Source organism: Alteromonas sp. P256, assembly GCF_036864455.1.
In the GTDB taxonomy this organism is placed as follows: domain Bacteria; phylum Pseudomonadota; class Gammaproteobacteria; order Enterobacterales; family Alteromonadaceae; genus Alteromonas.
Genome location: NZ_JAZETM010000006.1, coordinates 1 through 115,343, shown reverse-complemented (window position 1 = coordinate 115,343; position 115,343 = coordinate 1). Strand labels below are relative to the sequence as shown.

Annotated in this window: 110 protein-coding genes (1 of these 110 running past the window's edge); 41 read left to right on the top strand and 69 right to left on the bottom strand. The window is 44.2% G+C overall.

Going from position 1 to position 115,343, the window contains the following annotated elements; translation table 11 throughout:
- Positions 1-37: the final stretch of a VOC family protein gene (locus V7R39_RS11085; RefSeq protein WP_334030710.1), read on the top strand. It extends 347 nt beyond the left edge of the window; only the last 37 of its 384 coding nucleotides appear in the window; its start codon lies off the left edge, out of view; it ends in the stop codon at positions 35-37.
- A gap of 92 nt (positions 38-129) precedes the next feature.
- Here V7R39_RS11085 and V7R39_RS11080 read toward each other — a convergent pair whose 3' ends face one another.
- Positions 130-1,476, bottom strand: a complete 1,347-nt coding sequence (locus V7R39_RS11080; RefSeq protein ID WP_334030708.1) for an MATE family efflux transporter — start codon at positions 1,474-1,476, stop codon at positions 130-132.
- Positions 1,477-1,527: 51 nt separating this feature from the next.
- Between V7R39_RS11080 and V7R39_RS11075 the strand changes: the two genes are divergently transcribed.
- Entirely contained in the window at positions 1,528-2,643 is a 1,116-nt protein-coding gene (locus V7R39_RS11075) for a polysaccharide deacetylase family protein (protein WP_334030707.1), read from the top strand.
- Between the two features lie 24 nt (positions 2,644-2,667).
- On the opposite strand, the gene V7R39_RS11070 is transcribed toward V7R39_RS11075, so the two are convergent.
- The 6 genes from V7R39_RS11070 to V7R39_RS11045 are packed head-to-tail and all read right to left on the bottom strand — an operon-like array spanning position 2,668 to position 7,231.
- A complete protein-coding gene (locus tag V7R39_RS11070; protein WP_334030705.1) occupies positions 2,668-3,255 on the bottom strand; it encodes a GNAT family N-acetyltransferase in 588 nt (195 codons plus the stop codon).
- A 4-nt stretch (positions 3,256-3,259) separates the two neighbouring features.
- A complete protein-coding gene (locus V7R39_RS11065; protein ID WP_334030704.1) occupies positions 3,260-3,907 on the bottom strand; it encodes an SCO family protein in 648 nt (215 codons plus the stop codon).
- Positions 3,904-4,821 carry a heme o synthase gene (gene cyoE / locus V7R39_RS11060; protein WP_334030703.1) on the bottom strand — a complete coding sequence of 306 codons (918 nt, stop codon included), beginning with the start codon at positions 4,819-4,821 and terminating at the stop codon, positions 3,904-3,906. The genes V7R39_RS11065 and cyoE overlap by 4 nt, the downstream gene beginning before the upstream one ends.
- Positions 4,814-5,989, bottom strand: a complete 1,176-nt coding sequence (locus tag V7R39_RS11055; RefSeq protein ID WP_334030702.1) for a COX15/CtaA family protein — start codon at positions 5,987-5,989, stop codon at positions 4,814-4,816. Before V7R39_RS11055 ends, cyoE begins: the two co-directional genes overlap by 8 nt.
- Before the next feature lie 5 nt (positions 5,990-5,994).
- Positions 5,995-6,534: a hypothetical protein gene (locus V7R39_RS11050; RefSeq protein ID WP_032095292.1), complete on the bottom strand. Its 540-nt coding sequence runs from the start codon at positions 6,532-6,534 to the stop codon at positions 5,995-5,997.
- On the bottom strand, positions 6,527-7,231 hold the full coding sequence (locus V7R39_RS11045; RefSeq protein ID WP_334030701.1) for an SURF1 family protein: 705 nt from the start codon (positions 7,229-7,231) through the stop codon (positions 6,527-6,529). Before V7R39_RS11045 ends, V7R39_RS11050 begins: the two co-directional genes overlap by 8 nt.
- Before the next feature lie 45 nt (positions 7,232-7,276).
- Between V7R39_RS11045 and V7R39_RS11040 the strand changes: the two genes are divergently transcribed.
- Positions 7,277-7,486 (top strand): DUF2909 domain-containing protein, encoded by a 210-nt coding sequence (locus V7R39_RS11040; RefSeq protein ID WP_032095373.1) that lies wholly within the window; start codon positions 7,277-7,279, stop codon positions 7,484-7,486.
- A 76-nt stretch (positions 7,487-7,562) separates the two neighbouring features.
- Here V7R39_RS11040 and V7R39_RS11035 read toward each other — a convergent pair whose 3' ends face one another.
- From V7R39_RS11035 to V7R39_RS11010, 6 genes are all read right to left on the bottom strand, one after another.
- Positions 7,563-8,444: a cytochrome c oxidase subunit 3 gene (locus V7R39_RS11035; protein ID WP_032095291.1), complete on the bottom strand. Its 882-nt coding sequence runs from the start codon at positions 8,442-8,444 to the stop codon at positions 7,563-7,565.
- 21 nt (positions 8,445-8,465) lie between these two features.
- Positions 8,466-9,053 (bottom strand): cytochrome c oxidase assembly protein, encoded by a 588-nt coding sequence (locus tag V7R39_RS11030; protein WP_334030700.1) that lies wholly within the window; start codon positions 9,051-9,053, stop codon positions 8,466-8,468.
- 97 nt (positions 9,054-9,150) lie between these two features.
- Positions 9,151-10,764, bottom strand: coding sequence for a cytochrome c oxidase subunit I (gene ctaD, locus V7R39_RS11025; RefSeq protein ID WP_032095289.1), 1,614 nt, complete (start codon positions 10,762-10,764; stop codon positions 9,151-9,153).
- Between the two features lie 9 nt (positions 10,765-10,773).
- Positions 10,774-11,937, bottom strand: a complete 1,164-nt coding sequence (gene coxB, locus V7R39_RS11020; protein ID WP_334030699.1) for a cytochrome c oxidase subunit II — start codon at positions 11,935-11,937, stop codon at positions 10,774-10,776.
- A gap of 587 nt (positions 11,938-12,524) precedes the next feature.
- Complete coding sequence (lexA, locus tag V7R39_RS11015; RefSeq protein WP_334030698.1) at positions 12,525-13,151, bottom strand: transcriptional repressor LexA; 627 nt, start codon at positions 13,149-13,151, stop codon at positions 12,525-12,527.
- 112 nt (positions 13,152-13,263) lie between these two features.
- Positions 13,264-15,555 (bottom strand): sensor domain-containing diguanylate cyclase, encoded by a 2,292-nt coding sequence (locus V7R39_RS11010; RefSeq protein ID WP_334030697.1) that lies wholly within the window; start codon positions 15,553-15,555, stop codon positions 13,264-13,266.
- Between the two features lie 251 nt (positions 15,556-15,806).
- Between V7R39_RS11010 and V7R39_RS11005 the strand changes: the two genes are divergently transcribed.
- Positions 15,807-16,292 carry a GNAT family N-acetyltransferase gene (locus V7R39_RS11005; RefSeq protein ID WP_287008564.1) on the top strand — a complete coding sequence of 162 codons (486 nt, stop codon included), beginning with the start codon at positions 15,807-15,809 and terminating at the stop codon, positions 16,290-16,292.
- A 172-nt stretch (positions 16,293-16,464) separates the two neighbouring features.
- Positions 16,465-18,921 carry a glycerol-3-phosphate 1-O-acyltransferase PlsB gene (gene plsB / locus V7R39_RS11000; RefSeq protein ID WP_334030696.1) on the top strand — a complete coding sequence of 819 codons (2,457 nt, stop codon included), beginning with the start codon at positions 16,465-16,467 and terminating at the stop codon, positions 18,919-18,921.
- A gap of 143 nt (positions 18,922-19,064) precedes the next feature.
- On the opposite strand, the gene ilvA is transcribed toward plsB, so the two are convergent.
- Together ilvA and ilvD are read right to left on the bottom strand one after the other, a co-directional pair.
- Complete coding sequence (gene ilvA / locus V7R39_RS10995; protein WP_334030695.1) at positions 19,065-20,606, bottom strand: threonine ammonia-lyase, biosynthetic; 1,542 nt, start codon at positions 20,604-20,606, stop codon at positions 19,065-19,067.
- Complete coding sequence (gene ilvD / locus V7R39_RS10990; protein ID WP_334030694.1) at positions 20,603-22,453, bottom strand: dihydroxy-acid dehydratase; 1,851 nt, start codon at positions 22,451-22,453, stop codon at positions 20,603-20,605. Before ilvD ends, ilvA begins: the two co-directional genes overlap by 4 nt.
- 613 nt (positions 22,454-23,066) lie before the next feature.
- Between ilvD and V7R39_RS10985 the strand changes: the two genes are divergently transcribed.
- Both V7R39_RS10985 and V7R39_RS10980 read left to right on the top strand, forming a co-directional pair.
- Positions 23,067-23,684 (top strand): trimeric intracellular cation channel family protein, encoded by a 618-nt coding sequence (locus V7R39_RS10985; protein WP_032095282.1) that lies wholly within the window; start codon positions 23,067-23,069, stop codon positions 23,682-23,684.
- A 93-nt stretch (positions 23,685-23,777) separates the two neighbouring features.
- Positions 23,778-25,292 carry a YifB family Mg chelatase-like AAA ATPase gene (locus V7R39_RS10980; protein WP_334030692.1) on the top strand — a complete coding sequence of 505 codons (1,515 nt, stop codon included), beginning with the start codon at positions 23,778-23,780 and terminating at the stop codon, positions 25,290-25,292.
- A gap of 67 nt (positions 25,293-25,359) precedes the next feature.
- Here V7R39_RS10980 and ilvY read toward each other — a convergent pair whose 3' ends face one another.
- A complete protein-coding gene (gene ilvY / locus V7R39_RS10975; protein ID WP_287008560.1) occupies positions 25,360-26,226 on the bottom strand; it encodes an HTH-type transcriptional activator IlvY in 867 nt (288 codons plus the stop codon).
- Between the two features lie 155 nt (positions 26,227-26,381).
- Here ilvY and ilvC point away from each other — a divergent pair, with 155 nt between their 5' ends.
- Entirely contained in the window at positions 26,382-27,860 is a 1,479-nt protein-coding gene (gene ilvC, locus V7R39_RS10970; protein ID WP_334030691.1) for a ketol-acid reductoisomerase, read from the top strand.
- Positions 27,861-27,930: 70 nt separating this feature from the next.
- Here ilvC and V7R39_RS10965 read toward each other — a convergent pair whose 3' ends face one another.
- Positions 27,931-29,178: a multidrug effflux MFS transporter gene (locus V7R39_RS10965; RefSeq protein ID WP_334030690.1), complete on the bottom strand. Its 1,248-nt coding sequence runs from the start codon at positions 29,176-29,178 to the stop codon at positions 27,931-27,933.
- Positions 29,179-29,731: 553 nt separating this feature from the next.
- On the opposite strand from V7R39_RS10965, the gene V7R39_RS10960 reads away from it, so the two are divergent.
- The gene (locus tag V7R39_RS10960; RefSeq protein ID WP_334030689.1) at positions 29,732-31,525 is read left to right on the top strand and encodes an autotransporter assembly complex protein TamA; all 1,794 of its coding nucleotides are present in this window, start codon (positions 29,732-29,734) and stop codon (positions 31,523-31,525) included.
- Positions 31,522-35,397, top strand: coding sequence for a translocation/assembly module TamB domain-containing protein (locus V7R39_RS10955; RefSeq protein WP_334030688.1), 3,876 nt, complete (start codon positions 31,522-31,524; stop codon positions 35,395-35,397). Before V7R39_RS10960 ends, V7R39_RS10955 begins: the two co-directional genes overlap by 4 nt.
- Before the next feature lie 17 nt (positions 35,398-35,414).
- Here the strand turns inward: V7R39_RS10955 and V7R39_RS10950 are convergent, their stop codons facing one another.
- Complete coding sequence (locus V7R39_RS10950) at positions 35,415-36,035, bottom strand: hypothetical protein (protein WP_334030687.1); 621 nt, start codon at positions 36,033-36,035, stop codon at positions 35,415-35,417.
- On the bottom strand, positions 36,028-36,534 hold the full coding sequence (locus V7R39_RS10945; protein WP_334030685.1) for an RNA polymerase sigma factor: 507 nt from the start codon (positions 36,532-36,534) through the stop codon (positions 36,028-36,030). Before V7R39_RS10945 ends, V7R39_RS10950 begins: the two co-directional genes overlap by 8 nt.
- Positions 36,535-36,777: 243 nt before the next feature.
- Between V7R39_RS10945 and V7R39_RS10940 the strand changes: the two genes are divergently transcribed.
- A complete protein-coding gene (locus tag V7R39_RS10940) occupies positions 36,778-37,050 on the top strand; it encodes a hypothetical protein (RefSeq protein WP_334030683.1) in 273 nt (90 codons plus the stop codon).
- A 54-nt stretch (positions 37,051-37,104) separates the two neighbouring features.
- On the opposite strand, the gene V7R39_RS10935 is transcribed toward V7R39_RS10940, so the two are convergent.
- The 4 genes from V7R39_RS10935 to proB are packed head-to-tail and all read right to left on the bottom strand — an operon-like array spanning position 37,105 to position 40,549.
- The gene (locus V7R39_RS10935; protein WP_334030682.1) at positions 37,105-38,007 is read right to left on the bottom strand and encodes a DMT family transporter; all 903 of its coding nucleotides are present in this window, start codon (positions 38,005-38,007) and stop codon (positions 37,105-37,107) included.
- A 21-nt stretch (positions 38,008-38,028) separates the two neighbouring features.
- Positions 38,029-38,967: a D-2-hydroxyacid dehydrogenase gene (locus V7R39_RS10930; protein WP_334030680.1), complete on the bottom strand. Its 939-nt coding sequence runs from the start codon at positions 38,965-38,967 to the stop codon at positions 38,029-38,031.
- Positions 38,964-39,401 (bottom strand): acyl-CoA thioesterase, encoded by a 438-nt coding sequence (locus V7R39_RS10925; RefSeq protein WP_071981024.1) that lies wholly within the window; start codon positions 39,399-39,401, stop codon positions 38,964-38,966. Before V7R39_RS10925 ends, V7R39_RS10930 begins: the two co-directional genes overlap by 4 nt.
- Positions 39,402-39,430: 29 nt before the next feature.
- Entirely contained in the window at positions 39,431-40,549 is a 1,119-nt protein-coding gene (gene proB / locus V7R39_RS10920) for a glutamate 5-kinase (protein ID WP_334030678.1), read from the bottom strand.
- Between the two features lie 197 nt (positions 40,550-40,746).
- Here proB and V7R39_RS10915 point away from each other — a divergent pair, with 197 nt between their 5' ends.
- From V7R39_RS10915 to V7R39_RS10900, 4 genes are all read left to right on the top strand, one after another.
- On the top strand, positions 40,747-43,230 hold the full coding sequence (locus V7R39_RS10915; RefSeq protein ID WP_334030677.1) for a M1 family metallopeptidase: 2,484 nt from the start codon (positions 40,747-40,749) through the stop codon (positions 43,228-43,230).
- Positions 43,205-43,765: a DUF6702 family protein gene (locus V7R39_RS10910; RefSeq protein ID WP_438823537.1), complete on the top strand. Its 561-nt coding sequence runs from the start codon at positions 43,205-43,207 to the stop codon at positions 43,763-43,765. The genes V7R39_RS10915 and V7R39_RS10910 overlap by 26 nt, the downstream gene beginning before the upstream one ends.
- Positions 43,766-43,939: 174 nt before the next feature.
- Positions 43,940-44,338: a hypothetical protein gene (locus tag V7R39_RS10905; protein ID WP_334030676.1), complete on the top strand. Its 399-nt coding sequence runs from the start codon at positions 43,940-43,942 to the stop codon at positions 44,336-44,338.
- A gap of 162 nt (positions 44,339-44,500) precedes the next feature.
- On the top strand, positions 44,501-45,832 hold the full coding sequence (locus V7R39_RS10900; protein ID WP_334030674.1) for an ABC1 kinase family protein: 1,332 nt from the start codon (positions 44,501-44,503) through the stop codon (positions 45,830-45,832).
- 90 nt (positions 45,833-45,922) lie between these two features.
- On the opposite strand, the gene V7R39_RS10895 is transcribed toward V7R39_RS10900, so the two are convergent.
- On the bottom strand, positions 45,923-46,231 hold the full coding sequence (locus V7R39_RS10895) for a DUF6482 family protein (protein ID WP_032095366.1): 309 nt from the start codon (positions 46,229-46,231) through the stop codon (positions 45,923-45,925).
- 81 nt (positions 46,232-46,312) lie between these two features.
- Positions 46,313-47,563 (bottom strand): sterol desaturase family protein, encoded by a 1,251-nt coding sequence (locus tag V7R39_RS10890; protein WP_334030673.1) that lies wholly within the window; start codon positions 47,561-47,563, stop codon positions 46,313-46,315.
- Positions 47,564-48,028: 465 nt separating this feature from the next.
- On the opposite strand from V7R39_RS10890, the gene V7R39_RS10885 reads away from it, so the two are divergent.
- From V7R39_RS10885 to V7R39_RS10860, 6 genes are all read left to right on the top strand, one after another.
- A complete protein-coding gene (locus V7R39_RS10885) occupies positions 48,029-48,889 on the top strand; it encodes a DUF3014 domain-containing protein (protein WP_334030672.1) in 861 nt (286 codons plus the stop codon).
- On the top strand, positions 48,876-49,481 hold the full coding sequence (locus V7R39_RS10880) for a DUF1285 domain-containing protein (RefSeq protein ID WP_334030671.1): 606 nt from the start codon (positions 48,876-48,878) through the stop codon (positions 49,479-49,481). Before V7R39_RS10885 ends, V7R39_RS10880 begins: the two co-directional genes overlap by 14 nt.
- Before the next feature lie 247 nt (positions 49,482-49,728).
- Positions 49,729-51,021, top strand: a complete 1,293-nt coding sequence (locus V7R39_RS10875; protein WP_334030670.1) for a metal-dependent hydrolase family protein — start codon at positions 49,729-49,731, stop codon at positions 51,019-51,021.
- Between the two features lie 26 nt (positions 51,022-51,047).
- Complete coding sequence (locus tag V7R39_RS10870; RefSeq protein WP_334030669.1) at positions 51,048-51,647, top strand: YqaA family protein; 600 nt, start codon at positions 51,048-51,050, stop codon at positions 51,645-51,647.
- A gap of 134 nt (positions 51,648-51,781) precedes the next feature.
- A complete protein-coding gene (locus V7R39_RS10865) occupies positions 51,782-52,333 on the top strand; it encodes a hypothetical protein (RefSeq protein WP_334030668.1) in 552 nt (183 codons plus the stop codon).
- Between the two features lie 22 nt (positions 52,334-52,355).
- Positions 52,356-52,535 (top strand): hypothetical protein, encoded by a 180-nt coding sequence (locus tag V7R39_RS10860; protein ID WP_163107614.1) that lies wholly within the window; start codon positions 52,356-52,358, stop codon positions 52,533-52,535.
- A 9-nt stretch (positions 52,536-52,544) separates the two neighbouring features.
- On the opposite strand, the gene tusA is transcribed toward V7R39_RS10860, so the two are convergent.
- From tusA to rph, 3 genes are read right to left on the bottom strand one after another with little or no spacing between them, the layout of a single operon-like run.
- Positions 52,545-52,805 carry a sulfurtransferase TusA gene (gene tusA / locus V7R39_RS10855; protein ID WP_334030667.1) on the bottom strand — a complete coding sequence of 87 codons (261 nt, stop codon included), beginning with the start codon at positions 52,803-52,805 and terminating at the stop codon, positions 52,545-52,547.
- Positions 52,795-53,436 (bottom strand): orotate phosphoribosyltransferase, encoded by a 642-nt coding sequence (gene pyrE, locus V7R39_RS10850; protein ID WP_334030666.1) that lies wholly within the window; start codon positions 53,434-53,436, stop codon positions 52,795-52,797. The genes tusA and pyrE overlap by 11 nt, the downstream gene beginning before the upstream one ends.
- Positions 53,437-53,445: 9 nt before the next feature.
- Positions 53,446-54,159 carry a ribonuclease PH gene (gene rph / locus V7R39_RS10845; RefSeq protein WP_032095261.1) on the bottom strand — a complete coding sequence of 238 codons (714 nt, stop codon included), beginning with the start codon at positions 54,157-54,159 and terminating at the stop codon, positions 53,446-53,448.
- A 390-nt stretch (positions 54,160-54,549) separates the two neighbouring features.
- Here rph and V7R39_RS10840 point away from each other — a divergent pair, with 390 nt between their 5' ends.
- The 3 genes from V7R39_RS10840 to V7R39_RS10830 all read left to right on the top strand — a co-directional run bounded on the left by V7R39_RS10840 (position 54,550) and on the right by V7R39_RS10830 (position 57,195).
- Positions 54,550-55,413: a YicC/YloC family endoribonuclease gene (locus tag V7R39_RS10840; RefSeq protein ID WP_334030665.1), complete on the top strand. Its 864-nt coding sequence runs from the start codon at positions 54,550-54,552 to the stop codon at positions 55,411-55,413.
- A 107-nt stretch (positions 55,414-55,520) separates the two neighbouring features.
- Positions 55,521-56,570, top strand: a complete 1,050-nt coding sequence (locus tag V7R39_RS10835) for a LacI family DNA-binding transcriptional regulator (RefSeq protein WP_334030664.1) — start codon at positions 55,521-55,523, stop codon at positions 56,568-56,570.
- 115 nt (positions 56,571-56,685) lie between these two features.
- A complete protein-coding gene (locus V7R39_RS10830) occupies positions 56,686-57,195 on the top strand; it encodes a nuclear transport factor 2 family protein (protein ID WP_334030663.1) in 510 nt (169 codons plus the stop codon).
- A 60-nt stretch (positions 57,196-57,255) separates the two neighbouring features.
- Here the strand turns inward: V7R39_RS10830 and V7R39_RS10825 are convergent, their stop codons facing one another.
- The 3 genes from V7R39_RS10825 to V7R39_RS10815 all read right to left on the bottom strand — a co-directional run bounded on the left by V7R39_RS10825 (position 57,256) and on the right by V7R39_RS10815 (position 60,009).
- Entirely contained in the window at positions 57,256-57,897 is a 642-nt protein-coding gene (locus tag V7R39_RS10825) for an OmpA family protein (protein WP_334030662.1), read from the bottom strand.
- 521 nt (positions 57,898-58,418) lie between these two features.
- A complete protein-coding gene (locus tag V7R39_RS10820) occupies positions 58,419-59,621 on the bottom strand; it encodes an HD-GYP domain-containing protein (RefSeq protein WP_334030661.1) in 1,203 nt (400 codons plus the stop codon).
- Between the two features lie 46 nt (positions 59,622-59,667).
- Positions 59,668-60,009: an MGMT family protein gene (locus tag V7R39_RS10815; RefSeq protein ID WP_334030660.1), complete on the bottom strand. Its 342-nt coding sequence runs from the start codon at positions 60,007-60,009 to the stop codon at positions 59,668-59,670.
- An 86-nt stretch (positions 60,010-60,095) separates the two neighbouring features.
- Between V7R39_RS10815 and V7R39_RS10810 the strand changes: the two genes are divergently transcribed.
- Positions 60,096-60,695, top strand: coding sequence for a tRNA-uridine aminocarboxypropyltransferase (locus tag V7R39_RS10810; RefSeq protein ID WP_334030659.1), 600 nt, complete (start codon positions 60,096-60,098; stop codon positions 60,693-60,695).
- Positions 60,696-60,716: 21 nt separating this feature from the next.
- Here the strand turns inward: V7R39_RS10810 and V7R39_RS10805 are convergent, their stop codons facing one another.
- The 24 genes from V7R39_RS10805 to rpmH form a co-directional block, all read right to left on the bottom strand.
- Positions 60,717-61,652: a hypothetical protein gene (locus tag V7R39_RS10805; protein WP_334030658.1), complete on the bottom strand. Its 936-nt coding sequence runs from the start codon at positions 61,650-61,652 to the stop codon at positions 60,717-60,719.
- A gap of 44 nt (positions 61,653-61,696) precedes the next feature.
- Positions 61,697-62,623: a hypothetical protein gene (locus V7R39_RS10800; protein WP_334030656.1), complete on the bottom strand. Its 927-nt coding sequence runs from the start codon at positions 62,621-62,623 to the stop codon at positions 61,697-61,699.
- Between the two features lie 190 nt (positions 62,624-62,813).
- Positions 62,814-63,227, bottom strand: coding sequence for a F0F1 ATP synthase subunit epsilon (locus tag V7R39_RS10795; protein ID WP_334030655.1), 414 nt, complete (start codon positions 63,225-63,227; stop codon positions 62,814-62,816).
- Between the two features lie 59 nt (positions 63,228-63,286).
- On the bottom strand, positions 63,287-64,672 hold the full coding sequence (atpD, locus tag V7R39_RS10790) for a F0F1 ATP synthase subunit beta (protein ID WP_032095252.1): 1,386 nt from the start codon (positions 64,670-64,672) through the stop codon (positions 63,287-63,289).
- A gap of 33 nt (positions 64,673-64,705) precedes the next feature.
- The gene (gene atpG, locus V7R39_RS10785) at positions 64,706-65,566 is read right to left on the bottom strand and encodes a F0F1 ATP synthase subunit gamma (protein WP_334030654.1); all 861 of its coding nucleotides are present in this window, start codon (positions 65,564-65,566) and stop codon (positions 64,706-64,708) included.
- 64 nt (positions 65,567-65,630) lie between these two features.
- Complete coding sequence (atpA, locus tag V7R39_RS10780) at positions 65,631-67,172, bottom strand: F0F1 ATP synthase subunit alpha (RefSeq protein WP_032095250.1); 1,542 nt, start codon at positions 67,170-67,172, stop codon at positions 65,631-65,633.
- 13 nt (positions 67,173-67,185) lie between these two features.
- On the bottom strand, positions 67,186-67,719 hold the full coding sequence (gene atpH / locus V7R39_RS10775; protein WP_334030652.1) for a F0F1 ATP synthase subunit delta: 534 nt from the start codon (positions 67,717-67,719) through the stop codon (positions 67,186-67,188).
- 14 nt (positions 67,720-67,733) lie between these two features.
- Positions 67,734-68,204, bottom strand: a complete 471-nt coding sequence (gene atpF / locus V7R39_RS10770) for a F0F1 ATP synthase subunit B (RefSeq protein WP_032095248.1) — start codon at positions 68,202-68,204, stop codon at positions 67,734-67,736.
- 45 nt (positions 68,205-68,249) lie between these two features.
- A complete protein-coding gene (gene atpE / locus V7R39_RS10765) occupies positions 68,250-68,471 on the bottom strand; it encodes a F0F1 ATP synthase subunit C (RefSeq protein ID WP_032095247.1) in 222 nt (73 codons plus the stop codon).
- 94 nt (positions 68,472-68,565) lie between these two features.
- Positions 68,566-69,399, bottom strand: coding sequence for a F0F1 ATP synthase subunit A (gene atpB, locus V7R39_RS10760; protein WP_032095246.1), 834 nt, complete (start codon positions 69,397-69,399; stop codon positions 68,566-68,568).
- A gap of 76 nt (positions 69,400-69,475) precedes the next feature.
- The gene (locus V7R39_RS10755) at positions 69,476-69,862 is read right to left on the bottom strand and encodes an ATP synthase subunit I (RefSeq protein WP_287008379.1); all 387 of its coding nucleotides are present in this window, start codon (positions 69,860-69,862) and stop codon (positions 69,476-69,478) included.
- 206 nt (positions 69,863-70,068) lie between these two features.
- Positions 70,069-70,947: a ParB/RepB/Spo0J family partition protein gene (locus V7R39_RS10750; RefSeq protein WP_032095244.1), complete on the bottom strand. Its 879-nt coding sequence runs from the start codon at positions 70,945-70,947 to the stop codon at positions 70,069-70,071.
- 45 nt (positions 70,948-70,992) lie between these two features.
- Positions 70,993-71,787: a ParA family protein gene (locus V7R39_RS10745; RefSeq protein WP_032095243.1), complete on the bottom strand. Its 795-nt coding sequence runs from the start codon at positions 71,785-71,787 to the stop codon at positions 70,993-70,995.
- Positions 71,788-71,800: 13 nt separating this feature from the next.
- On the bottom strand, positions 71,801-72,445 hold the full coding sequence (gene rsmG / locus V7R39_RS10740; RefSeq protein WP_334030650.1) for a 16S rRNA (guanine(527)-N(7))-methyltransferase RsmG: 645 nt from the start codon (positions 72,443-72,445) through the stop codon (positions 71,801-71,803).
- Between the two features lie 31 nt (positions 72,446-72,476).
- On the bottom strand, positions 72,477-74,378 hold the full coding sequence (mnmG, locus tag V7R39_RS10735; RefSeq protein ID WP_334030649.1) for a tRNA uridine-5-carboxymethylaminomethyl(34) synthesis enzyme MnmG: 1,902 nt from the start codon (positions 74,376-74,378) through the stop codon (positions 72,477-72,479).
- Between the two features lie 704 nt (positions 74,379-75,082).
- On the bottom strand, positions 75,083-75,907 hold the full coding sequence (locus tag V7R39_RS10730) for an ATP-binding protein (protein ID WP_334030648.1): 825 nt from the start codon (positions 75,905-75,907) through the stop codon (positions 75,083-75,085).
- Between the two features lie 6 nt (positions 75,908-75,913).
- The gene (locus V7R39_RS10725; RefSeq protein ID WP_163107597.1) at positions 75,914-76,582 is read right to left on the bottom strand and encodes a DnaT-like ssDNA-binding domain-containing protein; all 669 of its coding nucleotides are present in this window, start codon (positions 76,580-76,582) and stop codon (positions 75,914-75,916) included.
- A complete protein-coding gene (mioC, locus tag V7R39_RS10720) occupies positions 76,579-77,016 on the bottom strand; it encodes an FMN-binding protein MioC (RefSeq protein WP_334030647.1) in 438 nt (145 codons plus the stop codon). The genes V7R39_RS10725 and mioC overlap by 4 nt, the downstream gene beginning before the upstream one ends.
- 3 nt (positions 77,017-77,019) lie before the next feature.
- Complete coding sequence (gene mnmE, locus V7R39_RS10715) at positions 77,020-78,408, bottom strand: tRNA uridine-5-carboxymethylaminomethyl(34) synthesis GTPase MnmE (RefSeq protein ID WP_334030646.1); 1,389 nt, start codon at positions 78,406-78,408, stop codon at positions 77,020-77,022.
- A gap of 2 nt (positions 78,409-78,410) precedes the next feature.
- Entirely contained in the window at positions 78,411-78,893 is a 483-nt protein-coding gene (locus V7R39_RS10710) for a YajQ family cyclic di-GMP-binding protein (protein ID WP_163107594.1), read from the bottom strand.
- A 64-nt stretch (positions 78,894-78,957) separates the two neighbouring features.
- On the bottom strand, positions 78,958-80,616 hold the full coding sequence (gene yidC, locus V7R39_RS10705; RefSeq protein ID WP_334030645.1) for a membrane protein insertase YidC: 1,659 nt from the start codon (positions 80,614-80,616) through the stop codon (positions 78,958-78,960).
- 10 nt (positions 80,617-80,626) lie between these two features.
- Positions 80,627-80,875 carry a membrane protein insertion efficiency factor YidD gene (gene yidD / locus V7R39_RS10700; RefSeq protein WP_203565281.1) on the bottom strand — a complete coding sequence of 83 codons (249 nt, stop codon included), beginning with the start codon at positions 80,873-80,875 and terminating at the stop codon, positions 80,627-80,629.
- On the bottom strand, positions 80,860-81,219 hold the full coding sequence (gene rnpA / locus V7R39_RS10695) for a ribonuclease P protein component (protein ID WP_334030643.1): 360 nt from the start codon (positions 81,217-81,219) through the stop codon (positions 80,860-80,862). The genes yidD and rnpA overlap by 16 nt, the downstream gene beginning before the upstream one ends.
- A 17-nt stretch (positions 81,220-81,236) precedes the next feature.
- Positions 81,237-81,371 carry a 50S ribosomal protein L34 gene (rpmH, locus tag V7R39_RS10690; protein ID WP_014290886.1) on the bottom strand — a complete coding sequence of 45 codons (135 nt, stop codon included), beginning with the start codon at positions 81,369-81,371 and terminating at the stop codon, positions 81,237-81,239.
- 589 nt (positions 81,372-81,960) lie between these two features.
- On the opposite strand from rpmH, the gene dnaA reads away from it, so the two are divergent.
- The 4 genes from dnaA to gyrB all read left to right on the top strand — a co-directional run bounded on the left by dnaA (position 81,961) and on the right by gyrB (position 88,469).
- The gene (dnaA, locus tag V7R39_RS10685) at positions 81,961-83,703 is read left to right on the top strand and encodes a chromosomal replication initiator protein DnaA (RefSeq protein WP_334030641.1); all 1,743 of its coding nucleotides are present in this window, start codon (positions 81,961-81,963) and stop codon (positions 83,701-83,703) included.
- Between the two features lie 33 nt (positions 83,704-83,736).
- A complete protein-coding gene (gene dnaN / locus V7R39_RS10680) occupies positions 83,737-84,837 on the top strand; it encodes a DNA polymerase III subunit beta (protein ID WP_163107591.1) in 1,101 nt (366 codons plus the stop codon).
- Positions 84,838-84,951: 114 nt separating this feature from the next.
- Positions 84,952-86,040: a DNA replication/repair protein RecF gene (gene recF / locus V7R39_RS10675; protein WP_334030640.1), complete on the top strand. Its 1,089-nt coding sequence runs from the start codon at positions 84,952-84,954 to the stop codon at positions 86,038-86,040.
- A gap of 8 nt (positions 86,041-86,048) precedes the next feature.
- A complete protein-coding gene (gene gyrB / locus V7R39_RS10670) occupies positions 86,049-88,469 on the top strand; it encodes a DNA topoisomerase (ATP-hydrolyzing) subunit B (protein WP_334030638.1) in 2,421 nt (806 codons plus the stop codon).
- 176 nt (positions 88,470-88,645) lie between these two features.
- Here gyrB and V7R39_RS10665 read toward each other — a convergent pair whose 3' ends face one another.
- The 3 genes from V7R39_RS10665 to glyQ form a co-directional block, all read right to left on the bottom strand.
- The gene (locus tag V7R39_RS10665; RefSeq protein ID WP_334030637.1) at positions 88,646-89,104 is read right to left on the bottom strand and encodes a hypothetical protein; all 459 of its coding nucleotides are present in this window, start codon (positions 89,102-89,104) and stop codon (positions 88,646-88,648) included.
- An 82-nt stretch (positions 89,105-89,186) separates the two neighbouring features.
- A complete protein-coding gene (glyS, locus tag V7R39_RS10660) occupies positions 89,187-91,265 on the bottom strand; it encodes a glycine--tRNA ligase subunit beta (RefSeq protein ID WP_334030636.1) in 2,079 nt (692 codons plus the stop codon).
- A 2-nt stretch (positions 91,266-91,267) separates the two neighbouring features.
- Positions 91,268-92,173 carry a glycine--tRNA ligase subunit alpha gene (gene glyQ / locus V7R39_RS10655; RefSeq protein ID WP_032095227.1) on the bottom strand — a complete coding sequence of 302 codons (906 nt, stop codon included), beginning with the start codon at positions 92,171-92,173 and terminating at the stop codon, positions 91,268-91,270.
- A 131-nt stretch (positions 92,174-92,304) separates the two neighbouring features.
- On the opposite strand from glyQ, the gene V7R39_RS10650 reads away from it, so the two are divergent.
- On the top strand, positions 92,305-92,901 hold the full coding sequence (locus V7R39_RS10650; RefSeq protein WP_334030633.1) for a DNA-3-methyladenine glycosylase I: 597 nt from the start codon (positions 92,305-92,307) through the stop codon (positions 92,899-92,901).
- 244 nt (positions 92,902-93,145) lie between these two features.
- On the opposite strand, the gene V7R39_RS10645 is transcribed toward V7R39_RS10650, so the two are convergent.
- From V7R39_RS10645 to V7R39_RS10630, 4 genes are all read right to left on the bottom strand, one after another.
- Positions 93,146-93,598, bottom strand: a complete 453-nt coding sequence (locus V7R39_RS10645) for a DUF2489 domain-containing protein (protein ID WP_334030631.1) — start codon at positions 93,596-93,598, stop codon at positions 93,146-93,148.
- Positions 93,599-93,612: 14 nt separating this feature from the next.
- The gene (gene yihI, locus V7R39_RS10640) at positions 93,613-94,119 is read right to left on the bottom strand and encodes a Der GTPase-activating protein YihI (protein WP_287010585.1); all 507 of its coding nucleotides are present in this window, start codon (positions 94,117-94,119) and stop codon (positions 93,613-93,615) included.
- A gap of 53 nt (positions 94,120-94,172) precedes the next feature.
- Positions 94,173-94,805: a class I SAM-dependent methyltransferase gene (locus V7R39_RS10635; protein ID WP_334030630.1), complete on the bottom strand. Its 633-nt coding sequence runs from the start codon at positions 94,803-94,805 to the stop codon at positions 94,173-94,175.
- A 401-nt stretch (positions 94,806-95,206) separates the two neighbouring features.
- On the bottom strand, positions 95,207-95,830 hold the full coding sequence (locus tag V7R39_RS10630) for a c-type cytochrome (RefSeq protein ID WP_163107582.1): 624 nt from the start codon (positions 95,828-95,830) through the stop codon (positions 95,207-95,209).
- A gap of 173 nt (positions 95,831-96,003) precedes the next feature.
- Here V7R39_RS10630 and yihA point away from each other — a divergent pair, with 173 nt between their 5' ends.
- Positions 96,004-96,633 carry a ribosome biogenesis GTP-binding protein YihA/YsxC gene (yihA, locus tag V7R39_RS10625; RefSeq protein ID WP_334030629.1) on the top strand — a complete coding sequence of 210 codons (630 nt, stop codon included), beginning with the start codon at positions 96,004-96,006 and terminating at the stop codon, positions 96,631-96,633.
- A gap of 423 nt (positions 96,634-97,056) precedes the next feature.
- Here yihA and polA read toward each other — a convergent pair whose 3' ends face one another.
- A complete protein-coding gene (gene polA / locus V7R39_RS10620; protein WP_334030628.1) occupies positions 97,057-99,855 on the bottom strand; it encodes a DNA polymerase I in 2,799 nt (932 codons plus the stop codon).
- Positions 99,856-100,264: 409 nt separating this feature from the next.
- Here polA and elbB point away from each other — a divergent pair, with 409 nt between their 5' ends.
- A complete protein-coding gene (elbB, locus tag V7R39_RS10615; RefSeq protein ID WP_334030627.1) occupies positions 100,265-100,918 on the top strand; it encodes an isoprenoid biosynthesis glyoxalase ElbB in 654 nt (217 codons plus the stop codon).
- Between the two features lie 146 nt (positions 100,919-101,064).
- Positions 101,065-102,516 carry a TrkH family potassium uptake protein gene (locus V7R39_RS10610; protein ID WP_163107578.1) on the top strand — a complete coding sequence of 484 codons (1,452 nt, stop codon included), beginning with the start codon at positions 101,065-101,067 and terminating at the stop codon, positions 102,514-102,516.
- Between the two features lie 25 nt (positions 102,517-102,541).
- Here V7R39_RS10610 and trkA read toward each other — a convergent pair whose 3' ends face one another.
- The 4 genes from trkA to def are packed head-to-tail and all read right to left on the bottom strand — an operon-like array spanning position 102,542 to position 106,739.
- Entirely contained in the window at positions 102,542-103,921 is a 1,380-nt protein-coding gene (gene trkA, locus V7R39_RS10605) for a Trk system potassium transporter TrkA (RefSeq protein ID WP_163107577.1), read from the bottom strand.
- An 18-nt stretch (positions 103,922-103,939) separates the two neighbouring features.
- Positions 103,940-105,268, bottom strand: coding sequence for a 16S rRNA (cytosine(967)-C(5))-methyltransferase RsmB (rsmB, locus tag V7R39_RS10600; protein ID WP_334030625.1), 1,329 nt, complete (start codon positions 105,266-105,268; stop codon positions 103,940-103,942).
- Positions 105,265-106,221, bottom strand: coding sequence for a methionyl-tRNA formyltransferase (gene fmt, locus V7R39_RS10595; protein WP_334030624.1), 957 nt, complete (start codon positions 106,219-106,221; stop codon positions 105,265-105,267). The genes rsmB and fmt overlap by 4 nt, the downstream gene beginning before the upstream one ends.
- Positions 106,222-106,229: 8 nt before the next feature.
- Positions 106,230-106,739, bottom strand: coding sequence for a peptide deformylase (def, locus tag V7R39_RS10590; protein WP_032095215.1), 510 nt, complete (start codon positions 106,737-106,739; stop codon positions 106,230-106,232).
- 186 nt (positions 106,740-106,925) lie between these two features.
- Here def and V7R39_RS10585 point away from each other — a divergent pair, with 186 nt between their 5' ends.
- The 7 genes from V7R39_RS10585 (at position 106,926) to V7R39_RS10555 (ending at position 112,876) form a co-directional block, all read left to right on the top strand.
- Entirely contained in the window at positions 106,926-108,029 is a 1,104-nt protein-coding gene (locus V7R39_RS10585) for a LysM peptidoglycan-binding domain-containing protein (RefSeq protein ID WP_334030622.1), read from the top strand.
- 40 nt (positions 108,030-108,069) lie between these two features.
- On the top strand, positions 108,070-109,197 hold the full coding sequence (gene dprA / locus V7R39_RS10580; RefSeq protein WP_334030621.1) for a DNA-processing protein DprA: 1,128 nt from the start codon (positions 108,070-108,072) through the stop codon (positions 109,195-109,197).
- A gap of 1 nt (position 109,198) precedes the next feature.
- Entirely contained in the window at positions 109,199-109,675 is a 477-nt protein-coding gene (locus V7R39_RS10575) for a DUF494 family protein (RefSeq protein WP_032095212.1), read from the top strand.
- A 100-nt stretch (positions 109,676-109,775) separates the two neighbouring features.
- The gene (locus V7R39_RS10570) at positions 109,776-110,318 is read left to right on the top strand and encodes a DNA topoisomerase family protein (protein ID WP_334030619.1); all 543 of its coding nucleotides are present in this window, start codon (positions 109,776-109,778) and stop codon (positions 110,316-110,318) included.
- Between the two features lie 23 nt (positions 110,319-110,341).
- Complete coding sequence (locus V7R39_RS10565; protein ID WP_334030617.1) at positions 110,342-110,947, top strand: Sua5/YciO/YrdC/YwlC family protein; 606 nt, start codon at positions 110,342-110,344, stop codon at positions 110,945-110,947.
- Complete coding sequence (hemF, locus tag V7R39_RS10560; RefSeq protein WP_334030615.1) at positions 110,944-111,876, top strand: oxygen-dependent coproporphyrinogen oxidase; 933 nt, start codon at positions 110,944-110,946, stop codon at positions 111,874-111,876. The genes V7R39_RS10565 and hemF overlap by 4 nt, the downstream gene beginning before the upstream one ends.
- A 325-nt stretch (positions 111,877-112,201) precedes the next feature.
- A complete protein-coding gene (locus tag V7R39_RS10555) occupies positions 112,202-112,876 on the top strand; it encodes an OmpW family outer membrane protein (protein ID WP_287010600.1) in 675 nt (224 codons plus the stop codon).
- Between the two features lie 194 nt (positions 112,877-113,070).
- Here V7R39_RS10555 and V7R39_RS10550 read toward each other — a convergent pair whose 3' ends face one another.
- Positions 113,071-113,502, bottom strand: a complete 432-nt coding sequence (locus V7R39_RS10550; protein WP_334030613.1) for a group II truncated hemoglobin — start codon at positions 113,500-113,502, stop codon at positions 113,071-113,073.
- On the opposite strand from V7R39_RS10550, the gene aroE reads away from it, so the two are divergent.
- The gene (gene aroE, locus V7R39_RS10545) at positions 113,501-114,352 is read left to right on the top strand and encodes a shikimate dehydrogenase (RefSeq protein ID WP_334030611.1); all 852 of its coding nucleotides are present in this window, start codon (positions 113,501-113,503) and stop codon (positions 114,350-114,352) included. The two genes, V7R39_RS10550 and aroE, sit on opposite strands and share 2 nt — an antisense overlap.
- A gap of 235 nt (positions 114,353-114,587) precedes the next feature.
- Here aroE and V7R39_RS10540 read toward each other — a convergent pair whose 3' ends face one another.
- On the bottom strand, positions 114,588-115,124 hold the full coding sequence (locus V7R39_RS10540; protein WP_334030610.1) for a gamma carbonic anhydrase family protein: 537 nt from the start codon (positions 115,122-115,124) through the stop codon (positions 114,588-114,590).
- Between the last annotated feature and the right edge of the window lie 219 nt (positions 115,125-115,343).

Sequence of the window (115,343 nt, the reverse complement as noted above, 5' to 3'; positions counted from 1 at the left end):
TAATAAACTTTGCGCTACCCATATCATTAAAAAGTAACGTTCTAATGACTTATGCGCAGTGAGCATGCTATTACTGCGCCTATCCTTGCGGCGCTTATCCTTGCGGCGCAAATACTATTCAATGCTAGGCTACGAATCACTTTTGCACAGTGTGTCGTTAGCTGCTAATCGATAAAAGCTTGCACCTAACGTTATGCCCCTTGCAAACAGAAAAGCAATAAGTGCGTACCACAAACTTGTATTGCCCGCTTGCTGAGTAAAAAACCATATTGGAAAATACACGCCAAGTGCACTAATAACCATAGTATTGCGCATGGACGATGCTCTTGTTAGCCCAACAAATACGCCGTCAAATAAAAAGCACCAGTGCGCCAATATGGGCAGTAGCACCATTAGAGGAAGGTAGGGCAGCGCAGCGCCAACGATGTCGCCATGTTCCGTAAGCAAACGGATAATCCCGTCGCCAAAAGCATAGAAAACCACGCTATAGGCAATAGCAAACAATGAAGACCAAAACAGCCCTTGATAGGTTCTTCGCTTAATTTCATCGGCGTCTTTCGCCCCTTTTGCCTCGCCGATAAGTGCTTCAACACCATAGGCGATGCCATCTAGCCCTAATGCAATCAGTACGAAGAACTGCATTAAAATAGCGTTAACGGCGGCTGATGTTTCGCCATACCGCGCCCCTTGAATAGTTAAAAATGCTAAGCAGCCTTGTAATGCCAAATTGCGAATTAACATATCCCCATTGAGCTTCATTAACACTCTGCGCGCTGCGCGGTTAAACCAAGCTCGCGCGACATGCACGCCCTTCACTTGATTAAGAGCAAGATAAAGTGCCATCGCCATCATGCTGTACTCAGCAATGACACTTGCAAGGGCAACACCGGCCACGGAAAAGCCAAGCCCGTAAACAAAAGCGATATCTAACCCAGCATTTAGCAAATTACCAACTATTTGAATAATCATTACCTGCTTGGTTTTTTGTTGCCCCACCAGCCAGCCTATTAACACTAAATTAAGCATGGCTGCTAAAGCGCCCCAAACCCGAGTACTAAAATACGCATTCAGGTAACTCGCCACACTGTCATTTGGCTGAGTTAACGCTAGGCCAGCATGCAGTATGGGCTGCTGTAGTAGCAGAATAATAAGACCGAGGATGCAAGAAAAGGCAATGGTCTGCCACAGTACTTTGGCAGACTCCACTTTAGGGGCTTGGCTTCCTTTCGCTTGTGCACTTAAGCCTGTGGAAGACATACGTAAAAAGCCACAAACCCAGTAAATTTGAGTAAGAATAAGCGCACCGACAGATGCCCCTGCTAGCATGGCAGGTATTTGCATATGACCAAGTACCGCGGTATCGACTAAACCAAGAAGCGGTGTGGTAATATTGGCCAAGATCATGGGCAGCGCAAGCGCAAGCAAACGTGTATGATCAAACCATAACGGTTTTGGCTGTTTGGTGGCAATTGACATCAAGGCTCTCAAACATAGACTGAAATTAGGTTCAATAAGGAGAAGTGTACCATGCTAATAACGCTGAACAGAGAGCGTAAACCCTCATTCGCAGCACTCGGTGGCCTGCGTGTTTGCATTGCACTTTTCACGCTGCTGTCATTTCACTGCGTCTTTGCATCTGAGAAAGCACCCTCGCCAACTCAAATGACCAACGCGGCCATATTGCTTTATCATCACGTTTCCACGCAAACGCCGTCGAGTACCAGTGTGACACCGGACACCTTCAAGTCGCACATGGAGTACATAGCCAACAATCACACAGTGCTCCCCCTTACCAACATTGTAAATGCCATTGTCGAGGGTAAGCCGCTGCCAAAAGATGCTGTGGCTATTACCTTTGATGACGGTTATGCCAATATTTTAGAAAATGCTCACCCCATTCTGAAGAAATTGGACTTCTCGTATACGGTATTTATTAACCCAGATGAAATTGGCGTAGCACCGCAACAGCTTACTTGGAAAGAAGTGAAGAGGATGCAGAGTGAAGGCGTTATCTTTGCAAATCACACCCTTGATCACTTGCACATGCTTAATGATGAATTTACCGATGAGAACTGGCTTGAGCGCGTGTTCGAGAATGTTGAAGCTGCAGAAAAGAAAATAGAGATTGAATTGGGTGTCAGTCTTAAATACCTTGCCTATCCATTTGGAGAATATACTTTAGCGCTAACGGCAAAGCTTGAAGAAAACGGCTACGTGGGCTTTGGCCAACATTCTGGTGCCGTAGGTGAAACCAGTAATCTCCTTGCATTACCTCGCTTCCCAGCTGCGGGGCCTTACGCAAACCTCAACACTTTAAAAACCAAGTTAAACAGTCTTGCTATGCCGGTGGTACACACTACCCATGCTGAGCCACGAGTGCGCAGTAATACCCTATCTGACACGATAACACTCACCGTAGATGAAGAAGATGTTAGCCTAAACCAAGTGAACTGCTTCTACTCTGGTAACAATATAAAAACTCATGTGGATGGAGAAAAGGTAAGCTTTGCCATAGAAAGTACGCTGCCCGTTGGCCGCTCACGAATAAACTGTACCGCACCATCGAAAAGCATGGCAGGTCGCTTCTATTGGTATTCCATGCCATTTTTCTTAGCAAATGACGATGGCCGTTACCCTGATTAACATCTCACTTAAAAAAAGCGCGTGTTACACGTTTCGATTAAACCGAATGAAGCCTTTATTGATAGTTTCTTCGCTAAAGCCTAATGATTGATAAAACCGGATGGCGGTAGTATTCGATACTTCTACATCTAACACAATGTGGCGTTTTTGTAGTTCAGTCGCTTTTGCTTGCATAGCGTTGACTAATGAACGGCCAATACCTTGGCGTTTGCCACTTTCTGCCACAGCCAAATGACCAATCATTAATTCGGTATTGCTAGGAGGGGTTAGATTCACTGCCACTGTTTGATTTCGCATTACTACAGCAATAGCTTCATCTAGGGTAAAGTACGACGTTATGCTGTCTAAGGTGGCTCTATCAAATGCAACGCCAAGCTTACTATGCCACGCAGTGACTAAGCCTAAAATTTGATTGTCTTTTTCTGCCACCCAATGATTCTCAAATCCGTATTGCCCGCCACCGAGTTGCCATGCATGGGTTAAATAGCCCAACGCCGTTTTGTCTTTAGCATGTCCAAAAATAGCATTTAACAGTGGCTCTGCAGCACTTAAAATTAACGGTGTCGCGAATGGGGCATCAGATGCCACGCCCTGTCTTATATTGATTTCCATAGAACTACTTCGCAATAATTATTGGCATGTCAGCCAGTATTTGCTGAGGATCGCTTATCGATAGTTTGCCCGGCTCTCTAGTGGGCTTAAATCTTCCTACAGCACGTCCTTTAGGGTCGATAAGTACAATTGAAGCGCTGTGGTCTACGAGGTAATTCGGGTTATCTGTACTTTCAGAAACGGCGTACATCATGCCAAGGTTTCTGACTAACGGAAATAACGACTTATGCTCACCTGTAACCGCAATGAACTCTTTATTAAAATAGCCTACATACTCAGAAAGTCTATCTAGAGAGTCTCTTTCAGGGTCAATTGAGACAAAAACGACACGCACAGGATAGGAGCTTTCTAACTGCTGCAGCTGCGGGTAAATGCCGTTTAGCTCAGCCATAGTCGTGGGGCAAATATCGGGGCAAAAGGTATAGCCCACAAACACTAAACTCCACTGCTCTTTTAATGATTGCTCGGTGAACGCCTCCCCGGAGTGATGTAAAAGTGTAAAAGGTGCAACCGCTCGAGGTTGCGGATATGCCTGGAAATAAGACGGTGTTTCACCATTGTCAGTACTAGGCGGTGCTATATAAAGCGCACCAATAACACCGCCTATAAGAGCAACAAATGCAACAACACCAACTATAAACTTTTGATTCATAAACTCACTGGTATGTAATGGTCAAGTAGCAATACCACAAACAATACCATGAGATGAATAATTGAGAACCTAAAAGTTTTCATCGCTGTTTGATCATCAGCTGCAAACTTTAACTTAATGGCGTAAAGCAAAAAGCCTAGATTTAATGCGCTTGAACCAACAAGATAAATCATATCACTCATGCCGGTTAAGTAGGGCAGTAGGCACACCAATCCTAGTAAAACGGTATACAGCAACACTGACGTTTTAGTGAAATCTATGCCGTGGGTTACGGGTAGCATAGGCACTTTTGCTTTGGCATAGTCCTTTTCTCGATGAATAGCCAGCGCCCAAAAATGCGGCGGTGTCCAGGTGAATATAATAAGCACTAAGAGCAGTGCGTGTGCATGAATTTCACCCGTTACTGCGGTCCAGCCAAGAAGTGGAGGTGCAGCCCCTGCCAGACCACCAATAACAATATTTTGTGGTGTTGCCCGCTTTAAGTACATGGTATACACGAAGGCATAACCCACTAAGCTGGCGAGGGTTAGCCACGCCGTCAGCATATTGACAAAAACCGCCAATACCACAAAGCCTACCGCGCCTAGTGTACCGGCGAACCACAGGGCATTACTGATACTTACCTTTCCTTTTGCCACCGGCCGATTAAAGGTACGCGCCATTACGCTATCTATTTTATGATCGACTACATGGTTAATTACCGCTGCCGAAGCAGACAGCATACCAATGCCAGCCAAACCACTGACTAGGGTAAGCGCATTTACCCACGTAGGCGTTGCTAAGCACATTCCCACTAGCGCAGTCAGTAGCAGTAACATCACCACGTTCGGTTTTGTCATTTCATAATAATCTTTCCACGATACAGCATTGTGTGAACGGGTGACTCGAGATTGAAGAGAGGCTGATTTAGCCATGAAGACCTCCTGTAGCCTTAGATAGGGCTTGTGGTAAAGCGTGAGACGATAAGGTTGTATGACGTGCCGCATGCACTGACAAATCATAAGTAGGTGCAGCTGACGTGTGTTTAATCAGTGAAAATACTATCCACAGTAGGGACAAAAGCAATATAGCGGCAAACGCGTTGTGTAATACCGCCACGGCTAATGGCAAAGCGAACACCACATTGCTAACCCCTAAAGCAACTTGCGCAAACAGGCAGCCAATCATTATCGCGCTAACGCGCTTTAGCTGCAGAGAAGCACCGTGTTTAAAAAAGAGTGTGAGCCCTAAGGTCAGTAGATATGAAAAGGTAATCAGTGCTCCGGCCCGATGCACTATGTGCATCGTTGCTCGCTCACCATAATCATGTGCGCCAAACTCATAGTTCTCTGCTTCTGGAACACTGAATGCGCCTGCAAAATCAAGTCGACTTTGCCATCCTTCTTCACAAATAGGCATATCAGTGCACGCCAACGCGGCGTAGTTCGCTGATGTCCACCCTCCAAGTGCAATTTGAATCACAAGCACACCCACACCAAACAATGCGAAAGTTTTCATCCGTGAAAGGCCGGCCACTGAAGGCGACGCGACTTGCTCAGCTGAGTCCATAGAAACTGGCTCTTGTGAAACTGTGCTTTTTGAGACTGTGCTTTGTGAAACTGAGCTGGTGCTAGTGTCAGCTTCTCGCAGTCGTAAATACAAAAGAAACAAACAGGAAAGAACGCTGAAACCGCCTAATAAGTGGCCCATAACAACCACTGGCAATAAATTAAGAGTGACTGTCCACATACCAAGTGCAGCTTGAAAGGTAACAAGCCCCAGCAGTAGTAAAGGCAGTTTAAAAGGGGTGCCTTGCTTGCGCTGCCTAAAAGCGATAAGCGCAATGGCGGCAATGCACAAACCTAAGGTGCCAGCAAAGTAACGATGTATCATTTCGTTCCATGCCTTGAATGCCTCTACCGGCCTTTCTGGGTAAGCGGCATTCGCCGCATTCACCTTTTCATCACTAAGGGGCACCGTTAGGTTGCCGTAACAGCCGGGCCAATCTGGACAGCCCAAACCGGCGTCGGTAAGGCGAGTGTATGCCCCGAGAATAATGACGACTGCGGCTAAAAAGAGACTGAATAACGTGAGCTTTTTCATAACTATCACCCTATGCGAGACAATTTAAGCAGTTTTTTGATATCGGCTAACATATTGCGACTTTCCATCACCGCTTCTTCTTTGTCGTCGCTAATTTGATAAAAAAGCATGGCGTTATTAAGCGTATCTACCACATACACACTTTGAGAAGCGAGTTGCGCAGTATCATCTACCGACAGCGTGGCAACGTTTGGATAATCCACAAGAGAAGCCAGCGCGTTAGCGTCACTCGTTGGTGTAGCCAACACTAATGCTTGGGCACGGTCAGACTCTTTGCCGAGCGCTAACCACACTTGATTAATACTGAAAAGTGCATTTTCACAGCGCGAATCGCACTGCGCGGGCATGACGTACAAAAGACGCCACGTGGGTGAACTGTCTTCTAGCAAGGTCGTTAAATTGATAGTGGGCTCAAGCAGTGCGCCCTTATTCGTTGAGGCTTTGTTAAACCAATCGTTTTCTAGGGCGAGCTTTGCTAACACCACGGGGAGCACAAATACAGCGACCATAATTATTAGTGTTTTTTTGGATGTAGTATTACTCATGAATACGTCCTTTTTTACTGATTGCAAACCCACCTATTGCAGCTGCTGCAATGGCTAAACCGAACCATTGCACCGCATACCCTAAGTGTTTTTCTGGAGGCATAACTACCGGCTTATAATCGCGAACAAAAGCCGAGTCTTGTGAAGTAAGCTCTACAACGTAAGGAAGAAGTTTGATGTTTAAACTCTGACTTAGCGATGCAAACGCTACCTGTTGAATAAGTGCGGGAAACTGAGAAAAATTAACATTCGTTTCTGTGATAAGGGGGTTACTGCCGGGTACGGTGATAACTCCCTCAAATTCCTTGTTGCCCTTAGGCAGATTTACTTCAGGAATAGTGCGCTGAAGGTCAGGGGCAGCTATCCAACCATAATTCACCAAAATCCAACCTGCATTCGTTGACACAGGGGCGAATACATCAAAGCCAACCTGCTGTTCGTGAATTTGATTATCAAGCAATAGGGGGCGAGTACTGTCTGGCGTTCCCACAAAGTTAATGGAGATATCTCTAGGGTCTTCTTGTGACAGGGCATCAATTAACGAGAGGCTTTCATTGCTTTGCTTTTGCGCTATGCTAGCTAAACGTTGCTGTTTTTCCACCATGCGTTCCAGTTGCCAAAACCCAAGGCCGCACATCGCCGCAACACTAAGCGCGGTGAGTAACCAGGGAATTAAAAACTGTGAACGTTGTGGCATGTTTAACAGCTCCAACCAAAACAAATAATAAAAGAAGAGATGGTTATGTTAATAAAAATAATTCTTGTCGCTCTGGTACTGTTTATGATTGTTAATCTTTTCATGGCCATGCGCGTGATGATGAAAAACGATCCTAAAGACGGGCCAATGAGCAAATATATAGGTCGACGGGTTTTCACCTCAGTCATCATTGTTGTGCTAATACTAATTGCTATTAGTACCGGGGTTATTTCGCCAAACCCCCGACCTTACTGAGGTTTGGCGCTTTTTCTCGTTTTCATTATCATTGCCATAGGCATACACATTAAGACGAAGCAGCGCTTAACCCGACCTACAGCACGTAAACGAAAATAAACAACATTACCCACACCACATCAACGAAGTGCCAATACCAACTTCCCGCTTGAAAGGCAAAGTGCTCTTTAGGCGTAAAATGACCTTTCAATACTCTAAAAAACATCACAATAAGAATAATGGTGCCAAGGGTAACGTGCATGCCGTGAAACCCGGTGAGCATAAAGAAGGTGTTGCCGTAAATACCTGATTGCAGCGTTAACCCTAGGTCGCGGTAGGCATGGATATACTCTTCAACCTGTAGGAACAAGAACCCGCAGCCAAGCAAAATGGTAATACCCAGCATAACGGTAAGTTGCTTGCGTTTGTTCTGCTCTAGCCCCACATGTGCAAAGTGCAGCGTTACCGATGAGATAAGCAGAATAATGGTATTAATGGTAGGTAGGCCCCCCGGGCTCATTTCTTGGGTAGATATGCCGCCAGGTGTGCTTACCAATGGCCACATAGCTTCAAACCCAGGCCACAGTACTTCATTGGTCATGGCGTTGTTAGAATCGCCGCCAAGCCAGGGTACTGCAATAAATCGGGCGTAATACAACGCACCAAAAAATGCGCCGAAAAACATCACCTCAGAGAAGATGAACCAACTCATTCCCTGTCGATACGAACGACCTAACTGGTCGCTGTACAAGCCCGCCATCGATTCATCAATTTGGTTCTTAAACCATCCCACCAGCATGACAAGTAAAACGACAATACCGGCAAGCAATATATAGCTGCCGTAACCGCTTTCGCCCTTCGTTGCTTCAACCACAAAGTTACCGGCCCCGACTGCAATTAAAAACAGGGCAATCGCACCTACGATGGGCCACGGACTTTGCGCGGGTACATAATATTTTTGATATTCTTGCTGCATCATTATCTCCTTATCCTTAATGGGCTATTCGCCGCTTTGTGCTGACGATTCCATAAAAGGATTCGGTTTAGTTGTTAGGTCACTTGCTCTCGCGGTGACGTCATAGAGTGTGTACTGCAATGTAAAAAACGTTATTTCTTCTGGAAGCTGTGGATCTACGTAAAACTGCATAGGCATATAGGCTTCTGCTCCAGCCTGTAAAGGCTGTTGGTTAAAGCAAAAGCATTCTGTTTTGTTAAGGTAAATAGCGGCAGTGCCAGGGGATACCGACGGTATTGCCTGAGCAATGATATTGCTTGAAGCAGGATTGCGAACGTAAAAGGACACTGTGTTCAATTCGCCTGGGTGTACTTTGATTCGCTTGGTTTCTGCTCGAAACTCCCACGGCATTCCGGTGTTCGTGCGAGTGATGAACTCAACGGTCACTTCTCTGCTTTCATCTATCTCTACCGATTGATAAACCGCTGCGGTCCCTTCTGTTTTTCCGTTGATGCCTGCAATATCACAAAACACATCGTAAAGTGGTACTAGAGCAAAGCCGAATCCAAACATACCAATAACAATGGCAATTAATTTCACGACCATTTTATTGTTTGCACTTGCTTGCGTCATACACTTCGCCTCCGGTTGAGACCTGAATCACTTGGCGGGCAAGGGGAGTAAAACATGTCGCCCCCTTGCACCACTAAGTCCAATTCTCACTTCATACTTACTTCACTAGTGGGGGTGTTTCAAATGTGTGGTAAGGGGCTGGAGAAGGTATTTCCCACTCGAGTCCTTCTGCACCGTCCCACACCTGAGCCGATACTGGTTCACCTTGCTTCTTACATGCTTTAATCAATAGTGCTAAGAAAATAAGTTGTGATAAACCGAAGGCAAAACCGCCTAGGCTTATCCACTTATTAAAGTCGGCAAACTGAAGTGCATAGTCTGGGATTCGGCGTGGCATACCTGCCAATCCAACAAAGTGCATGGGGAAAAACAGCACATTTACCGATACTAACGAGCACCAGAAATGCCATTTTGCCAGCGTGGTGTTGTACATCTTGCCCGTCCACTTAGGCAGCCAGTAATACACCGCCGCCATAATGGAAAAGACCGCGCCAGTAACCAATACATAATGGAAATGCGCAACCACGAAGTAAGTGTCATGGTATTGGAAATCAACCGGTGTTATCGCCAGCATGAGTCCCGATAAGCCGCCAATAGTGAATAGCACGATAAACGCAATAGCGAACATCATTGGCATTTCAAATGTCAGCGAGCCTCGCCACATTGTGGCTACCCAGTTGAATACCTTCACCCCCGTCGGCACAGAGATAAGCATGGTGGCGAACATAAAGAACATTTCCATGTATACCGGCATACCCGTGGTAAACATATGGTGAGCCCACACTACGAAAGACAGCAGTGCAATCGACGCCGTTGCGTATACCATAGAGGCGTAACCAAACAGCGGTTTTCGGGAAAACGTTGGCACAATTTGAGAAATAATACCAAATGCGGGCAATATCATTATGTACACTTCCGGATGACCGAAGAACCAGAAAATATGCTGGAACATGACCGGGTCTCCGCCACCGGCGGCATCGAAGAAGCTCGTACCAAAAAACTTGTCCGTCAAAACCATTGTCACCGCACCAGCGAGTACAGGCATAACGGCGATAAGCAAGAACGCAGTAATCAACCATGTCCATACGAACAAAGGCATTTTCATCCACGTCATACCTGGGGCACGCATATTAAATATGGTGACGATAACGTTTATCGCTCCCATTATTGAAGAGATACCCATGATATGCACAGAGAACACAAACAGCGCGGTTGAATCACCGCTGTACGTTGTTGATAGCGGAGCATAGAAAGTCCAACCAAATGCCGGACCGCCACCTTCCATAAATAACGAACTAAGTAGAATTAAGAACGCCCCTGGCAAAATCCAAAAGCTCCAGTTGTTCATTCTGGGAAGCGCCATGTCTGGCGCGCCTATCATCATTGGTATTAGCCAGTTAGCCAAACCTGTAAAGGCCGGCATTACGGCACCAAAGACCATAATAAGCCCATGAACCGTGGTCATCTGGTTAAAGAAATTTGGTTCGACAATTTGCAGTCCGGGTTGGAAAAGCTCCGCACGGATAACCATTGCCATGGCGCCGCCCACCAAAAACATGATGAAGGCAAACCAGAGATACAATGTACCTATATCTTTGTGGTTCGTTGTAAACAGCCACCGCGTAATGCCCTTAGGTATATGGTCGTGGTGCTCATGCTCATCGTGATGCACAGAGGTATCTGGCGAAATTACTTCGGTTGCTTTACTCATAACTCGCTCCTAGTTTCCTGATGCTGCGGCGTTGACATCTTTAGCCTGAACCATGTCGCCGGTGTTATTACCCCATGCATTTCGCTCATAAGTAACAACCGCTGCAATTTCTTTTAGGCTTAGCATTTTGCTGAACGACTGCATCGCCGTTCCGGCCTTACCGTGAAGCACTATTTCAATGTGCCCTTGCTGATCTTCCAATGCCATCTTGCTACCTTTAAGCGCAGGGAAAACGCCCGGTAAACCTTCGCCATTTGGCATATGACACGCCGCGCATGTTGCGTTGTATACACGCTCGCCCTCTGTCATCAGTTCATCCATAGACATATTCATTGATAGTAGGCGTTGCTCTTCTTCTTTAGCTTGGCGAACGCGCTCTTCTTGCTCGCCCATCCATGCGTTAAACTCTGAAGGTTCTTTTGCAATAACCACTATGGGCATATACCCATGATCTTTACCGCACAGCTCTGCACACTGGCCTCGATATACGCCAGGCTCATTCACCTTTGCCCATGCTTCGTTGATGAAACCAGGGTTCGCATCTTTTTTAACGGCAAAATCAGGTACCCACCACGAATGAATAACATCATCTGACGTGATCAAAAACCGCACTTTTTGCCCTGTTGGTATAACCAGAGGACGATCGACTTCTAATAAATAATTGTCGGTTTTTGTGAATTTGTTTTGAATTTGTTCGCGCTGAGTAGCAAGTAACGAGTAATACTCAACGTCGCTGTCCATATACTTGTAGTGCCATTTCCACTGCGACCCCGTGACTAGCACGGTCATGTCAGCTTCAGATGTATCTTCCATGGCGATAAGCGTATTAGCTGCAGGTACGGCCATAAAGATTAGGATGAGAAATGGAACCACTGTCCATGCAATTTCCACTTTCACATTTTCGTGGAAATTCGCGGGCTTTGCGCCACGGGATTTTCTGTGCAGATACATGGAGGCAAACATGACGCCAAACACAACTACAGCGATGGCTACACAAATAAAGAACATAAGCATGTGCAGATCGTACACCTGGCCGCTTATATCGGTAGCGCCCCGTCTAAGGTTTAGCGAAGACAATTCTTCAGCCGCCTCTTGCGCAAAAAGGAATTGAGAAAAAAACAAAAATGGTACACTTGCATACCATTTTGCAGTCGCAGTCTTTAGTGATTTCACTCAGCACCTCCGTAATGGTAGACCCATTAACGCCAAATGTTGTTATGCGCAGTCTCTACCAAGTGGTTTGTGAACGATTAACTCAATACATCGATTTGTAAATTGAATTCAAAGTCATTGTTATTATTTTGTTAAAGCTTGTATAAGAATTGCGCAATAATGGCGTTCCGTCTAGTCTTTTCTGTTAAAAATTTAATGAGATGGTTAAAATTTAATCTAACGCTGTTTGAGCTGTGGGTTTTATGATGCAGAGTGAAGCGAGGTAAATCAGGGGGTAGTCAGGTTATTTGTAGTGAAAACTACACCGATTCTCTTGTAACGGAAAACAACATTTAGTTTCTAAAAATCAACCGTTAACCGCGAAAAATTGAACAAATTTCACACAAGACCAAGGCAATATAGTGTGTAATGCCTTGCTAATATTAGCTATAAAGCGTGTGAGAATTTTTATCAGATATAGAAATGTATTAATGATATTTATAAGCACTGAAAGTCTTAGCTAATAGTAGCTTTATTAAGCATATCAACAAACTTAAGTGCTAAAAAAAGCGGCTATTGAGCCGCTTTCATAATAACGTCATAAAAGGCTACATCCAGTCAGCGTTTCGAATAACGCCAACGGCAATACCTTCAATGGCAAACGGCTCGTTTGCCAAGTCGACTTTAATAGGCGAAAAATCATCGTTTTCAGCATGAAGTAATACTTCTCTACCGCGTCTTTCTAAGCGCTTCACCGTCACGTCTTCGTCAACTCTTGCTACTACAACTTGACCGTTGTGAACGTCGGTAGTGCGATGTACTGCTAGCAAGTCGCCATCGAGTATACCAATGTCTTTCATACTCATGCCGTTTACGCGAAGCAAAAAGTCTGCGTGAGGCTGAAATAGGGCAGGGTCCACTTTGTAGTGCGACTCTACGTGCTCTTGAGCAAGAATAGGTTCACCAGCGGCGACTCTACCAATTAACGGTAATCCTTCCTCTTCAACCACTTCTTCTTCAATAGGAACAGTCAGTTTGATACCGCGAGACGTTCCTGGCAAAATTTCAATAACGCCTTTACGCGCAAGTGCCTTTAGATGTTCTTCAGCAGCATTAGCAGACCTAAAACCTAGGTGACGGGCTATTTCTGCACGCGTAGGCGGCATTCCCGTTTCTTGCATGTTTGATTTTATAAGTTCTAAAACTTCAGTTTGTCGAGCTGTGAGTGGGCGCATAAAAGACCTGTCTGTCTATACAGTTCCTGTAAGTATATACACCTAAACATAAATGACAAGCGCAGACACGCTGTCATAGACAAAAAAACGGCTATCGCGGTCAAGTAAGCAGTTAAAGTAAACCTGGCTGCCAGCAGGTGCGGTTTCTGCCACTTGACTTAGCCTCGTACAGCGCCTGATCGGCCACCGACAAATAGGTACTAAAATCGATATCAAAGCAGTCTGATGTATAGCTAACCCCAGTGCTGATAGTAATACTGATTCGATCGTTTTTGTAAGCAAGTTGTGTAGCGTTTATAGCCTCCCGAAGACTCTCAAAGATGCTGTTCACTTCATTTGGGGTTTTGTTGACTAACACAATGGCGAATTCTTCACCGCCTAACCTAGCCACAACGCCATGCTCACTGCAAAAAGAGCGAGTGATTGATGCAACCTCTTTTAATGCATAGTCGCCGGCATCGTGCCCGTAGGTGTCATTGACACTCTTAAAGTAATCTATGTCGATAATGGCTATGGCGACTTGCTGGTGAGTTTGGGAGATGAGATTGCATTCATCTAAGAAAGCTCGCCTGTTTAACAAGCCGGTAAGGGGATCGGTCATTGCTAGCATACGCAGCTTTTCTTCTGCTTCTGCCCGTGCGGTTTCTAAATCAACCGCATAGAATAAACCGGCTAACGCATCTAAGAACGGCTGAAAAAACGCTGCATCTGACGCTTTGTAAAATTCAAACTTATTGGCTAATCCAATCATACCCACAACTTCATCTTTTATCTTAATGGGAAGACCAAGAAAGCGGTTAATGCGAGGGTGACCTTTAGGCGTGCCTCTAGAGGCAGGGTGAGTTTTGGGGGTGTTGCTAATAATCACATCACCGGTTGTAATAACTTTGCCAAACAAGTTATCAAAGTTGGTGAAATACAGGTTTCGTTTTTTATACTCTGCGTACTGCGTAAAGCTAGTGCTGTCCCACACAATATCTGAAATGGCATGAATAAAGAGTTTTGGCGCACTGTCTTTATCCTGCATTTGTGCAATAAAAGCAAACTGACTGTCTGATAGCTCAATTAACTCGGGGAGTACGGTCTGACAGGCCAGTGTAAGATCGTTGCTTTCTAAATAAGATGCTCGCGTCTTATTGATAAACTGCAACAGCTGCGTTTTTTTCCTTTCATGGATTTCGCTCTCCATTCTTCCCGTAATATCACGGTGAATACCGGCGACTCTTAGCGGTTTCCCCATGGCGTCATTTTCGACAATTTTGCCATAAGACTCCACCCACACCCAGTTACCATTGGCGTGCTTCATTCTAAACGTAGTATTAAATACGCTTGTCTTACCTCGCAAATGTTCATCCAGGTGGTGTTCAAATTGCACGAGATCAGCGGGATGAATAAGCTGCCGGGAATATCCATAGCTTGTATCGTAGTACTCATAATCGATGCCTACAATTTCGCACCATCGCCTGTTTACCTGATTCACATCCGCTTTTAAGTTCCAATCCCATGTTCCAAGCTCTGAAGCCTCTAAGAGCAGGCGCATTCGCTGATTGGTCTCGTTAAGCTTGTCCTCCACGTATTTTTGATCGCTGGTATCAAACAAAAACGCCTGCACCGAAAAAAGGCTTCCATTGTCGTTAAAGCTGGCGGTGGAAATCATACTCACCCAAATAGTGCGAGTAGGCACAGACATTTTTAGCCGACAGACATGGGTTTCAACCCCTTCCATGTGTGCCTGCATCGCAAAAGTAAAATCAGCGTCTGACTCATCACACATCAAATCAGTAAATTCGATCCTGCCGTCTAGTAAATCTGCCGCATCAGCACCAATTACTGCGTGTGCGTTTTTAGAAATGTACGCTAACTTAAGGGAGGTATCGAAATTCCACGTCGCAAGAACTATTGGGGACTTCTCGATTAGGCCGTGCTCACGTTTAAGTATTTCGTGCTCACGTGAAAGACCAATGTACTTACTCACTAGTAAGCCTATTCGCTTTAATAATGTGAGGTGTTTTTCGCCAATACTTCTTGGCTGTGAGTCAATGAGGCATACAGCGCCCACCGATTCACCTTCAATATGAATAGGCGTTCCGGCATAAAATACAACGTCGTTATCGTCGATTACATTTTGTGAGTGTTGAAAACGCTCGTCTTTTGTCGCATCGGGAATAATTAGGGGCTCGCCGGACTCCACAACATGACTACAAAACGCGTTCTCACGAGGAATATACTCGATATCAGTGCCATGACTCGCTTTTATCACTTCGTCTTGCTTACCAACAATACCAATTAACGCAATGGGCACATCATAAGCTTCTGCCAATAATGTCATTAAATCGTCTAAATCTAGCGGAAGCTCGCTATTGGGCATCGTTGCATCGATAGTTGTGGAAAGCCTATTGTCCAAGATTTTTCGCTCGTAAATAAAATCTAATATAAAAATAGTGAGATATACATGAAACGCCAACTTAAAAATGATTACAAAACAATTTTTTAGCCAGAATTCTGACTTCTACAACCCCTATTTCTTTGACGGTACTGTAAAGGTCTCAATGTTCCATTGATACAATGCTTAATGATAAAGATACTAACAACCCTATTCATTGTGGCGTTTTTTATCTAGCATAGCATTACTTACCATTCAGTTAATTTTCACCTATGGAACAGTCTTTACCTCTGGAGTTTTTACCTTTTAGCGATAATTTATCGCCTTACTTCGACTCGATAAATAGAGAATGGATAGAAACTATGTTTGTTCTTGAACCCGTTGATGAAGATGTTATTTCTCGCCCTAGAGAGTTTATTATTAATAACGGTGGCCACATCTGGTTCGCCAAACACCCAACCCTAGGTGTGGTGGGAGCCTGCGCATTGGCAAAAAAATCGGAAGGCGTTTTTGAGCTTACAAAAATGGGCGTGGCTTCTAATGCACGAGGCCTTAAAGTAGGTGAGCAGCTATTACAATATGTATTAACCTTAGCGCCCTCTATCGCTCACAACACCTTATTTTTACTCACCAATAAGCGCTGTGAGGCGGCTATTCACCTTTATTTAAAAAATGGATTTGAGCACTGCAAAGAAACAATGAACAAGTACGGAAGTGCCTACGAGCGCTGCAATGTGGCCATGCGTTATACACGTTAAGATATAGCGCGACGTTTAGCGTTAATGATTAGGTCGTTTTTGCTATTAATTCGTCACTTACGTTAATGTTCAGTGTTGCGCTAATTCGCCTGCTCAAATTCAGCTTAAAAGGAGACATTACCGGTTTTGTGATACACTCATCGCGTTTTTATTTCATAGGATGACAGAATTCATGTCGTGGATGCGAAAAGCCTTTTTATCGGTATTTCATTATCCTGTTAAGTTGCTTGTTAAAGCACACAGTATTCCAGTGAACGTCGACTCTGAGCTTGGAATCGATAAAGAAAAGCCCATTGTCTATTTATTACCCACTAACTCGGTCACCGACCAGTTAGCGCTAAGAATGTCTACACAAGCGTTAGGACTGCCTAGTCCTACGGATACGCTGACTCTTGCGGGCAGAGAATACCCTTCCACCTTATTTTTAAGAAAAACTCAGCCGCTTTTTCGCTCAGGTGGCGACAGCACCGGCATTGAAGATGTCTTTACTGATTTATTCCATTTGCATCGCGACCACGAAAATTTAGATCTTCAGGTAGTGCCCGTATTTATCACCTGGGGAAGAACACCGGGTAAAGGCAAGCCAGGTTTAGGAGACTTAATTACCTACAAAGCGGCACCAAGCTGGCTTCAAAAGCTATTAATTGTCTTGTTTTTAGGACGCGATAACTTTGTCAATTATTCGAAAGCCGTCTCCGCTCGCACAATGGCAAATCAGCACGGTAGTGATCAAAGCATTGCGCAAAAGCTTGTGAGAGTGGCAAGTACTCACTTTCATCGCAAACGCCAAAGTATGACCGGCCCCACATTGCTAGAGCGACAAGAGCTCAACAACAGCGTATTGGGCTCTGATGCCGTGCGTCGTGCAATGGCAGAAGAGTCTCGGGCGAAAAAGATTTCACACGAAAAAGCGAAAGAGCGGGCGCAGTCTTACATCACCGAAGTAGCTGCGGATTATCGTGAAGGCTTAATTCGCTTTGGTGACAGAATACTTACCCGAATTTGGAACAAGATTTATAACGGTATCAGCGTGGGTCACGCAGAGCGCATTCGCGAGCTTGCGGCTAATGGACACGAAATTATTTATGTGCCCTGCCATCGAAGCCACATGGACTACCTTTTGCTCACCTATGTTATTTATCACGAAGGCATGGTGACACCGCATATTGCCGCCGGCATTAACTTAAACTTCTGGCCGGTAGGTAAAATATTTCGCCGCTGCGGTGCGTTTTTCTTAAGACGTAGTTTTGCTGGAAATAAACTTTACACTGCCGTATTCAGAGAATACTTAGAGCTCTTGTTTAATAAAGGTTATTCGGTGAAATACTATCCCGAGGGCGGCCGAAGCCGCACGGGAAGGCTTATTCCACCTAAAACGGGCATGCTGGCAATGACCATTCAAGCGATGCTGAAAGGTGTAAATCGCCCGGTTAGCCTTGTACCCGTTTACATTGGCTACGAAAACGTGATGGAAGTGAAAAGCTATTTGAATGAGCTGAAAGGCTCTAAAAAGAAAAAGGAATCGAACCTTCAAGTTTTCACCGCCATCAAAAAGCTTAAAAATTATGGCCATGGCTACGTAAACTTTGGCGAGCCAATTCAACTTAATCAGTTTTTAGAATCTCACGTTCCAAATTGGCGAGAGTGCCGTGAAGCCGAGCCAGAGAAAAAGCCAGCATGGTTAACGCCGGCAGTTAACGAACTGGCTAACGATGTGATGACCCGCATCAATAGAGCAGCGGCGCTTAACGGTATGGCGCTTATTTCGCTGTGCCTGTTGTCTTCAAAAACGCAAACCATGAGCGAAGCAGAGCTTAAGCAGGCGATGGGCGACTTTATCGACTTGTTCAAACAGGCTCCGTTTAGTAATGATGCAACAATTCCCGAGGCGTCTGCCGACGAATTGCTGAAAGACACGCTGAAACTTGGCCGCTTTGACATACAAGATGACGATTACGGCAGACTAATAAGCCCGCAACCTAAATCGGCTGTTTACTTAACCTACTACCGCAATAACATTTTGCACTTGTTCGCCATTCCTGGGCTAATAATGGCATCGGTTTTTGCTAAAAAAGGGATCAGCAAGAATAAGGTGTTTGAGCTTATTGCGTCACTTTATCCACTGCTGCAAAAAGAGCTTTTCCTTCACCTTTCTCAAGATGAAGCCCTTGCTCATACCGATGCACTTATCACAACATTAGTTACCAACGGGCTATTGCGCGAGGTTGATAACGAGTTACTTCCTCCTGACGCACACTGTAAGCAATACCATTCTGCATGGTTGTTAAGCCGGTGTATGCAGGAAACGCTGCAGCGCTACGCTGTTGTACTGACCATATTGGATAAAGAAAAGTCTATCAGCAGAGGCGCACTTGAGAGAGAAAGTAAGAAAGTAGCAGAACGTCTTTCTGTTCTTTATGGCCTAAGCTCGCCAGAGTTTTACGATAAGAACGTATTATCAAGCTTTATCAGTGCCTTAAAAGAAAACCACTGGTTAGACTCAGAAAAAGACGGCAGCTTGAAGTACTCTGAAGAATGCGAAGCCCTTCGTGAAGACGTTATGGCGCTCATTTGGCCTGAGATGATGCAACATCTTGAAAATGTTGCACTTAATTCGAGCAAGGACTAAAGCGTTTTAAATAAAAAGGTTTTAATAGAAAATCTTGGTAAAAAAAGTGCCCTTATACTGCTCCAAGGTAAGCTAAGGCTTACGTTGAAGCAGTGTAAGGAAAAACTGACTGGTATTGCTAATAATTGCTAGCGAGCAAATCGTTAGCGTGCAGGTTGAGACAAGAAGAACCGGTATGCAGGGTTGTCCGAGACCTCTTCAAATTTATAACCAAGCTCTACCACGTGTTGATTAAAGGCTTCACGGCTTTCTGGCAATATATCAAAGCCAACTAACACAAGCCCTTCAGCAGCCCCGTGGTTACGATAGTGGAACAAGGTGATGTTCCACTGCTCGCCTAGCTTGTTTAAGAAGTTAAGCAGGGCGCCAGGGCGTTCTGGAAATTCAAAACTAAATACCTGTTCGTTAAGTATGCTAGGCGGTCTTCCCCCCACCATATGACGAACGTGCAGCTTCGCTAACTCGTTATCCGTTAAGTTAAAGCAGTCGTACCCCTTATTTTCTAAGTCTGATTGAAGCGCAGCAAATTCCTGCTGTCCTCCCTTGAGTTTTACGCCTACAAAAATATGCGCTTCGTTTTCACTGGCATAACGATAATTGAATTCGGTTATCGCTTTAGCGCCAACGCACTCACAGAACTGCTTAAACGCACCTTTGGTCTCTGGAATTTTTACCGCAAACACGGCTTCTTTCTGCTCGCCTAACTCACAGCGTTCAGACACATAGCGCAACGTATGAAAATTAATATTAGCCCCACACAAAATGCCGCCTAAGGACTTTCCTTGTAGGTTGTGCTCTTTGGCATATTTACGAATAGCTGCAACCGATAACGCACCAGCTGGCTCAGCAATAACGCGGGTATCGTCAAAAATATCCTTAATAGCGCCGCATATTTCGTCGTTTGTCACCGTAATGGTTTCATCGATTAGGCGATTACACAGTCTGAAGGTCTCTTGGCCCATAACTTTTACCGCCACACCATCAGCAAAAATGCCTACACTATCCAGTTCGGTTGGCTCACCCGCCGCTTTAGCTTTAATAAAGCAAGCTGACTCTTCTGACTCTACGGCAACAATTTTGATGCTAGGTTTAAGCTGCTTAAGATACACAGAAATACCCGCGGCTAACCCGCCGCCGCCAACGGCTACAAATAGAATATCAAGGTTCGGGTTTTGCTCTAGTAACTCACGGGCTACGGTGCCTTGACCTGCAATTACATCAGGATCGTCAAAAGGAGGAACAAACGTATAGCCAAACTCTTGGCATAGGAATTTTGCATGACCACTGGCTTGGTCAAAGCTCGTGCCGTGCAGCACAACCTCTACATTCTCACCACCAAAGCGACGTACAGCGTCTATTTTTATGTCAGGCGTGGTTTCAGGCATGACGATAGTGGCCTTAATACCCTTCATTTTAGCGCTATATGCAAGGCCCTGCGCATGATTACCCGCCGATGCACCTATCACGCCCGCCTCAAGCTGCGCTTGAGAAAGGGAGTGAATTCGGTTGTACGCACCGCGAAGCTTGAAGCTTTTGACCGGCTGCTGATCTTCGCGCTTTAAAAAGATGTTGTTGCCCAACTCGGCCGATAGCAAAGACATAAAAGACAACTCGCTGGCAACGGCAACATCATACACCGGCGCCAACAGAATTTTCTTTAGATACTCGTGATCGCTTACACTCATAACCCTTCCAATTTCGTCACGTCTCGAACCGCACCTTTATCTGCGCTTGTGGCAAGGGCCGCAAATGTTTTAAGCGATGTGGACACTTCGCGAACGCGATCTTTTGGACGCCACGGTTTATCGCTTGCTTCCATTTTCGCTCGTCGCTCAGCCAAGGCTTCATCGCTTATCTCAATGTTGATGGTGCGATTAGGAATATCAATTTTGATTTTGTCGCCATGCTCAACCAAAGCAATACCACCACCGCTTGCAGCTTCAGGGGAACAGTGACCGATAGACAAGCCGCTAGTACCGCCACTGAATCGACCGTCGGTAACCAGTGCGCACTGTTTGCCAAGCCCTTTAGACTTGAGGTAAGACGTTGGATACAACATTTCTTGCATACCCGGTCCACCACGAGGGCCTTCATAACGAATGAATACCACATCGCCTGCTTTGACTTCATCGCCTAAAATGCCCGCAACCGCGTCATCTTGGCTTTCGTAAATACGTGCAGTGCCGTCAAACGTCAGTATAGATTCATCCACGCCAGCGGTTTTTACAATACAGCCGTTTTCAGCCACGTTACCGTAAAGCACCGCAAGGCCGCCCTCTTGGCTAAACGCATTTTCAATTGAACGAATACAGCCATTTTCCCTGTCTGCATCAGCTTCATCCCAACGGCAGCTTTGACTGAATGCTTTAGTGGTACGAATACCTGCTGGGCCGGCACGGAAAAACTCGATGGCTTTTTTATTCTCAGGATTAGTAATATCCCAGTCGCTAATGACATCGGTAAGCGGCTTACCTAGAACGTGGAAAGTATCTTTATTCAGTAAGCCGGCTTTATTTAATTCGTTGAGAATGCCGATAACACCACCAGCGCGATGCACGTCTTCCATATGGTATTGCGGAGTAGCAGGCGCAACCTTGCATAAATGAGGGACTTTACGAGACAGCCTATCTATATCATCCATAGTAAATGGCACTTCGCCTTCCATTGCAGCCGCAAGAAGGTGCAATATGGTGTTCGTTGAACCGCCCATGGCGATATCAAGGCTCATGGCATTTTCAAAGGCGCTAAAATTAGCAATATTACGCGGCAATACGCTCTCATCGTTATCGCCATAGTAACGCTTACACAACTCGACTATTTGCTCACCCGCTTTTTTGAATAACCCTTCACGATCGGCATGGGTTGCCAACATAGAGCCGTTCCCTGGCAGGGATAACCCTAGCGCCTCCGTCAGGCAGTTCATTGAGTTTGCCGTAAACATACCCGAGCACGAACCGCAGGTAGGACACGCTGAGCGCTCTATTTCATCTGAGTCCGCATCGCTTATTTTGTCGTCAGCGGCGGCCACCATGGCATCGACCAAATCAAGTTTAATAAGTTGATCAGACAGTTTGGTTTTGCCGGCTTCCATAGGCCCGCCCGATACAAACACAACTGGTACATTTAGGCGCATCGACGCCATTAGCATTCCCGGCGTAATTTTGTCGCAATTTGAGATACAAACAATAGCGTCTGCACAGTGTGCGTTAACCATGTACTCCACACCGTCGGCGATAATTTCTCGTGATGGAAGGCTGTAAAGCATACCGCTGTGACCCATGGCAATACCGTCATCTACTGCGATGGTGTTAAATTCTTTGGCTACACCGCCTGCGGCCTCAACACTGCGAGCAACTAACTGCCCCATATCTTTAAGGTGCACATGCCCTGGTACAAACTGGGTAAATGAGTTGGCGATAGCAACAATAGGCTTTCCGAAGTCAGAGTCTTTCATACCTGTGGCACGCCAGAGCGCGCGAGCTCCTGCCATATTTCTGCCTTGCGTGGTGGTTGCAGAACGTAACTTGGGCATAAATCCCTCCTGTTGATATAGTCAAACGAACAAATAAAATTTAGCAGATACCGTTACCTGCTAAGTGAGTTTTATTGCTGTTGCTGATCTCGCGTCTAGGCTAAGACGTCCATTTTAAAGGGTACCTATCGACCATAGTCAACCCATGCGTAAATACCAGCAACATCAGAAATTAGTTAGCGAAAGAATACAGTAGCGCTAAAACATCATGTGCTGAATCATCATGAATGTAGCGCAATACTCTTCGCCGTTGCGACAGAAAAGGCTGTTTAAAACTTACCATTGTGGCGTTGTTTTTAATGGTATAATTGACATGCTGTGTGTCTAGCTGCAGGTGCTCTTTTTAAGTAAATGCATCTGCATGACACGCGCACAAAATGAAAAGTTGTTCGGTTAGGGTTATGGCGACCCTTGTCCTACACTATAACGTGCTTTATACATACACTCGCAGTGGCCGCTGCAAGTCGAGATTTTGTCTCGCTGAATTTATGTACGTACAGTGTGCGCAAAGAAATATCATAAAACCCAATATTGAATCAAGTATTTTGCGGTTTAAACGGCTTTTAATAGTCATTTTCACAAATAGTAACTTTCAGATACAGGGCGGGTATAGATGTTTGATTGGTTTCATTGGCTAAACCTTGCTGGTGTAGCGGTATGTGCGATTTCTGGTACCTTAATGGCCTATCAAAAGCGTATGGACGGATTTGGCGTTATCGTGCTGGCTAGCGCAACAGCCATTGGCGGCGGCACACTGCGTGATGTAATGCTAGACGTACCCGTGTTCTGGATTGCTGATACAGATTACTTATATACCACCCTTGTTGCCGCTTTTATTCCTATTTTGTGGCTGCGCATAAGCCCCCGATTTCCTTTTCATTACCTGTTAATTGCTGATGCCTTCGGTTTGGCACTATTTAACGTAGTGGGGATTGAGAAAGCCTTAGCAAATGATACTGGCATCGCGGTTGCTGTAGCCATGGGAACAATAACCGGAGTGTTTGGTGGCCTGCTGCGAGATGTTATCTGCCGAGAAGTACCGCTGGTATTAAACGGTGAACTGTATGCGATGACGTGTATTGCCGGTGGTTTTGCCTATGGCGTTGGCCTGTATTTCGACCTTGCAACACAGTGGTGCGGTATTGCTGCACTGATAACCACAGTGCTATTGCGCTTAGGCAGCTTGCGGTGGCATTGGCAGTTGCCGGTATTTTACAGCGAACAGAGTTAGATCAACACGCCCCTTGTACAGTTACGCAAGGCGGCTCCCTCATTTACATTGTTTACCCACCAAGAGGCAGTAAGACAGTACTGGGGTAAATATATGAGTATGGCCGTTGTTAAAACCTTCGCAGGACAGGGGCTTTCTGCACCTGAGATCTCCGTTGAAGTTCACTTGGCCAACGGCTTGCCGGCTTTTCAGTTAGTGGGCATGGCAGAAACTAGCGTAAAAGAGGCACGGGAGCGAGTAAGAAGCGCGCTCATTAACAGTGGCTTCGATTTTCCTGCAAAGCGGATCACCGTTAATTTAGCCCCCGCCGATATTCCCAAATTTGGAGGGCGGTTCGACCTGCCCATTGCAATGGGCATATTGGTTGCAGCCGGCTACTTACCTGACACGAGCTTACTTAATATTGCCTTTGTCGGCGAACTTGCGCTTAATGGCGACATAAAGCCTGTTGGCGGCCTGATACCCGTGGTTATAGCCGCCGCAAACGAAGATATACCGCTTATTTACCCCGGCGATAATGATATTGAAGCGGCGCTGGTTTCCCACGCTGCTCGGCTGCCGGCTTTTGACTTACTCTCTGTTTTTGAGCACCTAAGTGGCCATAAAAAGCTCTCCTCTGGCCAACCGTTCACACCTACTTCTACGTGTAACAGCGACGTGGGGTGGGACGATATCATTGGGCAAGAACAGGCAAAACGCGCACTGATTATTGCGGCAAGTGGAGCACATAACTTATTGATGGTTGGGCCTCCGGGTACAGGAAAAAGCTTGCTGGCCAGCCGTATGCTTGCCCTGCTGCCTCCGCTCACTGAAGAAGAAGCCTTAGAGGTTGCCTCTGTCTATTCGGTAAAAGGCGAAACGCTTAATGCTGAAAAATTTATGCATCGCCATTTGCGCTCTCCCCATCATACAAGCTCTGCCATTGCCCTTACTGGGGGCGGTTCAAACCCGGTACCTGGGGAAATATCCTTAGCCCATAACGGCATATTGTTTTTGGATGAATTACCTGAATTCGGCAGAAAAGCATTAGACGTATTGCGAGAACCATTAGAAACAGGCGACGTGCATATTTCTAGGGCGTCTGGCAGTGCTACGTACCCAGCAAACTTTCAGCTGATTGCCGCAATGAACCCCAGTCCCACAGGTGATATCGACGACAATCGCCTTTCTCCTCAACAACAGCTTAATTACTTGAATAGGTTGTCTGGCCCATTACTTGATAGAATAGATATTCAAGTTGAAGTTCCCCGACTTCCCGATTATGACTTACCTATCGCAAAGCCCAGCGCTGACGATTCAATGCACACGGTTAGACAAGAAGTCGCCGACACGCGCCATATTCAGCTAATGAGACAGGGAAAGCCAAACGCGTCGCTAGGTGCTGGAGAGCTGGCTTCCGTGTGTAAAGTAAACGGCAGCGATCTCCACTTTTTAAAGGCGGCAGCAAAACAGCTCAACTTATCGATGCGGGTGTTTCATCGCACGTTAAAAGTAGCGAGAACCATTGCTGATTTGCACCGCGAAGAGGCCGTAAGCCGGGCTCATATTAGTGAAGCTTTAGGGTATCGCGCCCTTGATAACTTAATTAAACAACTAAGTAGCTGTTAAAAAAGCTAGAAAGTTAGCTTCTGTTTTTGTCACATCAATAGATAGTAAATAGGTACTAACTAAAACATTAGCTGCGCACATCTAATTTTAAGAAAGCGTCGACTAAAGGCTCATGTTGCTTATTTTGAAGGCAGCATAATCCAAGGGCGTAAGGCTCTATATCATCTACCTGAATTTGGGTTACCGCACTTGCCATACTTGAGTGGTTTAACACAACTTTTGGCACAAAGCCTACTCCGCATTCCAATGCCACCATACTCACAATGGCTTCATTACCGCCTACATAGGCGTAAACATTAGGGCGAATTCCATGCTCTGCAAACCAGTGATACGCGGTTCGTCGGGTAGGCCCGGTTTCGGGCATGATCACCTTATGCTTAGTCCAATCTAACTGGCTTAATTGGGTTAATCGCCATTCACGAGGTGCAATGAGCACGAGGGGAACATCGTCAAGCGCTGAAAAGTGAAGGTCAGTAGGCATGTCAGGCGTATAAATAGCGATAGACAGGTCACACTGCTTGCTTTTTACCTTCTCGATTGCCAATGCAGGGTCGCCCGTAATAAGTCGAATATCAACCCCGGGGTGCTGGTCTCTAAACTGCCGTAACATGCTTGGTAAATGACTTTGACTGGCGGTTACCGAGCAAAAAACACTTATCTCACCCTGCAGTGCGTCGCTGTCTGCCTTTAAATCAATTTTCAGCTGCTGCCATTCTTTTAAGGCTTGTTTTGAAAATGACAGCAACTTGTGACCACTGTGGGTTAGGGCTACTTTTCTGTTATCGCGCTTAAACAAGGTGCAGCCTAAGTCGTCTTCCAGCCTTTGAATAACGCGACTTAGCGTAGAAGGAGACACATACATAGCTTCGGCCGTATCACCAAAATGTAAGCTGGTTGCTAAATGATTAAAGAGTTGTAAGCTGCGAAAATCCATAACGTTTCACTATCTGCAATATTATCTTGCAAATATATCATTTTTCAAAACAAAAGAAATCTTTTAATCTTCATAGCAAGTCGTCATAGACGAGGTCTGTCAGCACCAAGGTGGTGTTTGATATTGACAAAAATGAATGTTGTTCGGAAATTTTTATGGCTAATTATTTCAATACCCTATCACTTCGCCAGCAGCTAGATCAGCTTGGCCGCTGTCGCTTCATGGCACGCGATGAATTCGCTGACGGTTGTCAGTTCCTTAAAGGCAAAAAAATTGTGATCGTGGGTTGCGGCGCGCAAGGTCTTAACCAAGGCTTAAACATGCGTGATTCAGGCTTAGACGTGTCTTATGCACTGCGTCAAGCAGCCATCGATGAGCAGCGTGACTCTTACAAACGCGCATCGGGCAACGATTTTACCGTTGGTACTTACCAAGACTTAATTCCCGATGCCGACTTAGTCTACAACCTAACACCTGACAAGCAGCACGCTAGCGTTGTAGAAGCGGTAATGCCGTTAATGAAAGAAGGCGCTACACTAAGCTATTCTCACGGTTTTAATATCGTTGAAGAAGGCCAGCAAATTCGTGACGATATTACTGTTGTCATGTGCGCTCCGAAAAGCCCGGGCTCTGAAGTACGCGAAGAATATAAGCGTGGCTTTGGTGTGCCAACACTGATTGCGGTTCACCCTGAAAACGATCCGCAAAGTAAAGGTTGGGATACTGCAAAGGCACTGGCTAGTGCTACCGGCGGCGACAGAGCAGGTGTATTAGAGTCATCGTTTGTTGCTGAGGTTAAGTCTGACCTTATGGGTGAGCAAACCATTTTGTGCGGTATGCAGCAAGTTGCAGCAGTACTCGCTTTTGAGAAAATGGTTGATGACGGTATTGATGCAGGCTACGCCGGTGCGCTTATTCAGTATGGGCTAGAAGCCATTACTGAAGCACTGAAGATTGGCGGTGTTACTAACATGATGGACCGTCTGTCGAACCCAGCGAAGTTGAAAGCCGCAGAGCTTTCAGATCAGCTAACCGAGTTACTACGTCCTTTGTTCGAAAAACACCAAGACGACATCATTAGCGGCGAATTCTCTCGCACGATGATGGAAGATTGGGCGAACGGTGATGCAAACCTACTTAAGTGGCGCGAAGAAACCGGTGAAACCGCTTTTGAGAACGCGCCAGCTTACGAAGGTAAAATTAGTGAACAAGAGTTTTTCGACCACGGCATTCTACTTGTTGCCATGATCAAATGCGGTGTTGAAGTTGCCTTTGACGTTATGGTTGAAGCAGGCATTTTACCTGAGTCGGCTTATTACGAATCACTGCATGAAACCCCACTTATTTCAAATACCATCGCACGTAAGCGTTTGTATGAAATGAACGTGGTTATCTCAGATACTGCAGAATATGGAAACTACTTGTTTGCGAACGCAGCCATTCCAATTTTGCGTGAAAGCTTTATGCCTACTATCGATACTTCAGTGATAGGTAAAGGTTTGCCTGCCACTTCTAATCAAGTAGAGAACAAACGCCTTGTTGAAGTTAACGAGGCCATCCGCTCACACGGTGTGGAATCAGTAGGAACAACCCTGCGTGGCTACATGACTGACATGAAGGCCATTGAAGTGTAAAACAGTTTCTGTCGTTAGGTGCTTTTCATAAGCCCTTTTGCCCGACCATTTTGGTCGGGCTTTTTTATGCCTACGCACCGCACACTCTAACACGTTCAGCAAACCGCACTGCCACATAAGACAACGCAAAAAATACGAAAAAACCGATGCCAATTGGCATAAGGGTACCGTCTAAAAAGCTGTCAACAAACAGGGCGACTGGTACCGAGAAAAGGCTAGAGAACGAGCCAATAATCGCAGCTCCTAACCCTGCCACATCGCCTAATGGCTGCATGGCCATGGCATTTAGATTGCCAAACAAAATCCCCACAAAGAAAAAGCCAATAAACATAACCGATACAGTGAGTGCTAAAGGTGGCAGGCCATCGTAGGCTATCAACAAAGCTAGATACACGATAGCAAAACCATTCGCACCTTTTAGCGCAAATCGACACAGCTTCCTCATGCCAAACCGCATCACCATTTTGCCGTTGAAATAGCTTGCTAAACCAATAGAAAAGGCAAGGGTAGCGAATATGTAGGGGAACATATCACCCACGTTGTAATACACCTGAAAAATAGTTTGCGAAGCACTTAAATAGGCAAGAAAAGAACCAAAGATACAGCCCATCGCGAAGGTGTATCCCATCACCGATGGATTAGTAAGAATTAATTTTGAAGATACGAATAGCTGCTTCCAAGAAAACGCTTTCCGCCGTTCTCTTGGCAGGGTTTCCCCTTGTCGGGAGAAAAACCAAATACCGGCCATCGTAGCAACAACAAGAAATAGCGTAAAAATATGGAACCAAGAAAATAAATCCATCACTGTCTGGCCAATAATAGGCGCTAACATGGGCACAAGAATAAACACCATCATGATAAAAGACATCACCCGCGCCATCGCGTCTCCCACGTATAGGTCGCGGATAATTGCCATTGAAGCAATGCGCGGCCCTGATACCCCAAACGCTTGAATGACTCTTCCCACCAGCATAGTTTCAAGTGAGGTGGCCGACATACACACAAACGTACCAAGCGCGAATATGCAAAGGCCCACAAGAATAGTCAGCCTGCGTCCTCGGCTATCCGAAAAAGGGCCAAAAAACATCTGTCCAAAAGCCATGCCTACAAAGAAAACCGTAACAATCAAGTGAGTATGATGGGCCTGCTCCACATTTAACGACTTCCCAATTTGCAATAAGGCTGGCAGCATTGCGTCGATACTAAGAGCAACTAAGGACGTCATTGTGGCCATCAATGCGACAAACTCAACAATGCCTAGAACAGGCTTTCGAACAACAGCGGCATCGTGCGATGCGCCATGAGCATTTTGGGGCATAATTTCTCTTATATGAAAGTAGTGGGGAGTGAAAAAAGCGCACCGATGCGCGCTTGGGGCAACTATACCGTAAAGCTGATTAAAAAGCCGCCAGCATTATGAGAATCTGTCGCAATTACTGACGGCTTAATCGGTTAATGCTGTAAAACGAGAAAACTTGCTTAATCACTATTCACCACGCCTTACTTTGTGAGGAACCTATCTAAATAAGAAGGAAACCAATGCAAAGCCTGCTACTTTGTTGCAGTTAACGCAAAATTTTTCTCTCTCGTCGCGCTTTTCAGTGTGAATGTGTGAATGTGGTATGCTGAATACTTGTACTGGTGTGGCAAAAGACTCCGGTACAGAAACAGAAACACAAGGAAATCACGAGCGTCAAAGGTTATAATATTGCAGCGAGTGTTCGTGACTATTTTCAGCCGTAAATACACTTTAGCGAGTGAACTCGTACACCGAATTAATGCTTAAAGGATCCTGCATTTACATGCCCTCAATACCCGTAGAAAAAAAACTTCTACTGTTTCTTACATACACCTGTACAACGTGTTGCTGCATGAAATCACGCCGCAGCCAAGCTTCGGTACGTGTATTTTCTGTCGCTGCCCCATTTTTAGCTCTGATCTTGGTTATCTCATCTTTTTCAGTGAGCGCCGAAAGCGACATATCCTATTCAATATCCGGGGTCGAAAACAGTAAGCTAAAAGAGAATATCCGCATTCACCTGAACAATTTGGATGTTGAAAAGTCTTTATTGAGCGACCCTTATTGGCAAGACGAAGTGTCTGAAACGGTAGCTACAGCCGTTCAACCTTTTGGTTATTACAACAGCGAAACGTCTATAACGGTTAATGGTGAGAGTGCCGTTAAGGTGTCGGTATCGCTGAACGCACCGTTAACTGTCAATAAGGTGACTCGTGAAATCATTGGAGCGGGTCGAATTGACGAAGAATTCCGTAAACGCTTTAACGCCTTCAAGTTAAAGCAGGGCGACGTGTTAAACCAACCGGTTTACGAAAGCTTTAAATCTTCAATGTTCAATTATGCACTCTCTCATGGATACTTTGATTTTTTTTGGCAAGCAACGCGCTTAGACTTGGTAAGGGAAGAGAAGCAGGCCAACATACTATTGATAGCGCAAAGCGGCCCTCAGTATCATTTTGGCGAACTAAAAATTGTTGGTGACGACAAAGCAAAAGCAATTATTTCTCGCCTCAGACCGTTTAAGCCAGGCGACCCGTACTCTGCTTCTGTACTAAACGATTTTAATCGCAGTTTAAATCAGGCTGGCTATTTTAGCCGTGTTATCGCGCGTCCGGTAGTGAGCGATGCCGAAGGACTGCAAGTTCCCATTGAAGTATCGCTGCTGCATCGCCCCTCAGATTCGTTCAATGTAGCGCTTGGAGCCGCGACCGATACTGGCCCTCGTATAAGCCTGGGCTGGGAACGACCCTGGGTGAATAGTCGTGGTCATTCAATAAACGCGGATATTTTTGTGTCCCAACCAGAACAATCTGTTTCTGCTGATTACCGCATCCCTATGAAAAACATCACTCGCGACTACATTAGTTTTGAAACGGGTTATCAATTTATTGAATACAGCAATACTTCCTTTGAAAGTGAAACGCTATCGCTGTCTGCACATCGCTATTGGCAAGAAGACAATTCTCCTTGGCAACAAGACGGCTCTATTACTTACTTGCGTGAAACCTTCGACCAAGGAGCATTGGATACCAATACCACCTCGCTAGTTCTGCCAGGGTACTCCATTACCTACCGTAATAAAGATGGGGAGTTAGACTTTAACAACGGATTGTATTTTCAAGTTCTTGGTCAAGTAGGCCGAGAAGATGCGGGGTCAGATATCGACTTTGCCAAAGCGGTTGTTGAGGGAATGTTTATTACCACTTTTAACGATGTACACCGATTGACCATTCGCGGTGAGTTAGGCGCCATCAAGGCAAGTAGTTTTTCCGACGTTCCTACCTCGCTGCGTTTTTATGCCGGCGGCGATCAAAGTGTTAGAGGTTTTGACTTTAGAGATATTTCACCAAAGGCTGAACTCTTTAATCCTGGTACAGGCGACTTTGACATAGAGTCCATTGGTGGTAAGTACCTACTAACAAGCAGCGTGGAATATGCCTATCGGCTTGCCGATAATTGGCGGGTGGCAGCTTTCGTTGATGCAGGAACCGCGTCAAATACCACCGATGCCGAGCTTACCTATAGTGTAGGTCCAGGGCTACATTGGCTTTCTCCTATAGGTCCTGTGAGAATTTATATTGCGCGAGGTTTTGCTCCAGACGAAGCCAAATGGAATTTTCACTTGTTAATAGGGCCTGAAATATGAAAAAGCGTACTATTTCCGCTCTATTGCTATCACCGGTATTTTTTGTTGTTGCAGTATATGCTTTGCTCATCAGCCCTCTTGGCGGACCTACGGTAAAGATACTGGCCAATACCTTTGTTGATAAACTAGAGATTGAGGATATTGAAGGTGGATTTGCTGGCCCCCTAACCATACATAAATTGACATACAACAATCCACAGTGGCGGGTTGACGTAGGCCGGCTGTATGCAGATATAACCTGGCGCTGCGTCTTTGAGCCTCGCGTTTGTGTAAACAGCCTTGAGGTGGAAAACGCCACGGTTGAACAAGTATCCGCTGCAGCAGAAAACGATACAGCGAGTGAACAGAGCGACACCTTTGCCCTGCCTCTTCCAGTTGATGTGGCGCAGCTTACGTTGAAGAATGTGACGGTGGCCTTACTCAATGCAAATATCACAATTGAAGATTTACTATTAGAGGATTTCTCTGGATCCAATCGTATTGAATTTGAAAGTTTAGAGGCAAGCGGCTTAGCTGTTGCTCTTAATAGTAATAGCACAGACCCAAATAGCAGTAAGAGTACAAACCGCGCAGCTACACCGCCAAGCAATCCATCAGGCCAAGGTTCAGGCTCTGGCCCGGGCTCAGATACATATTCCGGTTCATCACTACCCACTTCATACTCGCTTAATTACGACGTGCCGTCACTGCCGGCAATAGCCACTCCCATTCCCATTAAATTTAGCGCGCTCAATATAGAAAATATAAGCTTCACTCAAGGTGCAGGCTCCTCTCAAGGTAAAGGCTCTTCTCAAGATGCTAGTTCTTCTCAAAATGAAAGCACCCAGCGATTGGCTCTGCTATCAGTAACCGATATGTCATTTCAACGCTCAGCAATTCGCATAGAGAGAGTGAACGTTAAGCATGAGCAAGGTCAAGTAGCGGGGTTTATAGAAGCTAACCTTAAAGATAATTACCCCCTTGATATTGAGTTAGATGGCTTTGCAAAAATAGATGGACAGCAACAAAATATTACTTTGAATGCATCTGGAGCCCTTGATGATATTGATGTGACGATTGCAGCTACTGGAATGGTGACTGCTAACACTTCCTTGTCTGCAAACTTTCTATCCGAGTCGCTGCCAATAAATTTCGACGCTAGTTGGCAGGCTCAGCCTATTCCTATGGTACCAAGCGCAAGCTTAGATGCGGGCCAGCTAACCATTAGCGGTACCATGGGCGACTACAAACTTAAAGGCAATGGTTCGGCGAATGTACCTGATATGGGTGACGTTCCAGTTGCGTTAGATGTAGTACTTAAAAAGAACAATATTTATGTGAATGAGGCTGATATATCGGCCTTAGAGGGCAGTATTAAGAATACGGGTACTTTGTACCTCAATGACACCATTGCATGGCAAGGCAAAACAACGCTGACGAATGTGTCGGCTCAGCAGTTTAGTGAATTTTCCCCAGCGAAGCTGCAAGGAAATATCGACAGCATACTGCAATACTCCGAGGCTGGAGGTTTGCATGTGAGTTTACGTGATATGGATATTACGGGCGATTTACGGGGCTCACCTATACGAGTAGTAGGTGAAGCTGTATACGCAGGCCCTAGCGATTTATTAGTGGCAAACCTCAACGTTGAGCAAAACGAAAACCGCATAAAAGCGGTGGCTCAGGTGCTCAACAAACGCTACATAAACGCCGATATTGATGTGGAGATCGCAGAGATTAGCATGCTGTATGGCGATGTGTCGGGCTCAGTAAAAGGTGCGATTAAAGCGAATGGCCCTTGGCAGAACCCATCAACAACCAGCAAACTCACCTTATCTGATATTACTGTTTCGCCAAGTTTGAACGCTCAGGCCGCGCAGCAAGGAGCGTTGAATGGCGACGTGTCTGTCTCCGGCACCTATGAAAATCACAATGCAGAAATAGCATTAAGCCTGCCTAATAATGCCGTTAATCTTACTATGTCTGGCTCGTGGAAAGCGCAGCACTGGAAGGGCACCATATCTGACTCTAAGCTAGAAATTGCTAATATGCGTTGGCTATTATCATCCCCGTTTAACCTCGATATTGGCATGCCCACTCAAACTGCCCCCATCACTGCAATAATAAGTAGCCACTGCTGGTCTTCAAGAGGTGAAGGAGAACTGTGCATTGAAAATGTTAACTATTTAGAAAACAAGGCCAGTTGGGATGTAACAGCCTCATCGTTGCCAGTTGGCTTATGGGCTCACGAGCTCGTTCCCCTAACGGTTTCAAAGGCGTCTGACGCAGCACTAACAGTGAAATCACAGGGCAGTTACTCTGCGGCAGACCCCATTGACGCAACCTTTACAGCCTCGTTAAGTCCTGCCAAATGGCAGCTAGGAGAATCTAGGCCCATTGAGTTGACCATAAACTCAATGGAGACCTCAGGTAAAATTAAGCAAGGAAAATTAACGTCTACCTCGTTAATTTCAAGTGAAGATATTGGTAATGCAACACTTACCCTTAATACTCGCCCCTTAGATGATAAAAAGCCTCTTGAAGGCTCGCTTTTGATGGAGGGGCTAGATGTGTCGCCACTTAAACCCTTGTCTCCGGCAATTCGCACGCTGACAGGTTTACTGAACGGCAAAATCACTTTAGGCGGCTATATTGACGACCCCGCTTTAAACGGCGAACTCACCATTGAAAATGGTGCAATTGATATACAAGACACCCCCGTATCACTGTCTGATTGGAATCAGTCAATTGTGCTTGATGGTCAACAGGCTAATCTTGACGGCTCGTTTATATTGGGCGGTGGCAAAGGCTCGCTAAAAGGCGATATAAACTGGTCGTCTACCCCCAGTGCTAACCTTACGCTGCAGGGAGATTCTTTTGAAATTAGACAACCCAATACGCGGCTTAAGGTATCACCAAACATCGATATTGCTGCTACAAAAGAAAAGATTGACGTCACTGGTGATGTGAATATCCCTTGGGCCAGAATCGAAATTGCATCGTTACCTGACAACGCCGTATCACCGTCAAAAGATGTGCATTTGCGCGGAGAGCCTCGCAGTGAAGACCCGCTGGATATTGTGCATGCTAGCGTTATGGTGAATATCGACCAGGCCAAAAAAGAAGAAGTGAAAATTGAAGCTTTTGGTCTAACGGCAAGTCTTTATGGTGGAATACGCATAAATACTCAGCCAGCCCTCGTGGGATACGGAGACCTGCAGATTTTAAATGGTCGATATAACGCCTACGGACAAAACCTGATAATAAAGACTGGCGAAATACAATTTAATGGCCCAATAAGCCAGCCTTCATTGTTAGTGGAGGCAATTCGAAACCCAGCTAAAACCGATGACGATGTGATTGCTGGCATTAGAATAGACGGGTCTGCAGACTCGCCAAGTATTAATCTATTTTCACAGCCGGCAATGGATCAGCAGGGCGTTTTATCCTATTTACTAACCGGTTCTGGGCCCAATTCAGGTTCATCTGACCCTAACTATGCGGCGCTATTACTCGGCTTCGGACTATCTAATACAGAAACGCTGACCGGGCAGGTGGGAAGCGCCCTTGGCATCGATGACTTTAGCTTGAGCACCAATGAGGACAAGCTTTCCCTCACAGGGCAGATAAACGATAGGCTATCGGTTGAGTATAATGTCGATGTTGGTCTTGGAAATAACGATGTAAACAGTACGCTTCGACGCAGACAGCTTCCCCCAGATCTTGCGTTAAAATACCAGCTTCTACCCAATCTCTATTTAGAAGCTATTCAAACCACGTTAGAGGATCAGTCTGAATTTGCTCTCGACCTCTACTATGAGTTTTTCTTAGGTGAAAATCGCAGGCGTTCTGAGAACGATGACGAACAAAGCGATAAAGAAAATAACGACTAAAGAAACAAGAGTGCGCCCTAAACTGTGCGCTGCTCTGCCATCTCTTCTAGCGCTTTGAGTTGTTTTTCAAAGCGCTGTTGACGCTTGTGTGCCCAAATACCCCATACAACAAGAATGAGTGTTGCGATGGGAAAACTGAAAGCGATTTTTTCCCATCTTTCGGGGCTTAATTCTCCAAAAAAGTATCGCTCTAATGCAAACGCAGGCAGCACAAAAAGCGCGGGCCATGCAGAGTGCTTGGTGATGAACGCAATGCGTATATTATTTTTTATCTGGCGCGTGTATTGATGTAAATGATCAAGAGTTTGTGAGTCTTTGGCAAAAGCCGCCACTCGTCGCAGCCACAATTGATAAATTAAAAACGGAATGGCCGTTGCCACCATAAAAATACATAACCCTTTTGCGGTAAAAGATAGCTCTCCCCAGTAAATAGATAAAAAATAGAGAGAAGGCAGAAGCGCTAAAGAATCTATAACCATATAAATACGCTGTTTTATTCGCTCGCTGTTAAAGCTTTTTTTTACTTCAGATAGGTCGATATCGTTAACTGGCTGATTCTGCCATAGCAAAGTCAAATCAGTGTCACTCCCTTTTACTCGATTAGCTTTTACTCGATCTTTATTATCATCGTTATGCATTGGGTTCCTCCTGCAGCACTTTTTGCTTTGCCCGTTTCAAAATAACACCCACATGATTTTTTGATATACCGCATACCTCGGCAATTTCGTCATAGCTTAATCCTTCTAACGACAGGGTAAGCACTTGTCTTGGCTGCAGGGGAAGTGCACGAACGGCTTGCAGCAAACGTACTAGCGATTGCTGCTGACTAGAAACGACTTCTGGAGAATACTGTGGACTTTGGTAACCATCAGAGCCCAACGTATCACTTTCATATCGGTGAGTATCAACACGTTTTACTTGGCTTGCTACGTGGGTTACCGCGCGATTATGGGCAATTTTCAGAATATAGGTTTTTACACTACTATTGCCCTTGAACCGCGACAGCCCCTGCCACACAGCAATAGCAATCTCTTGCAAAAGCTCTTGCTGCATAGCCTCGTTAGCTTCGTAGCTATTTGCAACGCGGCTTAACAATGCTCCGTATTGTGTAAAAACGTCTTCAAATCCTTGGCCCAAGCGGGTTGCCCTTTCTAAAAGTTTTTATGTTTAGCAGGTACGTAAATACCCTAATCATTACTGTAGCGAGTTGACCACTACAAAAATGCAGCAAAAAGCTCAACACACCCAGTTACAGTCTGCACCCATTTATTTTTATTACACGTTTTTAAATCTTTTTTGTAATTTATTCTGAAAAGCCGTGACTAGTAACAACAAATGCCTTGAATCAACACATAAATTACCCTAGTGAAGGAGAGTTCTATGTCTACATTAAGCCTTGTATTGTTACTTGGAAGTATCACCTCTATTGCGCTATTCGCGAGTTATTTAGACGCGAAATTTCAGTGGCGCTTGAACGACTGGATGAACGGAAAGTGCAGTAACCCGTTTATAGCAAGCAAAGCAGCGCTACAGCAGCAGCGAATACAAGAAAAAGACGCTCAAATAGAAGCGCTTATGGCGCGCATAGAAACACTAGAAGCTATAGTGACTGAGCCAGCTTATGAACTAAACAAAAAAATAAATGCGCTTTAAGCCGTTTACTTAGTTAGGCCTTATTTTAATAGGCCTTAGTTTGTTAAATTTGATTTAGTGAGATAAAAAAGGGCGACGCATAAAGCGCGGTATTTTGCCCATGGCAATTGCGTTGCCCATTAGTACTACAGCAACACCGACGAAAGAGAACGCTGTCCATTGATAGCCCTCAAAGAAGGTTGAAATTACCAGCGCAACCATGGGATATACCAATACCACGTAAGCCGCTTTATCTGCCCCCATTTGTTGAAGTAACTTCATATAAGCACCAAAGGCAAAAACAGAGCCAAACAAAGCCAGATAGAGCAGAGATAAATAAAACTCTAAACTGGTGGGAATAATGAGCTTACCCGGCAACAATAACGACGTTATAAATAGCAAAATCATCGCGTAAGACATGGCATAAAAGTTCATCTGAATAACCGGAGTGCCAGAAGTTAAAATCCGCTCAGAAATAACGTTGCCCACTGAAGCACAAAAAAAGCTGACAAAGGCAATGCTTAATCCTAAAGCCAGCGCTGCGTCCATGGAAACTTTCGAGAACTCGGGTACGAACAAACACACAATACCGCTTAGTCCAAACGTCGCCCCAATCACTACCTCTTTGCGAATAGGCTCTTTTAACCACCAGCGACGTAGCACCACGTTAATATAAATAATACAGGAGCTCATCAACGCTAAAAGCGCACTGATAATATGCGCCTGTGCCATGTAAAGCAGAGTGTAATTTAAGCTATAAAGAAATAAGCCCACCGCAGCCATCTTCATGTGTATGTGCAAGGGAAGGGCAAACGGCAGCCTTTTTACTAAACAATAAATTCCCAAGCATACGGCGGCGAGTAAGTAGCGCAGCGCTATAGCAAATGTCTCAGATGTATGGCCAATTTGATAGGTAATCGCAATCCAAGTTGAGCCCCAAATTAGACAGCACAATGAGAATAAGGTTGGGTTGTTCATTCGCCCATTAATCCTCAGTTATCATTGCGCTAAAAATTGCGTTAAGTGGTTAACCGCTGAATCGAGCAAGGTTTGTCGCGCGCGTTTCCCCACCCATGCATTGTGTGGTGTTATTAACAAGTTGGGTAAATTGGCCTGCATTAAAATATGATCAGAGGGTGGAGGTTCAACAGACAATACATCAAGCCCAGCCCCACCAATTTGTTTATTTTTAAGTGCTCCAAGCAAGGCGGATTCATCAACCAGTCCACCTCGCGCGGTATTGATTAAAAAACAATTTGGCTTCATTAACGATAGGGTTTCTGCGTTTATCAACTTGTCTGTCTCTTGCGTCAACGGACAATGAAGGCTCACCACATCAGCACTAGGTAATAGCGATGAAAGCGACGGGCGCGGATCGTCGGCTCTTCCTGGGCGCCCAGCGATAGTCACCTGCATGCCCATAGCTTTAAATAAACCTTCTACCCGCTTGCCAAGCTCGCCATGACCTACAATGACAGCGTGCATTCTCTCTAATTCAACAACAGGGTGAGACAGTAAACAAAAATGGGAAGATTCAGACCAAGCCCCCGCTTTTACATCATGCTGATAGTGCACAAACTGGGTGGCCAAATTAAGCAGTAGCGTTAACGCATGCTGCGCCACACTGCTGGTCCCGTATGCCTGAACATTTTGCACTTTAATATCATTTGTTTTGCAATACTCTAGGTCGATATTATTCATGCCGGTAGCTGTAACACCAATATATTTTAACTTGGGTGCTTGGCACAGCGCTTCTGCGCTTAGTACAACTTTGTTCACCAGTACAGCAGTAGCATTTTCAATTCGCGTAACAACATCGTTGGGAAGGGTATTTTGATGCAACGTAAGGCATGCATCTACATCACTGAGTTGTTGAGTATCCAGCGACTCTAAATCTAATGTCTCTGCATCAAGAAACACCACATTAGGTAAACTCATACGGCATCGCTTATCGACTCAAGGGCCGCTTTTATCTTTACAGGAATAGGAATAGATTTATCTGAAGCCCTATCGACAAACACATGCACAAACTGCCCATGAGCGACTCTTCGCTGGCTTTCTCCGGCGTAAACCGACAGTCCATAAGTGACTGAGCTCCTCCCTACCTTTTTTACACTCATACCAACATAGATATTTTCAGGGTAGGCTGCCGGGGCAACGTACTGACATTGACTACTAACCACGTACGCCACGGTCTTACCGTTGTGAATATCTAACCCACCCTGCTCAATTAAAAAGCGATTTACCGCCGTATCGAAAAAGCTGTAATACATCACATTATTGATGTGACCGTAGGCATCATTGTCCTGCCAGCGAGTAGCAATAGTAATTGAAAACGGATAGTCGGCGAGTGTTGGCGTTATTTCTGTCATGGGCATCCTGTATAAAAGGGCTCTCTCTGCTACAAAAGCACCATATCGTCTCTGTGTATGGCAACATCTGTTGTTTCATAACCTAGCACACTGGCAATATCTTTCGACTTTTTCCCTTTTATGAGTAATAAGTCTTTTGCGTTATACACACTTAGGCCTTTGGCTATGGCGCGACCATCACAGATAACCTCAACAGCTTCTCCCTGAGCAAATTCTCCGTCAACATCAACAATACCCGACGGTAACAGTGAAGCGCCATTTTCAACGAGAGCTAACTTTGCGCCATTATCAACAACAATGCGTCCAGCAGTTTTAAGTGTATGAGTAAGCCAAAGTCTTCGGGCGTTTGAAGGTGTACGAGTTGGTTTAAAAAGAGTACCGGGTACCTTACCCGCGAGCAGGGCGTCAAATGTCTCACCCCTACGGCCATTTACAATCAATGTTTGAATACCGCTGTTTATGCATTTATCTGCTGCCTCTATCTTTGTGCGCATACCGCCAGTTCCAACAGACGTTCCGGCTCCTCCGGCTAACCCATAAATGGTGCTATCAATGCTTTCAACCACAGGAATTAACGTAGCATCTTTGTTTTTACGAGGATCGCCGGTGTAAAGCCCATCAATATCAGAACAAATAATAAGGGTGTCTGCTTGCGCAACCAGTGCGGTGTAAGCGCCGAGATTGTCGTTATCACCCACCTTAAGTTCATTTACCGCCACCGTGTCATTTTCATTAATAATGGGCAAAGCATGGTGATTGAGAATTTCTCGCAGCGTATTTTTTATATTTACATAGCGAGTGCGATCGCGAAGGTCGTCAGCGGTAAGCAGTACTTGCGCGCAGGGGAAATCGAAAAAACGCTGCCAATTTGCCATCATTAAATTCTGTCCGATGGCAGCCATTGCCTGCTTTTCAGCAATGGATGATGTGTTGCGCAATACAACACCATTAGCACCAGAAGAGACCTTATTGCGACCAGCAGCAACGCTGCCTGAAGACACTAAAATGACTTCTTTACCCTGTTCACGGCTAGCGGTAATAAATCGAGCTAATGCCAATAAGTATCGGCCGCTGCATTCTCTGCCATCAGGTGCAATTAAGGCACTACCCACTTTAACGACAGCTCGCTGCCAAGAAAAACTATTCATAGAGGAAGGAAATGAAAAAAGGACAAGAAGATAAGAATACGACAGTTAAAGTCGTATCACAAAACGTTCTGTTACATAAACTTTGCGTTAAACCGAGGGTAGTTTACGGTCGGGAACTAGGATTCGCAGAGCCAGACTTATATACTAAAGGCGATAACATATAATAATTCCAACTTAACACGTTGCAAGGAAACACCATGAGCACCGCAAAACGACATTTTTTCTGGCTGGCGCCAGTATTGTCTATGCTGATTTCTCTTCCCAGTGCACACGCCTCAATAAAGCAAACTAAGGGCGACTTTGAAGATAAATTCCGTCAGCTAGACGAAGTTTTACCTACTCCAAATGTATATCGAAATGCTGCTGGCGAACCAGGCCATCAGTATTGGCAGCAACAAGTTGACTACGATATCGACGTGAAATTGCTTGAAGGCGAGCGTCGTATTGAAGCAAAAGAAACCATTACTTATCACAACAATTCACCAGATACGCTGAAGTATCTATGGATTCAATTAGACCAAAACAAATTCCGCGATGACTCTATGTCAGCGCTTACTACCACATTTGGTGGAATTGGAAACCGTGGTCCGGCTACAGAAGCAGCCAGTGGTAGTAAACCTGCAAAACTGAGCATGGGCGCGCTTCGTCGCCAGCAGTTTGTTGAAGATAATGAGCTAGGCTACACCATCTCTCGCGTTGAAGATAAATCAGGTAATGACCTTCGCCATACTACGGTTGGTACGTTAATGCGAGTGGACTTGGCAACGCCATTGAACCCGGGTAAGAAAGTCACTTTCGACATCGATTTTGCATTTAACATTGTAGAAGAAGATGCGGTATCTGCTCGCGCAGGTTACGAGCACTTCCCTGATGATGAACGTGAAGGCGGCAATGACATCTTCTTGCTAGCCCAGTGGTTTCCTCGTTTGGCCGCGTACACAGATTACGAAGCGTGGACAAACAAAGAGTTCATTGGCCGCGGCGAATTCACACTAGAGTTTGGTAACTACGAAGTAGACATTACCGTACCAGCGGATCACATTGTGTCATCGACAGGTGAGCTTCAAAACCCAAAAGACGTGCTGACCAAAACTCAGCGCGAGCGTTTGAAAAAGGCAGAAAAAGCAGATCGCATTGTTTTTATTGTAACGCCTGAAGAAGCTATTGAGAATGAGAAAGAAGGTACATCAAAGCTAAAAACGTGGACGTTTAAAGCAGAGAATGTACGTGACTTTGCATGGGCTTCATCACGTAAATTTGCCTGGGATGCGCGCGGTTACCAACAAGGCGGTGACACCCAGCCTCTTGTAATGGCCATGTCGTTTTATCCTAAAGAAGGTGGTGAGCTATGGCAGAAGTATTCAACTGAATCCATTATTCATACTATGGACGTTTACAGCCGCTTTAGTTTCGACTATCCATACCCAGTAGCCCAGTCGGTTAACGGCCCTGTGGGTGGTATGGAATACCCAATGATTACGTTTAACGGCCCGCGTACCGAGTTACAAGACGACGGCTCTCGCACGTATTCACTCGCTGAAAAACGCTTTCTTATCGGCGTTGTTATTCACGAAGTGGGGCACATTTATTTCCCGATGACGGTAAACTCTGACGAGCGCCAGTGGACGTGGATGGATGAAGGGTTAAACAGCTTTCTTGATGGTGTAGCAGGCCGTGAATGGGATCCAACGATTCCATGGGGTGTTGAGCCACGTGATATTACAGGCTACATGAAGTCTCAAACTCAGGTGCCAATTATGACTCAGTCAGACTCGGTACTTCGTTTAGGTCCTAATGCGTATACTAAGCCTGCAGCAGCACTTAACATTTTGCGTGAAACCATTCTTGGTCGCGAGCTTTTCGATTTTGCATTTAAAGAATATGCACAACGTTGGATGTTTAAACGCCCAACGCCATCTGACTTTTTCCGCACAATGGAAGAAGCATCAGGTGTTGACTTAGATTGGTTCTGGCGTGGCTGGTTCTACTCAACCGATCACGTAGACATTAGCTTAGACAGCGTTTATAAGCTTCGCTTGAACACTGAAGATCCAGATATCGACTTTGGCCGCGAACGCCAGACAGAAATGGAAAAACCACAGTCGCTTACCGTTATTCGCAACAAAGAAGAAGGTAAAGAGTTGTGGGTTGATCGCTTCGATGACATCAGCGATTTTTACGACGAAAACGATCGCTATACCGTGACCAACAAAGAGCGTAATAGCTATCAAAAATTCTTGAAAGGTCTAGAGCCGTGGGAACGCACCGCATTTGAACGTGCAGTAAGAGAAGATAAAAACTATTACGTGCTTAATTTTAGTAACCTTGGTGGCTTGGTAATGCCTATCATTCTAGAGCTTGCTTATGAAGACGGCACTAAAGAAGAGATGCGTATACCTGCCGAAATTTGGCGCAGAACGCCAAAAGCGGTTAGCAAGTTAATCGTGACGGAAAAAGACAAAGAGTTAGTGAGTGTTACCGTTGACCCACATTGGGAAACAGCCGATGTGAATGTTGAAAACAACCACTATCCACGTCGTATCATTCCCTCGCGCATCGAAGCGTATAAAGGTAAGTCTCGCAACTCATACGAGTACCGCGACCTTATGCAAGACTCAAAAACTGAGTTAAAAACAGATGACGAAGACGATGAGAATGATGAAGGCAACGATGACGAGTAAGTTGTCTTCTATCAGGCAGGGCACGGTTGCCCTGCTTGCGCTGTTATTAATAACAGGTAGCTTTGCATACAGCACAGCGGTGAAGGCCCATCAAATTAAGGCGGCTATTACGACGGTATTGTTCAATCCACGAACCGAAAATATCGAAGTAATGCATCGTTTTAATTTGCATGATGCTGAGCATGCGGTAAAAGTTCTGTTTGATAAGAACGCCGACATTATGGATGACGAAAAGACGCAGCAAGCCTTTGCTGATTACGTTGGTCACCACTTTGCGCTGTTAAACAGTGAAGATACTTCGCTAGCGCTTGAGCAAGTAGGTTTTGAAGTGGATGGTAAGCACTTTTGGGTTTACCAAGAAACGGCTCAACCACCGGCTCTGGAGGGCTTGAAAATACGTCACGATGCACTTCGAGATTTATGGCCTAGCCAAGTAAACACCATTAACGTTGAAGGTAACGGACCACTAAAAACCCTTACTTTTACCGACAATGTCACGCTGCTTGAGGTGGGCTTTAACAGCGACCATCACTAAACCCAGTGTTTGCAATACCAAGCCCGCGGATGCTTCTTTAGCATTAAATCTGCGGGCTTTTTTAAGTCTTTTTAAAAGCTTTTCCTGTGTACATCTACCACCGAAGTCTTATAGCGTTTATTTTAACAATACATTAACGTTTGCGTGAGAACGTCATTCTATGAAGGTATTATCATGAGTAACAGCGCTTCTAGTGCATTTGCGCACAACGCTCGAAAAGACAGAAAGAAAAAGGAAGTAGCCGACACCAGCAATCTCGAAGAGCGCGCGGCGCTGGGGCACTCTGAAGACTCTTCCGGCTCAAAAGGCTCGAACGCAAACAATGCCTTCGCTGATAAAAAGAACATCATGTGGGTGCTTTTAAGTGGTGGAATGGCGATGACGTTTATCATCATGCTGTTTTTGCCCAATACCGGTATGGGTGATGGAATGATTGCCACTTATTCATCCATGTTGTGGTGTGGTTTCTTTGGCGCGGCGCTGTGGCGTTATCGCGGCGCAAACGGTTGGACAGGTTTTGCCTTTGGCAGTGTAGTTGGCTTTGTCTTGCAGGTGGTGTCGCAAATTATCTAATACCAGTTGGCATAGGCGAACGAGCTGCTTCTAAATAAGTTGCTTTTACACGTATTCGTTAATCAAAACCGCCTTCTATCTCGTACATACCTATATTATTTCATAGCCTTTTTTTGAGGCGTCCCCGCTACGTTTTTAACGTAGCGAAATAGAGTAGGTGACATGTCCGAAGACTCCCCTAAAAGAAAATCAAAAGCAATTCCCTCTTCTCGATTATCCCGGGTGAGTCGCCTAGGCGCTCTGGCGGGTAAAATTGCCGGAAATGTCGTTACTCAGGGCGCAGGACAGCTGTTAAAGGGCGAGAGACCTGCCCTTGCCTCATTACTATTAACACCAAAGAATATGACGAATGTGGCCAATCAGCTAGCTAGCATGCGTGGCGCGGCCATGAAACTCGGCCAGCTCATCTCTATGGACGCAGGAGACTTTTTACCCCCTGAGCTTGCTACTATCTTATCTCGTTTAAGAGAAGATGCTGACCCGATGCCTAAAGCGCAGCTTATCGAAACCTTGAATAAGGCGTGGGGCGAGAAGTGGCAGGACAGCCTACTGTATTTTTCTTTTGCGCCAGTGGCAGCGGCATCTATTGGTCAGGTGCATAAGGCCATCACCATGGATGGAAAAATGCTCGCTATAAAGGTGCAATACCCTGGGGTGAGAAAAAGTATCGACAGCGATGTGGATAATGTCGCGACCTTGATAAAGCTCACGGGTCTTATACCGAAATCTTTAGATATTAACCCTCTTCTTAGTGAGGCAAAAACACAGCTTCATCAAGAGGCTGACTACAACCGCGAAGCGGCTATGCTAACGCGTTATGGCCAGCAGCTTACACAGATAGAACGCTTTATCATTCCTCAAACTTACGAGCCCCTTACCAGTGAAACGGTACTCGCGATGGACTTTATTGAGGCTTCGAACCTAGATACGCTGCTTAATGAATCTCAGGAAGTACGCAATGCTGTTATGACTGACTTGATGGGGCTATTTTTCAATGAAGTATTTAACTTTACGCTGCTTCAAAGCGATCCGAACCTTGCCAATTACAAGTTTAATACAGAGACAAAGCAGATAGTACTTCTTGATTTTGGCGCAACCCGTGAAATCCCAGAGAGTATTTCAATAGGCTACAAAGCATTGCTTAATAGTGCCGCTTTGCAAGATAAGCAGTTAATGGCAGAGGCAGCCCTTGATATCGGTCTAATAGATAAATCACACACTCCCGAACAGGTTGATGCAGTCATTGGTATTGGCATGGAAGCGTGCGAATCGCTTAACCATAACGAGCCCTATGATTTTGGCACTAGCGACCTTATTCAGCGTCTGCACGATAAGGGTATGACGCTCACGACGGAACATGACTTCTGGCATACACCACCGGCTGATGCGCTATTTATTCACAGAAAGCTAGGGGGATTGTTTTTATTGGCTAGGCGACTAGGTGCGCAAGTGAATATGCGAGCGTTAGCGGCTCCTTGGCTAGAAACCACCTAGTTTACTTGTTCCTAACACCTAGCACCTAGCACCTAGCACCTAGCACCTAGCACCTAGCACCTAGCACAAGATTATCAAGCTGAACGGTGTTTAGTAAGGCAAATCCATACTAAAGGGCAGCGCCATTTGCTCTGCACTTTTAGGCGGATTACCTATCATTTCGTCATAGGGCGTGTCGTGCTTCATCACCGACTTTTCGACACTGCAGTGGGCAAATGATTCGCGAATATGACCCGTGCTAAAAAATCGCATTGGCTTACCTTTTTTGTCGTAAACCATCCCGCTTTTGTCACCAACCATTAAATAAACGAGATACACATTCATCTCATATGACTGCACTTCTAAGTAGTCTATTACTGTGGGTGTATCTTCTAAATCGCTAAAAAGAAACTTATGCATACCTACCTCAAAAAACGCCCTAATACAGGTAGCAACTGACGCTATACACAACGCCGGCGCTAACAAAACGTTTTTATTACGTTACGCTAAGTTTTCAGGTTCAGTTGATAGCCTGACTTCTTCAATAGGGCGGCGATAATTACTGTAACGCACTGCAAATAACAGCATAACGAGGCCAACGACAGAAGACAGTGCGAAACACCAGGCCGCAATGCCAATGCCCGAAGCAATCCACAGTAGTGGAAACATGAGTAACCGCGGCCCCTCTAACGCAAGCGCCAATTTAGATTGAGACAGAATAAAGCCATTTTGAATACTCATAACCACAACGGTGAGGACAATAGCCATTTGCTGCATACCTGAGAGCGAATCTAAATTGAGCAAAAAATAAAGCGCAGCGCCAAGCATAATTACGTGTTGTAAAAGACTATAGCGCGTCACTGACTTATGGATGTGTGGATGATATTTTCTAAAATTACTCAACGGTAGTTTTTCCTTAGGAAAGCGCTCTGATACGTCTGCTGGTCGCCACCCCGTGCGACCAAACCAGACGCGAAATTTGTCAGTCCATGAACGGGTATAATAGCTATCCTTAGCCAGTTGACTGTAAATTTGTAAGTTAGCCCAAAGTGGATTAAAGCTTTTTAGCGCACCGCGAATACCGAAAACTACGGGCTCTTCTTTTTTCTCGGGCATGTAGGTTGAAAACAACCGATCCCAAAGAATAAAAACACCTCCGTAATTTTTATCGATATAAATGCGATTTTGGGCGTGGTGAACCCGGTGGTTTGAAGGGGTGACAAACACCTTTTCCATCCACCCCAACGTGGTGATGTGTTGAGTGTGAACCCAAAACTGATACACCAAATTGAGTGCTCCCACCGTTATTATCATCTCTAGCGTAAAACCAACCAACGCCAGCGGCAGATAAAAAATCCAGCTAAACACAGCACCACTTGTTTGCCTCAATGCCGTAGTCAGATTGTAATCTTCACTTGAATGATGCACTACATGGGCGGCCCAGAGTATGCTCATTTCATGTCCAAGCCGATGATTCCAGTAGTAAAAAAAGTCATAGGCTACAAATGCAATAACCCACACCCACCACGCTTGCGGTAGCTCAAACATAGCGACCGCATCAAAGAAAAGCGCATAGATAGTAAAGGGGATAAGTTGATGACCAATTGCCACAATGCGAGAAAGCACACCCGCACTTAAGCTTGTGATAGCGTCATTAGTTCGATAGTACCCCGTTTTCTTTTTACAATCGGCATAAAGCTCAATACCAATAAGTAGAAAAAACAAAGGAATAGCAAATAATATAACGGTCATAGTGAGCAACCAAGATAACAGTCCCTACATGTTAAACAAATGTTTAAAATAACCCAAGCTATTTACAATGATTGACATAAATAATGACAAATGTATGCGTAACGACGTGTGTTTGTAACAATGTATACATGTAATAGTGGGTATCTGTAGCGGTGTATATTTCTAGCAAAGTGTAGTTTTACTCAGTGTTATAACCTATTCGTTGCCTGCACGCGCTATCCATGTAATGAAAGCGCGGTGTTGACACTTGTTACAACGACACAGAATGGTTAACCCATGCAGCATTAGGAAAAAGCACTCATTTTGTTGTGGGTAAGAGAAATCGAAATCGGTGTTTTCAACGTTAAAAGATTATTACGATTGAAAATTTAAGCAGAAAAGGAACATTTCTCTTGTTTGATTTTCTAACATTGAGTGTTATGTCTGGTAGTATTACCTAAAGGAAATCTCAGCAGCGGAGTCATTATGAGCGAAACAACAGAGAAACAGTCGTTAGGCCCACACTTTCTGATAGCGGGAATAATCCTTGTCGTCATCCTTGCGATAGTTTTTTGGCCAAGCGATGAAACGCCAGAGCCTGTAGAGGCACCTAAGCCTGAAATCAACGAGCCCGTACTTACCGAATCTGACGAACCAGAAGTATTTGAAACAAAGCCTGCCCCCCCACCTGTCGAACTTGAAGAGAAAGACGAAGTGGAACCACTCCCTGAAGTTGAGGAAATTGAGCCCGAACCGCTTGATGTAAGCGATCCAGCAGTGAAAGAAGCGCTAGTAGATAGCGCAGCCGCCGATGAAAACACGGTAAATAGACTATTGGTAAGCGAAGGCTTACTTCAACGCTTTGTGGTTTCTGTGACAAATTTGGCGGGCAACAAAATGGCGCCTAACCATCAGTTGCTCACCCCACCAGAACAGAACTTCAGAGTGTATTCTCAAGCTGATAAGCAGTGGATTGATGCTGCTAGCTATAAGCGCTACACACCATATGTGAATGTTTTAGAGTCATTTGATAATGAGGCGCTATTAACGGTTTATCAGTCTTACAAAGACGATATTCAAGCTAAATACGCTGAAATTGGCGACCCTGACAAAGATTTTAATAGTGTGTTACTCAGCGCAATAGACGAATTGCTCGATACGCCAGAGGTACCGGTGCCGGTAGAAGTCTATTCAGATTCTGTGATGTACAAATACACAGATGAACGCTTAGAAAACCTTGATGGCCCGCAAAAGCAACTGTTAAGAACGGGGCCTGACAACATGCGCCGTATTAAAGCGAAGCTTCGCGAAATAAAAGCGTTGATTGAACAAAATGGACTTAACTAAGTTTCAAAAGCAAATAGAGGGCGTCTCTGATAAGACGCGCTCTCTTCCGCCTGTAGAAAAATGGAACCCTGATTTTTGCGGCGATATTAATATGACAGTGACGCTAGACGGTCGCTGGTTCTATGAAGGTACCCCAGTAGGTCGCGCTAGCTTGGTAAAATTGTTCTCTTCGGTACTTAAGCGAGAAGACGATAAGTACTTTCTTGTTACGCCGGTAGAAAAAGTGGGGATTACCGTTGAAGACACGCCTTTTTTAATCACTCAATGGAAAGAGATTGAAGCAGACGCTAACGGCGGTAGTAGCACTAACGGCGACAAGAACACTGCGCTAGTGCTGATTACACAGACTGGCGATGAAGTTGTTTTAGATAGCGTTGTTCAAATGGAATTGCGCGTTCCACCAAAAGCAATTCGAGATAAAGAAGCTACCGCAATACCCTATGTATGTGTTCGCAGAAACCTGTGGGCTCGCCTACATCAAAATGTGTATTACCAGCTACTTGAAAAATCGAAAGAAATAAAAGGCGGTAATGAAACTCATTTCGTTGTTCACTCAGCCAACATCGACTTTGTTATTGGAAAGGTAGGTTAATCCTCGCTTACCTTTTAATCATCCCTGTCCACAATCCTTGTCCGTTTCCTATTTTTCTACTCTTTCGCTTTCTTTCAATACATCCTGTTTAATTAGCCCAAAATTCGTACACCATAAAATAACACTTCCTAAATACCTCATAAAACTCAGTAAAACCCGCCACTAATAGCGTAATACTTTGCGTTACTTTAACGAGTGCTTTACATTAAATTACTGTGTAATTATCCATCAAAAGAAGAACTATATTATGAAAAAAACACTGACCGCATTAGCTGTATCTTGCACGCTTTTACCGCTTACGTTTAGCGCCCAAGCAGCCACGCTCATCCATGCTGGCAAAGCCTTTACCGGAACCTCTAACGAATTACGCAACAAGGTAACCATCGTTATTGAAGATAACAAAATTGAAAGTGTGAAATCAGGATTTGTAAGCGCTGAGAAGGGCGATACAGTTATTGATTTAAAAGATAGCACGGTAATGCCGGGGTTGATGGATATGCATGTACACTTGTCGTCTCAACAAGGCGGGCCAAAAAGCTACTTAGAGCGATTCACGCTTAATGAAGCAGACTATGCATTGCGTGCAGCAAATTACGCAAAGATCACCCTAGACGCAGGCTTTACAACAGTACGAAACCTCGGTGACTCGCACAATGAAACCATTGCCCTTAGAACCGCTATCGATAAGGGCTATGCTGTTGGACCGCGCATTTACACGGTAGGAAAATCTATTGCCACCACAGGCGGCCATGCCGACCCATCTAATGGTATGTCTCATTTACTTCGCCCAGACGTAGGTCCTGAGCAAGGCGTAGTCAATGGAGAAGCGCAAGCCCGAGAAGCAGTAAGAACACGCTATCAAGACGGTGCTAACCTAATAAAGATTACTGCCACCGGCGGTGTACTCAGCGTAGCTAAAAACGGTCAGAACCCACAGTTTATGACCGATGAATTAGAGGCCATTGTTGATACGGCGAAAGATTACGAAATGACCGTAGCCGTTCATGCACACGGAAAAGAAGGCATGAAGCGAGCCATTACAGCAGGTGTAGACTCAATAGAACACGGCACCTACATGGATGACGAGATTCACGAGTTGATGAAATCAAACGGCACATATTATGTGCCCACCATTCTTGCCGGCAAGTTTGTTGCAGAAAAAGCAAAAATCGATGGCTTCTTTCCAGAATTAGTTCGTCCGAAAGCAGCGGCAATTGGCCCCCTTATTCAGCAAACATTTGCTAACGCTCATAAAGCGGGCGTGAAAATTGCTTTTGGAACTGACAGTGGCGTATCAGCCCATGGCGATAATGCACAAGAGTTTGCCCTAATGGTTGAGGCGGGAATGACGCCTGCCGATGCGCTAACAAGCGCCACGGTGAATGCTGCAGACTTACTCGGTGTAAGCGATATACTAGGTACGTTGGAGCCGAGTAAATTAGCAGATATTGTTGCGGTAAAAGGTAACCCGTTTGACGATATAACCCTAATGGAAAATGTGTCGTTTGTAATGAAAGACGGCGTTGTTCACAAACAGTAAAAAATAGCACTTTAAGAAAGGATTTCATGGCACCTGATAAAAGGCTCAGTAAAAAGATGGCGCAAAAGACCAAGCAATTGGTCGATTCGAAACATATGTTGAAAGGTATTACACTTTCTTCGTTTTTAGAGTCGACCATAGTGCCTATTCCTTTGGAAGCCGTGATGTTGCCACTAATGCAGGCAAGAAGAGAATCGCTATGGCACATCGCGGCAATGGCAACCTTGGGCTGTGTGATAGGGGCTATATTCGGCTATGCCTTGGGATATTATCTTTTTGATTTGATTGGAGAGTGGGTGATTTCCACTTTCTTCAGTCAGGACCAATTTGAGAATGTAAAAAACCAAATGCAGCAGCAGGGATTTTGGTTTGTTATGACCTTGGGCATTGCCCCCATTCCATTTCAGGTAGCTATGCTTGCAGCAGGTGCCACAAAATATTCGCTCCCCTTGTTTTTACTGGCCACGATTATAGCGCGCTCACTTCGCTATTTCGGCCTTGCGGCAGCCGTGTATTATGCTGGCGACAAGGCAGAGCAAATAATTAGGCGCTACAAAATGAAGGCGATTATTGGAGCAACACTTATTGTGCTTCTACTTTGGTGGGGCGCTAACACATTCTTATAATGAGGCTTTTTGGTATTTTACCACTGCGCAAAAAATTTTTATAAAACCTTTTGCCGTTCTTGTTGAACTTCTTTATTGATAATGATTCCTATTTACATTAGTGTAATAACGAGTCCTATCTAGGAGGTGCAACAGTGAATACACAACATTTATGCCCCGTTTATACAAAGTGGCTTCAATTAAATCCAATTGACGCGCGCAAGCATCGGCATTTCTTGCAAGATAGCATGCAAAAAGCCCGCCTTCAGGGGCAACTTGATAAAGCGTGCACGCTGGCATATCAGACGTTAGAAGCCGCAAAGCTTGTTCTCACGGCATTACAAAATGTGTCAAATTACAAAGATAATAGCGTGAGAGAGGATATAATTTCCTATTCGGCCGCAGGCATGTATCTGTCTTCTCTTTTGCAGTGTAATGGCAATTCGCAAGAAGCTCATAATGTATTACAGCAGTGCCAGCAGCAGCTAATTGCAGTTCTGCCTCTTCATGCTACCAACCATACTACCTTAGCGTTAATTAAAACTGCGATGCATGCTTTTGAACAAAGCAGTCTGCTTTTAGTTAACACCAAGTTAGCTAACAACGATGCAGTCAATGGCAATTCTGATAGCGGCCATTCAGTTGGCAGCTCTTCCGCTAGCAAACGTATCCACCGCGCCAATAACCGCCTTTCTCTCGTCCACTGATTTATTTAATGAGGAAAACACGATGAGCGCCAAACAGCGTACAGCCAATGAGGGCTATATCTCGTTAAGTGTCAGAGCGTCTGTACTGAAAAGAATGTTGAGCGGAGAAAACCTGCATTTGAGCGATATTCATTGCTCAAACAAAAAAAGTAAATTGGCTGTTCAAAAGCTACTTTTGCAAGCGCTTAGCGAAGGTGAATAAAAAGGGCGCTTACACGCACCCTTTCTGTATGACAAATTGATATGGCATTGTATCAGTTTGAGACGCTACCAGCGTGTGTCCCATAAACCGACAAAAGCTTGGGATATCCCTCGCCGTTGACGGGTCGTCTGCCGACACTGACAGGGTTTCCCCATCCGCTAATTTTCGAATGTTTAAACGCACCATCATAACCGGCTCAGGGCAGCGAAGCCCCAACGCGTCTAAATGGGTGTTTGCCTCATTAAAAGCAGTATCAAAATCAGATGCCATAATTCTCACGGTAGGTGTTTATGGCATCAATATCGGCGCTATGACCGCCTTTTTCTTGCAAATAGGCAACCACATCAGCAAGGGCAACGATGGAAATCACCGTGGTATTAAAATCGCGCTCAACTTCCTGAATCGCTGACAACTCCCCTTTGCCTCGCTCTTGTCTGTCTAGGGCAATGAGAACACCAGACAAACTAGCCTGCTGTTGCTCAATAAGCGCCATAGATTCACGAATAGCCGTTCCTGCGGTGATCACATCGTCCACCAGCATCACCCGTCCTTCGAGAGGACTCCCTACCAAGTTTCCACCTTCACCGTGAGTTTTAGCCTCTTTGCGATTAAAGCAGTAAGGCACGTCACGTTGATGGCTATCGGCTAACGCTACCGCCGTGGTGGTAGCAATAGGAATACCTTTGTAGGCAGGCCCGAATAATACGTCAAACTCTACGCCTGCATCGACTAATGCATCAGCATAAAAGCGACCTAGTTTTGCAAGGTCACCGCCGCGATTAAACAAACCAGCATTAAAAAAGTAAGGACTTATGCGGCCCGACTTTAACGTAAATTCACCAAACTTTAGTACGCCGCGCGCAATGGCGAACTCAATAAAATCACGCTGAAACGCTTTCATGTAGACCTCTTACGCTAGTGCCGCTTTTTGGATATCAAACAATTCGCGAAGACCGTGTTTCGCTATCTTCAGCATTTCTTCTAACTCTTCAAACGAGAAAGGTTCGCCTTCTGCCGTGCCCTGTACTTCAATTAGCTTGCCTGTTTCTGTCATAACAACGTTCATGTCAGTTTCAGCTTCTGAATCTTCTGTGTATTCAAGGTCGGCAATCGGAGTGCCTTCAAAAATACCAACCGACAGCGCAGCAATCATGTGCTTGAGCGGGTTTGCCTTTAAAATACCTTTGGCACGCATATAGGTTAATGCGTCTACAAGTGCTACACAGGCGCCAGTTATCGATGCTGTGCGCGTTCCGCCATCGGCTTGAATAACATCGCAATCTAAAGTAATGGTGTTTTCTCCAAGTAGTTTTAAATCTACTGCGGCGCGAAGCGAGCGAGCAATTAAGCGTTGAATTTCTAGCGTGCGGCCACCTTGCTTTCCGCGAGCCGCTTCTCGGCCACTTCGGGTATGCGTTGCGCGCGGTAACATGCTGTATTCAGCAGTTATCCATCCTTTTCCTTGCCCTTTCATAAAGCGAGGCACGCCTTCCTCTACCGTTGCGTTACACAGCACCTTTGTATTGCCGAACTCAACTAATACCGAGCCCTCAGCATGGCAGGTGTATTGACGAGTAATAGTAACTGGACGAATTTGACTGGCGGTTCTGCCGCTTGGACGCATAGAGTTCTCCACAACGTAAGTGCTTAAATGTCATTTCCAGCTTATGTTTTTAAGGCCAAACGTGGTTGAACGCTAAAACCACATTCACTGGAAATATGAATGAGCCTAAGTATAGCGCAATGGGCCCATCCTATGAAAACGAACTTTGCTCGTATTCCTTATAGAAATGGTTAAATGTGCGTACTCTTAGTTGTGTCACCTTGTTGTAGAGCCACTGCACCTGCGGTAACACGCCGCGATCACGAACATTTTAAGTCCCGCTGAGTGGGTAATTATCTATGCGGACTGATATAATACATAACTAACGAGAAAGACTGCCCGTATATTTATCGATACAACACGTTGGTCGCGTTGTTTTTGCAGGCTTTCAGTCAAACTCCAAGGAAAATTATGATTTATAGCATGACAGCATTCGCCCGCGTAGAGACGAAAAAAGAGTGGGGCTCTGCAGTATGGGAAATACGCTCTGTTAATCAGCGTTTTTTAGAGACCTATTTCCGCTTGCCGGAACAATTTCGCTCACTTGAGCCCATGCTGCGCGAACGTTTTCGTAAAAAGCTGGCTCGAGGCAAAGTAGAATGCGCCTTGCGCTTTACTGCAAACGATGCGGCTACAACAACGTTAAGCTTAAACGAAGACTTAGCGAAACAGGTTATGCAAGCCGCTGATTGGGTGCAGTCTCACGGACAGTCATCAGGTGTGAACCCCTTAGACGTATTGCGCTGGCCTGGAGTGATTGCGGCAGAAGAAGCCGATATGGACAGCATTCACGCAGACGTAATGGCCGCTTTCGATCAAGGCCTAAAAGATTTTATTGATGCACGTGCCTCAGAGGGCGATGCACTTAAAGCTATGATAGCGCAGCGCTTAGACGCTATTGAGGCCGAAGTAGAAAAAGTAGCCGCTCGCATGCCTGAAATTATGGTGTGGCAACGAGAAAAAGTGCAGGCACGCTTTGAAGAAGCAAAAGTAGAGCTAGACGCCGGACGCTTCGAACAAGAAATGATCATGCTGGCCCAAAAAGTAGATGTAGCTGAAGAGCTTGACCGTTTGAATACGCATGTAAACGAAACGCGAAGTATCATGAAAAAAGGAGGCGCCATAGGTCGCCGTTTGGATTTTATGATGCAGGAGTTTAATCGTGAATCAAACACCTTAGGCTCAAAATCAATAAGCACCGACATTACGCAGTCGGCTGTAGAGCTAAAAGTGCTGATTGAACAGATGCGCGAGCAAATTCAAAACATCGAATAGTGGTTATCTCAAGCAATAAAAGCCCAGCACTGCATATTTGCGCTGGGCTATAGTGAGCGCTTACTGACAGTTAAACTATTCATATCCTAGTGAAAAGAAAGAGCTAAATGACAACCATCTATGAGGTAGCAGCGCGGGCTGGCGTATCCTTATCAACGGTATCTCGCGTATTAAATGGTAAGACGTCGGTGAATGCCGCGATGGCTGATAAGGTAAAACAGGCGGCAAGCGAATTACACTATACACCGAGTCAGAAAGCCCGTTCACTGGCATCTAAACATAGCCATGCGGTAGGTGTTGTATTGCCAAACAAGCATATGTTGTTTTCTTCCCACTTACTTTTTTCTTTTGAACATATTTTGCGACAATACCAAAAGCATTGTGTAGTCGCGTTCTCTCACGATACCCTTGAATCGGAAAATGAGGCCATTGAGTTTTTGTTATCCCAAGGGTGCGATGGAGTATTTGTTAATACCATTGCCTCGCCTTCCATTGCGTCTACTACAAAACACCTGCAGGATAAAAAGCACAGTGTTGTCACTCTGAGTCAGAGCGAACTCAAAGGTGGTGTGACTGGGTTTTCAGCGTCTATTTTTGAGGTGGCAGCATACGCGTTTAAACAACTCAGAGACTTGGGTCATACCGATATTGCGCTAATTAGCGATAATTCTGAATTAGTGAGTCATACTAATGAAATATCGGTAGCACTTAAAGCCGCTCTTTCTCGTCTATCTGTATCGGGTTCCACATCGTTTCGGCCCGAGCTTTCCATTTATGTGGGCAGTGAAGGTACAGACGATCCTTTGCTAGAACTACTTGCTAAAGAAGCCGCTTTTTCAGCAGTTATTTGTACTAGCGACGCGCTGGTAAAACTCATTGTAAGCAGTGCAAAAGAGCTAGGTATGGAATTGCCAAATGATTTGTCAATTATTTCAGCGCAGGCACCAGATTCGCCTTTGAAACCCGCGGGAAGCCCATTGTCATACCGTGTATCAACAGTGGCTTATTCAACACTAGATATCGCTAAGGTTGCTGCAAGCTACTGCTTATCAAGCTTTTACGAACAAGCCACAGATGAGAGCGCATTACACTCAGCGTTACCTACTTCCACAGCACCTATCTTTCTTGACTATGGAAGCACCGCCTCTTTCACCTAAAGAGCGCTCTTAAGGCTATTTGAGCCTCCCTGTAACGTTTGACAGCAAAGCGATAAAGATTTACGCAAAGTAACGCGCTATGCTGTGTATAACACTTTCGTACAAGGGCATTAATATGAATAGAGTTTTAGCTGTAATTCTTCTGTTAGTAGGCACCGCAGTATTTGGCGCACAATGGATTGAAAATGATAAACGTAGTAAATCTGATGAAACCGAGGTTTCACGGGTACTTAATGCCCTGCATGAAAAAGCATCTGTGGCTGATTATGAAGGTTACTTTGCGTTATATGCTACCAATGCTGTATTTATTGGTACCGATGCCCATGAGGTGTGGAGTATTGATGATTTTAAAGCCTACGCAAAACCCCATTTTGATAAGGGAACAGGCTGGACCTATTTGCCTCGCAATAGGCATATTTACTTCTCGCCCGATAATCAGGTAGCGTGGTTTGATGAATTACTGGATAACCAAAAATTAGGCGAAACACGAGGCACTGGCGTGTTGATAAAGACCAACGGTACCTGGAAGATAAGCCAATATCACCTCGCTATACCAATCCCCAATAGCCTGGCTTCTTCTGTTGCACTACAGATTAAAAAGCAGAAAAATCAACCCGCTGGATAAAACAGCAAAAAAAATAGAGTCATCTATGTGACTCTATTTTTCACCAAATAAACCCTGTAATTAGGTATTTGATTGCGTCAGTGGTTGAATTTCCATTTCAACACGACGGTTCATCGAACGGTTGGCCGCACTGCTGTTTGGCACTTTCGGTGAATACTCACCCATACCGACTGTCGTGATACGCGTTGAATTCACTGAAAAGTTGATAAGCTGATTTTTCACCGCACCGGCTCTTCGTTCAGACAAAGACTGATTGTATTGTTCAGCACCAACGTCATCTGTGTGACCTTTAATCATTAACACGGTTTTCTCGTAGTTGTTCACTACCTTTGCGACGTCTTGTAAAACCGGATTAAAGCTTGGGCTAATACTTGAGCTGTCAGTCGCGAAGGTAATGTCGCCAGGCAGTATAAGGCGAAGATTGTCACCTTCTCGTACCACTTGAACACCTGTATCAGATAGCTCGCTACGCAGCTCTTCTTCCTGCTTGTCCATGTAGTTACCAATTGCACCACCCGCAATGGCGCCTACCGCGGCGCCCCACGCATATCGACTTTTGTCGTTATCGCCCGTTGCCTTTCCTAGCACAGCGCCTAACACAGCGCCAATTGCGGCACCTTTTTGTGTATTGTTCGGATCGGTCGCACAGCCTGCAACGGTGAGTGAAGCAGCAATCATACTTACAGCTAATGTTTTTTTCATAACGTCCTCTTTTTCGCTTGGCGCTGTAATCGTTTAATGAAATAAACGATAAATGTACCTGCCAAGCGCTTTGTTGATTCATCACTATTAGTCGTTTTGTGAAACTTTTTGTTCACGTCCGACGGTAATAAATTGACTTGTTTATAAACTTACGTATTTACAGTTAGCAGCAATAACTGATCCACTTTCAATTGCTGCGGGCGTATACCTGACGTTTATGGGTTTCCCTAAGTTTGCGTCGCCCCTTTATAGCGAAAGGCTTGACGGCGTATAGGGTTAGATTAAATAAATGAAGCTGAACCCACGATTAACACCGCATTATGATATGGAGGTGTTGCTAGATTCTTGTAAAAAGTAAACATATCTGCATTTTCAACGCACAATCGTTTGTAATCTCTACATACTCACTAACAACTGTTGCTCATTAACAACACCTCGCTGATATTGCATCAAGGAACAATTCCTGTAATAAGTAGTTGTACGGGTTATGTAAAAAGGAGTGGAGTTAGATTAGCGCGCAATTATCCGATAGACACTGAGCGCTCAAAGAAGCTATTCACATCTATCTTGTAGTCTGAGGCAATAACCGCTCTTTGTATTTTTAATGAGTCATCGCTTGAGAGGTCAATATCTTTAGGCGTTAAATAATGACTGCTTTTCACTGAATAAAACACCTTCACAATAGGGGAAAGCGGAGAATCGTTTTGTTTTAGCACCATGGCTAATCGATCGTTTGACAACAGCACCAAACTTCCCACGGGATAAACGCCTAGGCATTTTATGAATTGCTGTACTAGCGCAACATCTAACCTTGTTGGGGCGTCGTTCATCAATATAGAAAACGCTTTCTGACTGGACATGCCACTCTTATAGACCCGATCAGCAGTTAAGGCATCATACATATCAGCAATGGCCAACATCCTGCCCGCTTGACTTATTTCGTCACCTTTCTTACCTGCAGGGTATCCGAGTCCATCTAAACGCTCGTGGTGTTCGCTTATTGCTTGAATTAAGGGCTTTGCCACATCAGTATTCTGCAAGTAATCAACGCCGTGATTCACATGACTTTTCATCACGTCCATTTCTGCATCGGTAAGCCTTCCCGGCTTATGTAGAATTTCGTCGGGAATGTTTATTTTTCCTAAGTCATGAAGAAAACCTGCGTAAGATAGGTCCTGTACTTCTTCTTCAGACATCCCCATAAATGTTGCGAAATTAGCCAGTAGAATAGCAACGTTTAATGAGTGCTCGAGAAGGTAGTCGTCTTTTTCGCGAATTTTTGTCAAACACAGTAGTGCATCGGGGTTTCTATCTACCGACTCTACCAGTTTATTGGAAAACGCCTTGGGGATACTGGCATCGAAAGGAGTTTCTTTTTTAACATTATTTAGTAAAAGCTGTTGTATTGCTTTACCTTGAGCATGTAGCTTTTCTGCCCTAGTAAGCTCACTCTCTAATGAAACATTCGATTTCTTTGTAGCGCTTTTTTTTGCCAAGTGAGGTGCAACTGAGGAGGATTCATGTTCGCGTTTTTCTGGCATTGGCGTGAATGCTTTATCGGTATCAATAGCAAGTATTTTAACGCCTTGCTTTTTAAGCAGCTTTACTACGTCTTGCGAAGTCACTTTACCCTGGTTTTTTACCGCCAACGAGCCTTTCTGTTCAAGAATCTTATGAACAAACATACCCGGCTTTAATTCATCAATACTTATTTTTTTTAGCATTCGTTGTACTGCACTCTTGATAACTACAAAGGTGTGGCTAAGCTAACTAATACTCTAATTTAGACAGTACGGTATACAAGTCTGGTTGCCAACCGTAATCTTTCATCCTGACTCTACCATTTTTTACCAACACTCCCTCATCTAAAAGACGTGTACTTTGCTCGTGCGCTAACTTTGAACCTTGAGGAAACGCAATTTTACCATCGGCTCTTAGCACTCGGTGCCAATTGTGTTGGCCATCTAGCGACCTCAAACACTTTCCCATTAGTCTCGCTCTTCCTGGCAAACCGCACAAATCAGCGAGTTGACCGTAGCTAACGACGTTTCCAGCAGGGACCAGTGACAGTGTCTTTTCAATTCTTAATTTTACCGTGTTTATCTCTGTCATGTATATTAAACAATCTTCCTAACTACTGTATTTGCCGATAAACTACACAGGCGTTTATTTCTATCAGATAGCTGCTTATCAAGACCATGTCAAAAAACTCGCTACGAATTTACTGCTCTTCATGCAACTACCCACAAACCACCTGTGTGTGTAGCGATATAGACATCGTCAGCGTACCTGTGAATGTAGTCATTTTACAGCATGCAAAAGAACGAGAGCACGCGAAGAATACGGCACGTCTAGTATCATTGTGTATACCAACAGCAAAAATTATCAGTACAGACGATTCTGATACCGTTAATATGCTGCATGAACAATGCAATGCAGCAAATTCTGCGGTTATTTACCCGAGTGAAGAAAGTATAGCGATAGAAAGTGATTTAGTAACACCGCTTAGGGGTGTAGATACCGTTATTTTTATAGATGGAAGCTGGAAACAGGCTTTTGGTATGATGCAAAAATACAGTTGGCTTCAAACATTACCCGCCTATCATTTCAGTGAAGCACCTAACACTCACTACGCCATTCGGCATACCCGCGTTAGTAACGCGTTATCAACCCTAGAGGCCGTGGCGTACACTTTATCATATGCGTTTAACACCGACGTCGCGCCATTACACAAAGCACAGCAAGCGATGCAGCAGCATTGGCGAGGTCCTAAATCTCATCGTCGTGGTAATGAATAGAACGATAATGATTAAATAGATTTAGTAGGTGAAACTAAACTCTACAACAGATAAAAGAAGCCATGAAAAAGGGAGTGGTAAAAAGCAAAAATTCAAATACACAGCATGACCTCGCGTTAACGGTGCTTTGTATCTTTCCATTTCATTCAATAATTCTTCTATTTTTCTACTCGCTTTATTAGAATCTGCGCTTTGTATAAGCTTTGTTATTTCCTGTTCATTAGCAGCTATCAATTGCTGCGACAAGGATTTCAAGCGCCTAATTAGCTGCAGCATGGGCCAAAGAACAATCAAGGAAAAGCTCGTACCAAAGATAAAGATTACCGTTAAGTCAGATACATGTACGGGTTGATTAATCCAAAATACAGGCATTATCGCCATCGCAAATAATGAAGTAAAAGCTGTGGTTAATCCAAACGTAAGCAAATTTTGTAGCACTGAAATTTGTTTTGATAGGCTTTCTCTCTCTACTACCTTCGACAGGGTTCTTAAATATCGGTTATTGGTTAAAATTTGAAGGCAGAATAGAGAGGTAAGCACCCAGAAAGGAATAGCGGTAACAGCGATAAAAAACACCTCTGGTTCATTTATACGCATGATTACACCTTCTGCAACCATATAAACAATAGGCATAATAAACCCAATCGATGTTGAGCAGATTAGATGCTGTTTAAACTTTCGAGATATTTCGCTGCGATGATAATAAAAACTTTGGTACTGCCGATTCATCTCCAACATTTTATCTAAGTTCCGCGCCACTTTTCTATGAATATAGCGCAGAGCAAATAAGAAATAACAGGTCAATAAGCTAATACCTAGTGCAGTATTGAAGTCTCGCTGAGCATTTACAGATGGAATGGGAATACTGATAGTACCCACGAGAATGTGTACTGTTATTAGCACACAAAGCAGTGCAATAGGGTAAAGAATTAATGAGATATTTTGTGATTTCATCATTAGAAAAGCAGCACTACTAAAGATTAATGCTACGTTGTTACCTTTTAACTATTGAAAATATGAACTGCAAGCCAGAAAAGTAATATGAGGCTAAGACTGGCAATATACTTTTTAATTTCAAGTAAACCTCTCGCACTTGAGCTTTCACTATTAGTGTCAATGGTATCAGCGCTTACTGGACCAGAAAAAGTCCGACTACTATAGCCTGATTCATCAAATTTGTCTGAATTACGTAGTTTCTGTTCACACCAATTACAGTATAACTTCCAAGTTTTTCTTATGGGTCCGCAAATGATCAAGATAAAGAATATAAAGAAAATGAGTAGCTCACTTACCATCATTTCTTTATGAATATAAAGCAACGGTATTATTAGCGCTAAGTAAATCAGTTTTGATATGTACGATATACCGAGCTTTACGATTACGAACAATCCATTTATATGGTCAGTCTCATTTGAGACATTTACAAGTACATCCTTTTTAAGATAATTGAGGCTCGAGCTTATCTGTACAATTGCTAAACCTAAAAAGAAGAAAAAGACAATATTATTCATAAGATAAGCATATTGATGGAGGGTAGGCGGTGCTGACAATAGGTTTTCTACAAAAACCAAAAATGTAACTAAGATACATGCGACGACTAATGCATTAAAAGCATCAAGTTTGAATCTGCTTCTTAGTTGTTTTCTCTTGAAACTAAATTCGCTCAATCGGTTAGTCTTTATCAATAATGATATTAATGCGCTAATTACATTTAAATTGTTAAAATTTAAACACAACCATAAGTAGCCGCTACCTAAACTCATCAACAAGCCAAATGGAAAATTCGTACGCAAAAATTCACCAGTTTCAGTGGTGTTAAAACCGTAAGCCGCAAAAAACTGGAAGAAGATTAATACTGAAACAACCAAGCATGGAACTAGTGCAATCAGGAATATGTTTCTCGTACTGCTGTCAGGGATTAAATTCATTGTTTATTCAAATGTCTTTTCACTTTTTAATACAACCGTAATCTGGAATCGTCTAAAAGCAGACTCAAACGATACGCTTAAGACATAGCACCTGGCAATAACAATATTTGTAATAAAAAATAAATACTTACTCTTTTTTCAAGAAACAAAAAACCCGCCTATTGGCGGGTTTTTTCATATAACTGCTCGCTTATTTGCGTAACTTCTGAATAAGACGAAGTTGCGCGATTGCTTCAGCTAGCTGGTGAGCTGCCTCTGCATAATCGAAGTCAGCGCCTGGGTTGGCGATGTGCTCTTCTGCACGTCGTTTGGCTTCTTCTGCTGCCTGCTCGTCAAGATCTTCAGCTCGAACCGCGGTATCAGCCAGTACGGTAACGTTACCAGGCTGTACTTCAAGTACACCACCAGCAACATAAATTACTTCTTCTTCACCGAACTGTTTAACCAAACGCACCATACCAGGTTTTATAGCAGAGATAAGTGGCGCGTGACCTGGGTGTATACCCAATTCACCTTCGCTACCTGTCACTTGAATCGTTTCTACAAGACCAGAAAAAATTTGTCTTTCTGCGCTTACTACGTCCAAATGTACTGTCATTGCCATGTGAACCTCCTGATTAGGTACGTAAGCATTATAAGGGCTAGCGTTAGCTAGCCACCTAATTATGCTTTATTGGCTTTCTCTCGCGCTTCTTCGATAGAGCCAACCATGTAGAATGCTTGCTCTGGAAGATCGTCATATTCACCTTCCAGGATACCTTTAAAGCCACTGATTGTGTCTTTAAGAGATACATACTTACCCGGAGAACCTGTAAATACTTCTGCTACGAAGAAAGGCTGAGATAGGAAACGCTGAATTTTACGAGCACGTGATACCACTTGCTTATCTTCTTCAGACAGTTCGTCCATACCTAGAATCGCGATGATGTCTTTCAGCTCTTTATAGCGCTGAAGAACAGTCTGTACGCCACGCGCAATATCGTAGTGCTCTTGACCGATTACTAGTGGGTCAAGCTGACGAGATGTTGAATCTAGAGGGTCTACCGCTGGGTAAATACCTAAAGATGCAATGTCACGTGAAAGTACTACCGTTGCGTCTAAGTGAGCAAAGGTTGTCGCAGGTGACGGATCCGTCAAGTCATCCGCAGGTACGTATACCGCTTGGATTGAAGTGATTGAACCAGTCTTCGTTGACGTAATACGTTCTTGAAGCACACCCATCTCTTCCGCTAGCGTAGGCTGATAACCTACCGCAGAAGGCATACGACCTAGAAGTGCTGATACTTCAGTACCTGCTAGTGTGTAACGATAGATGTTATCTACGAAGAATAGTACATCACGACCTTCGTCACGGAACTTCTCGGCCATTGTAAGACCAGTAAGTGCTACGCGAAGACGGTTACCTGGAGGCTCGTTCATCTGACCGTACACCAACGATACTTTATCAAGTACGTTAGAGTCGTTCATTTCATGATAGAAATCGTTACCTTCACGAGTACGCTCACCAACACCGGCGAATACAGAGAAACCACTGTGCTCGATTGCGATGTTACGGATAAGCTCCATCATGTTAACGGTTTTACCAACACCGGCACCACCGAACAAACCAACTTTACCACCCTTAGCGAATGGACAAACCAAGTCGATTACTTTAATACCTGTCTCAAGTATTTCTACTGAGCTAGACTGATCTTCGTAGCTAGGCGCTTCACGGTGAATAGACATACGCTCTTCTTCACCAATTGGACCTGCTTCGTCGATTGGGTTACCCAATACGTCCATGATACGACCTAGTGTGGACGTACCAACTGGAACCATAATTGGGCCACCAGAGTTTTCTACTGAAAGACCACGACGTAGTCCATCTGTTGTACCTAGTGCGATGGTACGAACAACACCACCACCTAACTGTTGTTGCACTTCCAGGGTTAAACCTGATAAGTCACCTTCGGTAACTCGTAGTGCGTCATAAACTCTTGGAACCGCATCTTGTGGAAACTCAATGTCCACAACGGCGCCAATGATTTGGACGACCTTACCTTGACTCATAATTTGTCCTCGTTATCTCTTTTAAACCTTTGCCTACACCGCTGCGGCACCGCTAACAATCTCACTAATTTCCTGTGTGATTGCAGCTTGACGCGCTTTGTTATATACCAGTTGCAGATCATCAATAAGATCGCCGGCATTGTCGGTTGCTGCCTTCATGGCAACCATTCGCGCAGCTTGTTCTGACGCTGCGTTTTCTACAACACCCTGATACACCTGAGATTCAATGTAACGAACCATTAGTGATTCCAAAATTTCTTTTGGATCCGGCTCGTAAATGTAATCCCAACGATGTTGATATTCTTCGTCTTGTGACTTTGGCAAAGGCAATAACTGATTGCTCACAGGTTTCTGTGTCATGGTGTTAACGAAGTCATTGAAAACCAAGAATACTCGGTCAATCTTGCCTTCGTCGTACGCCTTAAGCATTACGCGCACTACACCCACTACATCACTCACTGTCGGCTTGTCACCCAATCCTGATTCGGCTGCTAGCAAGCTACCGCCAAATCGATTGAAGAAACTACAAGCCTTCGCGCCTAATGCAGCGAAATCCACTTCAACACCCTGATCACGCCATTGTTTAACGTTCTGAGCGACAAGCTTAAATTCGTTGGTGTTTAAACCACCACATAAGCCTCGGTCAGTGGAAACCACAATATAACCAACACGCTTGACTTCACGCTCTTCCAAGTAAGGATGGCGATACTCAAGGTTACCGTTAGCAATGTGACCAATCACTTTTAGCATGTTTTGTGCGTACGGACGGCCGGTGGCCATACGTTCCTGCGCCTTTTTCATTTTAGACGCAGCAACCATTTCCATTGCACTGGTAATTTTTTGAGTATTTTTAATACTCCCAATCTTACCTTTTATCTCTTTACCGCTGGCCATGACTATCTCTCCGATTACTCAACGTGTTGCCGGCGATGCTGTTACACATTACCGGCTGCATTGATTACCAAGTTTGTGTCGCTTTAAAACTAGTTAATGCGTCATTCAACTTAGAGGCAATCTCGTCGTTGTAGTTACCTGTTTCGTTGATAGTCTTCATAAGGTCAGCGTGCTCGCTGTTCAAATACGAGTGAAGAGAGGCTTCAAAATCTAAGATTTTGTCCAGCTCAACGCTCTTTAGAAACCCTTTTTCTACCGCGAACAGGGATGCACCCATATCAGCAATTGAAAGTGGAGCATATTGCTTTTGCTTCATCAGTTCGGTAACGCGCTCACCGTGCTCAAGTTGCTCACGAGTCGCATCATCAAGGTCTGAAGCAAACTGCGAGAACGCAGCAAGTTCACGATACTGTGCAAGTGCTAAACGAATACCACCACCTAGCTTCTTGATGATTTTAGTCTGTGCAGCACCACCAACACGAGATACCGATACACCCGCGTTTACGGCTGGACGGATACCTGAGTTGAACAAGTCAGTTTCTAGGAAGATCTGACCATCAGTAATCGAGATTACGTTAGTAGGTACGAATGCAGATACGTCACCAGCTTGCGTTTCGATAATTGGAAGCGCAGTTAATGAACCTGTTTTACCTTTCACTTCGCCTTTGGTGAAACGTTCAACGTATTGATCGTTTACACGTGCAGCGCGCTCTAGTAGACGCGAGTGAAGATAGAAAACATCACCTGGATAGGCTTCACGACCTGGTGGACGCTTAAGTAGCAATGAAATTTGACGATAAGCAACAGCTTGCTTTGACAAATCATCATATACGATTAATGCATCTTCACCGTGGTCACGGAAAAACTCACCCATTGTACAACCAGAATACGGCGCTAAGTATTGAAGCGCAGCAGATTCAGAGGCAGAAGCAGCAACAATAATTGTGTGCTCTAACGCTCCGTGCTCTTCTAGTTTACGTACAACGTTTGCAATAGTTGATGCTTTTTGACCAATCGCCACGTACACGCACTTAACGCCTGTACCTTTTTGATTGATGATAGCGTCAATCGCCATTGCAGTTTTACCGCACTGGCGGTCACCTATGATCAGCTCACGCTGTCCACGGCCTACTGGCACCATCGCATCAACAGATTTATAACCTGTTTGGATTGGCTGGTCGACTGGCTGACGTTCAATTACGCCTGGTGCAATTTTTTCAACAGGTTCAAAACCTGCTGCTTCAATTGCGCCTTTTCCATCGATTGGCTCACCTAGTGTGTTAACAACACGACCAAGTAGAGCGTAGCCTACCGGAACTTCAAGAATACGACCTGAAGATTGTACTTTATCGCCTTCCTTCAGGTCCGCATATGGACCCATAACAACAGCACCTACTGAGTCACGCTCAAGGTTTAGTGCCATTGCGTAGCGGCTTCCTGGAAGCTCGATCATTTCACCTTGCATTACATCGGCAAGGCCATGAATACGGATAATACCGTCGGTTACTGCGACGATAGTACCTTCATTGCGTGCTTCACTGCTTACATTGAACTGTTCAATTCTTTTCTTGATCAGTTCAGCAATTTCAGTGGAATTAAGTTGCATGCTCTTATCCCCGTTATGCTTGCAACGCGTCTGCTAGACGGTTCAATTTCGACTTTACGGAACCATCAATTACTGTATCACCGGCATTTATTACCATTCCAGCGATCAGGGCAGGGTCCACGTTACAATTAAGCTTCACTTTACGTGCCAAACGTTTTTCCAACGACGCAATCAGTTCAGATTGTTGTGCGTCAGTCAGCGCTGAGGCTGACGTTACGTCAACTTCTATTTCTTTGTCATAATCTGCTTTAAAAGCATCAAATAACGCAGAGATTTCAGGCAACGCGGCTAAACGTTTATTTTCGGCCAGCACCTTCATCAGGTTTTGACCGTATTCATCGAGTTGCTCACCACAAACATTCACAAAAATGTCCGACAGCGTGTCAGCGGCAACGGCACCAGTTAATAACTCGTACATTTCATCGTTAGCAGCAACTGCACCGGCGAAGGTGAGCATTTCTTGCCATTTTGCAACAGCACTTTTCTCGACGGCAAAATCGAAAGCGGCTTTAGCGTAAGGACGAGCAACGGTTGTCAATTCAGACATGGCTCATCTCCTTCTCAAAGCTCAGCGACAAGTTTTTCAACAATGTCGTTTTGTGCGTTAGCATCGATTTCACGTTGTAAGATTTGCTGCGCGCCAGCAACTGCTAATGCAGATACCTGCTTGCGCAAATCTTCTTTGGCACGATTGCGTTCAGCTTCAACTTCGGCATAACCAGACGCGATAATTTTTTCGCGTTCTGCATGGCCTTTCTGCGTTTCTTCGTCAACCAATTGGTTGGCGCGCTTTTTGGCCTGCTCGATAATTTCAGCTGCTTGCGCTTTCGCGTCTTTCATTTGCTCAGTGGCTTTCGCTTGAGCAAGTTCTAAGTCTTTCTCTGCGCGTTCAGAAGCTTCAAGCCCATCGGCTATCTTCTTTTGACGCTCTTCAATCGCTGCAATCAGCGGTGGCCACACATATTTCATGCAGAACACCACGAACACAGCGAAGGCGATTAATTGACCTATAAAAGTGGCGTTAAAATTCAAAATCGCCCCTCCTCTTAAAGTTCGCTAAAAAAGTGGTTAGTAGAATTAGGCACCAACAGCGAACAATAGGTATAGAGCGATACCAACACCGATCATTGCGATGGCATCGATAAGACCCGCTACGATGAACATCTTAACTTGTAGTTGAGGTGCTAGTTCAGGTTGACGAGCAGCAGATTCTAGGAATTTGCCACCAAGTAGACCGAAACCAATAGCGGTACCTAGGGCACCAAGACCAATCAGTAGTGCAGCAGCGATGTATAACATTTACGTCTCCGATTTTAAGTTAAATTTAAAGTTAAAAGTAAAACTCTGTAAAAACGGCGCCAATTTTCCAGGTTTAATCAGCGCTCGTTAATGCTTAATGTTCTTCACACGCCAAGCTTAAGTACACGATGGTCAGCATCATGAAAATAAACGCTTGTAGCGGAAGTACCAAAATATGGAACACAGCCCACATGAAATGTAGTGGAAGCTGGAAGTAACCGATAGTGGCAATCAAAATAAAGATAAGCTCACTGGCATAAAGGTTACCGAACAAACGTAGCGCAAGTGATAACGGACGCGCTAACAGTGTTACTGTCTCAAGAATAAAGTTTATTGGGATAAACGCAGGGTGTCCGAAAGGCTGCATAGTCAGCTCTTTCATGAAACCACCAATCCCTTTCATCTTGATTGAATAAAATAAGATTAAAATGAATACGCCTGTTGCTAAGGCAAAAGTTAGGTTCAAGTCAGTGGTTGGTACCGCTTTGTTATAAACGTCGTGCGGGTCCATACCAAATGCGGCTTGGCCAATTAACCCAGATACCCAAGGAATAAGGTCAACAGGCACTAAGTCCATTAGGTTCATCAATAAAACCCAGACGAATATAGTCAGCGCAAGGGGTGCAATAAGTGCACTACGTCCATGGAAGGTGCTTTTCACGTTGTCATCAACAAACTCGACAACCAACTCAACGAATGCCTGCATTTTGCCAGGTACGCCAGTGGTTGCTTTAGACGCAACGCTTCTAAAGATAATTAGAAAAAGTAAACCAAGTCCAATTGACCATGCCAGTGTATCGACATGCCATGCCCAAAAACCAGCATCAGAACACGCTTTGTTAAAAGCGATTCCATTGTCAGTTGAGCACATGGTGGCATTGGTCAAGTGGTGCTTGATGTATTCTGAGGTAGTGTATTCAGATGCCATTGTTTAACCCAAGTTGTAAAGTGTAAAAATTTAGTAACTGGTTATCGTGTTTCTAACGGTTACGCTAATGTCGTTGTTATTCTTTCGAACCGTAATGAAACATTGCTAGCGCGTGGCTAACGGTTGTAATCACAAATGCCATAAACAAAACAAGTGGCACAACGTGTAAAAATCTAAATGCAATTACAAATAAAATAATTGTCAGCGCCAATTTCATTTTTGAACCTTGGCTAAAACTGCGTGCAACAAGTTCATTTTTACTCGCGCCTGCGTAACGAAACGCGAATGCAGTAAAAACTATTTTCGGCAAGATACTGATTAAGGCACCTGTCGCGGCTGAACTAGCCGTTATTAATCCGCCAACAAGCGCTGCTATTGCAACCATTACGGCGGCCGTGACAATTTGAAAAAGTAGCCCTTTTTTGGCGAGGGTCAACCCGCGTTTCGCTAACTTGTTTGTCACACTATCTCGCTGCTTGTTCACGTCTTACAAAAAGCGTCAGAAGTATACTGTTTTACCGACAATTTTCAACAGTACAACGCTTTTTGAAAGTTATTCTGAAAATTTCCTATTGCTATAACCGGAAAGGAGAGTGTCCGTTGTTGTTAACCAACCTCATTTCTAGTGCATGAATGCCACGGCAAACAATAATATAAAGACCCACCAACCTATTGAATTTTAGATATAATTCCATCTAATTGCTCTAAATCACTAAAGCTAATTGTCAGTTTTCCTTTGCCTTTCGCGTTGTGGTCTATATTCACCTGCGCGCCTAAATTTTCTGAAAGTCGCGTCATAAGGTTTTGAACATCGGGATCAATTTTCTTTTCCGGCTTGGGTTTTGCGGGCTCTAAAAGCTTTTTCACTAGCTTTTCAGTGTCTCTTACCGTGAGTCCCTTACCCGATACAATTTGTGCGGTGTCAGATTGAGTGTCGCCATCTAAGGCAAGTAATGCCCTTGCATGGCCCATTTCAATATCTCCGTGCTCAACCAATGTTTTTACATCGTCGTTAAGATTATTCAACCGCAATAAGTTAGAAACCGTTGTACGAGATTTCCCAACCGCTTCAGCCACTTCTTGGTGGGTCAATGAAAACTCACTCATTAAACGGTCTAACGCCTGCGCTTCTTCCATTGCGTTTAAATCTTCACGCTGAATATTTTCAATAAGCGCAATGGCAACAGCAGCCTCATCAGGCACGTTTTTAATTAGGCAAGGTACTTCATCAAGCTGCGCTAGTTGGGATGCACGCCAACGACGTTCGCCAGCTATAATTTCAAAGCGATTTTCATCCACTTTACGCACAACGATAGGTTGAATAATGCCCTGGGCACGAATTGATGATGCTAATTCTTCTAGCGCATCTGGCGACATGTCTTTACGAGGCTGATATTTTCCAGGTACCAAAAATTCGATGGGAATTTTACTTAACTCACCGTTCGTTGATACAACCTCTGCGGCATCCTGTTCTCTTTGAGACGATGATTGGCTAGTAGCAAGAAGCGCATCTAACCCTCGGCCAAGGCCTCTTTTACGTGCTGACATAGTGTCCTCTATGGCATGTGCTGATAGGTAGCAGTTTATTTTTGTTTAACTCGCTTTTGCCTGAGAAGGCGAAGTTTTGTCCCTGCGTCGCAAAATTTCACCAGCAAGTGCTAAATAGGCTTTAGCGCCGGTCGACGACTTATCATAGTACATTGCTGGCGTTCCAAAACTTGGGGCTTCAGCAAGACGAACGTTTCTTGGTATCACCGTGCGATATACCTGCTCACCAAAATGACGCTTTAATTGCTCTGAAACATCGTTAGCAAGGCGATTTCGAGGGTCGTACATAGTACGCAAAACGCCTTCGATCTTCAATTCAGGATTCACTACAGATGCCAATTTTTGGATGGTATCCATCAATGCAGTCAATCCCTCAAGGGCATAATATTCGCACTGCATAGGAACCATCACAGAATCTGATGCCGCTAATGCGTTAACAGTGAGTTGGTTAAGCGACGGCGGGCAGTCAATAAAGATAAAGTCGTAATAATCGATAACGGGTTTTAGCGAGTTGCGCAGGCGCACTTCTCTGGCAAACATTTCCATGAGTTTAATTTCAGCAGCAGTCACGTCACCGTTTGCTGCAATAAGATCGTATTTACCAGAGGTATTTTTAACGATGACTTCATCGATGGGCTTTTCTTCGATAAGTAGCTCGAATGCCGTTGCATCGACTTCATATTTGTCAACGCCGCTTCCCATTGTCGCATTTCCTTGAGGATCAAGGTCGATAAGCAAGACTTTTCGCTTAGTCGCCGCCATGGAAGCTGCAACATTTACCGCTGTGGTTGTTTTACCCACACCGCCTTTTTGATTCGCGATTGCGATTACCTTTGCCACACTAAATCCTGTTTTAACGTTGCTGTGTCTTTTTCAGCCAAACTAAATGTCTTTCTCCATCCAAATTCGGTACTGTGATGTTTTCAGTATTCACAACTTGAAAGTGATCACTTACTTCATCTATCTCGCTTTGTGGAAATTGACCTTTTAGTGCTAAAAACTGCCCATCTGAATCTACCAGATGTTCGCACCAGTGCAACATATCTTTTAGCGATGCGAAAGCGCGACTAAGTACAATATCATATGGCTTGTCGCCGACATGATTTTCTACACGGCTGTTGACGGGCGTTACATTGGTGAGTTTGAGCGTATGCACGCATTGTGTCATAAAGCGAACCCGTTTACCCAAACTATCTAACAGCGTAAAGGTTTTATCTGGAAACGCTATGGCTAAGGGCATTCCTGGTAATCCAGGTCCGGTTCCCACATCAATAATATTCTCACCGGTCAAGTGCGGCACAATGGCGAGTGAATCTAAAATGTGTTTCACCATCATTTGCTTTGGACACCTCACGGAAGTGAGGTTATAGGCTTTGTTCCATTTATCGATAAGTAAAACAAATTCAACAAGTTGTTGTTGCTGCTTATCGGTTAAATCAAGTGAAAGGGCCTCGAGTCCAGAGGCCAATATACAATGCAAATCTTGCTGTGTAGTCATCAAAAGGATTCTGTCTTGATAAGGAGCGCGGTTAGGCGCTGATTTTTTCGTGTTTTCTTAGCATGCCATGTTTTTTTAGGTAAACCAGAAGCAGCGATATCGCCGCTGGTGTGATACCTGAAATTCGCGACGCTTTACCTATTGTCTCAGGTCGAGCCTCAGTAAGTTTAGTAATAACTTCATTGCTAAGACCAGAAATTTTACTGAAATCCATATCACGTGGAAGCAGAGTATTCTCGTGGCGCTGTGCTTTGGCTATTTCATCCATCTGACGCGCAATATAACCTGCGTATTTAATTTGGATTTCTACCTGCTCAGCAGCTATCGGATCGGTAAGTCCAGGTCCAACGCTTTCAATTTCCATCAACTGAGCATAGGTCATCTCTGGGCGACGAATTATTTCCTCTAAGGAATGCTCACGACTCACCGGTGTTTTTAACATGGTGTTAAGTTGAGGTGTTGCAACGTGATCTTTGTGTATCCACTGACTACGCATACGCTGAGTCTCAGTTTCAACGGCTTCCATCTTTTCGTTAAACTTAGCCCAACGCGCATCATCAACTAAACCAATGTCTCTTCCACGGGCCGTCAGACGACTATCTGCATTGTCTTCCCGCAGTAATAGTCTGTATTCGGCGCGGCTGGTAAACATGCGATAAGGTTCTTTGGTCCCCATGGTAGCTAGATCATCGATAAGCACACCCATGTAAGCCTGATCCCGACGCAAGATAAGCGGGTCTTTTTGCTGAACTTGAAGTGCAGCGTTAGCACCAGCCACTAGTCCTTGGGCACCGGCTTCTTCATAGCCAGTAGTGCCATTGATTTGGCCTGCAAAAAATAGTCCATCAATAAATTTAGTTTCTAGGGTTTGCTTGAGATCCCGCGGATCAAAGAAATCATATTCAATAGCGTAACCGGGTCTAACGATATGCGCATTTTCAAAACCTTTGATAGAGCGAACAAGGTTCATTTGAATATCGAAAGGTAAACTGGTTGAGATCCCGTTTGGATAAACTTCAATACTGTTCAGTCCTTCAGGCTCAACAAAAATCTGATGCGAGTTTTTATCTGCAAATCGCGTAATTTTATCTTCAATGCTAGGGCAGTAGCGAGGCCCTATTCCCTCGATATTTCCAGTGAACATTGGAGAACGGTCTAATCCGCCGCGGATAATGTCATGGGTTTTTTCGTTAGTGTGAGTGATATAACACGGAATTTGTGTTGGATGCATATCACGGTTACCCATAAACGAAACAACCGGAGTAGGGTTGTCGCCTGGTTGAGCTTGCATAACCGAAAAATCAAGGGACCGTGCATCAAGTCTTGCAGGTGTACCTGTCTTTAAGCGATCTACGCGAAATGGCAGTGCTCGCAGTCGGTCAGCCAATGCGATAGACGGCGGATCGCCTGCTCGACCGCCGCGATAATTTTCTAACCCAATGTGGATAGTACCACCTAGGAAAGTACCTACCGTCAAAACAACAGTTTGCGCTTTAAACTTTAAGCCCATTTGGGTGACAACGCCGCATACGCGATCGTTTTCGACAACCAAGTCGTCTACGCTTTGCTGAAATAACGTGAGGTTAGGTTGATTTTCGACAATGCTGCGGATCGCATTTTTGTAAAGCGTCCGATCCGCCTGAGCGCGTGTTGCTCGTACGGCAGGGCCTTTGCTTGAGTTCAACGTTCTAAATTGAATGCCACCGTGATCCGTAGCCAGTGCCATTGCTCCGCCTAAAGCGTCGATCTCTTTAACCAAGTGACCCTTACCAATTCCACCGATCGCAGGGTTGCACGACATCTGGCCAATGGTCTCGATATTGTGAGTAAGCAAAAGTGTATTCGCCCCCATGCGTGCAGCGGCTAGAGCGGCTTCTGTGCCTGCATGACCACCACCTACAACGATGACATCAAATGCTTGAGCATAAAACATGGTGTAAACCTCACTGAAAACTATCGATAAACCAAAATCTTTTATTCAGCATTTGCTGAAAAAAGGGCACGTATTTTAGCTGACTTATTACCTAAAGAAAATGATTAAATTTTCCTCAAACTAGAGGTTTGAAAAAGTGTGATCGGCTTTAATGATCTTAAGATCTCTTTTAGATATGTTTTATATTTACTTTTATTAGGATCGGCAAGATCTGTGGGTAACCGATCAAAACGCATTTAGATCATCGTCTTACGCGATCAACAACTTTGGGAAACACAGCTATATAACCCCCTATTGATCTTGTGTATAAACACCCTACTTATCCACACAAGCTAATTTCAAAAAAGTTATTCTTTTTACGATCAGAGCTTATACACAGGGCGTTGTAGGATCCTATCCACAGGCCTGATCAAGATGTGATCCAGCTGGGGATAAAATGTTTGCTAATTCGACATTGGGATCGCAGGATCGAGCAAATACAAGGTGTTCAAAGGGATCTTCCTGTGGAGGAGATCTTTCCACAATTTCCCTATGGATCATCTGATCGCGTGATCCCATTATTATAAAAATAATTGCGTTCACAAAAAATATTTATCCGTTTTTATAATTTTAAGAAGTAAAAATAAAAAAAAGACAACAGAGATGAGCCCTCTGTTGTCTTTAATTTGAAATATTTTGATTGTAACGGCGTTACGCTAATACGATTAACGCACCTGGTTTGGTTGGTACCTCGGTGTGGCTAAAGCGCTTTCTTCTTCATGATCAGCCGTTAATTCATCGCGCCTGCTAGGACCTTGAAAACGCACCTTGTAGGTATCGTATTCTCGTATTGACTCATAGCAATAGCGTCCTAGCGCATTCTCTAGTTCTGCAAGGTTATGGTTGGTAATAAGAATACAGTTTTTCTTATTCACTAGTCTTTGACGTAAAAGATTACCAAACCAGCTTTGTGCGTTCTTTTTTAAGATGCTTTCGTTAACGCATACTTCATCGAGGATCAGCAAGTCAACGTTAAGAAGTTCGTGGTGTATCTCTCTAAATCGTTGGCCTGCATTATCTGAGGCTGAAAAATCGAAAGAGAAATTTCGCATCTCCAAAATAGTAGAAAGCTGCCTGTACAACACAGATATTTCGTATTGGTCGATAAGCTGATGCGCAATTGCACCTGCAATATGTGATTTACCGCGCCCATAATCGCCGTAGAAAATCATCATGTGAGAGCCGCTTTGACGCCACGCAGGGTCATCATGTGCCGCGATAAATGACTGAGCAATGGATACCGCTTCTATTACATCATCGCTATCTTCAACGAGGTTAGAGAAGGTCCACTTAGGATTGAGATCGGAACGCCCGTGTATGGCCTCCACACGCGCTTTCTTGCTGCGCTGCTGTAGTTGCGAGATCTCTTCATTAGCCTGCGCTTCATATTGCTTACGCAGCGTTTTGTAGTCGATGTATTCGTTATCCGGATCGACGGGCTTATTCAACGCCTTGGCTAAATTTGCGATTTTATCTGTAATGCGATCCATATTGAATTAACTCTTTTTTGATGAGGCGTACTTGGCGACCAACTTCTTAGCATTATCATCCGCTTCTATGCCTGCTGCAACTTTCACTTGCTGACTTCCCACAACTTTTGTTGCAGAGTAGCCTGACGCCAGTCTCTTACGCTTAATATTGTTAGCAAATTTTTGCGTCCACTGAAACTCACTAAATATAGAACTAGGTCGCCCTAACCAGTACGCTACGAATTCTCCGATATCATTATCGTCAAAGGTTTTGTCAATAATGCCCAGTAAGTTCGCCATTTCTTTAAATAGGGCGCTGTTTGGTTTCCAGTCTTGGGTCATAGCGGTGTGCTGTTTGTGCAGCACATCAAAATCTGAAACAGGTTCACTCAGTAACGGCAGCAGTAATGTTTTGCCGTTAATACTGCGCTCTAAGTCGATATCAAGGGGGAGGGTAACTAGGCCCACTTGTTCTAGCTGTTTTAGCAGGCTATTGATTTGTCTTCCTCGTAAATAGTGAGGTTCTTTGCTGTCACCGTTAAGTAGTGCTAGCAATGACTTATAATCAATAGCCGATGAAGACGTGGTAGCGGTGTTGGCATTTGTGCGCAGGCCCAGCATGTACAGCACGCGACAGTCATTGGAAATGGGAGACTGCAGAACCGTTAGTTCAGCTTGGGTAAGAGGCTTACTCATGCGGGTTCTAGTACGCCTTCAAACCATTCACTGGCGATGTCTTCTGGGATTGGATGCTCAAGCACATCAACATGAAGCGCTGGAGCATTAAGGGTACCGCCACGCTCTGTGATGAGTGATTCCATGGTTTTAGCGCCGTAACAGAATGTGTCATAGCTTGTATCGCCTAATCCCACAATATAGGCACTGACTGAGGACAGGTCAGTAGTTTTTAACTGCCCTGCAAAGGGCTGTATATTGTCGGGTAGTTCGCCAGCGCCGTGGGTGGAGGTGCACACTAACCAGTGCGCCGATGTAGATATATTGTCAAGATTAGGCTCAAGGTGAATAGTGTAAGTAAACCCCTTTTGCTTCAACGTTTCTGCAAGAGCGTCTGCAACGTATTCCGCAGCACCTAACATCGTGCCAACTATAATTTCAAAGTGCTTAGTCATTAACTATTTACCAATACAAAAAGAAGAAAATATCTTTCCAAGAAGATCATCAGAGGTAAATTCACCCGTGATTTCGCAAAGTGCCTGATGGGCTAACCGCAATTCTTCGGCTAAGAGTTCACCCGCCATTGCATCATGCAGCTGTTGCTCTCCCGTTGTCACGTGATTATTTGCTTGATCGAGTGCGTCAATGTGTCTACGGCGAGCAATGAATTGGCCCTCCGTTGTCGTATCGAACCCCATGGTGGTTGCTAAATGAGACTTTAACGTATCAACGCCATCCCCCTGTTTAGCAGACAAATTGATAACAGATATATCGCCTTGCTGGGTGGCAACGGTACTTTGGCCTACATCTAAAGTGCTTAAATCGGCCTTATTTCTTACTACAGTAACCGGAATACCTAGGGGTAAACGCTGCATAAACTCCGGCCAAATCTCGAACGGGTCGATGATAGATGTGGCCGTTGAATCTACGACAAAGAGAACGTGATCAGCATCGCTTATCGCTTGCCAGGCACGTTCAATACCAATTTGCTCTACTTTGTCGGGGCTTTCTCGTAGACCCGCCGTATCGATAATGTGAACGGGCATACCATCAATATGAATATGCTCTTTTAATACATCTCGGGTTGTACCGGCAATGTCGGTGACTATGGCACTTTCTCTACCTGCCAGTGCATTCAGTAAGCTTGATTTACCAGCATTGGGTCTACCGGCGATAACCACCTGCATACCTTCGCGTAAAAGAGAGCCTTGCTTTGCTTGCTCCCGCACTGAAGCCAAGCTTTGAACAATGGCTGCAAGGTCCCCAGACACTTTGCCATCAGAAAGAAAGTCTATTTCTTCTTCAGGAAAATCAATCGCTGCTTCAACATACATGCGAAGATGAATAATTTGGTCGGATAAGGTTTGGATTTGTGTTGAAAAATCACCTTGAAGGGAGCGTAACGCACTGCGTGCAGCCTGTTGTGAACTTGCGTCTATTAAGTCAGCAATGGCCTCTGCCTGAGCTAAATCGAGCTTATCATTGAGAAAAGCTTGCTCGCTAAACTCGCCAGGATTGGCTAATCGAGCACAGCCTGTAGCGAGTACCGCGTTAATAAGCATGTCCATGACAACTTGACCGCCGTGCCCTTGAAGCTCAAGTACATCTTCGCCAGTAAATGAGTTAGGGCCCTTAAAGAAAAGCGCGATGCCTTGGTCTATGACGGTTTTTTTACTATCAATAAACGAAGTATAGGCAGCTTGTCTAGGTGTGAGTTCACAGGGCACTAACGCGTGTGCGACTTCCTTTGCCTTTGGGCCTGACACGCGAATAATTCCCACACCGCCTCGTCCTGGAGCCGTTGCCTGAGCAGTAATAGTGTCCGTTGAGAAGGTGAGTGAATCCATAATTAATCGCGAAAATTCTTAAATTGAAACGGTTGACCAAGGTCAGACGATTTAACCAATGCCATTACTTGTTGAAGGTCGTCGCGTTTTTTACCCGTCACGCGCAGCTCTTCACCCTGAATCGCAGTTTGAACCTTGAGTTTGGCATCTTTAATCAGCTTAACGATTTTCTTCGCCATAGGTTGCTCAATACCCTCTTTAAACGCAATGGTTTGGCGATAGGTTTTGCCATGGGCATCAAAAGGTTTTACATCTATGGAAGACGTATCCACATTTCGTTTTGAACAAGCCGTTCTAAACATGCTTTCCATTTGCTGAAGTTGAAATTCAGCCTCTGCTTTCATAACAACGGTTTTCTCTTTGTAATCAAAGCTAGCTTCAATTCCGCGAAAATCGAAACGCGTAGAAAGCTCTCTGCTTGCGTTTTCCGTTGCGTTTCGTACTTCTTCCATATTTATTTCTGAAACAATATCAAATGATGGCACAGTAAATTCCTCGTTAGACAAAACAGCCCGCTTAGGCGGGCTGTATAATTAAACAAACAATATGTTATTTATTGCTTATGCCCCGCTTCTCCATGGAAGCATAGATCATTTTGGCTTGAACCAGTGTGATGACATTACTCACCAACCAGTATAGTACCAGACCTGCAGGGAACCATAAGAAGAACACACTCATCATCACCGGCATCCACTGCATTATTTTTTGCTGCATAGGGTCGGTAATGGTAGTGGGTTGCAATTTTTGTAGTAAATACATGCTTGCACCAGTTAATACTGGCAACACAAAGTAGGGGTCTTTAGTCGATAAATCGGTTATCCATAGCACAAAGTCTGCATGGCGAAGTTCAACACTTTCCATTAATACCCAATACAGGGCTAGGAAAATAGGCATTTGTAAAAGCAAAGGTAGACAGCCACCCATAGGGTTTACTTTTTCTTTGCGATACAACTCCATCATCGCTTGAGACATTTTTTGTCTATCGTCGCCAAAGCGGTCTTTAAGCTGCTGCATCTTAGGGGCTAAGTTACGCATACGGGCCATTGACTCGTATTGCTTTTTGGTTAGCCAATACATAGCGCCTTTAACCACAATAGTGATAAGAATGATTGCAACACCCCAGTTATTCACAAGGCTATGTAAGAAGGTAAGCAGTGAAAACAACGGCTGAGAAATCCAAAATAGAATGCCGTAATCAACAGTTAGGTCTAGACCTCGCGCTATTTTTGCAAGGCTATCTTGGTCTTTAGGACCCATATAGAGCGTTGAGGCAATTGTTTTAGACTCTCCGGCGTTGATGGTCTCAGCAGGTGAAAGCACACCAATAACTGCAAACTGATTATTAATATTGCGAGAATAAAGGGTGTTGGTTTGTTCTTGAGAAGGAACCCATGCAGACACGAAATAGTGCTCTAGCATTCCCACCCAACCAGCTTTAGTGGTTTTGCGTAGGTTTTCGTCCTCTATCTCATCAAAAGAATACTTATCGTATCTATCATCTTCTGTAGAGAATGCCGCACCGCGATAGGTCGGCATAAACATATTACCGTCGTCTTCAAAGTCCATAACCTGCTTTAGCTGGGCATATGGCTGAACGTTTGCAGCGGTGCTCGTTGCGTTTTGCACATCATAACTTACGCTCACATCGTAGTGGCCTTGGGTAAACGTAAAGGTTTTAGTAATTGAAAGACCCTGACTATTCTTCCATGTTAATGGCACCACTAAGGTATCGCCATTAAGCTGATAAGCCGATTGTTGTGCGGTATAAACGGGTCTGCCAGTTGCGCTAGCATCTGGGCCTTGCTTACCAATTAATCCACTTTGCGCAACGTACAACCCCATGCCCGAACGCAATAAACTGTAAGGCTCATCAGAACCCTGAGTCACTGGAAATTTTATTAGATTTGCAGAGATAACATCGCCGCCTAATAAATCGATACGCACATCTAGCGTGTCAGTTTTTACCTCGATAATGCGATTTGTGTTTTGCGTTTGAGCTATGGCTTGTGCAGCAGGTACACTATCGCTTGTAGGAACATCTTCACTTTGTGCTTCGTCAAAAGAAGGTACACCTTGATTTGCTTGTTGCGTCTGTTCTTGCTGAACAGGATTTATAGGCTGTGGCCCATAATCTTTTTGCCAAGCTTGCCATAGCAAAAAGGTAACTAGCGCTAGGCCAATTATCAGAAAACTGCGTTGCGATTCCATATAGGTCTCTTTATTTTGAGTGTTTATCTTGTTGTTTTTCTGGTACCGGATCGTAACCCCCGGCATGCAAAGGCTGACATTTTAATATGCGTTTAAACGATAACCAACCGCCTTTTACTAATCCGTGTGTTTTTAGTGCGTCTATAGCATACCAAGAACAGGACGGATGGAAACGACATCGTTGGCCTAAAACAGGCGAAATAAACCATTGATAAAATTTTATCAATGCCAGAGGAACTGCAATTAAGAGTTTCCGCAACGCTTGTTTAATTTTTTCCATAGCTTTTCTAAAGTTGCAAAAACTTCTTGGTTGCTAAGATTATCGGCACCTGACTTACCTATAACGATAATATCTACATTTGGTAAGTGATGTTGTTTGTGTCTAAAACTTTCACGTACAAGTCGTTTGAGCCTATTTCTATCATGGGCTTTACGGACGCGTTTTTTCGCTATGGTAATACCGAGTCGCGAATTATTATGAGAGTTTTTTCTAGCTAGAATAGTAAAAGAGGGAGATACAGCTGGGATTGCGTTATCAAACACATAAGTAAAGTGGGAGGGAGTCAACAGACGCAACTCCCTTGAAAAATTATTTTCGCCCACTTTTGGCGTCTTTCTAATTAAGCTGAAAGACGAGCGCGGCCTTTTGCACGGCGAGCTGCTAGTACTTTACGACCATTTTTAGTCGCCATACGAGCACGAAAACCGTGAGAACGCTTGCGCTTAAGATTGCTCGGTTGAAATGTTCTTTTCATGACCAAAGTCTCACTTATATTTAGTTACAAACATAGGCGTTTTTTGGTAACACATTATTTCATTATTAAAATAATGTGGAGTTCTCACCAGAAAAGCCCATCGAAAAAGGACGCTGAATTCTAGAGATCTCGGGGGCTCGTGTCAATGCATAATGTAGCTTTTGGGGAGAATAATTGAACAATTTTTACTATTTTTTATTGAAATGAGTTATTTAAATTCATTAAGGCTGTGAATAACCCACTTTTATAGCATAGGTTATCCACAGTAGGGTGTGTAAAATCATGAATGTGGGGATCAGATCAAGGGCTTTTATTTTATTTTTAGGTGTAAGAAAGTCTAAAGTAAGTTCGTTTTGATCTAAAGGAAAAAATAATAATTTACAAAGAGTTATCAATTTGATCGTAGCGATCTGCTGAGATCGGGATTTACTTTTTGTTGATAAAATAAGATAATCCACAGACTAGAACGATAATTTACTTTCTCGCGATTATTCAACATACCTTCTAAGAACGTTCACGGCTTCCTCTTACGCGATGTCGACACTACTCTATTTGGTTTTTCGCGAGCAACGGGAGCTAACAACGTACCATGTCCTTATGGAACCAATGTCTTGAACGCCTGCGTCAAGAACTACCGACGCAACAATTCAGTATGTGGATTAGACCGCTTGTTTGTGAAGAACAAGAGGGATATGTAGCTCTTTTTGCGCCGAACCGCTTTGTTTTAGATTGGGTGAGAGATAAATATTTAGATAATATTACGGGTCTTCTCCGTGAGTTTGCAGGTGAAAGTACGCCACAATTGCACCTTGAAGTAATGAACCGTCAACGAGTCAACCACTCGTCGCAACAAAATTCAGCTTCTTCATCAGGTATGTCACAGTCTGCACCACGTCAGAACGCTTATCAGCACAGCGCCCAATCTCAGCCCGGTTCTAATCAATCAGGTTCTATACAACAAGGACATTCTCAGTCTGCGTCGCAATCGCAGCAATCGTCAGCTAATCAGAGTCCGACGTCTCATAACCCTTATAATCACAGTAATACGAACCAACATCATTCCCCGCAGAATAGTGGTGGTTTCTCTAGGGGCAATGATTTTGGCGATAATAATTCTGGTGATAAAAGCTTCGGTGATAAAAGCTTTGGTGATAGAAGCTCAGGAGATAGCAGTTCTGGGGATAGGAACAGCAGTATAAATGCAAACAGCAGCCGAAGTTACCATGAGCAAAACAGAGCAGCTAATCAAGCGTCCGCGCCTCGTACTCAGCCATCGCCCAGAGTAGTACCTATTCCCGAGGCAATGAAGCATAAGAGCAATATCAACCCAACCTATCAATTTGATAATTTTGTAGAGGGTAAATCAAACCAACTTGCTCGCGCGGCCGCGACGCAAGTAGCGAATAATCCTGGTGGTTCATATAACCCACTGTTTATATATGGTGGCACCGGCTTAGGTAAAACTCACTTATTGCATGCAGTAGGTAACGGTATTGTTGCAAATAATGGTGATGCAAAGATTGTGTACATGCACTCCGAACGATTCGTGCAAGACATGGTGAAAGCATTGCAGAATAACGCTATCGAAGATTTCAAGCGTTTTTACCGCTCTGTTGATGCTCTGCTTATTGATGATATTCAATTTTTTGCTAATAAAGAGCGATCGCAAGAAGAGTTCTTTCATACCTTCAATGCGTTGTTGGAAGGAAATCAGCAGATCATTTTGACATCGGATCGTTATCCAAAAGAGATCGATGGCGTTGAGGATCGGTTAAAATCCCGGTTTGGATGGGGCTTGACCATTGCGATCGAACCGCCAGAACTTGAAACACGGGTTGCGATCTTAATGCGGAAAGCTGCAGAGAATCGCATTCACCTTCCTAATGAAGTGGCATTCTTTATCGCGAAACGATTGCGTTCTAATGTTAGGGAATTAGAAGGGGCATTAAATCGGGTTATTGCCAATGCTAATTTTACTGGTCGACCCATTACTATTGATTTTGTCAGAGAGGCATTGCGTGACCTTCTCGCTTTACAAGAAAAGCTTGTAACTGTTGATAATATTCAGAAAACCGTGGCAGATTATTATAAGATAAAGGTAGCTGATATTTTATCTAAGCGAAGAAGTAGAAGTGTTGCTCGTCCTCGTCAAGTTGCAATGGCGCTGGCCAAAGAGTTGACCAACCACAGCTTACCAGAACTCGGTAATGCCTTTGGTGGAAGGGACCATACTACGGTACTCCATGCGTGTAGAAAAATAGAGCAGCTAAGAGAAGAAAGTCATGATATAAAAGAAGACTATAAAAACCTCATTAGGACATTGTCTTCCTAAATAATACGACCTTAGAGGCGAGATAGCACTGCGATGAAATTTACTATAAGCCGCGAACAGTTTTTACAACCCCTCCAACTCGTGTCTGGTGCTGTTGAGCGTAGACACACGTTGCCTATTTTATCTAACGTACTGATTAAAGTTAGCGAAGGCGCATTGTGGTTAACCGGTACAGATTTAGAGGTTGAGCTTATTTCAAGCATTAAGCTTGAATCTGAATTTACCGAAGGGGAAATTACCGTACCTGCCAAAAAGCTTTTTGATATTATTCGTGGCATTTCTGAAGGTACTGATATTCACTTCTCCATCGATGGCAGTAAAGCACTCATTAGAGCTGGCCGCGGTCGTTACACTCTATCCACTTTGTCTGCCAGCGACTATCCAAATTTGGAAGACTGGGAGGGTGAGGTTGAGTTCGAATTGTCTTGCAGTGACCTTAAACGTCTAATCGATTCCACCAGTTTTTCAATGGCGCAGCAAGACGTGCGCTATTATTTGAATGGAATGTCGCTAGAGACCGAGGAAAATGTCATTCGCACAGTGGCGACAGATGGCCATAGATTAGCGCTTTGTCGTCTTAACTATGAAACTGCATTACCGGCACGCCAAGTCATTATTCCTAGAAAGGGCGTATTAGAAATTTCTCGGTTAATCTCTGACGATGATAAATCGTTAAAGGTGCAGATTGGTGCCAATCATCTTCGTATATTTTCAAATGACTTTATCTTTACGTCAAAATTAGTAGACGGGCGTTTCCCTGATTATCGTAGGGTACTTCCTCAAAATGGCGATAAAGAAATTATTGCCAGCAAAGCGGTGTTAAAAGAAGCCTTTTCACGCGCAGCAATTCTATCGAATGAAAAATTCAGAGGCGTTCGCTTAAATCTTGCTACTGGCGAGCTGAAAATTACGGCCAACAACCCAGAGCAAGAAGAGGCTGAGGAAAACGTAGACGTGCAGTACGAAGGCGATGACCTTGAAATTGGCTTCAACGTTGCGTACCTCATTGATGTATTGAATTCTTTAAATTCAGATATGGTTAAGGTTAGCCTGTCTGATTCAAATGCGAGTGCGTTAATTGAAGATAATGCCGATGACGCTGCGCTTTATGTCATCATGCCTATGCGTTTGTAGCACTGCAGAAAGTAACAACATCAATTTAAGGCCTACAGCATTATTTTAATTGCTATCGATAGAGCGGTGCATTGGTTATCAATGTATCGCTTTTATTCCCTTTAGAGTTCTATTATGAAATTGGACCAGGTTCAAATTGCGAACTTCCGTAATTTGTCGTCTATTAGTTTCTCCCCGTCTCCTTCTTTAACGATCATCCAAGGTGTTAACGGTAGCGGTAAATCGTCTCTTATAGAGGCGCTTTATTACCTTGGGTTTGGCCGTTCTTTTCGCACCAACAAACACAGCGCTGTTATTCAACACGATAAGAATGAGTTTAGTGTATTTGCATCGTGTCATAACGAAAATGGTGATAAGCAAAAGATAGGTTTTCAGCGAACTAGGGGAGACCAATTTACCTGTAGTATCGATGGTGAACATTCTAAAAAGCTTTCTGATTTAGTGAGCTTGGTACCTATTCAATTATTCACGCCGCAAAGTACTGACCTCATTATAGGCTCTCCCTCTGAAAGACGTCGGTTTTGTGACTGGGGATTGTTTCACGTGAAACATGAGTTTCAGTCGGTTGCGAATCAATATGCCAAATTCTTAAAGCATAGAAATGCACTACTAAAACAGCAGGCTAATCTATCCGCTCCAGAAAACCAGTATTGGGAAAGTCAATTTGCGTTGTTAGGTGAAAAACTTACTGAGATCAGAGAAGAGTACCTGCTTTCATTGACACCAATATTTGAAAAATACGCCAAAGAATTCTTACCAACCTTTGAAGTCAAACTGAGTTACTATAAAGGATGGGAAAAAGATGCGTCTTTATCAGAAAGCCTAGTTAAAAAGAAAGAGTATGATGGTAAAATAGGACATACTTCTTCTGGGCCGCACAAAGCTGATGTTAAGCTTAAAGTGAATGGTGTTAATGCCCAAGAGCTGTTATCCCGAGGTCAGCTTAGAATGGCTGTCGCGGCGCTACAAATGTCACAAACAGAATTATTTAATACCACTACAAATAGAAAAAGTATTTTTCTGTTAGATGACGTCGGTGCAGAACTAGACGCCGATAAAAGAGAACAATTTATTGACGGGTTATTAAGGATGGACACGCAGGTTTTCGTTACTGCAATTGAATCCACTCAACTCGAATTTATACAAAAATACAACGAAAAGAAAATGTTTCACGTGGAACATGGAAACGTGAAAGAGGAGTAAAAGCTAGTATGTCAGAAGAGAACAACTACGACTCGTCCAGTATTAAGGTACTTAAAGGATTAGACGCTGTAAGAAAACGTCCGGGTATGTACATTGGTGATACCGATGATGGCACCGGTTTGCATCACATGGTTTTTGAGGTGGTCGACAATTCAATTGACGAAGCCCTTGCTGGTCACTGTTCTGAAATTGTCGTGCTTATACACAGCGACGGTTCTATTTCTGTATCTGATGATGGTCGCGGTATACCAACAGAGCTTCATGAAGAAGAGGGTGTTTCTGCAGCCGAAGTTATCATGACGGTTCTACATGCTGGCGGTAAGTTTGATGATAACTCATATAAAGTTTCTGGTGGTCTTCACGGTGTTGGCGTTTCTGTTGTAAATGCACTTTCAAGCCGACTCAAGTTACGCATCCGACGTAACGGTAAAGCCCATGAGCAAGAGTATAAACATGGTGTTCCACAAGAACCACTAGCTGTAACGGGCGATACAGATAAAAGTGGAACTATGATCCGCTTCTGGCCAAGCGAAGAAACATTTACTAATACCCTTTATCATTACGACATTCTTGCTAAACGTTTACGCGAACTCTCATTCTTGAATTCTGGCGTATCGATTAAGCTGAAAGACGAAAGAGACGGTAAAGAGGACCACTTCAAATACGAAGGTGGTATCAAAGCGTTTGTCGAATATCTCAATGATAAAAAGACAGCTATTCACCAAAAAGTGTTCCATTTTAGTGCTGAACGGGAAGACGGTATTAGCGTTGAAGTTGCTATGCAGTGGAATGATAGCTTCCAAGAAAATGTATTTTGCTTTACCAATAACATTCCTCAGCGCGACGGCGGAAGCCATTTAGCCGGTTTTCGTGGCGCTTTAACACGTACGTTAAATAACTACATGGAAAAGGAAGGGTTAAACAAGAAAGCAAAAACTAACGCCAGTGGCGATGATGCTCGTGAAGGTCTAACCGCAGTTATTTCTGTAAAAGTGCCTGATCCTAAGTTTAGCTCGCAAACAAAAGACAAACTGGTTTCTTCAGAGGTTCGTCCTGTGGTTGAATCAGCAATGAATGAAAAGCTTGCAGAGTTTCTTTTAGAAAACCCTTCTGAGAGTAAAATTATCGCGAACAAGATAATCGATGCTGCTCGCGCTCGGGAAGCCGCTCGAAAAGCCCGTGATATGACTCGTCGAAAGGGCGCATTAGATTTAGCAGGTCTTCCTGGTAAGCTTGCTGATTGCCAGGAAAAAGACCCGGCATTGAGTGAGCTTTATATCGTGGAAGGTGACTCTGCTGGCGGTTCAGCCAAGCAGGGCAGAAACAGAAAAAACCAAGCTATTCTTCCGCTTAAAGGTAAGATTCTAAACGTAGAAAAAGCGCGCTTTGATAAAATGCTTTCTTCTCAAGAAGTGGCAACGCTGATTACCGCTCTTGGTTGTGGGATTGGACGTGATGAATACAACCCTGAAAAGTTGCGCTACCACAGCATCATTATCATGACGGATGCGGATGTGGACGGTTCTCATATTCGAACGTTGCTACTGACTTTCTTCTACCGTCAAATGCCAGAAATTATTGAGCGTGGGTACGTGTATATTGCTCAGCCACCACTTTATAAAGTAAAAAAGGGCAAGCAAGAACAGTATTTGAAAGATGATGATTCATTAACAAATTACCTAACGTCCATAGCCGTAGATGGTTCTTCATTACACACGAGTTCTGATGACCCAGGCATTTCGGGTGTTGGTCTTGAGAATCTTGTTAAGCAGTATCAAGCCGTGGAAAAAATGATTAATCGTATGAAGCGGTTAATGCCACAGTCTATGCTTTATAGAATGCTATATACGCCAACACTTGACGTCCAAGATTTGAAAAATGAGGACGCGCTAGAAAACGTTGCTAAGCACTTTGTTGCTCAGCTTACTGAACGCGAGAACGATGGTGCGACGTACAGTTATGAAATTAGACGCGATCAAGAGTTAAGCGAATATTACATTACTATTATTATGCGTATGCACGGTATCGACTACGAGTATATTATTGATAGAGAGTTTATCGATTCTAACGAGTATGCACGTTTACGTGACTTGAACCTTGCTATCAACGATATGATGGGACCTGAAGCTTATATTCAGCGTGGGGAGCGTAAGCAACCCGTAGACTCATTTAAAGCAGCTCTTGATTGGTTGATGAATGAAGCTAAACGCGGTCAGTACATTCAGCGCTATAAAGGTCTTGGTGAAATGAATCCAAGCCAATTATGGGAAACTACAATGGACCCAGACAGTCGTCGCATGCTTCAAGTTAGCATTGAGGATGCTATTAGCTGTGATCAATTGTTCACAACGCTAATGGGCGACCAGGTTGAACCTCGTAGAGAGTTCATTGAAGCGAATGCACTGAAAGTTGCAAACCTTGACGTATAGGCTGTTGGATTAACCCTAGTCAAAAAGTAACACCGTTTGCTAAAGCAAAGCAATTCAGCTTTAGATGGGGTTAAAATAAAAAAGGCGATTTATTAAAATCGCCTTTTTTTGTGGAAGAAAGAAATAGATAAGCGGGTGAAAGAAAAACCCAATGCTATATTTTAGTTTCGCATTAATTATATCCTAGTAACGGTGAGCGCCACTTCTTTTGAGCCAGCGCGACGAATAACAAAGCGATACATACCGGTAGATGATGGAGTGAATTGAAGGTTCTCTGAGCCTTGCTCACAGGCTAAGTAAACCGTTGTGCCTAACATTACAGGTTGGCCTTTGTACTTGCCTCCACAGCTTTGTGAAGGCGTCCAGTTAGCATCAGACAATCTGAAGTCGTAAGGTTGCCCATCTGCAATTAACTCAACATCAACTGACCATGCTGCTTTATTGTTATCAACGACTTTACGGGTAAACTTATAGCTAGGGTCGGCTTCCCACCAATTAAAAACCCCTCTGAGATACATATTCTCAAACTCTATAGCAGGTGATGAAGATGGGAGCTCTGGAATGCTAAACCCACTTTTGCTTGAACACGCTGAGAGTGAAAGACAACACAATAAAACTGATAATAACTTTTTCACTAATACTCCAGATATAAAAAAGCCCAACAGAGTCGGGCTTTAAATTTCACTTTACGAGATATTGTTATCTCATAAATTTGGCCTAGGACTTCGCAAGTATAGAAATATCTGCGGTAGTAAGGAAAAGTTGCCTTAAAAGCGTCAACAACGCAAGTCTGTTTTTCTTAACCGCTTCGTCTTCTGCCATAACCATAACGTTATCGAAGAAATCATCAATAGCGACACGCAGCGTTGCAAGAGTGGTAAGAATAGCCGTGTAATCTTGCGAACCAAGCGCTTCACTCACTTTCATTTCTGACTCAGACAGTGCTTCAAATAACGCTTTTTCTGATGTTTCTGAAAGAAGGGCATCATTAATGTGTACTGTAGCGTCAATATCGACATGTTGCTTTGCCAGAATATTCGCTACGCGTTTATTTGCTGCCGCTAGAGCTTCAGACTCATCTAACGATTTAAATAGAGCCACAGCATTAATTCGCGCAAGGTAGTCAGCTGGCTTAGTAGGGCGTCTTGCCGCGACCGACTGAATAACATCAATCGCTACCTGTTTATCCTGAAGTAACGCTGTAAAACGACCAAGGACAAAATCTACAACCTGCGATTGAGCTTTGTCATTTGAAAGTTTTTCTCCATAAACTTCAATTGATTTTGTTACCAATGTAGTTAAATCAAGTGGAAGTGATAACTCAGTGATAATACGCAGTACACCAATGGCTGCACGACGAAGGGCAAATGGGTCTTTGTCACCTTTAGGCAGCTGGCCAATACCAAATATACCAACTAGCGTATCTAGCTTATCAGCAAGCGCTACTGACGCGCTGACGCCGTTACTCGGAAGAGTATCACCGGCAAAACGAGGCATATACTGTTCATACAGGGCTTGTGCAACGTCAGAGTGCTCGTTGTCGTTTAAGGCATAGTATTTTCCCATTACGCCCTGTACGTCTGGGAATTCCATAACCATGTTGGACATGAGGTCTGCTTTAGCTAACAGTCCGGCACGTGTCGCATGTGCTTCGTCTGCATTTATTTGTGCTGCAATAAAGCCTGACAACACAGAGATGCGCTCTGATTTTTCTTTAAGCGTACCAAGTTGCTTTTGAAATAGCACGGTGCTAAGGCTATCAAGACGGCTCTCTAAGGATACTTTTCTATCGCTGTTATAGAAGAACTCAGCATCAGCTAGGCGAGGGCGGATAACTTTTTCATTGCCTGAAATGACCTGAATAGGGTCGCTACTTTCAATATTACTTACAAATAGGAAGGTATTCACCAAGTCGCCATTGGCGTCTAGAAGAGGAACATATTTTTGGTCGTCTTTCATCGTATAGATGAGCGCTTCTTTTGGTACCGCAAGGAAGCCTTCATCAAACCCTGCCTGCATCACTACTGGCCATTCAACGAGTGAAGCAATCTCTTCGAGCAGTGCTTCATCATAGTCAGCCTTTAGGGATAACGCTGTAGCAGCGTCTTCTAACTGTTGACGAGTTTTCGCTTTACGCGCTTCAAAGTCTGCAATGACATATTGCGACTCAAGAGCCGTTGCATAATTATCAGCATGATCAAGTTCAAACCGAGCTTCGCCGTGGAAGCGGTGTCCCTGTACGGTTCTGCTACTTGCTAAACCAAGGGTGTTGATATTGATAACTTCGCTGCCATAAAGTACACAAAGCGTATGGACAGGGCGAATGAATTGCGTGCTATGACTACCCCAGCGCATAGGCTTTGGAATAGGTAGTTTACTTATGGCCTGATTGATTAAACCCTCAAGAAGGGTGCTTACACCTTGACCTGGAACGTGTGCCTTATGCAGCAACCATTCGCCTTTGTCTGTAACCAGACGCTCTGCGTCAGCAACGTCAATTCCGTTGCCACGTGCCCAGCCTTGTGCCGCTTTAGTGGGGTTGCCATCGGCATCGAAGGCTGCGCTTACCGCAGGGCCTCTTTTTTCAACGACTTTATCTTCTTGACCTTCTGCCAAATTAGAAACATAAACCGCTAAACGCCTAGGCGCGGCGAACCAGCTTACTGAACCAAAAGGAAGGTTGGCAGTGGTAAGTGCTAATTCAAACTGTTGAGCAAATGCTTCACCAAGTGTTTTAAGTGCCTTTGGTGGTAGCTCTTCAGTTCCTAATTCAACTAAACAATTTTCCGTACGCACGCCTATGCCTCCTTGTTGCAAAGCGGAAAGCCTAATGCTTCGCGAGCTTGGTAATAACTTTCAGCACACGCCTTAGCTAACGCACGTACTCGTAGAATGTAACGCTGCCTTTCAGTTACTGATATAGCGTGACGAGCGTCTAGAAGATTAAACGCCTGAGACGCTTTCATAACCTGTTCGTAAGCCGGCAAAGGAAGATTATTTTCAATCAAAATTTCGCTCTGCGCCTCACATTCATCAAACGTTCTAAACAATGCCTCTACATTGGCATGCTCAAAATTATACGTTGATTGCTCAACCTCGTTTTGATGGAACACATCTCTGTAGGTCACTTTACCAAGAGGACCATCTGTCCACACGAGGTCGTAAATACTGTCTACGCCCTGCACGTACATGGCTAGACGTTCTAAGCCGTAGGTGATCTCACCGGTAACAGGCTTGCACTCGATACCACCAACTTGTTGGAAGTAGGTAAACTGAGTGACTTCCATACCATTTAGCCACACTTCCCAGCCTAAGCCCCATGCGCCAAGTGTTGGTGACTCCCAGTTGTCTTCAACAAAACGAATATCATGTACAAGTGGGTCGAAACCTAATTCTTTCAAAGATCCCAGATACAATTCTTGAATATTATCAGGTGAGGGCTTTAGCATTACCTGGAACTGATAGTAATGCTGTAGGCGATTCGGGTTCTCACCATAGCGACCGTCGGTAGGTCGACGACATGGCTGAACATAAGCACTGCTCATTGGCTCAGGACCTAACGAGCGTAGGAATGTCATAGGGTGAAATGTGCCGGCACCCACTTCCATATCTAAAGGCTGAATTATAACGCAGCCTTGACGCGCCCAGTAGTCTTGAAGCGCTAGGATTAACCCTTGAAAGGTTTTAATATCGTATTTCTGCATACATCCGCTGCTTAATAGTTAGCTGTCATAAAAAAGATGGCTTAGTATACAATTTGTGACGCGGAGTATGTAGGTGTAACGGGTGAAAAAAAGCCTAGAAAGCCGGTATTACAACAAGGATTTAATATTTGATGGCAAGTAACGCAATAAAGCGGTGTGCGTGGGTGACTGATGATCCTATTTACCAGGCATATCACGACAATGAGTGGGGCGTACCAGAAACCAATAGCCAGGCGTTATTTGCTAAATTGTGCCTCGACGGCCAACAAGCCGGCTTATCTTGGCTTACCATTCTCAAAAAGCAAAAAAATTACGAGCGCGCTTTCTATAATTTTGAGCCAAGCGCTATTGTACAAATGACTGAAGACGACGTAGAAAGGTTAATGCACGATAACGGTATTGTGAGAAACAGACTAAAAATTAAGTCTATCATTCGAAATGCAAAAGCCTTTTTGGAGATAGAAAAGTCGCAGCCTTTTAATCAGTATATTTGGCAATTTACAGGTGGAAAGACACTAGTGAATAATTGGCAGTCTCATGATGATATTCCAACGTCGACAGAAGAGTCTAAAGCAATGTCAAAAGCATTGAAAAAGGCGGGCTTTAACTTTGTTGGTGAAACTATTTGTTATGCATTTATGCAAGCAGTTGGAATGGTGAACGATCATGAGACAGGATGTCATTGCTATGATGCAGCCACAAAGCTTGCCGTAAAAAGTATGCCGTGAAGGATATGCGGTAAGGGAGCTGCACAAGGAATACAGAGGCTTTTAAGTTGCGCAACTCAAAGCTTGAACAAGAAGCTATATTTGCAAACACATTCCCTCGGGCACAAAAAAAGCAGTATACCAATACTGCTTTTTTATAAGTCGCGCTTTCCCTAGTCGGTGAATAGCCAGCTCCAGCTAAGCATTTGTATAGCTAAATATCTATAAATAAGCAGCTATAACTAAGTGCCTGTATAAAGAATACTCACGCAATTGACTCACAGTATTGTTTGAGTTTAGGTAACTCATCTAATACTTTCGACTCGTATTCAGATTCTATCTGCTCTCTCGCCTGGTCTTGCTTTCTACGCTCTTGCTTTGACAGCTTTTGTCTTGCTTCTAACACGGCAAAACCACTTATCTCGACAAACAAAGCATAGGTATGTGGATAGGTTGCTTTAAAATCGGGTGGCTCGTTCAGCGGTAACGCGTTGAGTAAGTTAACAATACGTATAACGCCCTCAGATAGGTCGCACTGCTGCTGCTCCATCGCCTTTGCGATAAGTATCACGCTTTCAGTTATGTTGCTTATACGTGAATTTTTGGCCTTATCCTGTCGAATACCCTGCTGTTTAAGCAAAAATAGCAATTTACCTGCGTAAACACCAAGGCCCAAAATAACTACTAGTGCTACACCAGTTAGTACTACCCACAGCATTGAAATATCCCGTTCTAGTTCTTAAAGTCGTCAATCTTAATAGCGTCTAACTCATCAAACGGATCGCTCTCTTCTTCATCGTCTTCATCGACAATGCCAAGTAGGTCGCACAGTACGCGATGTCGAGCCATCTTTTCATCAACGTAACGCTGCTGTTCTCTAGTAAGCTTTTTATCTGCATCTAGGTTATCTAACAAATCGGCAAGACGTTGATCTGCTTCTAAGGCGGCTAGCTCTTGTGCAGGCGTAGCATATTTTTTCTTTTCGGTAGGCGTTGGTGCAACACCTTTTGCCTTAACTAATGCAATAGGTTTCTTACTGCCTAAACGCGGATCTTTCTTTTCGCTACTTTTTCCGCCACCCGCTTTGCCTTGCTCTACATTATGGCGACTGCCTGCTGGCTTGCCTTTATGTTTTTTAGGACGTGGAGTATCAGATTTTCGATTTTCGCTAGGCTTAAAGTCTGGATCCTTACGAACGCCGATAAGGCCAACTTTACGGGATTTTTTTGAACGTGACATATATTCCAAATAAGAGAATGTGTAAAAGACTTCTTCATTATAGCGCGAATTGCTTAAAGCTTCCTCATCAAAACGACATCACTACTGGGGAATTTGATATCAAAACCATCACGTCGAGCAAGATAAGAAAAGGTACGTTCACTGAAAAAGCTCACATGCGTTGGGTCGTTCTTATAATGCCACGTTGCAAAACGTTCTTTATCAATCACTCTTTTTGTCATAATGGCCAGAATACCATTAGGATTTAGCATGCTCGTTAATATGGACCATTCTTTTGCGGGGTGGTGGAAGTGTTCTATCGCTTCGGTACATGTAATGACGTCAAAGCTTCGGTTTAACACCTCCTCGAAGGGGGCATAGAAAGGATCGTAGATGTCGACATTTAATCCTTCATCTTCCAACATTTTTGCAAGTACTGCTGCTGGCCCACATCCAAAATCCAATGCTGTTTCGCCAGTATTTATAAGTGATAGAAGAGGGTTTATAAGTTTACGTAAAAACTGTTTATAACCATCGTCGTTAAAGCTGTTTTCGTGTTTATCGTATTCACTCCTCTCGGTATGTGCACTAGGTAGAAAGTCGGGATGTACAAATACAAGATCACATTCACTGCATTGTAAATACGGTCTTTTCTTGTCGTTAAAATAAGGAGTTATAGCGGAGGTAGAGCACAGAGGACATCGCATAGGATTTTAGTGAAACGCTGTTATTAATGCTGTAAGAGATACTACCAAATAAAAGCTCAGGTAATAAAAAGAAAAAAAGGCGATGGTTTGCACCATCACCTTATTTTGAATGAGTGTCAGATGACACCTCTCCCGTTATTTACACATCTTTGTGTTTTATGCTTCCCTAGCTGTGCTCCCCTTATTGTTTTTTTTAGCAGAGCGCTATTTTTGTTTTTGACCTTCTTGGCGCTTTATCCGATCTTCCGTGGGATATTTTTATATTTCATTATTATTATTGTTATTTAGTTTGTAAGCCTACAAGGGCAACAACAAACTACGCCGTTAGATTACACTAATAATTCTAAAATACAACTTATCAAGTAACAAAATTTTAACAATAAAAGAGGTTTTTTAAAAACTTAATGTAAACCAGAGACATAGTTCGACAATATCTCGATATCTTCATCGGTTAATTTCATGGCGATGTCGCGCATCATGCCATTCATACTGTTATGACGCTGACCTGACCGAAATGATTTTAATTGAGAAGCGGTATAGGTGGCGTGTTGGCCACTGATATCGGGGAAGCCTGATAGTGATGAACCATTACCTTGCGGTCCGTGACACGCGATACATGCAGTAATCCCACGCTCTTCGTCACCACCTTGGTACAATGCTTTTCCAGCTTCTATATATTGTTCTGCTGTTTCACCTGGCGTCGCTTCTTGACTAGAGAAGTACGCAGCTAAGTCTTCCATATCTTGTGTAGAAAGAGGAGCGGCCATACCGTTCATTACCGCATTGTTACGGCCTTCTTCGCCACCTGTTTGGGACGCAAGCTTAAACTCGGTAAGTTGTTTAACGAGGTACTTTTCATGTTGCCCAGCTAGCTTAGGGTTCATGTCAATCATACTATTGCCATCAGGGCCGTGGCACGCAGCACACACCGCTGACTTCGCTTTGCCCGCTTCCGCATCGCCTTTTGCTACAGCTGTAGCGCTAAGACCCAGTGACATACAAACCAACAAACACAGTTTTTTCATAAATAATCTCTTAATGGTTCCAACGGCTCACGTTAGATACGTGATATAATCCGTATTTTACACATTTAACGCGTCAGAAAAACCTATTCCATGATAAATCTAAGGGTTTTGGTCTGTTTTAACATTAAAAAGCTGTAAACCAGACGTTATGACGCATGTGGAGGTAAGTCTAGATGTCGTATTACACCAAAGCAAAGTTCTTTACCAGTGCACCTGATATTCGTCATTTGAAAGATGATTCTGGGATAGAGGTTGCATTTGCCGGTCGCTCAAATGCCGGTAAGTCCAGCGCGCTAAACACGTTAACCCGCCAAAAAAACTTGGCAAGAACAAGTAAAACGCCAGGAAGAACGCAGTTAATCAACGTGTTCGAGTTGGATGACAACTTACGTCTAGTAGATTTGCCCGGCTATGGCTTTGCAAAAGTACCTATGGCCACCAAGCTAAAGTGGCAGAAGTCACTGGGTGAATATTTGCAAAAACGCAAATCACTGAAAGGGCTGGTTGTTTTAATGGATATTCGTCATCCGTTTAAAGATTTAGACCAAGACTTAATTCATTGGGCTGTAGACGCTGGTATTCCAGTACTTGCGCTACTGACAAAGGCTGACAAACTTAAATCTGGTAAGCGCAAGTCTCAGTTACTGATGGCACAAGAGGCGGCATTAGCGTTTATGGGCGATGTTACCGTTAATACGTTTTCTTCTTTAAACCGTCACGGCTTGCCTGAACTTGAGCAGATGCTTGATAAGTGGCTTGGTCGCACTACTTCTGACGATGATGAAGCGACGGATGCTGAGTAAAAAGCAAAAAAATGCCTCGCTAAAAAAACGAGGCATTGAATGAGAGAAAACACATAAAAACCGACGATATAGAGTGGGTGAAAAACGAAAAGTTCAGAATAAGTTGAAAATAATTAAAAATGCTAATTCTGCCTGCGCTTCCGTTACTACCAAAATGTTTTTGTGACACCTTTTATTTGTGGCGCCTTTCATTTGTGGCATTTTTCAACAGGCATAAAAAAACCCCGGTAAATGACCGGGGTTAAAGCAAAGGTTTGAAAACAGCTTTCTCACCTCTGTACCCTACGTCGATAATGTTACAACAAGAGCACAAAAAGGCAAGTATAAATTGTAATTTAATTACCAAATATGGGTAAATTACATACGGCTTAATTAATTAAGTTGTAATCAAATTACTGAATTTTTCAAAGCGTCTGTGCCCAATTAATGAGCTTCATCCCAGTTTTCACCAATACCTACCTCAACATCCAGCGGCACATTTAGCGTTGCAGCACTTTCCATAAGAGTTTTTATGGTGCTGACATAATCATCAATTTTGTCTTCTTTTATTTCAAATACCAGTTCATCGTGCACCTGCATCATCATACTGACGTCGTCGCTGGCGTTTTTCGCAATCCAATCGTCCACTTTTATCATAGCCATCTTTATGACGTCAGCCGCTGTACCTTGCATTGGTGCATTGATAGCCGCTCTCTCAGCCCCTTTTCTTCGCGCTCCATTGCTTGCTTTAATATCTGGTAGATACAACCGTCGGCCAAACACAGTTTCAACGTAACCTTTCTCTTTTGCGCTCTCTCGGGTGCTGTCCATATAATCGAGTACACCAGGGTAGCGCTCAAAATACAGATCCATATATTTCTGTGCTTCGTTGCGTGGAATATTAAGCTGTTTGGCTAACCCGAATGCGCTCATGCCGTAAATTAAACCAAAGTTAATGGCCTTGGCGCTTCTGCGCTGCTCGGTGGTAACGTCATCAAGGGCAATGCCGAATACTTCGGCAGCGGTTGCTTTATGTATATCCTTTCCATTCGCAAACGCATCAAGTAAGCCTTTGTCTTTCGACAGGTGCGCCATAATACGAAGTTCTATTTGTGAGTAATCGGCTGCGACTATCTTGTTGCCTTTTCTTGGCACGAAAGCTTGTCTAACGCGGCGACCGGCTTCATTTCGAATAGGAATATTTTGTAAATTAGGATCGGTAGAGGATAGGCGACCTGTTGCTGTCACCGCTTGATGGTACGACGTGTGAACTCTGCCAGTACGGTGGTTAATCATTTTCGGAAGCTTATCGGTATACGTATTTTTGAGCTTGGTTAACCCTCTGTACTCCATAATTTTCTGAGGTAGTGGATATTCTAATGCCAGTTCTTGTAACACATCCTCAGAAGTTGAAGGCGCACCTTTTGGCGTTTTCTTAACAATAGGCAACGACATCTTCTCAAAAAGAATATGTTGCAGCTGTTTTGTCGATCCTAAGTTAAATGTTTCGCCTGCTTCTTCGTGAACTTCTTTTTCTAATTCTGCAATGCGAGTTGCCAGGTCTTGGCTTTGTTGACTCAACTGTTGGCTATCAATTAACACGCCCTGTTGTTCCATGCGGGAAAGTACACATGCTAAGGGCACTTCAACATCTATAAGCAGACGCTTTAACGAATCAATTGGCTCAAGCTTCTCCCAAATAGCATGGTGAAGACGAAGGGTAATATCGGCATCTTCTGCCGCGTATGGTCCAGCTTCGTCTAAGTTAATTTGATTAAACGTAAGTTGTTTAGCCCCTTTACCGGCGATGTCTTCAAAATGAATCGTTTTATGGCCTAAGTAGGCAAGTGCTAACGAGTCCATATCGTGTCGCTGCGCCGTGCTATTGAGCATGTAACTCTCCAGCATGGTGTCAAAGCCAATTCCATTAAGCGTAATGTCATAATTGGCCAGTACATTCTTATCGTACTTAATATGCTGACCAACTTTAACGGAAGATGGAGACTCTAGGATAGGCTTGAGGGTTTCAAGGACATACTCTCTAGATAGCTGATCTGGTGCATCTGGATAGTCATGGGCCACAGGCACATAGGCGGCTTTGCCCGGCTCTATACAAAAAGACACACCAACAATTTCAGCGTCCATATAGCTGAGGCTCGTAGTTTCAGTATCAAATGCAAACAGCTTAGCTTGTTTTAGCTTTTCCACCCATGCGGTAAATTGTTCCTCTTTAAAAACAACTTCATATTGAGAACGATCGATGTGCGCATGGTCTGAGAAAGCGCTTTCTGATGCATCAACAGTAGAGTCAGACGCGTCGTTTTTAGATGCATCGGATGGCTGGGCATCGCCCGCGCTTAGAAGTGCGCTAACCTCTGAATGCCATCGTTTAAATTCATATTCTGCAAATAGGTCGCGCAGGGTTTCATTATCTGCCGACGATGGCATTAACGCTTCTACATCGTAATCGAGATCCAAATCTATACTGATAGTTGCTAACGTATATGACAGCCTAGCTTGCTCTTCATATTCCGACATTTTAGCCGCCATGGTTTTGCTGCCTCGAAAAGACAGATCGGCAATTTTATCCAAGTTTTTGTATATCTCATCGATACCACCGATGCCGTTAAGCAGCGCTTGAGCGCTTTTGTCACCAACACCCGGTACGCCTGGAATATTATCTACTTTGTCGCCCTTCAATGCTAAGAAATCAATTACCAGCTCGGGAGGAATACCAAACTTGGTATTAACGCCCTCAATATCCATCGCCTGATTTGTCATGGTATTAATAAGCGTGACATGTTGATTGACCAACTGCGCCATGTCTTTGTCACCAGTACTGATAACAGTATCTATGCCTTTCTCGGTTGCGTGTTTAGCCAGTGTGCCAATAACGTCATCGGCCTCAACACCCGACTCAATAATTACTGGTAGCCCCATTGCTTTAATAATCGTGTGCAGAGGTGCTATTTGACTTCTTAGCTCGTCCGGCATAGGAGGGCGATTAGCTTTATATTCAGCGTAAATATCGTCTCTAAATGTTTTACCCTTTGCATCAAATATTACCGCCATATGGGTAGGGTTATATTGTTTGATAAGGCTCTTGAGCATATTTACTACGCCGTAAATGGCGCCGGTATCTTGCCCTTTAGAGTTTGTTAGCGGCGGCAGCCCGTGAAAGGCTCGAAAGAGATAAGAAGAACCGTCAACGAGGATAAAAGGAGACTTTTTAGATTCAGGCATAGAGGATAACTTTCCAACATAGATAATGATCGCAAGGATGCCACAGGAAGGGAAAGATCGCCATATAGGGCTGACAGATAACTAGGACACCGGGTTGTGGATAACTTTGTGATCTAAATATTCAGGCACACTGATCCAATTGATCTCATAAAAATAAAAGAACAAGGCTGAATGCAAGAAAAATAAGGGAATGAAGCAATGATGAGAACACAGCATACATGTTACAGAACATTCCATTTTATGTGGATAACTTGGTGTACGTGATATTTCGTTTAACCAAATCAGTGCAATAATGTAGCATAAGAATTTACAAAGCATATACGTAATGTTAAGAACTTTTTTAAAAAGTTTGGTTGTTTTATAGCCAAAAATTGCATAAGTCATGAACGACCTAGTCTGGAGGAAAAATATGAAGCAAGTTGCTGTGATTCTAAGTGGAAGTGGTGTCTATGACGGCGCAGAGTTACAAGAAGCCGTACTCACTTTGCTTGCTATTGAATTAGAAGGAGCGTCGTATCAGTGCTTTGCGCCAAATGCAGACCAGCTACATGTGATCAATCACTTAACCGGCGATGTGGTTGAGGGTGAGACTCGAAACGTATTGGTTGAGTCTGCGCGCATTACACGAGGCGACATAAAGCCGTTAACTGAATGCAATGTCGATAAATTTGATGTGTTAGTCTTACCCGGTGGGTTTGGCGCTGCAAAAAACCTATGCACGTTTGCTGTGGAGGGTGCCGACTGCTCATTTAATGAAGATGTGTTGACGGTATGTCAGGCATTTGCAAAAGCCAGAAAGCCAGCTGCCTATGCATGTATTGCTCCTGCACTTGCTGCAAAAGTCTACGGTAACGGCGTAAAACTGACTATCGGCAATGACAAAGGTACGGCAGAGGGGCTAAATGCGCTTGGTGCTTCCCACGTTGATTGTGATGTAGATGACGTTGTAATTGACAATGAGGTAAAACTGGTGACTACGCCAGCTTACATGCTTGCAGAAAATGTGTCACAAGCTCACCGCAGTATTTCAAAAATGGTAAAAACGGTACTTGGAATGAAGTAACCGAGAAAAATAAGAAACAGGGAGAAAACAAATCGTTTCTCCCTAAGTCATATAGCCCTATAATCGGCGATATAGCGTATTTCGTTTTCTGTTATTTATTTGCGACTTAACATCGTAAGCCATCATAAAAAGAAAGGCATAATAAAATGCACTACCGTGCCATCGTTCGTATTCTAGGGCTACTCATTGCGTTATTCAGCGTCACAATGATACCCCCCGGCATTGTGTCTCTTATTTACCAAGACGGTAGCGGGCTTCCATTTACGCTTGCGTTTATCCTATGCGTCGTGGGTGGTATGGCGTTGTGGTACCCCAATAGACAACAGAAGAATGACCTACGAGCCAGAGAAGGCTTTTTGATTGTGGCACTGTTTTGGTCGGTGCTGGCGAGTGTTGGTGCCATACCTCTAATATTGCTCGAACAGCCTAGCATGACGGTGACCGACGCGTTTTTCGAGTCGTTTTCTGGATTAACCACAACGGGCGCTACAGTAATAGAGGGTATCGATTTTCTGCCGCATTCCGTCCAGTTCTATCGTCAGCAGCTTCAATGGCTTGGTGGAATGGGGATCATTGTACTGGCCGTTGCGATACTGCCTATTTTAGGTGTTGGTGGTATGCAGCTATACCGTGCTGAAACACCTGGTCCGGTAAAAGACAACAAAATGACCCCGCGTATTGCTGATACTGCAAAGCATCTTTGGTACATCTATTTATCAATCACTATTGCGTGTGCCGGTGCATATTGGCTTGCTGGAATGAATGTGTTTGATGCCATATGCCATGCGTTTTCTACCGTCGCAATTGGCGGGTTTTCAAATCACGATGCCAGTTTAGGCTATTTTTCAAGCCCAATGGTCAATGTGGTGTGTACCGTATTTCTACTTATCGCAGCGCTTAACTTTTCGCTTCACTACGCCGCAGTAAGCTCTCGCTCTATGCGAGGCTACTTCAAAGATCCTGAGTTCAAAGCCTTTTTTATCATCCAGGCTTCGCTTATTTCTATCTGCTTTTTAGTTCTCACGCTTTCTGGGTATTACAGTTCGGCGGAAACGGCCCTTGATCAGGCAATGATTCAGGCAGTTTCAATCAGTACGACAGCAGGTTTCGCCACCACAGATTTCTCAGTGTGGCCTACGTTCCTACCTATAATGCTGATTTTTTCGAGCTTTATAGGAGGGTGCGCTAGCTCAACGGGGGGCGGGCTAAAAGTGGTTCGTGTTTGTTTGCTGTTCTTACAGGGTAGGCGTGAAGTCGACAGGCTTATCCACCCCAAGGCCGTATATGCGGTTAAATTTGGTGACAGAGCCATGCCTGATAAGGTAGTAGAAGCGGTGTGGGGATTCTTCTCTGCCTACGCCATTGTGTTTGTACTTATCATGATAGGTTTGATAGCCACTGGCTTAGATAATTTAAGTGCGTTTACAGCAACAGCAGCAATGCTCAATAACCTTGGGCCAGGCTTAGGCAGCGTTGCGGCAAACTATGCAGATGTGACTGATGGCGGCAAGTGGCTGCTTGTATTGGCGATGGTATTTGGACGTTTGGAAGTATTCTCATTACTTGTGCTGTTCTCGCCTACGTTTTGGCGAAGCTAAGTCAGTGCAATAAGAGCAACATGCTTTAGCCAAAGAAGAATGCGCTGGGTTGAAACAGCTTTTCCACATCGCCGATATACTTCTTATCTACTAAGAATAGAATGATGTGATCGTTAGCTTCAATTTTTGTATCGCTGTGGGCGATAATTACTTGGTCGTCTCTAACTACCGCACCAATGGTTGTACCTGGCGGCAGTTTAATATCGCCAATTTGCTTGCCAACGACCTTAGACGTATTTTCATCACCATGAGCAATAGCTTCTATTGCTTCGGCAGCGCCTCTACGCAGTGAGTAAACATTCACTATGTCTCCACGCCTTACATGTGTGAGAAGCGCTGAGATAGTTGCTTGCTGGGGAGAAAAGGCAATGTCAATTTCACCGCCCTGTACCAAATCCACATAGGCGCCGCGCTGTATCAGCACCATTGCCTTTTTTGCACCCATGCGCTTGGCGAGCATGGCAGACATAATATTGGCTTCATCATCGTTGGTAACGGCGATAAAAGCGTCGACCTGCTCTATATTTTCTTCGCCGAGTAACTCTGGATCTGATGCATCACCGCTAAATACGATGGTTTTATCCAGGTGTGCTGCGAGGTATTTGGCTCGTTCTGGACTAAACTCGATGAGCTTAACGTTGTGGTTATGCTCAAGCTTTTTCGCCAGTCCCGCGCCAATAAGCCCGCCACCTGCAATCATGATGCGCTTATAGCTAGACTCTAACTTTTGCAGTTCACTCATTACGGCGCGTATGTGCTTTGTTGCAGCGATGAAGAATACTTCATCATCTGCTTCTATCACCGTGGTACCTAGTGGGCGTATGGGGCGTCCACGGCGGTATATAGCTGCTACTCGCGTTTCTACATTAGGCATGTGGTCTTTAAGGGCCGACAGGGCATGTCCCACTAACAAGCCGCCATAATAGGCTTTTACGGCAACAAGACTTGCTTTGCCTTCAGCAAATTCTACAACCTGAAGTGCTCCAGGGTAGTCAATTAATCGTTTAATGGCTTTGGTGACTAGCTGTTCGGGGGCAATGATGTGGTCAACGGGAATGTCTTGCTGTTTGTAGAGTTGTGCTTGATAAATGATGTATTGCTCAGAGCGCACCCGGGCAATTTTTGTGGGGGTTTTAAACAGGCTGTAAGCAACCTGACACGCTAGCATGTTACTTTCATCACTGTTAGTCACAGCAATAAGCATATCGGCGTCTTCTGCACCCGCACTGCGCAGCACGTCTGGATGAGAGCCTACGCCAGTGACTACCTGCAAATCGAGTCTATCTTGGAGTGAGCGAAGAATACTGGGGTCAGAGTCAATAACCGTAATCTCGTTATTTTCACCCACCAAATTTTCGGCTAGTGTTCCACCGACCTGACCCGCACCCAAAATGATGATTTTCATCGTTATTACTTTGCCTTATTACACCGATTCGCCAGACGACTTTACCAGCCTCGCATAATAGAAACCATCCATTTGTTGTTCGCCCGGTAGAATTTGGCGACCAGGATTTTCACTGGTTTCTGTTTTAATCAGAGGCACTAATGTTGCGTCATCTGTTTCTGCTACAAAGCGTTTAATTTGATCTTTGTTTTCTTTTGGCAAAATGGAGCAGGTGGCATACAGCATGGTTCCACCAGGTTTTAATGTTGTCCAAAGTGCGTCCAGTATCTCTCGCTGTAATGCCGCTAAGTTGTCTATGTCACTGGACTTTCTAAGCCATCGAATATCAGGGTGACGGCGAATAACGCCGGTAGCAGAGCAGGGAGCATCTAACAAAATACGATCGAACGGTATTCCGTCCCACCACTGTGAAGGATTGGTTGCGTCACCTTGCTTGATGTCAACGTTATGTTTCAAGCGAGTCATATTTTCATGCACTCGTTGCAATCGTTTTTCATCAGCATCTAATGCCAAACAGTAGGACAGTTTTGGCGCTCTTTCGGCAATATGACCTGTCTTTCCACCTGGTGCTGCACAACAGTCTAGAATTCTTTCCCCATCTTGTGGGTCTAAGTAGCGAGCGGCTAATTGTGCGGCGCCATCTTGAACAGCAAAAAAACCTTTGTCGAAACCAGGCAGTGCAGTTATATCTTCACGAGACGTCAGTATAACGCCATCAGGGTGGGATTCACTTAACGAAAATTCAATATCAGCCTGAGTTAACAGCGTTGCAAATTCATCACGTCCAATTTGCTGGGTGTTTACCCTTAGCCATATAGGCGCCATTTCATTGGTTGACTGGCGTACGGTATTGGCATCACCTTGGTATGCACTTTCTATGGCTTTATAAAGCCATTTAGGCATTCCGCTATTGATAATAGGATCGTCAATAGCCTTATCGATGAGCTCTTCACGTTGAAAGTTTCTTAGTACTGCGTTTACCAACCCTTTTAAGCCAGTGCCTCCCAAGTACGATGCTGCTGCGACAGTTTCTCCAACAGCGGCATGCTTACTGACTCTCGAAAAGGCGAGTTGGTATAACCCCAGCATAATAAGGTGCTCTATCACCTTTTTGTTGCCCTTTAGAGGGCGGTCGAGCAATGTTCTTAGCCAGTGTTGCAGTACGGGAAGTTTTCGCATTACACCCAGTGACATCTCTTGAAGCCACGCATTGTCTCTAGCGTTATGTCGTCGCTGCACACGCTCTAGGCAGTCTCGGGAAGACTTACCTTGCTCTAGTATTTGATAGATAACCCATGCGCAATCTGCACGCAGGTTCTTTTGTTTAGGTAGGGGAAGGGGCTTCACTTATCACTCTCTTGACGCAATGAGCGGCCTGTTTCAAACCAAGCTTTACGTGCGTTAATAACATCAGCCGCTGGCAAGGGTTTTTTACCTGGAATTTGCAGAAGCGTAATGGTGAGCGCGTCTTTCCCTGTCGCTACGGTTATTCCCTCTTTGCTGGAATTCACAATAGTGCCGGGAGGGGCGTCATTGATAAGTGGTTCGACATGCGCCGCCCACACTTTAATATTGTGTTCTTCTACCTTCATCCACGCCACGGGCCAAGGATTGAACGCCCGGATATTTCTTTCAATTTGCTCTGCGCTGTCTTCCCATTTAATCAAGGCTTCTTCTTTAGACAGCTTTTTCGCATGGGTCGCAAGCGAATCATCTTGCTTTTGAGGAATTAGCGTTTCAATGCTATTTAACACATCGACAAGGGCTTTAGGGCCAAGTTCGGCAAGTTTGTCGTACATGGTCGCGCTGGTGTCAAGCGGTGTAATAGGTAACGTGGCTATATGCAGCATGTCCCCGGTATCTAGCCCTTCGTCCATTTGCATAATGGTAACGCCTGTTTCAGCGTCACCTGCCCAAATTGCCCGCTGGATTGGTGCTGCACCGCGCCATTTAGGTAAGATAGACCCGTGAACGTTAATACAGCCTTGTCTGGGCGCATCTAAGATTATTTTTGGCAGTAATAATCCGTAAGCGACAACCACCATAATATCGGCATCAAGCGCGCAAAGCGTTTGCTGCGCTTCGTCATCTTTTAAGGAGGCTGGTTGGTAAACGGGTATGTGGTGCTCTTGGGCTAATTGCTTTACCGGACTTGCAGTGAGCTTTTTCCCTCGACCGGCAGGGCGGTCTGGTTGCGTATAAGCGGCGATAACATTGTGCTCACTGTCAATCAATGCCGACAAGTGTTTAGCTGCAAAATCCGGTGTACCGGCAAAAATAACGTTAAGTGGCGCTGTCACAATTTTCCTTAAGCTTTCGCTGCTAATCGGGCTTCTTTTTCAAGCTTCTTGCGAATACGCTGGCGCTTTAGCGGCGAGAGATAATCGATGAAAAGAGTGCCTTTCAAGTGATCGAGTTCATGCTGTATGCAAATTGCTAAAAGACCCTCAGCCTCTAATTCAAATGCGTCACCATTTTCGTCAAGCGCCTTCACTGTGATAGCTTCTGCACGTTCAACTTTTGCATAGTTGCCCGGCACAGAAAGACAGCCTTCTTCGCTTATAGTTTCGCCTTCTTTGCGCGTAATTTCAGGGTTAATGAAAACTCGTGGCTCATCTTGCTCTTCCGATACATCCATAACCACTACTCGAACGTGACGGTCGACCTGAGTAGCCGCAAGGCCAATTCCCTTTTCGTCTTTCATCGTTTCGAACATATCAGCAACGAGTTGCTTAATTTCATCGTTAACGTCATCTACCGGCTTAGCTACCGTGCGAAGACGCTCATCTGGAAAACTTAATACGTCTAATATTGCCATTTGTCGCTTACTTTGCCTTTTCGCTGTATAAATTCATATACGATCTATTTACCAATGCACTTTACAGTGCAGATTTACTTACTATTCTAACGTATAACACAGACTATGGTGCAGTTTTTTGCTCAAGTCCTTTAAGAATACGTGTAACTGTCGATATAGTGGTATTGTCTTAAAAAGCAACAATAAGTGACAGTGAATCTTTTGCAGGTGGTTAATTTGAAAAAGCGATTATACAAATACGGGCGAGTAATGTTGGCTGCAGCTCTGGCGATTTTTGCGCTACCTGTACTCGCGCTGCAGCTAAAAGACAGTGCACCGCAAACTTATACCGTAGAGCGCGGTGACACGCTGTGGGATATCGCTAACATCTTTCTTAACGAGCCTTGGCTATGGCCTGAACTATGGCGAACCAATACGCAAATCGATAATCCCCACTTAATTTATCCTGGTGACGTCATTGTGGTTGGCATGATAAATGGGGAGCCAGTGCTTTCCATCGCCAGAGAGAAACCCTTAGTTTCACTTTCTCCTCAAACAGAAAAACGGGTGAAACCCTCGCCCATTAATACATTGGCTTGGAGCGAGATAGCACCATTTATTAATCAGCACACCATAGTTGATAAAGACAGTTATGAGGTTCTACCGCGAGTACTTGGCAATAAGGATGCAAATGTTCGTTTTGCCGCCAATAATCTCGTGGTCAGCGAACCTCAATACAATACCTCAGACCAGTTACGTATCGTAAGAAAGCAATCTATTATAAAAAACCTTGATGGCCGCGAGTTGGGCGTTCAAATCTCACACGTTGCAGATGCGTCAGTGTTTAAAGAATCGATAAGCGATGACTCAATGCTGTTGTCGTTAACCGCCTCGACACAAGAGACAAACTTGGGTGATAAGATTTTTAACGGCGACTTTTCTCATGAGAAAAGCCTGGTGCTTAAGCCCGCAAAGGCGCAACGAGGCTTTGTTGTTGGCGACCTGCACGACCATGATTTACTCGGTAAATACGACGTGGTGATTTTAGATTTAGGTAACACTGAGGTAGAGCCGGGCACCGTAATGGGTGTATACGCGAAAGGGCCATCAATTATTAACGATGAGCTGCCAAAATATACAAACAAATCAGACATGCAAAAAAGTAGAGACTGGTTTGCTAACACCGTTGAACAACCCGCACTCAAGGTGGGAGAGATCATCATTTACAAAACCTTTAATGCGGCAAGCTATGGTTTGATCACGCGGGCGAACACGGGTATTCAACGCGGTTTTATTGTTGCTCACCCCTAACGTTGTGCTGTAAACATTGCCGCACCGACTTGGAGCGGCAATGCATCACAATTCTGCATCTATTTCAGCACAATCAATGGCGTGGATACGTCTGGCCTCGGCATACAGCGTCGCTACAAAAAAATGGCTGACGTTACTAAGTGAGCTTAACTGCAATCCAGAAGCGCTTCTTACATCTACAAGCAAAGCCTCTCTTCTAAAAAGCGCGCCAAAAACTGCAACCCATTTATTCGACAAAGTTTCTGAGCAATCAGTCAAAAAAGCACTGATGTGGTTAGATGCAGAAACAGAGAGATATATAATAACGTTCGGGTGTTGTGAGTATCCAGAAATGCTCAAAACGTTAGATAGCCCTCCGCTTGTTCTTTTTGTCATTGGAAATCCGCTGCTCTTGCAACAGCCTCAAGTAGCAATGGTGGGGAGCCGCCGTGCTAGCCATCAGGGGAAAAGCATCGCTGAAGATATGGCAACAGCACTTGCTGATGCAGGAATAACGGTGACCAGCGGTATGGCGCTGGGAATTGATGCCGCAGCCCATAAAGGTGCGCTTAAAGGGATAGGCAAAACAGTCGCCGTAATGGGAACAGGGCCAGATACAATTTACCCTTATAAGCACAGGCCATTACATGCTGATATAATTAATGCTGAAGGCGCTGTAATCACAGAGTTCTTTCCCGGTGTGCCAGCTAAAGCTTGGCATTTCCCAAGAAGAAATAGATTAATTGCTGCAATATCGCTTGGAACGCTGGTGGTTGAGGCAAAAATTAAAAGTGGCACCTTGATTACGGCGAATTTGGCCGCAGATATAGGGCGAGATGTTTTTGCCATTCCCGGAAGCGTATATCATTCTTATTCTGAGGGTTGCCATTGGTTAATCCAGCAGGGCGCTAAATTAGTGACTAACGTCAATGATATCTTTGACGAACTTGCTATAGAGCCCTTGTGCACGAGGAATATCGTTAATGTTGAGAATGAAAAAAGTGAAGTGAATAGCTTGGCAACTGACAAATTATTAGCTAGTGTGGATTACGACGTTACCGCAATAGATGTTATAGCGCAGCGCGGCTCCATGCCTGTACAGCAGGCAATGGCATTATTATTAGAATACGAGTTGTGCGGTTTAGTAACTGCTGTCCCTGGCGGTTACATTAAATTGAGGGGCAAATAAAATGTTCGATATCCTCATGTATCTGTTTGAAAATTTCATCCACAGTGAGACTGAAATTCGTGTCGATCAAGACGAATTGACCGACGAGCTCGTGCGCGCAGGTTTTCATCACGATGAAATATATAAAGCGCTTGCATGGCTAGAAAAGTTGGCCGCCCTGCAAGAGACAGACATCAAGCCTTACTTTTGCAAAGGGATTAATACAAGCTTAAGTCGAATCTATACCCATGAAGAGCAAATGCGCTTGGACGTGGAATGTAGAGGATTTCTGATGTTTCTAGAGCAAGTGAATGTGCTCGATGCATCTACCCGTGAAATGGTGATAGACCGCGTTATGGAAATAGATTCTAACGAGTTCTGTTTAGAAGACCTAAAGTGGGTGGTATTGATGGTTCTATTCAATGTGCCGGGTAAAGAAAAGGCCTATGCGCAAATGGAAGATTTACTCTTCGAAGAACCAGATGGTGTTTTACATTAATCTACTTGCGTCATTATTCCTAGGGCGCTCTTTGCAGGCACGGTGCTTACAATGCCTGCTTAGCAAAGAGAACGCTTCAAAGTGTGCGTTATAAACCATCATGTCTAAAATTGACCACTCGTTATTTTCTGCTCATGAGCACGCATTAGAAGAAAGCTTTGGTGACTGCCCTGAATGCGGTAAGCCACTTCATATAAAAAATAGTAAAACCGGCCCTTTCATAGGGTGTACCGCATATCCTGAGTGTCACTTCAGTAAACCGTTACATGACAATCAAACTGCTCTCCTTAAAACGTTAGACGGCGTAGCGTGTCCCGACTGTCAATCAGAGCTTGGGATCAAAAAAGGCCGTTATGGCATGTTTATCGGTTGCACTAACTTTCCTTCGTGTCACTTTATCGCCCCGTTGAAGCAGCAGGAAGAAACCCAAGTTCGCTGCCCTAAGTGTCAGTCAGGCGAACTGATTTCTCGCACCAGTAAGTTTGGAAAGCAATTTTTTGCGTGCAATCATTATCCTAAATGCCGATATGTGCTAAATTTCCAGCCAGTCAATGAGCAATGTCCAGAGTGTGGTTGGGGTGTATTGATTGATAAGAAAGGTCAATATGTTTGCCCTCAACCATCGTGCGGCTTTAAACAATAGTCACCATCTAGAGATAATTATTAATGTCTGATACCCAAAAAGGGCAAGTGGATATATACAATCCAGTTGAGGTCGAGCAAACCGCCGCTGATCCTGTTGTGGAAGCATTTCACGCTGGTAAGTTATTGGTTTACCCAACTGAAGCCGTTATGGGCATTGGATGTGACCCCGATAATAAAGAAGCCGTGGAGTTACTGCTTCAAACTAAGCAACGTTCTGTTGAGAAAGGCGTTATTCTTATAGCTGCCAACTATAGTCAGCTACTGCCTTACGTAAATGACGAGGCGGTATTACAGCACAGGCGTACTGACATCTTTTCAAGTTGGCCAGGTCCTATAACGTGGCTGCTGCCAAAGTCAAAGACGGCACCGCACTGGATTACAGGCTCGCACGATAAAATAGCAGTGCGTGTGACTAATCATCCATTGGTTGCGGACTTATGCAATAAGGTTGGTAAGCCTATTGTATCTACAAGTGCAAATTTGGCAGGAGAATCACCTACACTTTCTATCGAAGAAGCAAGAAGCGTATTTGAAGTCAGTGTTACTTACGTAAATGGTGAAGTCGGTGGCAATAAAAAACCAAGTACAATTAGAGACGGTGATACGGGAGAAATAATAAGATCATGAAGCCAGCACAATTACTTGATGGTAAAAAGGCAGCCGATGTTATTGAAGCAGTTAAAGCGTATTTATTAAATCTTCAAGACACAATTTGCCAAACCATAGAGTTGGCCGATGGAAAAGGGCAATTTACCGAAGATAGTTGGGTGCGAGAAGAAGGCGGCGGTGGCCGTTCTCGCGTGATGAAAAATGGCGCTGTAGTGGAACAGGGCGGTGTGAATTTTTCACACGTTTTTGGTAGTCAAATGCCTGCATCTGCAACCGCTAATCGACCTGAGCTAGCCGGCAGAAATTTTCAGGCAATGGGCGTATCACTCGTTATTCACCCGCATAACCCTTACATTCCAACCTCTCATGCCAATGTACGATTTTTTATAGCCGAGAAAGAGGGTGAATCGCCAATATGGTGGTTTGGTGGTGGATTCGACCTAACGCCTTTCTACCCGTTTAAAGAAGACGTTCAACACTGGCACGATACCGCTAAAAAACTCTGCGCGCCTTTCGGTGAAGATGTTTACCCAAAGTACAAAGAGTGGTGCGATGATTACTTTTACTTGAAGCACCGCGATGAGACTCGTGGTGTAGGCGGGCTCTTTTTCGATGATCTTAATGCGTGGGGGTTTGACCAGTCTTTTGCCTTCATGCAAGCAGTAGGTAATGGCTACATTGATGCGTATGTGCCCATTATTGAACGACGTAAAAATACTGCATACGGTGAAAGAGAGCGTGATTTCCAGCTATACCGACGAGGACGCTACGTTGAATTTAACTTAGTATTCGACCGTGGCACGCTGTTCGGTTTGCAGACAGGAGGAAGGACAGAATCAATTTTGATGTCGATGCCTCCATTAGCTCGCTGGGAATATTGTTATTCACCGTCACCAGGAAGCGCAGAATCGAAACTTACCGATTGGTTAAAGCCAACGAATTGGTGAGCGCCCACAGTGTAGGGTTAAGCGCAGTCTAAGTGTCAATTGGAGTCTTTGAACGACTTTCAGAACAGCTAAAGCCGCACGGTATCGACCTGCGGCTTTATTTTTTAGTCTCGTCCTTCTCTAAATTACTTGCTTCCCTAGCGAGTTAAGTAACCTGAACCCCTGTTAAAGTAATAACAAGGCGGTTCATCTCTAACGATTGATCTACATCAACCTGCGCTGCTATGTTCATTCAGCGAGCTAGGTATATTGCGCTAGATCAATTCCTTGTGTTCCAAAGTGGGTAAAGTGGCGTCATCTTATTTAAACACACGAGAGACACACAATGCGTACACATACTCTTTCAGCACTTTGTCTTACTCTGGCAGCTATTGCCCCTTTTGCTAATGCTCATCAGCAAGGTGATTTACTTGTTCGCGGTGGTTTAACGACAGTTGCACCCGACGAGTCTACTTCAAATATTTTAGCGGGTGGGGCAGACCTAGGCGTTGCTCTAAATATCGGTAACGATACTCAGTTAGGTCTCAATATCGCTTATTTTATTACTGATAATATTAATATTGAATTACTAGCGGCCACGCCCTTTAAACACGATGTCGAATTTTCGGTAGCAGACCCACTAGGTACAGGTAACCAACTTGGTGAAGTCACGCACTTACCTCCCACCCTTACCGCAAACTATTATTTTAATGATGCCAGCTCAGCGTTTCAGCCTTACGTAGGTGCGGGTATCAACTATACCTTTATCTTTGATGAAGAATTTACATCGGCTAACAACGACGCTGGATTAAACGATTTATCCCTTGATAATTCTTTTGGGTTGTCAGCACAAGTGGGTATGGATTATATCGTTGATGACAAGTGGCATGTGAACGCATCGGTACGCTTTATTGATATCGATACTGAAGCAACATTTAACGTGGGCGATGCAAGCGGTGCGGTTGAAGATATTGAAATTGACCCTTGGGTTTACACTATATCTGTTGGCTATACTTTTTAGGTAGTTTTTTATAATAGCAACTACTTTTAGTAGCTCAGCGTTTAATAGCAGCTCTTGTAGCAGCATTCAAAGTAAAAGCGCGGATTATTAAATCGAAGCATTGCACTACGACAAAGCCGATAAGAGCCTCATCAATGAAAGAAGACTTGCGCGTTATCATTAGGTCAACACGGCCTAATGATAACGCGCTTTTTTTATTCTGAATTGATCATATGTTCTGCTAATTGGTCTAGCGAACGAAGCAGCTGATTGGCGAGCAAAATATCATCGGTGGTGGCAAACATTGCCTTTCTCATACAGTACATCCATTGTGCTTTTAAATTTGGCGTGACAGAAAATGGCAAATGTCGAGCTCTTAATCTGGGATGACCAAATTGCTGTTGATAATCATCGGGCCCTCCCATCCATAAACTTAAATAGAGAAAGAAAACATGCCGAATTTTATCTAAAGGCATGGGGTGCATAGCCAATAACTCTGATGCTATCGAATCGGTCTCCATGATATCGTAAAACCGGTTGGCTAATTCTCGAACCTTATCTTCTCCACCTAAGCGATAATATGGTGTAGTCTCATTAACCTTATTGTCGCCTTTTCGTTTTGTATTAAAGAAGTCACGTATTCCCATGAAAAAATTCGCCGTATTTGGAAACCCTATTGAGCAGAGTTTATCACCAACCATTCATCAAATGTTTGCTCAGCAGTGTGATGAAGCCATTTCATATGAAAAAATATTAGCGCCAGAGGGTGGCTTTATCGCAAAGGCGAGGTCTTTTTTGTCACAGCCAGACGCAGTAGGTTGTAATGTCACCATGCCGTTTAAGCTAGATGCATTCAATATGGCGGTGGTCGACGATCAGGCTGCGAAAGATGCCAAAGCAGTAAACACTCTGATGAAGGTGTCTAATGGCAGTAATGAGACTAATGCAAAAAACAATATTAAAGGCTTTAACACCGATGGAATTGGACTGGTAAACGACCTTTTAAATAATCACATCGAGCTTAAAAATAAAAGAGTGCTGTTAATTGGGGCCGGTGGTGCGGCGCGAGGCGTGATATCACCTTTGATAGAAGCCTCTATTGCGCAATTAACAATTGCCAACAGAACCAAGGAGAAAGCACAGCAGGTGGCAGATGAAACCGGACACTCCAATATAGAGGTTGTCGCATTAGAAGATGTTAGCAATGTAAGCCCCCATATTATTATTAACTCTACTGCGGCTAGTCTGGATGGCGAGTTACCTTGTGCTATGTCTCTGTCGTTGTTGGAAGAATGTGATGTGGTTTACGATATGGTTTATAAGAACTCTCCAACAGTGTTCATGCGAGAGGCAAGGTCTCAGGGCGTACCAAAAAGTTTAGACGGGTTGGGTATGCTAGTAGAGCAAGCAGCTGCCGCTTTTACTATTTGGACTTCAAAGCAACCAGACACCAATACTGTGGTGACTAAGTTGCGAGAACTTATAGAGAATTCGTAGAAAGTCTTAAAAGAGTGAAATACATAGCTTTAATGCGACGTTTCTATACATCGCGTCAATAAAGCGTTTCATTAAAGCGTTTCAATAAAGCACTGTGATACAAAACTGTGATACAAAATAGGGACATTACAAATGTGGTTCACTCTTTCTAAGCTAATACCGCTGTAAAGCATACTTATAAAAGGGCGTTTGCTGAACGTCCCTTTATATAGATACTTGTCTGTGCTGTAACTACCTAGAGGCTATCTTCTATATACTCGTCCTTTAACATAACGTAATTAATCGCAGACTGTTTTAGGAAGGCCGACTCACTGTCTTTTAATGGACGTTTCTTTTGCATAGGGTTGCCGACATAAAGATAGCCACTTTCTAATCGCTTATTAGGGGGCACTAAAGTCCCTGCGCCGATAAACACATCGTTTTCGACAACGGCTCCGTCCATAATAATCGCACCCATACCAACGAGAATTCGATTTCCCAACTGACAGCCGTGCAGCATACATTTATGTCCCACGGTGACGTCATCTCCAATAATAAGGGGAAACCCCTCAGGAAATTGCGTCGTTCGGCGAGTAACATGAAGTACCGAACCATCTTGGATATTCGTTCTCTCGCCAATCTGTATTTTGTTTACGTCTCCTCTAGCGGCGACCAGCGGCCAGATACTGCTATCATCACCAAGCGTTACATCACCAACCAATACTGAAGAGTCATCAATATAACAGCGCTCTCCTATATTAGGCGCAACTGACTTATATGTACGTAGTGCCACAATACTTATCCTTTCTTAAAACGTAGGGGTGTAGAACTAAACTAACTATGCGAACTATAGATATAGAATAATCGCTATTTCACATCATTTATACGTTATAAGCCATATTGCCGTTATATAAATATTCCCCTCAGTACGCTAATTGGTTTTCCTCAATAACAGAATAACGGTAAAAACAGAGCGAATATTGTGCGTTGTGTGGGATATTTGAGCGAACAG

Excerpts from the sequence above, each read along its gene's own strand:
- V7R39_RS11080 (WP_334030708.1), bottom strand. The coding sequence starts at position 1,476 with ATGTCAATTGCCACCAAACAGCCAAAACCGTTATGGTTTGATCATACA.
- V7R39_RS11075 (WP_334030707.1), top strand. The coding sequence starts at position 1,528 with ATGCTAATAACGCTGAACAGAGAGCGTAAACCCTCATTCGCAGCACTC.
- V7R39_RS11070 (WP_334030705.1), bottom strand. The coding sequence starts at position 3,255 with ATGGAAATCAATATAAGACAGGGCGTGGCATCTGATGCCCCATTCGCG.
- V7R39_RS11065 (WP_334030704.1), bottom strand. The coding sequence starts at position 3,907 with ATGAATCAAAAGTTTATAGTTGGTGTTGTTGCATTTGTTGCTCTTATA.
- cyoE (WP_334030703.1), bottom strand. The coding sequence starts at position 4,821 with ATGGCTAAATCAGCCTCTCTTCAATCTCGAGTCACCCGTTCACACAAT.
- V7R39_RS11055 (WP_334030702.1), bottom strand. The coding sequence starts at position 5,989 with ATGAAAAAGCTCACGTTATTCAGTCTCTTTTTAGCCGCAGTCGTCATT.
- V7R39_RS11050 (WP_032095292.1), bottom strand. The coding sequence starts at position 6,534 with ATGAGTAATACTACATCCAAAAAAACACTAATAATTATGGTCGCTGTA.
- V7R39_RS11045 (WP_334030701.1), bottom strand. The coding sequence starts at position 7,231 with ATGCCACAACGTTCACAGTTTTTAATTCCCTGGTTACTCACCGCGCTT.
- V7R39_RS11040 (WP_032095373.1), top strand. The coding sequence starts at position 7,277 with ATGTTAATAAAAATAATTCTTGTCGCTCTGGTACTGTTTATGATTGTT.
- V7R39_RS11035 (WP_032095291.1), bottom strand. The coding sequence starts at position 8,444 with ATGATGCAGCAAGAATATCAAAAATATTATGTACCCGCGCAAAGTCCG.
- V7R39_RS11030 (WP_334030700.1), bottom strand. The coding sequence starts at position 9,053 with ATGACGCAAGCAAGTGCAAACAATAAAATGGTCGTGAAATTAATTGCC.
- ctaD (WP_032095289.1), bottom strand. The coding sequence starts at position 10,764 with ATGAGTAAAGCAACCGAAGTAATTTCGCCAGATACCTCTGTGCATCAC.
- lexA (WP_334030698.1), bottom strand. The coding sequence starts at position 13,151 with ATGCGCCCACTCACAGCTCGACAAACTGAAGTTTTAGAACTTATAAAA.
- V7R39_RS11005 (WP_287008564.1), top strand. The coding sequence starts at position 15,807 with ATGGAACAGTCTTTACCTCTGGAGTTTTTACCTTTTAGCGATAATTTA.
- plsB (WP_334030696.1), top strand. The coding sequence starts at position 16,465 with ATGTCGTGGATGCGAAAAGCCTTTTTATCGGTATTTCATTATCCTGTT.
- ilvA (WP_334030695.1), bottom strand. The coding sequence starts at position 20,606 with ATGAGTGTAAGCGATCACGAGTATCTAAAGAAAATTCTGTTGGCGCCG.
- ilvD (WP_334030694.1), bottom strand. The coding sequence starts at position 22,453 with ATGCCCAAGTTACGTTCTGCAACCACCACGCAAGGCAGAAATATGGCA.
- V7R39_RS10985 (WP_032095282.1), top strand. The coding sequence starts at position 23,067 with ATGTTTGATTGGTTTCATTGGCTAAACCTTGCTGGTGTAGCGGTATGT.
- V7R39_RS10980 (WP_334030692.1), top strand. The coding sequence starts at position 23,778 with ATGAGTATGGCCGTTGTTAAAACCTTCGCAGGACAGGGGCTTTCTGCA.
- ilvY (WP_287008560.1), bottom strand. The coding sequence starts at position 26,226 with ATGGATTTTCGCAGCTTACAACTCTTTAATCATTTAGCAACCAGCTTA.
- ilvC (WP_334030691.1), top strand. The coding sequence starts at position 26,382 with ATGGCTAATTATTTCAATACCCTATCACTTCGCCAGCAGCTAGATCAG.
- V7R39_RS10965 (WP_334030690.1), bottom strand. The coding sequence starts at position 29,178 with ATGCCCCAAAATGCTCATGGCGCATCGCACGATGCCGCTGTTGTTCGA.
- V7R39_RS10960 (WP_334030689.1), top strand. The coding sequence starts at position 29,732 with ATGAAATCACGCCGCAGCCAAGCTTCGGTACGTGTATTTTCTGTCGCT.
- V7R39_RS10955 (WP_334030688.1), top strand. The coding sequence starts at position 31,522 with ATGAAAAAGCGTACTATTTCCGCTCTATTGCTATCACCGGTATTTTTT.
- V7R39_RS10950 (WP_334030687.1), bottom strand. The coding sequence starts at position 36,035 with ATGCATAACGATGATAATAAAGATCGAGTAAAAGCTAATCGAGTAAAA.
- V7R39_RS10940 (WP_334030683.1), top strand. The coding sequence starts at position 36,778 with ATGTCTACATTAAGCCTTGTATTGTTACTTGGAAGTATCACCTCTATT.
- V7R39_RS10935 (WP_334030682.1), bottom strand. The coding sequence starts at position 38,007 with ATGAACAACCCAACCTTATTCTCATTGTGCTGTCTAATTTGGGGCTCA.
- V7R39_RS10930 (WP_334030680.1), bottom strand. The coding sequence starts at position 38,967 with ATGAGTTTACCTAATGTGGTGTTTCTTGATGCAGAGACATTAGATTTA.
- V7R39_RS10925 (WP_071981024.1), bottom strand. The coding sequence starts at position 39,401 with ATGACAGAAATAACGCCAACACTCGCCGACTATCCGTTTTCAATTACT.
- proB (WP_334030678.1), bottom strand. The coding sequence starts at position 40,549 with ATGAATAGTTTTTCTTGGCAGCGAGCTGTCGTTAAAGTGGGTAGTGCC.
- V7R39_RS10915 (WP_334030677.1), top strand. The coding sequence starts at position 40,747 with ATGAGCACCGCAAAACGACATTTTTTCTGGCTGGCGCCAGTATTGTCT.
- V7R39_RS10910 (WP_438823537.1), top strand. The coding sequence starts at position 43,205 with ATGATGAAGGCAACGATGACGAGTAAGTTGTCTTCTATCAGGCAGGGC.
- V7R39_RS10905 (WP_334030676.1), top strand. The coding sequence starts at position 43,940 with ATGAGTAACAGCGCTTCTAGTGCATTTGCGCACAACGCTCGAAAAGAC.
- V7R39_RS10900 (WP_334030674.1), top strand. The coding sequence starts at position 44,501 with ATGTCCGAAGACTCCCCTAAAAGAAAATCAAAAGCAATTCCCTCTTCT.
- V7R39_RS10895 (WP_032095366.1), bottom strand. The coding sequence starts at position 46,231 with ATGCATAAGTTTCTTTTTAGCGATTTAGAAGATACACCCACAGTAATA.
- V7R39_RS10890 (WP_334030673.1), bottom strand. The coding sequence starts at position 47,563 with ATGACCGTTATATTATTTGCTATTCCTTTGTTTTTTCTACTTATTGGT.
- V7R39_RS10885 (WP_334030672.1), top strand. The coding sequence starts at position 48,029 with ATGAGCGAAACAACAGAGAAACAGTCGTTAGGCCCACACTTTCTGATA.
- V7R39_RS10880 (WP_334030671.1), top strand. The coding sequence starts at position 48,876 with ATGGACTTAACTAAGTTTCAAAAGCAAATAGAGGGCGTCTCTGATAAG.
- V7R39_RS10875 (WP_334030670.1), top strand. The coding sequence starts at position 49,729 with ATGAAAAAAACACTGACCGCATTAGCTGTATCTTGCACGCTTTTACCG.
- V7R39_RS10870 (WP_334030669.1), top strand. The coding sequence starts at position 51,048 with ATGGCACCTGATAAAAGGCTCAGTAAAAAGATGGCGCAAAAGACCAAG.
- V7R39_RS10860 (WP_163107614.1), top strand. The coding sequence starts at position 52,356 with ATGAGCGCCAAACAGCGTACAGCCAATGAGGGCTATATCTCGTTAAGT.
- tusA (WP_334030667.1), bottom strand. The coding sequence starts at position 52,805 with ATGGCATCTGATTTTGATACTGCTTTTAATGAGGCAAACACCCATTTA.
- pyrE (WP_334030666.1), bottom strand. The coding sequence starts at position 53,436 with ATGAAAGCGTTTCAGCGTGATTTTATTGAGTTCGCCATTGCGCGCGGC.
- rph (WP_032095261.1), bottom strand. The coding sequence starts at position 54,159 with ATGCGTCCAAGCGGCAGAACCGCCAGTCAAATTCGTCCAGTTACTATT.
- V7R39_RS10840 (WP_334030665.1), top strand. The coding sequence starts at position 54,550 with ATGATTTATAGCATGACAGCATTCGCCCGCGTAGAGACGAAAAAAGAG.
- V7R39_RS10835 (WP_334030664.1), top strand. The coding sequence starts at position 55,521 with ATGACAACCATCTATGAGGTAGCAGCGCGGGCTGGCGTATCCTTATCA.
- V7R39_RS10830 (WP_334030663.1), top strand. The coding sequence starts at position 56,686 with ATGAATAGAGTTTTAGCTGTAATTCTTCTGTTAGTAGGCACCGCAGTA.
- V7R39_RS10825 (WP_334030662.1), bottom strand. The coding sequence starts at position 57,897 with ATGAAAAAAACATTAGCTGTAAGTATGATTGCTGCTTCACTCACCGTT.
- V7R39_RS10820 (WP_334030661.1), bottom strand. The coding sequence starts at position 59,621 with ATGCTAAAAAAAATAAGTATTGATGAATTAAAGCCGGGTATGTTTGTT.
- V7R39_RS10815 (WP_334030660.1), bottom strand. The coding sequence starts at position 60,009 with ATGACAGAGATAAACACGGTAAAATTAAGAATTGAAAAGACACTGTCA.
- V7R39_RS10810 (WP_334030659.1), top strand. The coding sequence starts at position 60,096 with ATGTCAAAAAACTCGCTACGAATTTACTGCTCTTCATGCAACTACCCA.
- V7R39_RS10805 (WP_334030658.1), bottom strand. The coding sequence starts at position 61,652 with ATGATGAAATCACAAAATATCTCATTAATTCTTTACCCTATTGCACTG.
- V7R39_RS10800 (WP_334030656.1), bottom strand. The coding sequence starts at position 62,623 with ATGAATTTAATCCCTGACAGCAGTACGAGAAACATATTCCTGATTGCA.
- V7R39_RS10795 (WP_334030655.1), bottom strand. The coding sequence starts at position 63,227 with ATGGCAATGACAGTACATTTGGACGTAGTAAGCGCAGAAAGACAAATT.
- atpD (WP_032095252.1), bottom strand. The coding sequence starts at position 64,672 with ATGAGTCAAGGTAAGGTCGTCCAAATCATTGGCGCCGTTGTGGACATT.
- atpG (WP_334030654.1), bottom strand. The coding sequence starts at position 65,566 with ATGGCCAGCGGTAAAGAGATAAAAGGTAAGATTGGGAGTATTAAAAAT.
- atpA (WP_032095250.1), bottom strand. The coding sequence starts at position 67,172 with ATGCAACTTAATTCCACTGAAATTGCTGAACTGATCAAGAAAAGAATT.
- atpH (WP_334030652.1), bottom strand. The coding sequence starts at position 67,719 with ATGTCTGAATTGACAACCGTTGCTCGTCCTTACGCTAAAGCCGCTTTC.
- atpE (WP_032095247.1), bottom strand. The coding sequence starts at position 68,471 with ATGTTATACATCGCTGCTGCACTACTGATTGGTCTTGGTGCCCTAGGT.
- atpB (WP_032095246.1), bottom strand. The coding sequence starts at position 69,399 with ATGGCATCTGAATACACTACCTCAGAATACATCAAGCACCACTTGACC.
- V7R39_RS10750 (WP_032095244.1), bottom strand. The coding sequence starts at position 70,947 with ATGTCAGCACGTAAAAGAGGCCTTGGCCGAGGGTTAGATGCGCTTCTT.
- rsmG (WP_334030650.1), bottom strand. The coding sequence starts at position 72,445 with ATGACTACACAGCAAGATTTGCATTGTATATTGGCCTCTGGACTCGAG.
- mnmG (WP_334030649.1), bottom strand. The coding sequence starts at position 74,378 with ATGTTTTATGCTCAAGCATTTGATGTCATCGTTGTAGGTGGTGGTCAT.
- V7R39_RS10730 (WP_334030648.1), bottom strand. The coding sequence starts at position 75,907 with ATGGATCGCATTACAGATAAAATCGCAAATTTAGCCAAGGCGTTGAAT.
- V7R39_RS10725 (WP_163107597.1), bottom strand. The coding sequence starts at position 76,582 with ATGAGTAAGCCTCTTACCCAAGCTGAACTAACGGTTCTGCAGTCTCCC.
- mioC (WP_334030647.1), bottom strand. The coding sequence starts at position 77,016 with ATGACTAAGCACTTTGAAATTATAGTTGGCACGATGTTAGGTGCTGCG.
- mnmE (WP_334030646.1), bottom strand. The coding sequence starts at position 78,408 with ATGGATTCACTCACCTTCTCAACGGACACTATTACTGCTCAGGCAACG.
- yidC (WP_334030645.1), bottom strand. The coding sequence starts at position 80,616 with ATGGAATCGCAACGCAGTTTTCTGATAATTGGCCTAGCGCTAGTTACC.
- rpmH (WP_014290886.1), bottom strand. The coding sequence starts at position 81,371 with ATGAAAAGAACATTTCAACCGAGCAATCTTAAGCGCAAGCGTTCTCAC.
- dnaA (WP_334030641.1), top strand. The coding sequence starts at position 81,961 with ATGTCCTTATGGAACCAATGTCTTGAACGCCTGCGTCAAGAACTACCG.
- dnaN (WP_163107591.1), top strand. The coding sequence starts at position 83,737 with ATGAAATTTACTATAAGCCGCGAACAGTTTTTACAACCCCTCCAACTC.
- recF (WP_334030640.1), top strand. The coding sequence starts at position 84,952 with ATGAAATTGGACCAGGTTCAAATTGCGAACTTCCGTAATTTGTCGTCT.
- gyrB (WP_334030638.1), top strand. The coding sequence starts at position 86,049 with ATGTCAGAAGAGAACAACTACGACTCGTCCAGTATTAAGGTACTTAAA.
- glyQ (WP_032095227.1), bottom strand. The coding sequence starts at position 92,173 with ATGCAGAAATACGATATTAAAACCTTTCAAGGGTTAATCCTAGCGCTT.
- V7R39_RS10650 (WP_334030633.1), top strand. The coding sequence starts at position 92,305 with ATGGCAAGTAACGCAATAAAGCGGTGTGCGTGGGTGACTGATGATCCT.
- V7R39_RS10645 (WP_334030631.1), bottom strand. The coding sequence starts at position 93,598 with ATGCTGTGGGTAGTACTAACTGGTGTAGCACTAGTAGTTATTTTGGGC.
- yihI (WP_287010585.1), bottom strand. The coding sequence starts at position 94,119 with ATGTCACGTTCAAAAAAATCCCGTAAAGTTGGCCTTATCGGCGTTCGT.
- V7R39_RS10635 (WP_334030630.1), bottom strand. The coding sequence starts at position 94,805 with ATGCGATGTCCTCTGTGCTCTACCTCCGCTATAACTCCTTATTTTAAC.
- V7R39_RS10630 (WP_163107582.1), bottom strand. The coding sequence starts at position 95,830 with ATGAAAAAACTGTGTTTGTTGGTTTGTATGTCACTGGGTCTTAGCGCT.
- yihA (WP_334030629.1), top strand. The coding sequence starts at position 96,004 with ATGTCGTATTACACCAAAGCAAAGTTCTTTACCAGTGCACCTGATATT.
- polA (WP_334030628.1), bottom strand. The coding sequence starts at position 99,855 with ATGCCTGAATCTAAAAAGTCTCCTTTTATCCTCGTTGACGGTTCTTCT.
- elbB (WP_334030627.1), top strand. The coding sequence starts at position 100,265 with ATGAAGCAAGTTGCTGTGATTCTAAGTGGAAGTGGTGTCTATGACGGC.
- V7R39_RS10610 (WP_163107578.1), top strand. The coding sequence starts at position 101,065 with ATGCACTACCGTGCCATCGTTCGTATTCTAGGGCTACTCATTGCGTTA.
- trkA (WP_163107577.1), bottom strand. The coding sequence starts at position 103,921 with ATGAAAATCATCATTTTGGGTGCGGGTCAGGTCGGTGGAACACTAGCC.
- def (WP_032095215.1), bottom strand. The coding sequence starts at position 106,739 with ATGGCAATATTAGACGTATTAAGTTTTCCAGATGAGCGTCTTCGCACG.
- dprA (WP_334030621.1), top strand. The coding sequence starts at position 108,070 with ATGCATCACAATTCTGCATCTATTTCAGCACAATCAATGGCGTGGATA.
- V7R39_RS10575 (WP_032095212.1), top strand. The coding sequence starts at position 109,199 with ATGTTCGATATCCTCATGTATCTGTTTGAAAATTTCATCCACAGTGAG.
- V7R39_RS10570 (WP_334030619.1), top strand. The coding sequence starts at position 109,776 with ATGTCTAAAATTGACCACTCGTTATTTTCTGCTCATGAGCACGCATTA.
- V7R39_RS10565 (WP_334030617.1), top strand. The coding sequence starts at position 110,342 with ATGTCTGATACCCAAAAAGGGCAAGTGGATATATACAATCCAGTTGAG.
- hemF (WP_334030615.1), top strand. The coding sequence starts at position 110,944 with ATGAAGCCAGCACAATTACTTGATGGTAAAAAGGCAGCCGATGTTATT.
- V7R39_RS10555 (WP_287010600.1), top strand. The coding sequence starts at position 112,202 with ATGCGTACACATACTCTTTCAGCACTTTGTCTTACTCTGGCAGCTATT.
- aroE (WP_334030611.1), top strand. The coding sequence starts at position 113,501 with ATGAAAAAATTCGCCGTATTTGGAAACCCTATTGAGCAGAGTTTATCA.
- V7R39_RS10550 (WP_334030613.1), bottom strand. The coding sequence starts at position 113,502 with ATGGGAATACGTGACTTCTTTAATACAAAACGAAAAGGCGACAATAAG.